The organism is Halorubrum hochsteinianum, assembly GCF_023702125.1.
Taxonomy (GTDB): Archaea; Halobacteriota; Halobacteria; order Halobacteriales; family Haloferacaceae; genus Halorubrum; species Halorubrum hochsteinianum.
Genome location: NZ_CP098415.1, coordinates 2663974 through 2779316 on the forward strand (window position 1 = coordinate 2663974; position 115343 = coordinate 2779316).

Here is a 115343-nt window from a genome sequence, read left to right on the forward strand (position 1 = left end):
AACAGCAGCAGGACCGAGACCATGACGAACGGGAACACGGCGAGCCGCATCGTCGCGGCCATGCCGAGGTGCGCGGCGACGAACGCGAGCGCGACTCCCGTCCTCAGCCGTCCGGTCGCGGCGACCAGCAGGACGGACGCCGAGAGGAGGGCGATCCAGAGCCAGTTCACCGCCGCGAGGACCGCGGCGTGATCGGCGACGAGCGGGCCGAGTCCCACGGTGAACTCCCCCAACTGGAAGATCCGGGGGACCGCGACGCCCGAGACCCACGCGTCGCTCCGGTACTTCGAGACCGCGTTCGCCGCGTAGATGGACACGAGCGTCAGCAGCGTGACGGCCGTGCCGACCGAACAGGCCCGCCGTTCGACGACGCCGCTCCCACGGCTCCCGCCGAGCGACCAGCGGGCGTCGAGCGGGAGGAAGAGGCTCACGAAGAGGAACACGACCAGAATCGTGTTCCCGCCGTTGATCGCGTACGGGTTCCGGGCGTACAGCGACGCGAGCAGGACGACGGAGACGCCCGTCGCCGCCCGGGTTCGATAGCCGACGAGCAGGCAGACGGCGGCGAGGGCGGCGACGGCGATCAGTCCGGTCTGTACCCGCGCCGAACCGGAGAGCGCGTGGATCGAAACGTCGTCCAACAGCGGGTACGCCTCGGCGAGCGTCGACCGCGGCAGGACGCCGGCGTCCGTGTAGAACGGCACCACGCCCGGGAGCCGATAGACCAGCAGGTCGGCGAGGAGGAGGAGGGCCAGCGCGACCCTGAAGACGCCGAGCGCCCGCGGATCGATCCCGAGGTAGGGTGCGGCGCGCTCGCGGAGGGGGTCGCGCGCCGCCGCCCATCGGGAACCCGCCTTCGACAGCCGCTGCCGTGGTGGCGTCATCCGGTAATCTAACTCAAACGAAACGAGTTGACTGATAAGTGCTTTGTCGTCGGTGCGCCGCGCTGCCGGCCGCAACGCGCGACCCTTCCGCAGTTTTCAAGCCGGCGCGCCGTGAGGTTCCGACAATGACACGCACGGTCTGGGTCAAAGCCGACGGCGACGTCGGCGACTGGGAGGCGCGCAAGCGACGGGTCACGGCCGCCATCGAGGCCGGGGCGGACTGGGTCCTCGTCGACGAGCAGGACGTCGGGCGCGTCCGGGAGCTCGGCGACGTCAACGTCGCGGCGTTCCGCTCCGACGCCGACGTGATCGACGACGCCGAGAGCGACGCCGAGGCCGACGCGTACTTCGTCGGGAAGGGCGGCGAGGGCGACGGAACGATCGCGATGCCCGACGACCTCTCGGGGTCGGCGGACCTGACGACGCTCCGCCGGCGCGATGACCGCGCGCAGGGCGCGTACGTCCGCGTCCTCGGGACCGAGTACGAGGCGTTCGCGGAGGCCGCGGCCGACGACGCCGAGTTCACCGTGATCGTCGGCGAGGACTGGTCCATCATCCCGCTGGAGAACCTGATCGCCCGGGTCGGCGAGGAGACGCACCTCGTCGCGGGCGCGACCACCGCCGCGGAGGCCCGGACCGCCTTCGAGACGCTTGAGATCGGCGCGGACGGCGTCCTCCTCGACGCGGACGACCCCGACGAGATCCGCGGCGCGGTCGAGGCCCGCGACGCGGCCGACCGCGAGACGCTCGACCTCTCGTACGCCGAGGTGACGGAGGTCGAGCAGACCGGGATGGCTGACCGCGTCTGTATCGACACGGGGTCGCTGATGGACGACACCGAGGGGATGTTAGTCGGCTCGATGTCGCGCGGGCTCTTCTTCGTCCACGCCGAGACCGCGGAGTCGCCGTACGTCGCCTCCCGCCCGTTCCGCGTGAACGCGGGCGCGGTCCACGCGTACGTCCGCAACGCCGAGGGCGGCACCAACTACCTCGCGGAGCTGTCGAGCGGCGACGAGGTCCAGCTCGTCGACACCGACGGCAACACCCGCGAGGCGGTGGTAGGCCGGGTGAAGATAGAGAAGCGCCCGATGTTCCGGATTCAGGCGGAGGTCGAGACGGACGAGGGGACCGACCGCATCGAGACGCTCATCCAGAACGCCGAGACTGTGAAGATCGCCACGAGCGAGGGCCGCAAGGCGGTCACCGAGGTCGAGCCGGGCGACGAGGCGCTCGTCTACTACGAGGACGTGGCGCGCCACTTCGGCGAGGCCGTAGAGGAGAGCATCATCGAGAAGTGAGCGGCCTCCCTCCGGTCGGCCGCTAGCAACGAGCGGGCCTGTGGCCCGCGAGTAGCGGGGTCGACTACACGGGAGACCACGTCTGGCGAGCGATGTCGCCGCTGGCGACGAGCGGTGTCCGCCACGCGTGCTGACTCGCGGTCGCCGAGGGCGACCGCTCGCAGGCACGCGCCACCGCAGTATCGACTCTCCGCCACACGCGATTGTTTATAAAGAACGCAGAAACGGCTGAAGCTGTTTAAATTCCGTACAGCTCGCCGTACTTCTCGTCGACGTAGTCGAGGAACGCGTCGGCGGTGAAGTCCTCGCCGGTCGCGCGCTTCACGAGCTCGTTCGTCTCGTAGCGGGAGCCGTGCCGATGGACGTTCTCGCCGAGCCAGTCGTGGAGGTCGTCGAAGTCGCCCTCCGCGATCTTCGCGTCGAGGTCGTCGATGTCGTCCTCGGCGGCCGCGAACAGCTGTGCGGCCATCACGGAGCCGAGCGAGTAGGTCGGGAAGTAGCCGAAGTTGCCGTGGCTCCAGTGGATGTCCTGAAGGCAGCCCTCGCTGTCGGTCTCCGGCCGGATGCCGAGGTACTCCTCGTACTTGTCGTTCCACACCTCGGGCACGTCCTCGACGTCGAGGTCGCCGCGGATCAGGTCGCGCTCGATCTCGAACCGGATCACGATGTGGAGGTGGTAGGTGAGCTCGTCGGCCTCGACCCGGATGAAGTTGTCCTCGTACACCTGGTTGAACGCCTCGTAGGCATCCCGGACGGTGGCGTCGTCGGTCTGCGGGAAGTGCTCCTGGAAGACGGGGAGGAACCGCTCCCAGAACGCCTCGCTGCGCCCGACGTGGTTCTCCCAGAGCCGGGACTGCGACTCGTGGACCGAGAGGTCGCGGGACTGGCCGAGCGGCGTGCCGAAGTGCTCCTGCGGGAGCCCGAGGTTGTACTGGGCGTGGCCGAACTCGTGGATCGTCGAGCCGACCGCACCGAGCGGGTCGGTCTCGTCGAACCGGGTGGTCACGCGGCAGTCGAACTGGTTGCCGGAGGTGAACGGGTGCGAGGAGACGTCGAGGCGGCCGCGGTCGAAGTCGTAGCCGACGAGCTCCAGCGCCTCCCGGGAGAGTTCCTCCTGGGTCTCCTCGTCGAACGTGCCCTCGAAGGTGTCGACCGCGAGCTCGACATCGGAGTCGCGGATGTCGTCGATCATCGGGACGAGCGCCTCTCGGAGCTCGGTGAGGATCGACTCGGCGCGCTCCATCGACAGGCAGGGCTCGAACTCCTCGAAGAGGACCTCGTAGGGGTCGCGGTCGGGGTCGATGTGCTCCGCGTACTCGCGTTTCAGCTCGACGTGCTTCTCGAGATGCGGGGCGAACGTTTCGAAGTCGTCCTCGGCCTTCGCCTCCTCCCACGCCTGGAGCGCCTCGGAGCCGGTCTCCGAGATCTCCTCGACGAGGTCGACCGGGACCGCGTCGGCGCGCTCGTACTCGCGTCGGACCTCGCGGACGACCGCGGCCTGCTCGTCCGTGAGGTCGGCGTCGTCCAGCTCGTCGAGCAGCTCGCCGGTCTCGTCGTCGGTGACCATGTCGTGGTGGACCGAGGAAAGCGCCGAGAGCTGCTTCGACCGGGCGGGCGTGCCGCCCTCCGGCATCATCACCTGCTGGTCCCAGCCGAGGACGCCGGAGGCGCTGCCGACCGCGTTCCACCGCTGGACGCGGTCGAGGAGGGCGTCGTATGCGTCCGGTGCGTCAGACGCGTCGTCCGTGTCGTCTGCCGTGGCTTCCGTTGCCATGCGTTTCGAATCGATCCCCGTCGTTAAGAAGGAACCGAACGCGGAACGCCGTTCGCGGCCGCTGACGGCCGCCGCGAGCGCGGGATATATGCCCGGCGGCGCGGAACGGCCTACAACCGATGCCCGAAGCCGACGAACTCGACATCGACCTGCGCTCGGACACCGTGACGACGCCCTCGGACGCGATGCGCGACGCGGCCGCGACCGCCGAGGTCGGCGACGACGTGTACCGCGACGACCCGACGGTCAACGAGCTGGAGGCCCGCGCTGCCGAGGCGGTCGGCACCGAGGCCGCGCTGTACGTCCCCTCGGGGACGATGGCGAACCAGATCGCGGTCCACGTCCACACGGAGCCCGGCCAAGAGCTCCTCTTGGAGCGCGAGTCGCACATCTACCGCTGGGAACTGGCCGGCGCGGCGAAGCTCTCGGGCGTCCAGACGCGGACGATAGACGCCGGCGACCGCTGCGTCCCGACCCCCGAGGCGGTCCGCGAGGGGCTCGTCGACGAGGACCTCCACCGGCCCGGGACCGGCCTCCTCGCCGTGGAGAACACGCACAACTATCGGGGCGGCAAGGCGGTCCCGGTCGACCGGATCGCGGCCGCGGCCGAGGCCGCCCGCGAACGCGACGTGCCGGTCCACCTCGACGGCGCGCGCGTGTTCAACGCCGCGGTCGCGCTCGGCGTCGACGCGAGCGAGGTCGTCGAGCCCGTCGACAGCGTCACCTTCTGTCTCTCGAAGGGGCTCGGCGCGCCCGTCGGGTCGATCCTCGCCGGCGACGAGGCGTTCGTCGAGGACGCCCGCCGCGTCCGGAAGCTGTTCGGCGGCGGGATGCGACAGGCCGGGATGATCGCCGCGCCCGGGCTGAAAGCGCTGGAGAACGTCGACCGCCTCGCCGACGACCACGCCAACGCGGAGCGGCTCGCGGCCGGCCTCGACGCGCTCGACGGCGTCGACGCGCCCGCGCCCGACACCAACATCGTGGTCGCTCACACCGAGGCGGCCGGGATCGAGGCCGCGGACCTCGTGACGGCGTGTAAGGCGGCCGGCGTGGGCTGCGTCGAGTTCGACGACCACACGACGCGGTTCACCACGCACCTCGACGTCGACGCCGACGAGGTCGACGCCGCGGTCGACCGGATCGCCGGCGTCGTCGAGGACCTGCGGGCCTGAACCGCGGCACGGAAACGTTCAATTCGCCGGCCGACGTAGGGCGGCGCATGGACGAGACGACAGCCGATGCGAGGGCGCGGAACCGCACAACCGAGGTGGAGCGCCCCCGCCCCTGAGGTCGTCGGCGTCGACATCAGCGGCCGCCACGAGGAGGACGGCGAGTACCTGATGGTCGCGGCCGCGGTCCACGCGCGGATCGACTCGGCGCGGATCCGGTCGGTCGAAGGGATCGGGTTCGCCGCCGCGCGCGAGGGACCGACGCTGGAGGCGACCGTCGCGCTCACCGCGGAGGCGGTCGGCCGCCTCCCGGAACCGCCGGACGGACCGATCGTCGCGGAGGGCGGCGAGTTCTACGAGGAACCGGCGGAGCGCGTCGGACTCAGCTTCCAGCCCGACTTTAAATACGTCGAGAGCATAGGCGAGCGCGAGACAGTGCAGGCAGCACACCACGCCGCGTACGCCGCCCGGGACCTCCTGTTATGACCGGAGACGCCGCGGGGGCGGACGCCGACGCCGGTCCGACGGTCGAGGGACGCCGAGCAGTCGTCGCCAAGCGCGTCGACGCCGGCGAGGCCGACCTCTCGGAGATCACCCAGCTCGCGGCCGCCGCGGGGTACGACGTGGTCGGCGAGCTCACCCAGACCCGCACGGAGGACGCCGCGTTCATGTTCGGCGAGGGGAAGGTCGCGGAGCTCCGGGACCACGTCCGCCGCACCGACGCCGGGGCGGTGATAATCGACAACGACGTGGGGCCGTACCAGACGTTCAACATCGGCGGGAAGCTCGCCGAGGGCGTCGAGGTGATCGACCGGTTCACGCTCATCCTCGAGATATTCGGCCAGCGCGCTAACACCCGGAAGGCGCAGCTGCAGGTCGAGCTCGCGGAGCTGCGCTACGAGCTGCCCCGCGCCGAGGCGAAGGCGAGCCTCGCCAAGCGCGACGAGCGGCCGGGGTTCATGGGGCTCGGCGAGTACGACGAGAGCGTCGAGCGCGACATCAAACGCCAGATATCCGAGATCCGCGACGAGCTCGAATCGATCGCGGAGAAGGAGGAGGCGCGCCGCGAGCAGCGCCGCGACTCCGGCTTCGACCTCGTCGCGCTCGCGGGCTACACCAACGCCGGCAAGTCGACGCTGATGCGGCGGCTCGCGGCCGAGATCGACGTCGACGAGAACGCCGAGCGCCACCCGGACCTCGACACGACCGCCGAGTCGCAGGACATGCTGTTCACGACGCTCGGCACCACCACCCGGCGGGCCGAGATGGAGAAGCGCGACGTCCTCCTGACCGATACGGTCGGGTTCATCTCGGATCTCCCCCACTGGCTCGTGGAGTCGTTCGAGTCCACGCTCGACTCCGTCTACCGCGCCGACCTCGTCCTCCTCGTCGTCGACGCCAGCGAGCCCGTCGAGGCGATGCGCGAGAAGCTCGTCACGAGCCACGACACCCTCTACGAGCGCAACGAGGCCCCGGTCGTCACCGTCTTCAACAAGATAGACCGGCTGGACCCCGGCGAGCTTGCCGACAAGCGCGCCGCCCTCTCGGGCGTGGCACCCGACCCGATCGGCGTCTCGGCGAAGACGGGCGCGGGCGTGGCCGAGCTCCGCGACCGCGTCGAGGGCGAGCTCCCGGACTGGGAGCGCGAGCGACTCGTCCTCCCAGTCACCGACGACGCGATGAGCCTCGTTTCGTGGGTCCACGACCACGGCCACGTCGACGAGGAGGCGTACGCGGGCGACCAGGTGACCGTCGACTTCGAGGCGAAGCCGTCGATCGTCGCCCGCGCCAGGGCGAAAGCAGCGGACATCACGGCGCGGCCGCCCGAGGAGTCCGTCTGACCGCGGCTCCCACCGGACGGGGAGCCGGACAAAGTATAGGTTTCTCCGCCGGCCATACGATGCCATGGACGAATCCGGGAGCCGCGGTCGGCTCGTCGACGGCGACGGGGACGCCGTCCCGCCGCCGGCCGACTTTCGGGAGCGAGCGGCCGCGAGCGACCCCGCGGTGTACGAGCGGTTCGACCGGGAGGGGCCGGACGCGTGGCGCGAGGCCGCCGACCTGTTGACGTGGGACCGCGAGTACGAGACGGTCCTCGACGACTCCGAGCCGCCCTTCTACGAGTGGTTCCCCGACGGTCGGCTCAACGCCGCGGCGAACTGCGTGGACCGACACCTCGACGAGCGCCGGAACCAGCTCGCGATCCGGTGGTTCGGCAAGCGCGGCGAGCGCCGGTCGTACACCTACCTCGACCTCCACCGCGAGGTGAACGCGCTCGCGGCCGGGCTCCGCGACCTCGGCGTCGAGGAGGACGACGTGGTCACGCTCTACCTGCCGATGGTCCCGGAGCTACCGATCGCGATGCTGGCGTGCGCGCGCATCGGCGCGCCGCACAACGTCGTCTTCGCGGGGCTGTCCGCGGAGGCGCTCGCGACCCGGATCGACGCCGCCGACTCCGAGTACCTGATCACCTGCGACGGCTACTACCGCCGGGAGGACGCGTTCAACCAGAAGTCGAAGGCGGACAACGCCCGGATCCGCGCCGAGGGGGACCTCTCGGCCGCGGTCGTCGTCGACCGCCTCGGGGACGAACTCTCCGTCTCGCTGGGCGACGACGAGCACGAGTACGAGGCCCTCGTCGAGGCGCACGACGGCGAGACGGTCGAGCCGGTCGCGCGCGACGCGACGGACCTGCTGTTCGTGATGTACACCTCCGGGACGACGGGGCGGCCGAAGGGCGTCGAACACGCGACCGGCGGCTACCTCGCACACGTCGCGTGGACGACCCAGAACGTCCTCGACGTGCGCCCCGACGACACCTACTGGTGCGCCGCCGACATCGGCTGGATCACGGGCCACTCCTACGGCGTCTACGGTCCGCTCGCGACGGGGACGACCACCGTGCTGTACGAGGGGTCGCCCGACTACCCGGACCGCGACCGGGTGTGGGACCTGATCGAGCGCAACGCGGTGAGCGTCTTCTACACCTCGCCGACCGCGATCCGCTCGTTCATGAAGTGGGGCGCGGAGTACCCCGACTCCCACGACCTCTCGTCGATCCGGCTGCTGGGGACGGTCGGCGAGTCGATCACGCCGAAGGCGTGGCGCTGGTACCGCGAGCACGTCGGCGGCGGCGACGCGCCGATCGTCGACACGTGGTGGCAGACCGAGACCGGTGCGATCGCGCTCGCCACGCTCCCGGGCGTCACGCCGATGAAGCCGGGGAGGGTCGGACCGCCGCTCCCCGGTATCGACGCGCAGGTCGTCGACGAGGACGGCGAGCCGGTCGACCCCGGCGAGTCCGGCTACCTGACGCTCGCCGCCCCGTGGCCCGGCATGCTGCGCGGGCTCCGCGAGGGCGACGAGCGCTACCTGCGGGAGTACTGGCTGAACGGCGAGGACGGCTGGCGCTACCGCACCGGCGACGGCGCGACCGTCGACGAGGACGGCTACGTCACGATCCTCGGCCGCGTGGACGACGTGATCAACGTCCGCGCGCAGCGGTTCAACACCGGCGAGCTGGAGGCGGCCATCGTCGACGCCGAGGGCGTGACGGAGGCCGCAGTCGTCGGGGACGACGACGGGCGGATCGTCGCGTACGTGACGACGAAGAGCGGCGTCGAACCGGGCGAGGCCCTCCGCGACGCCATCGCGGACCGACTGACGAGCGCCGTCGGGGACGTGGCCCGCGCCGACCGGATCGTGTTCACCCCGGAACTCCCGAAGACGCGCTCCGGGAAGATCATGCGACGGCTGCTGGAGGACATCGCCCGCGGCGAGGAGTTCGGCGACGTGAGCGCCCTCCGCAACCCCGAGGTCGTGGGCGAAATCGAGTCGACCGTTCGGGAAGAACGAAACTGAAATAGGTTACTTTTCTCGTCTCAAGGACCGTCGATAGGTTACTTATCATCGGCGGTCGAAGAACGGGGCATGGACGCGAGCGTCTTCTCCCGGGACGCGGTCAACGCGCGACGCCGAGCGGTGGTCAAGACCCTCTGCTATCGGGCGTTGATGGTGACTATCACCGTCCTCGTCGCGTGGCTCGTCGTCGGGGACGTCGGGCAGGCGGCGAGCATCGGCCTCGTGACCAACGCCGTAAAGACGCTCACTTACTACGGCTACGAGCGCCTGTGGGACCACGTGTCCTGGGGCGTCGGCGTGTCGGGCTGATCGCTGCCGACCGTTTCGGAACCCGCTGGATCCCCGAAGGAAGCCGTCGCCCTCGGCGGTCGGTTCCGGGGGCATCTCGGCCGAGACGAGTCGCTCACCGCCGAGAAGTCCGACTATCGGAACAGTTTTGTTTCGGCTACGTGTTGAGTTCCGAAACAAATGGTCGACGGCCTCGCCCCGGACGCCTACGACGCGCTCGTCACCGCCGCGGAGACGTATCGCGCGGCGCTCGTCGTGAGGCTGGCCGGCGAGGCCGGACTCCGGACCGAGGAGATGACCCGCGTCGCGCCGCGGCACCTCCGCGAAGCGGAGTCGACCGCGGGCGTTCGGATCCTCTCGGTGCCCGCGGCCGGGGGGGACGGCGACGCGGGCGCGGCCGCGACCGGTGATTCGGGGACGACCGCGGCCGGCAACGACGCGGATGCGGCCACGGTCGACGGCGGACGGATCGACAGGGAGACCGTCGTCCCGGCCTCGCTCGCGGCGGATCTCGACCGGTACGCGAGGAGCGAGGGGCTCGACGACGACGAGCCGTACGTCGACGTCTCGCCCCGCCGCGTCCAGATGATCGTGAGCGAGACTGCGGCGCGGGCGGCCGACCTCGCCGACGGGGCGCTCGACGAGCGGGTCACGCCAAGCCTCCTCCGGAAGACGTTCGCCCGGCGGCTGCTCGTCGACCGCGACGTCGACCCGCGGGCGGTCCGCGACGCGGGCGGGTGGGAGTCGCTCGGCACGCTCGACCCCTACCTCGACCCGCTCGACGGGGAGGCGCTCGCGGCCGCGATGGCCGGCGGCGGAGACTCGGCCGACGCGGCCGCGGGACGGACCGGAACGACCGTCCTGTCAGGGTTCGAGGCGCTCGCGGACCCCGGATCGGCGGACCCCGTCGCGGCCGTCCCCGAGGGACTGACCGAGGCGGACCGCTGGGCCGAGGCCTGGGTCGTCCGCCGCGCGGTCGGGGGCGAACGGACGGACGTGGCCGCGGCCGCGGGCGTCGACCCCGAGGCCCTCGCGGACCGCGTCGCGGCCGCCGAGGGGCCGTGGCTGGACGCGATAGCCGACGGCGTGCCGGCCGCGACCGACGGCGGAAAGGGCACGGCGGGGCGGCCGGCGCTTGCGGTCCCGGCGACCTACGAAGGCGTCGTTCACGGCGCGCTCTGCGTCGTCGCGGTCGACGACGACCCGGTCGAGGAGAGCGAGCGCCGGGCCCTCGCCGCGCTCGGTCGGTGTCTCGGGCGGGCGATCACCGCCGACCGGTGGCGGGAGCTGCTCCACTCGGACGCGGTCACCGAGGTCGAGTTCCACACGGCCGACGAGGGGGCGTTCCTCGCGCGGGCGAGCGACCGGCTGGACTGCCGGATCGAACTGGCGTCGACCGTTGACGTCGACGACGACGTGTCGCGGGCGTACCTCTCCGTCGACGGCGCTCGGCCGCAGGACGTCGCGGCCGTCGTCGAGGCAGCGACGGGCGTCTCCGACTTCCGAGTGATCGAGACCCGCGAGGACGGCTGTTCGGCGTCGCTCCGCCTCGCCGACGGCTCGCTGGTCAGGGCGCTCGTCGACCACGGCGCGACGGTCCGCGACGCGTCCGCCGCCGACGGGCGGGTCCGCGTCGTCGCCGACTTCCCGGAGGGAACGAACGTCAGGCCCATCGCCGACGGCCTCCGGGAGCGGTTCGCCGACGTGCGGCTCGCCAGCAAGGAGTCCGTCGCCCGGTCGCCCCGGGCGGAGTCGTCGCTGCGCGAGGGCGTCGCGGACCGGTTCACGGATCGCCAGTGGGCCGCGCTGTCGGCGGCGTACCACGGCGGCTACTTCGACTGGCCGCGCGGCAGCACCGCCGAGGAGGTGGCCGACGCGATGGGCGTCTCCTCGCCGACGTTCCACAACCACCTCCGGAAGGCGCAGCGCGCCCTGCTCGACGGCGTCTTTGAGGAGGAGACGGAGCGCTCCCTCCGCGAGGGCGAGGAGCGCGCGGTCCGCACCGACGGCTGATCGCGGCGGTCCGTCTGGATTCGACGGTAGTCTGTCACGATTTTTCGTATTTAGCGTCAGCGTTTATATGCCGATATCGGTTGGATACGACCGTACCATGACAGAGGGAGACGGCCAACTGGAAGCGAGACTGGCGGAACAGGAGGTATTCGAGCCGTCGGAGTCGTTCGTCGAGCAGGCGAACGTCTCCGACCCGGAGATATACGAGGAGTTCGAGGAGAACTGGCCCGAGTGCTGGGAGGCGGCCGCCGACCTGCTGGAGTGGGAAACCGACTACGACCAGGTGCTCGACGACGGCAACCCGCCCTTCTACGAGTGGTTCACGGGCGGCGAGCTGAACGCGTCGGCGAACTGCCTCGACCGACACCTCGACGAGCGCGGCGACGAGGCCGCCATCGAGTGGGTCGGCGAGCCGGTCGACGAGGACGACCGCACGTACACGTACGAGGAACTCCACCGCGAGGTCAACGAGTTCGCGGCCGCCCTTCGGGAGCAGGGCGTCGAGGAGGACGACGTCGTCACGATGTACATGCCGATGATCCCGGAGCTACCGATCGCGATGCTGGCCTGTGCGCGCATCGGCGCGCCGCACAGCGTCGTGTTCGCCGGGTTCTCGGCCGACGCGCTCGCGACGCGGATGAACTCCGCGGAGTCGGAGTACCTCGTCACCTGCGACGGCTACTACCGCCGCGGCGACCCGCTCGACCACCTCGACAAGGCGAACGAGGGGCTCGCGGACGTCGAGCACGACACGACCACGGTCGTCGTCGACCGCCTCGGTCCGAACGGCGACGACTTCGGTCACGACCTCGGCGACGACCAGATCGACTACGGCGACCTCGTGGCCGAACACGAGGGCGCGGAAGTCGAGCCGGTCACGCGCGACGCCGAGGACATGCTGTTCCTGATGTACACCTCCGGGACGACGGGGGAGCCGAAGGGCGTGAAACACACGACCGGCGGCTACCTCTCGTGGGTGTCGTGGACCTCGCAGTCGGTCCTCGACATCGAGCCGGATGACACGTACTTCTGTTCGGCCGACATCGGCTGGATCACCGGCCACTCGTACATCGTCTACGGCCCGCTCTCGCTCGGGACGACGACGATGATGTACGAGGGGACGCCCGACCACCCGGAGCGCGACCGCCTCTGGGAGATCGTCGAGGAGCACGAGGCGACCCAGCTGTACACCGCCCCGACGGCCATCCGGGCGTTCATGAAGTGGGGCGAGCAGTTCCCGGACCGCCACGACCTCTCCTCGCTGCGGCTGCTCGGCACGGTCGGCGAGCCGATCAACCCGCGCGCGTGGAAGTGGTACTACCAGCACATCGGGAACAAGGAGTGCCCTATCGTCGACACGTGGTGGCAGACCGAGACGGGCGGGATGATGGTGACGACGCTGCCCGGCGTGAAGGACATGAAGCCCGGCGCGGCGGGCCCGGCGCTGCCGGGACTCGACGTCCAGATCCTCGACACGCTCGGCGACGAGGTTGAGCCGGGCAAGGCCGGATATCTCACCGTCCAGAAGCCGTGGCCGGGGATGCTCCGGACGCTGTACAACAACGACGAGCGCTACATCGAGGAGTACTGGGCTGAGTACTCGGACACCGACAGCGACGACCCCGACGACTGGGTGTACTTCCCGGAGGACGGCGCGAAGATCGACGAGGACGGCTACATCACCGTCCTCGGCCGCGTCGACGACGTGCTCAACGTCTCCGGCCACCGGCTGGGGACGATGGAGATCGAGTCCGCCATCGTCGGCGTCGAGGGCGTCGCCGAGGCGGCCGTCGTCGGCGGGAACCACGACATCAAAGGCGAGGCCGTCTACGCGTACGTGACGACCGAGGACGGCTACGAGGGCACCGACGAGCTCCGCGACGCGATCGTCGCGGGCGTCGAGGACGCGATCGGCCCGATCGCGCGGCCCGAACAGGTCGTGTTCACCCCGGACCTGCCGAAGACGCGCTCCGGGAAGATCATGCGTCGCCTGCTCGAAAACATCGCCGACGGCGAGGAGCTCGGGAACACGAGCACGCTTCGGAACCCCGAGATCGTCGAGGAGATCCAGCAGAAGGCCAACGCCGAGTAGCGCTCGGCGGCCCGTTTTCGTCCGTTCCGAACACGACCACGACGGGCGACACGACGACAAACATCACGAAAATACCACACAAACACACGCCAAAACATGACAGATAATAACTCACGCGAACGAGACGACGCCACCGCTACCGGCGGCCGCGCAGCCGACGACGCGGCGACCGATGGTGGCCGCGCAACTGACGACGCGGCGACCGATGGTGGCCGCGCAACTGACGACGCGGCCACCGACGGCGGCGTCGCGACCGGCGCGGCACAGACGCACAACGACACCGACTACCTCGGGGCGGAAGTGAACATCCTAAACCCGAGCACGCCGTACATGCGGGATCACCTCCGCATCGTCTGGTCCGGGTTCGCCGTCTGGGTCCTCGCGGTGTGGGGTCCGGTGACGCTGACGAACTTCGCGCCCGGCGTGATGACGAGCCCGATGCCGATCTTACAGTTCCCGCTTCACTACTTCCTCGTCGCGTTCGGCGCGCCGACCAGCGCGCTCATCCTCGCGTTCTGGTACTCCCGGAAGCGGGACGCGCTCGACGAGAAGTACGGCATCGAGCACGGTGACGTCGCGGCGACCGACGGAGGGACCGACGAATGACGGCCGCGTCGCTCCTCCTACAGAGCGACCTCCTGCCGGAGGCGCTCGACATCTCGTTCAAGCTCGCGCCGTCGATCCTCGTGATCGCGATGCTGGGGCTGTTCCTCACCATCGGATTCGTCTTCCGCGTCGCCGACACGGAGAACATGTGGGTCGCCGGCCGCTCGATCGGGAACGTCGAGAACGGGATGGCGATCGGGGCGAACTGGATGTCCGCCGCCTCCTACCTCGGCATGGCGGCCTCGATCGCGCTCGCGGGGTTCTACGGGCTCGTGTACGTCGTCGGCTGGACGACGGGCTACTTCATCCTGCTCATCTTCCTCGCGGCGCAGCTGCGCCGGTTCGGGAAGTACACCGCGCCGGACTTCGTCGGCGACCGGTTCAACTCCGACACCGCGCGCGCCATCGCGGCGGTGACGACGTTCCTCATCGGCTTCGTCTACGCCATCGGGCAGGCGAAGGGGATGGCGCTGGTCGGACTGTACATCTTCGGCGACTACGGCGGACTCATCCCCGGCCTCGACGGGTACCAGGTGATGGTGGTGGCGATGATGGTCGTCACCGTCGGCTACCTGACGCTGTCCGGGATGCTGGGCGCGACGAAGAACCAGGCGGTCCAGTACGTCATCCTCATCTTGGCGTTCGTCGTCGGGCTGTTCGTCGTCGGCTACACCAACGGCTACTCCACGGTGTTACCGCAGCTCGAGTACGGCGCGCTGATCAGCCAGCTCGGCAGCGAGTTCTCCGAGCCGTTCGCCTCGTCGAGCTACTACCTGTGGGTCGCCACGACCTTCTCGCTCATCGTCGGGACCTGCGGGTTGCCGCACGTGCTCGTCCGGTTCTACACGGTCGAGAGCGAGCGGACGGCCCGCTGGTCGACGGTCTGGGGGCTGTTCTTCATCTGTATCCTGTACTGGAGCGCCCCGGCGTTCGCGGCGTTCGGTACGGACCTCTACTCGCAGAACGTCGGCGCGACGTACGGCGACCCCGGCATGACGGGCGCGGCCAGCGAGGTCATCGTCGTGCTGGCGGCACAGCTGTCCGGGCTCCCGGACTGGTTCGTCGGCATCGTCGCGGCGGGCGGTATCGCCGCCGCCATCGCGACGGTCGCCGGGCTGTTCATCGCCGGCTCGTCGGCGATCAGCCACGACATCTACACGAACATCATCAACGAGGACGCGACGCAACGCCAGCAGATCCTGGTCGGTCGCCTCTCGATCGTCGCGCTGGGCGCGCTGACCACGCTGGCAGCGCTCAACCCCGCGTCGTCGATCGCGGCGCTCGTCGGCTACGCGTTCTCGCTCGCCGGCTCCGTCCTGTTCCCGATGTTCTTCCTCGGCATGTGGTGGGAGAACGCCAACCGGCAGGGCGCGCTCGCCGGCATGACGACGGGACTGACGCTCTGGTCGATCCCGATGATCAACCAGATCGTCCCGACGTACGTCAGTTCCCTCGAAGCGCCGCTGTCGGCCGGGCTGGCGACGTGGATGCCCGCCATCGGCTCGGCGCTCATCACGCTCCCGGTCGTGTTCGTCGTCACCATCGTCGTCTCGATGGCGACCGACGAGCCGTCGCTGGAGACGAAGCGGATCGTCCGGCAGTGTCACAGCCCCGAACCGATGGGACAGCAGCAGACCGCCGAGGACGTCGTCGCCGCGGACGGCGGCGAGGACGTGGCGACGGACGGCGGCCGCGCAGTTGACGACGCGGCCGCCGAGGGCGACCGCGCAGTTGACGGCGCGGCCGCCGAGGGCGACCGCGCAGTTGACGACGAAGTCACGGAGGAGTCGGAGTAATCCATGTACGAACGCATCCTCGTCCCCACGGACGGTAGCGACGTCGCGGAGGCCGCCGTCGACCACGCGCTCGACCTCGCGGAGCGGTACGACGCCGAGGTCCACGCGCTGTACGTGGTCGACATCGACTCGGTGAACTTCAGTCTCGGGACCGAGCAGGTCGACCGGCTCAAGCAGGGCCGGTTCGACGAGATGGGAGAGCTGAAAGACCAGGCCGACGAGGCCACCGGCGTGGTCGCCGACCGCGGCGACGAGCGCGGCGTCGACGTCGTCGAACACGTCTCCGGCGGCCGACCCCACAAGGTGATCGCCAACTACGCCGAGGACCACGGCATCGACCTCATCGTGATGGGGAGCCACGGCCGGGCCGGCGTGCGCCGCGCGCTGCTCGGCAGCGTGACGGAGCGCACCCTGCGCTCGACGCACGTCCCCGTCCTCGTCGTCGACTACCTCGAGGAGGACTGACACCGCCTCGACGGGAACTGACACCGCCTCGACGGGGACCGACCCCCGACGAGCGCGGCCGCCTCGGCAGTCGATGAATCGCTCCGTCGCGCGGTCGACGGCGCGCGATTCCGCAACACCGACGTACCCCCTCCGCACACACTCACCTCATGCCCGACTCGGACGCCGCAGAGCCGCCGGACGACGAGCCGACCGACCCGAGCGTCGCCGACCGCGCCCGGCACGTGCTCAGCGAGAACGGGACCGGAATGTTACAGGACCTGCTGTTCGCGCTCGTGTGGGTGGGGCTCGCGTCGGCGCTGTACAACGTCGCCTTCTCGACGGCCCCGCAGTGGGTCCTGTACATGTTCATGCTCGCGGGGATCCCGGCCTACTTCGGCTTCTTCATCTCGCTGGAGATGGCGAAGGAACGCAGCGCGCGCTGAGTCGGACCGCTCTCTTCCGTTCGGTCGGTCAGTCGGCGAGGTCGCGGATGTCCGAGACGTCGAGCAGCCGCTCGCCCGGGTCCAGCGCGGCGCGATACGCGGCGCGCGCGACGGTGCCGACGGCGAGCGGCCGCGACTCGCCGAGCCGGGACGCGATCGGCGGCGCGCTCGCGGCGAACCGGAGGACGCGGTCGGCGACCCCTGGGAGGTGCGGCTGTCCCTCGCCGTACACCGGTCCCGGCCGGAGGACGACGGTGTCGAGGTCGAGGTCGGCTATCGAGGCCTCCGTCCGGCGCTTTGCGGTCAGGTAGGCGTTCCGGACGCCGGGCGGCTTCGCGGCCGCGGAGAGGAACACGAAGGCGTCGACGCCGGCGCGCTCGGCTTCTAAGGCCGCGAGAACGCCCGCGTCGCCGTTGACGCGCTCGAAGGTGACGCCCTCCGTCGGCGACTCGGTGAGCGTTCCGACCGAGTGGACGACGGCGTCGACGCCGTCGAGTCGGTCGCGCCACGCGTTCGGGCGGAAGAGGTCGGCGCTCGTCCACGAGACGGCCTCGACCCACTCCTCGTCGACCTCGGGGCGACCGCTCCGCGACACGCTGCGGACCTCGTGGCCGTCGCGGACGGCGAACCGACAGACGTCGCGTCCGATGAAGCCGCTGCCGCCGACGACGAGGAGGGTCGACATACCTCGGGGTACGGCCCGGGCCGTCTTGGGGCTTCGGGACGGCGTTCAAAAGTGAAGCGGGGGTGGCGGCCGCGAGTCGATCAGCGCCGGAGGAAGCCGAGGAGCGCGTAGTCGCGGTCGGGGTCGTACCGCCGGAACAGCAGGCTGTTCGTCAGCACCGACACCGACGAGAACGCCATCGCGCCGGCCGCGAGGGCCGGCTGGAGTAGTCCGAGCGAGGCGAGCGGGATCATCGCGGTGTTGTAGCCGAGCGCCCACACGAGGTTCTGTTTGATCTTCCGGAGCGTCGCGTCCGAGACGCGGATCGCCTTCACGACGTCGAGCGGGTCGTCCCGCATCAGCGTCACGTCGGCGGCCTCGATGGCCACGTCGGTCCCCGAGCCGATGGCGGTCCCGACGTACGCGACCGCGAGCGCCGGGGCGTCGTTGACGCCGTCGCCGACCATCATCGCCTTTCGGCCCTCGTCTTGGATCGTCTCCACGGCGTCGGACTTGTCCTCGGGGAGGACCTCGGCCCGGACGTTCCCGGGGTCGATCCCGACCCGCTCGGCGACCGCGCGGGCCGTGCGCTCGTTGTCGCCCGTGATCAGCATCACGTCGACGCCGCGCTCGCGCAGCTGGCTCACCGCCTCCGCGGCGCTTGGTTTCACCGTGTCGGCGTCGGCGACGACGCCGAGGAGCTCCCCGCCGTCAGCGCCGGCGGGGACGCGGGCGACGAGCATCGCGGTCTTCCCCTCGCGTTCGAGCCGCTCCATCGTCTCCGCGGCCGGCTCGGGATCGATCCCGGCGTCGCGCAGCAGCTTCCGGTTGCCGACCAGCACCTCGTCGCCGTCCACGGTCGCTCTCACACCGTGACCCGGCACGTTCTCGAACGACTCGGGGTCGGAGAGGTCGAGCCCGCGCGCCTCGCCCCCGTCGACGACGGCGCGGGCGAGGGGGTGTTCGCTGCCGCGCTCCGCGCTCGCGGCGAGCCGAAGCACCTCTTCTTCGGCCGTCGCCGTCGAATCGCCGGTCGCCGCGTCCTCGCTTGCCGCCGCTTCGCTCCCGCTCTCGACGACAGCGCCCCCGTCGGGCACCTCGCCGACCGCGACAACGTCCGTGAGCTCCATCTCGCCGCGCGTGAGCGTCCCGGTCTTGTCGAAGACGACGGTGTCGACGTCCTTCGTGCGTTCGAGGACGTCGCCGCCCTTGAACAGGACGCCGTTCCGGGCCCCGATGGTGGTCCCGACCATCGTCGCGGCCGGGGTCGCGAGGCCGAGCGCGCAGGGACACGCGATCAGGACCGAGGAGGCGAACACGACCACCGCGAACTCGAACACGGAGACGCCCCCGCCGACCGGCGCGGGCCCGCCCGCGACCTGTCCCCACAGCGGGAGCCGGTCGACGAACGCCGCGAGCGTCTCGGGGAAGAGGAACCAGACGACCCCCCACAGCAGGGCGTTCGCGATGACCGCCGGCACGAAGTACGCGGAGATGCGGTCCGCGAGGTTCTGGATGTCGGGCTGGCGCGACTGCGCCTCCTTCACGGTCCGGACGATCTGCTGGAGGGCGGTGTCCGCGCCGACCTTCGTCGCCTCAACCACGAGGAGCCCGTTCTCGTTGACGGTCGAGCCGACGACCTCGTCGCCCTCGGTCTTCTCGACCGGGACGGACTCGCCGGTGACCATCGACTCGTCGACGGCTGACTGCCCCTCGACGACGACGCCGTCGGTCGGGACGCGCTCGCCCGGCCGGACCTTCATCCGGTCGCCGACGGCGACCTCGTCGAGCGGGACCTCCTCCTCGTCGCCGTCCTCGTCGACGAGGGTGGCGGTGTCGGCCTCCATCTCCAACAGCTTCCGGAGCGCCTCGCCGGCCCGCCCCTTCGAGCGCGCTTCGAGGTAGTTGCCGAGCGTGATGAAGACGAGGATGAGCGCGGCCGTGTCGAAGTAGACGCTCCCGGCGACCAGGTCGAGGAGGACGGCGACGGAGTAGACGTACGCCGTCGTGGAGCCCAACGCGATCAGCACGTCCATGTTGGCGCGCCCGTTCGTGACGAGCGCCGTGTAGGAGTTCCTGTAGAACGGCCGGCCGAGCACGACCTGGACCGGCGTCGCGAGCGCGAACGCGACCCAGTGGATCCCGACGCCGAAGACCCGGTCCGGGACGACCGCGCCGCCGAGGAGGAGGGCGTCGATCATGAAGAAGAGCAGCGGCGCGGAGAGCGCGGCCCCGAACAGCGTCAGCCGGCGCTGCCTGCGGATCTCGGCGTTCCGGGCCGCATCGCGCGCGCTCTCGTCCGAGCCGTCCCCGCCCGTGCCGTCGGCCCCCTCACCGCCATCTCCCCCGCCGTCGCCGCTGCCGTCCTCGCGGACCGGCGAGTACCCAGCGTCCTCGACGGCGTCGTACAGCGCCGAGAGCGAGGTGTCGGCGGGGTTGTACCGCACCCGCGCCTCGTCGGTCGCGTAGTTCACGTCGGCCTCGATGACCCCGTCGACCGCTTCGATGGCGTCGCGGTTGGCGTCCGCGCAGTTCGCACAGCTCATGTCGGTGATCGCCACGGTCACCGTCTCGGAGACGGCCCCGTAGCCCGCGTCCTCGATCGCCTCGTAGATCGCGGCGAGCGAGGTCCGCTCCGGGTCGTACTCGACGCTGGCCTCGTCGGTCGCGTAGTTCGCGTCCGCCCGCGAGACCCCGTCGAGCGACGCCACGGCGTCGCCGACGGTCGCCGAGCAGTTGGCGCAGCTCATCCCCGTGATGTCGAGGTGGGCGGTTCTGGTGCTCATCTTGGGTAGTACTACGGGCTACTCCCTTAGTGCGTTTTCCCATTCGGAAGCAAAGTCTGAGGCGGATCGGATTTTGGAATCGAAAGCGATCGGCGCGGATCGGCCGAGTTCGGTCCGAGTTTCGGTCGGCGGTCGCGGCGCACGCAACACTTATACGCACGTCGGGAGACAGTTGAGACGCGATGGCGACAGGCAAGGTCGACTTCTTCAACGACACCGGCGGCTACGGATTCATCGAGACTGACGACGCTGACGAGGACGTGTTCTTCCACATGGAAGACGTCGGCGGCCCGGACCTCGAGGAGGGACAGGAGGTAGAGTTCGAGATCGAGGAGGCGGACAAGGGTCCGCGCGCGACGAACCTCACTCGGCTGTAACTCGCCCGGCGGTATCCGCTACCGGCAGACTCGGACAGCTCTCGAAACGCGTTCCCGTATATTCACGCCCCGAGCGACTGCGCCGCCGTTTTGGTCGGCGAGCGTCGATCGCCCTCCATGGCGGGTGACGACACTCACGCGGCCCCGGACGACGACGACGCTCACGCGGTCACGGACGACCTCGACGCGTTCGTCGCCGAGAACCTCGACCGCTACGCCGAGACGCAGGGCGTCCTCCCCGAACGGCTCGACGAGTTCGGCGAGACGTACCGCTCGCAGGGCCACCTGACCCGGGACCAGCTGTACGAGATCGCCTACGAGTCGTCGACGCGGAGCGCCTACCACGTCGAGAAGAACCCCGAGGCGCGGTGTCGGGAGGTCACCGAGAACGCCCGCGCGGTCGACGGTGACTTCTCGACGATCCACCTGATCACGGGGCTCGCCGGGTTCAAAGCGCCGACCGCGTCGTGCGTGGTCGCCGCGCTCGACGGCGACCGGCACGCCGTCGTCGACACTCGGGTCTGGGCGTCGCTCGAACGGTTGGGCTACCTCGACGGGCGCAAGGAGTCGTTCGACGCCGGCGACTACGTCGCGATGATCGGGCCGATCCGCGAGATCGCCGACGAGACGGGCCACCGGGCGGTCGACGTGGGGTACGCGCTGTTCGCGCACGACGCGCACGTCAGGGAGGGGACGCTCCACTGAGGCGGTCACCGCGTCGGCGAGGCGGTCGACCGCGCCGGTCCCGTCAGACCGGGAACTCGACGCCGGTCGCCTCGGTCGAGTACTCCCAGAGCCTCCGAGCGTCCTCGCGGTCGTAGGAGGCGTCGTTCGACCGGCCGACGGTCGGATGTCCGCGCATGTTCATCAGGCCGCCCGGCTCGACGTACGCGCCGCCGTCGACATCGGCCGTCGCGGCGTACAGCATGGGTTCGACGCCGACATCGGGATCCTGCCCGAGGACGGCGTTCGCGGCCTTCATCCCGACCTTCATCAGCGGATTCCCGCTCTCGTCGGCGGTCCGCATCTGGAGGTTCGTGTCGGTGTAGCCGGGGTGGCAGGCGACGCTCCGGACGCCGCTTACGTCCTCGGCGTCGTCGAGCCGCCGCTGGAGTTCGTAGGCGAAGAGCAGGTTCGACAGCTTGCTGCGCCCGTACGCCTTCCACTTCCCGTACGACCGCTCCCAGTTGAGGTCGGTGAAGTCCATCTCGCCCTGCTCGTGCGCGCCCGAGGACTGGGTGACGACGCGCGCGTCGCCGGACTCCGTCCGGCTTCCAGCGGCGCTGTGCGCCGCCCCGTCGCCCCCGATCCCCTCTGCGGCGTCGAGGAGCGGAAAGAGCCGGCCGGTGAGCGCGAAGTGGCCGAGGTGGTTGACGCCGAACTGGGTCTCGAACCCGTCCTCGGTCTCGCTCCGCGGGATGGCCATCACGCCCGCGTTGTTACAGAGCACGTCGACCGCCTCGTAGTCGTCGGCGAGCCCCTCGGCGAACGCCGCCACGGAGTCGAGCGACGCGAGGTCGCACTCGCGCACGTCGAGGTCGCCGTCGACCGCGCCGCCCGCGTCGGCGCGGATCTCGGCGGCCGCGTCCTCGGCGCGCTCGACGCTCCGGCACGCCATCACGACGGTCGCCCCCTTGGCGGCGAACGCGCGGGTTCCCTCGAACCCGAGCCCGCTGTTCGCCCCCGTGACGACAACCGTCTTCCCGTCCAACCGCGGCATGTCCTCGGCCGTCCAGTCGGTCATGTCACGACGGAGGGGCGTCACGGTGAGAAACCTGTCGGCCGGATCGGAGGTCGCCGTCCCGTGGGAGACGCTCCCGAACAGGGCGACAAGACGGCGTCTGCCGCGGAGATACACTTTCACCGCGCCGCCGGTGCGTTTTTAACTGCCTCGGTGGAAGGGAGGGACACCGAATGACGTCCTTCCAGTCGACGATCGGCGACGAGGAGGGGATCGCGGAGGAGCTGGCGGAGGGCCAGCGCGAGATCTCCATCGCCGAGTTCTTCGAGAAGAACAAACACATGCTCGGGTTCGACTCGGGCGCTCGCGGGCTCGTCACCGCCGTCAAGGAGGCGGTCGACAACGCCCTCGACGCGACCGAGGAGGCCGGCTACCTCCCCGACATCTACATCGAGATCGAGGAGGTGGGCGACTACTACCGGCTCGTCATCGAGGACAACGGGCCGGGCATCACGAAAGAACAGCTCCCCAAGGTGTTCGGGAAGCTCCTGTACGGCAGCCGGTTCCACGCCCGCGAGCAGTCGCGCGGCCAGCAGGGGATCGGCATCTCGGCGGCCGTGCTCTACTCCCAGCTGACCTCCGGCCAGCCGGCGAAGATCACCTCGCGGCCGAAGGGCCAGTCGCGGGCGCAGTACTTCGAGCTCATCATCGACACGGACACGAACGAGCCGGAGATCCAGACCGACGAGGAGACGACGTGGGACCGCCCGCACGGCACGCGGATCGAGCTGGAGATGGAGGCGAACATGCGCGCCCGCCAGCAGCTCCACGACTACGTGAAACACACGGCGGTCGTCAACCCCCACGCGCGGCTCGAACTGCGCGAGCCGGGGCTCGACGAGCCGATGAAGTTCGAGCGCGCGACCGACGAGCTGCCGGCGGAGACTCACGAAATTCGACCGCACCCGCACGGCGTCGAACTCGGGTCGCTGATCAAGATGCTGGAGGCGACCGAGTCGTACTCGGTCTCCGGATTCCTCCAAGAGGAGTTCACGCGCGTCGGCAAGAAGACCGCCGACTCGGTCATCGACAACTTCCGCGACGTGTACTACGGCCGGGAGCTGTCGTGGTCGCCGCCGCGCGCCCACGCCGACCGCGACGTCGCGAGCACGGTGGCCGAGGCGGTCGCCAACAAGGGCAAGGACGCGACGACCGCCTTCGCCGAGGGCGTCGCGGAGGCGGTCGGGAACAACGACCGGCTCGCCCGGTCCGAGGTCGCCGCGATCGTCGACGAGGTCGCCGAGACGGTCGCGGACGACACGGGCAAGACGTTCGGCGGCACCGTCCGCGAGAACGCGGTCGACGCCGCGTGGCGAGCGGTCACCGGAGTCGGCGGCGACGAGGACGGAGACGCGGCCGACGCGTCCGGCGAGGGCGACGCGGACGACGAGGGCGACACCATCGAGTCCCCGCTCGTCCCCGACATCTACGCCCTGGTCGACGACGCGACGTCGACCCGGAAGGACGACGCCGCGATCCAGGCGATGGCCGAGGCGCTGGCGCGCCGGTTCGAGAACCTCGACGGCGACGCGTTCCGGGTCACGCTCGACGACCTCGAACGGCTCGTCGCCGACGCGGCGTCGTTCGTCGCCGAGCAGCGAGACGCGACGTTCGGCGAGACCGCCCGCGAGAACGTCGTCGAGGCGTTCTGGTCGCGGGCGGTGACGGTCCCGGACGACCCGCCGAAGGTGAAGGCGATCGCGGGGAGCCGGGACGCGGCCGCCGACCTGCTCGAAGCGATGCGGACCACGGACATCCTCGCGCCGCCGACCGACTGCCTCGCGCCGATCACGGAGGAACTGGTCGAGGCGGGGCTGCGGAAGGAGTACGACGCCGACTTCTACGCGGCCGCGACCCGCGACGCCGACGTTCACGGCGGCGACCCCTTCATCGTCGAGGCCGGCATCGCCTACGGTGGGGAGATCCCGTCGGAGGGGTCGGTCGAACTGCTGCGGTTCGCGAACCGCGTCCCGCTCGTCTACCAGCGCGGCGCGTGCGCGACGACGGACGTGATCAAGGGGATCGGCTGGCGGAACTACGGGTTAGACCAGCCCGGCGGCTCCGGCATGCCGAACGGGCCGGCGGTCATCAGCATCCACGTCGCCTCCACCAACGTCCCGTTCACGAGCGAGTCGAAGGACGCGCTCGCGAACGTCCCGGAGATCGAAGACGAGATCGAACTGGCGGTGCGCGAGGCGGCCCGCGAGCTGAAGTCGTTCCTCAACAAGCGGCGCTCGATGCAGCAGCGCCGGGAGAAACAGGACGTCCTCGGTCGGATCCTCCCCGAGATGGCCGACAAGGTGTCGGAGGTGACGGGCCGGTCGCGCCCCGACATCGACGGGGCCTTGGCGCGGATCATGAACAACGTCAGCGTCGAGCGCGAGGTGAACGGCGAGACGGTGACGCTGGTGGTCGAGAACCACTCGGACGTGAACGAGGAGCTGGAGATCACGGACATCGTCTCGGCGGAGCCGACCGACCTCTCGGACGGGACGGCCGTGGACATGGACGGCGAGTGGTTCGTCCAGTGGAAGCCCGAGGTGCCCTCGGGCGACGAGCGGGAACTGACGTACGCGGTCGACGGCGACGCGGAGTTCGAGGTCAGCGTCGGCGGCGTGGAGACGGAGAAACTGACGGTGAACGCCTAAATGACGACCGAAAGCGACGCACGAGACGAGCTGATCGACCTGGCCGCGGACTTCTACGACCAGTTCGCGGACGGGAGGATCCCGGAGATGACGCTCCCCACGCGGACGAAGAGCAACATCGAGTACGACGAGGAGAGCGGCGTCTGGACGTACGGCGACCGCACCTCGACGCGCAGCGCCAACTCGGTGCGGGGCGCGCGCAAGCTGTTGAAGGCGGCGTACACGATCGAGTTCCTCGCCGACCAGCTGGACGACGACCGCTCCTCGACGCTGCGTGAGCTGTACTACCTCTCGGAGTCGTGGGACAACGACGAGGCGCAGTTCAAGAGCCAAGACGAGTCGAACGACCTCGTGGAGGACCTCGAAATCGTCACGGGCGTCACCCGCGAGGACTTCCACATGCGGCCGGAGGAGTCCGGCGCGAAGGTGATGGGACCGCTGGAGATCCGCGAGCAGACCAACCGCGGCGACCGCGAGATCCACTGCCAGCTCGACGTGGGACAGGGCGGCTACCAGATCCCAAACAACCCGGACACGATCGAGTTCCTCGACAACGACGCCGAGTTCGTCCTCTGCGTCGAGACCGGCGGCATGCGCGACCGGCTCGTCGAGAACGGGTTCGACGAGGCACACGACGCCCTCGTCGTCCACCTCGGCGGCCAGCCCGCCCGCGCCACGCGCCGGCTGACGAAGCGGTTCCGCGACGAGCTCGACCTCCCCGTGGTGGTGTTCACGGACGGCGATCCGTGGTCGTACCGGATCTACGGCTCCGTGGCGTACGGCTCGATCAAGTCCGCGCACCTCTCGAAGTACCTCGCGACGCCGGAGGCGCGGTTCATCGGGATCCAGCCCGAGGACATCGTGGAGTACGACCTCCCGAGCGACCCGCTCTCGGACTCCGACATCAACGCCCTCGAATCCGAGCTGGAGGACCCGCGCTTCCAGACCGACTACTGGGAGGAGCAGATCGAACTACAGCTCGACATCGGGAAGAAGTCCGAACAGCAGTCGCTGGCGAGCCGCGGCCTCGACTTCGTCACCGACACCTACCTCCCCGAGCGGCTCGGCGAGATGGGCGTGCTGTAAGAAGAGACCCCGAAACATCGACGATGGCGCGTGCCTGCGAGCGCCCGACAGGGCGCGAAGCCAGCACGCGCGAGGTCGTCGGGCTTCGCCCGACTGCCCGTGGCGCGTCGCGCCACGCTGTCGCCGGCGCTGCGCGCCGGCTGCCAGAGGGACCGAAGGTCCCTCGCTGGACGCGGCGAACGCGAGCGACAAAGCCGCGAGCCGTGAGCCGCGAGCCGTGAGCCGCGAGGCTGGGGAGGCGTGAGGTGCGGCCGCTGTGCGTTCCCGCGAGCGAAGTGAGCGGGAGCACGGGAGTCGCAGCCCGCACAGCGAAGCGAGCAGGAACGTCTTCCGGTGGGGCGGGACTCGAAGGGGCAGTCGCGAGGCGGTCGCGGGCGTTCACGAGAGCGGAGCTCTCGTGAGCCAATCAGAACGCTTCGTGTTCTGATGACGACGCGAGCACCGCAAGGAGCGGGTGAAACGAGCGACTGAGGAGCGCGGCGAGCGTGCGCCCGCCTCCCGGCTGGGGCTTCGGCCGTGTTCACATCCCCGGTCGGCTGACTATCCGATCCCGTGATCTTCACTCCTCGTCATCCGCGATCTCGCCGACCTCGCGTCGCTCGCCGTCGGCGTCGTCGTTCGCGTATTTATAAACGACGCCCGCCTCCTCGTCGGCAGTCGCGTTGTGCGACCCGTCACAGAGCGGTTTCGAGTCCGACAGGCCGCACTGACAGACGTAGATCTTCCCGTCGTCCCCCTTGTCGTCGTCGTCGAGAATCGCCGGTCCGTCCGCTTCATGTGTCACTTCCCGGGCCATGAATCGCGAGTCGGCCGCGACTCGCATACCGTTTGCGACGCCGACCGCCGCAACCCCCTTGCCCGTGGGGGACGTATCGGTGGTATGAGCGAGACGAGCGATTCGACCGAGACAGGCGGCGTCGACCCGGAGGAACTGACCGACGAGGAGTGGCGCGAGCGACTCACGGACGAGGAGTACCGCGTGCTGCGCGAGAGCGGCACAGAGGCGAAGTTCTCCGGCGAGTACGTCGACCACCACCCCGACGACGGGGAGTACCGCTGTCGGGCCTGCGGAACCGTCCTCTTCGAGGCCGAGACGAAGTACGAGTCGGGCTGCGGCTGGCCCGCCTTCTACGCCGCCGAGGAGGAGAACGTCACGACCACGATAGACACCAGCCACGGGATGCGCCGCACCGAGGTCCGCTGTGCGAACTGCGACTCCCACCTCGGGCACGTGTTCGACGACGGGCCGGAGCCGACCGGGAAGCGGTTCTGTATCAACTCGGTCGCGATGGAGTACGACGACGAGTAGGCGGGTTCGACGGGGATCGCCCCCGCTACCCGGACTAACGCGTCACCCCTCGCAGAGCGGCAGCCTGACGACGAATATCGCGCCCTTCGGCTCGTTGTCCTCGATCCACACGTCGCCGCCGTAGATCTCGACGAGCGACCGGACCAGGTACAGCCCGATCCCCGCGCCCGGGCTGTCGAGCCCCTTCTCTCCCTTGCCGAACACCTCGTCCCGCTGGTCTTCGGGGATCCCCGGTCCGTTGTCCGCGACCCGCACCTCGGCGACGCCGTCGTCCGCCTCGACGGTCGCCGAGACCGTCACCTTCGGCGGCGTCTCGTCGTTGTGCTGGACCGCGTTCCGCAGCAGGTTCCGGAACACCGAGCTCAGCATCTCGTCGCCGGCCACCTCGACCGCGGGGAACGACCCCTCGACCGTGAAGACCGCCTCCGAGTACGCCGACCGGACCTCCTCGACCTGCTGTGAAAGCACGCGGTCGAGCGAGATGCGGCTCGGTTCGGCGTCGTCCCGGAGCATCACCTCCGCGAGGTCGCGGACCGTCGTGGTGAGCGAGACGGCGCTCTGGGTGTTGCGCTTGATGACGTCGAGGTACTCCTCCCCTTCCTCGTCGACGTGGTCGTCGAGGAGTTCCGCGTACGCGCCGACGAGCTGGAGGTCGTTTCGGATGTCGTGGCGCATCACCTGATTCAACAGCCGGAGGTCGTCGCGCTGGCGCTTGAGCCGCTCTTCCGGGTCCGCCTCCTCGCCGGTCCGAACGGTCCCCCCGTCCGTCTCGGCGTCCGCGTCGTCGCTCATGCCGGGATCGTACGCTCGCCCGGCGCTTCTACGTACCGATCGCGATCGGGGTGCCGGTCGCCCCCAGACTCTCTCGCCGACTCGCCCTCAGACCCCCTCGTCGAGCAGTTCCCGGGCGACGATGTTCTTCTGGATCTCGGTGGTTCCCTCGTAGATCTGGGTGATCTTCGCGTCGCGGTAGAGCCGCTCGACGTCGTGGTCGTTGACGAAGCCGGCACCGCCGTGGACCTGGACCGCCTCGTCGGCGACCTCGACCGCGGTCCGGGAGGCGAACTCCTTGGCTATCGACGCGAGCGCGGTCAGGTCGCCGGCCTCGTTGTCGACCGCCCACGCGGAGCGGTAGGTGAGCCAGCGGGCCGCCTCGGTGTTCGTGTGCATCTCCGCGAGCTTGTGTTTGATCGCCTGGAAGTCGCTGATCGGGCGGTCGAACTGTTCGCGTTCCTCCGCGTACTCCAGCGCCCGCTCGGCCGCGCCGCGCGCGATCCCGACGCCCTGCGCGGCGACCGAGGTTCGGGTCTCGTCGAAGAACTGCATGAGCTGGAGGAACCCCATCCCGCGCTGCCCGATCAGGTTCTCCTCCGGCACCCTGACGTCGTCGAACCGCAGCTCCGCGGTGTCGCTCGCGCGGATCCCGAGCTTCCCGGTGATCTTGTCGGCCGTGAGTCCGTCGCGGTCTCCCTCGACGAGGATCTGCGAGTAGCCCGAGTAGCGGTCGTCGATCTCGGGGTCGGTCTCGCAGACGACGACGAAGTAGTCGGCGACGGTGCCGTTCGTGATCCACATCTTCGAGCCGTTGATCACCCACTCGTCGCCGTCCTTCTCCGCGCGGGTCGCCACCGAGGTCACGTCCGACCCCGCCTGCGGCTCCGAGATGGCCGACCCCATCACCGCGTCGCCGGCGGTCACCTCCGGCAGAACGCGCTCCTTCTGTTCTTCCGTCCCGAACTCCATCAGCGCCTCCGCGCCGAACCCGGCGCTGGAGATACACAGGCCGATCCCGGGATCGGCCGCGAACAGCTCCTCGGTGAGGATCGCGTTCTCCAGCGACGAGTAGCCGATGCCGCCGTACTCGACCGGGACGTGCGGCGCTAACAGCCCCATGTCGGCGGCCTTGTCCATGACCTCGTGCGGGTACTTCTCCTCGACGTCGTACTCCGTGGCGACCGGCTTGATCTCCTCCTCGGCGAACTTCCGCACCTCGTCGCGTAGCTGTTTCTGCTCGTCCGTTAGCTGGAACTCCATACGCCGACGATCAGGATCGAGCGTGATAATCGTTGGCGAACGCTGATAAATTCGCGAAAAGTTGTCCGTTTACCCGTCCGGATCCCAGCTGGAGAGGCCGATTCCGTCGCCGCGATCGGCTGTGGAACTCCCAGTCCGAGGCTCAGCGGTCCTCGACGAACGTCGCGATCCGGTCGGTCGCCTCCTTCAGCTCGCGCATCGAGGTCGCGTACGAGACGCGGAGGTGCCCCTCGCCGCCCGCACCGAAGACGGATCCGGGGACGACCGCGACGCCCTCCGCCTCCAGCAGTTCCTCGGCGAACGCCTCGTCGTCGCCCCCGCACTCGGGGAACGCGTAGAACGCGCCGCCCGGCTCGAAGGTGTCGAGGCCCATCTCGTTGAACCGCGAGACGACCAGCCGGCGGCGGCGGTCGTACTCGTCGACCATCTCCGCGACCTCGTCGTCGCAGCGGTCGAGCGCCTCGATCGCGGCGTACTGCGGCGTCGTCGGAGCCGACAGCATCGTGTACTGGTGGATCCGGTTCATCGCGTCGATCGCGTCCGCGGGCCCCAGCGCGTACCCCAACCGCAGCCCCGTCATCGCGTACGCCTTCGAGAAGCCGTTGACGACGACGGTGCGCTCGCGCATCCCCGGCTGGGTGGCGATCGAGGCGTGGTCGTCGCCGTAGGTGAGCGCGGCGTATATCTCGTCGGCGACGACGCGGAGGTCCTCGTCCCGGCAGAACGCGGCCACCTCCGCGAGCTCCTCGTCGGTCATCGTCGCGCCCGTGGGGTTGTTCGGGTAACAGAGAACGAGGAGGTCGGCGTCGGCCGCGCCCGCCGCCTCCAGCGACTCGCGGGTGAGCGCGAAGTCGTCCGCGGCCCGCGTGGAGACCGTCAGCCGCTCGCCGCCCGCCAGCTCGATCCCCGGCCCGTACGAGATGTAGGTCGGCTCGTGGACCGCGACCGTGTCGCCGGGGTCGACGAGGGCGCGGAAGGCCAGGTCGACCGCCTCGCTCGCGCCGGTCGTGACCAGCACCTCCGACTCCGGCTCGTACGACTGGTCGTAGCGCTCGTGGTGGTCGGCGATCCGCTCGCGCAGGGCGGCCATTCCGCGGTTCGCGGTGTAAGAGGTCTTCCCGCGTTCGAGCGAGTCGATGGCGGCCGTGCGGGCGGTCCACGGCGCGGAGAAGTCCGGCTCGCCGACCCCGAGGGAGATCACGTCGTCGCGCGCCTCCGCGAGCTCGAAGAACTTCCGGATCCCCGACTCTGGCAGGGTGCGCGCGCGGTCCGAGATCCTCATGGCGACACGGAGAGGCGGTCGTCGTCGTCGCCGTCCTCGAACCGGATCCCGCCGTCCTTGTACGTCTCCATGATGTAGTGGGTCACCGTCTGGGTGACCGCCGGCATCGGCGCGACCTGCTCGGAGATGAACTCGGAGACGTCCTGCATGTTCTCGCCGAGCACCTCGACGGCGAAGTCGTAGTCGCCGGAGACCAGATGGAGGGCGTCGACCGCGGGGAACTTCGCGATCCGGTCGGCGACCTGCTCGTAGCCGGTCTCGCGGTCGAGTTCGACGTTGATCTCGACGACCGCGCGGATCTTCCCCTCGTCGACGCGGCCCCAGTCGACGACCGCCTGGTAGCCGTGGACGACGCCGTCCGCCTCCAGCGCGTCGATCGCGTCCGCTACCGCCGCCGCGTCGAGGCCCGTCTGGGCCGCGATGTCGTCGATGTCCTCGCGGGCGTTCCGCGCCAACACGTCGAGTACCTCGCGCTCGGCGTCCATACCCCACGATCGCGCGGGGGCGGTATATGAGTAGCGACGGGCGCAACACGGGCGATCGGCCGGAAGGATCGAGAGGGCCCTCGAAACGACGCGCCGTCACGCGCGTTTCCGCCACCCCCACCGCTTTCCGCGTGGCGCGGGATCGGTCGATCATGGCTTCGGACACCACCGGCAGGAGCGAGACGTTCGACATCGGCGGCGACCTGACCGTCGACCGCCTCGGCTTCGGCGCGATGCGGGTAACGGGCGATGACATCATCGGGCGACCGGGAGACGAGGAAGCGGCGAAGGAACTCCTCCGGCGGGCCGTCGACCTCGGCGTCGACTTCGTCGACACCGCGGACTCCTACGGTCCGGGCGTCTCGGAGCGGCTCATCGGCGAGGCGCTCGGCGACCTCGACGACGTGGTCGTCGCCTCGAAGGCCGGCCTGCTCCGCAACCGCGAGGGCGACTGGCTCCCCCACGGGGACCCCGACTTCCTGAAGAACCAGGTGCTGTGTAGCCTCGACCGCCTCGGGACCGACGAGATCGACCTCTACCAGTACCACCGTCCGGACCCCGACACCGACTTCGAGGAGTCGGTCCACGCGTTCGCGGAGATGAAAGACGCCGGCCAGATCGCCCACGTCGGGCTCTCGAACGTCACCGTCGAGCAGCTGGAGACCGCGATGGAGATCGTCGACATCGCCACGGTCCAGAACCGCTACAACGTCGGCCACCGCGACGACGAGGACGTACTGGAGGCCTGCGAGCGCCACGACGTGGGGTTCATCCCGTGGGGGCCGATGTACGCGGTCGAGGAGGGCGAGTCGGCCGAGACGTTGGAGGAGGTCGCCGGCCGGCGCGACGCGACGCCCCAGCAGGTCGCGCTGGCGTGGCTGCTCGACCACTCCGACGTGACGCTGCCGATCCCCGGTACCTCCAGCGTCGACCACCTCGAATCGAACGTCGCGGCCGCCGACCTGTCGCTGACCGACGAGGACCTGTCGGCGCTCGACGCCGTCGACGCGCAGGAATAGACGCGGAGTCCGGCCCGCAGAGGGGGCTCGCCCTACTCGTCGAACGGGTTCGTCAGTTCGACCGTCTCCTCGCGGTCGGGGCCGACGCCGACCGCGTAGATCGGGGTGTCGATCTCGTCGGCGACGAACTCCAGGTACTCGCGGGCGGCCCCGGGTAAGGCGTCGTACCCCTCCTCGGCGACCGCGGCCGAGTCGAACGGCTCCCACGTGTCGAGCGTCTCGTACACCGGCTCGCAGCGCTCCCAGCGCTCCGTGGTGGTCGGAACGGTGTCGAGCTCTTCCCCGTCGAGTTCGTACCCCGTACACACCTTCAGCTCGTCGAGTCCGGCGAGCACGTCGACGTGGTTGACCGCGACGCCCGTGAAGCCGGAGACGCGCGCGGCGTGCTGGAGCATCGGGAGGTCGAGCCAGCCGATGCGGCGCGGGCGTCCGGTGACGGTGCCGAACTCGCCGCCCTTCTCGCGGATCTCGTCGGCGAGCGCCTCCTCGTCGGCGTCGCCGTCGAGTTCGGTCGGGAGCGGCCCCTCGCCGACCCGGGAGAGGTACGCCTTCACGATGCCGACGACCTCGCCGTCGCCGACCGTCGTGACGCCCACGCCGGAGCCGACGGCCGCCGCGCCGGCGGTCGGGTTCGAGGAGGTGACGAACGGGTAGTTCCCGTGGTCGACGTCGATGTGGGTCCCCTGCGCGCCCTCGAAGACGATCTCGTCGCCCGCCTCGCGGCGGCGGTGGAGGTAGTCGGAGCAGTTGACGGTCATCCCCTCGTCGGCGAGGCGCTCGCCGATCGCGGCGTACCGCTCGTGGAGGGCGTCGACGTCGAACGCGTCGGCGCGGCCGTCGTCATCGAGGTCGAGCCCGTACACGTCCTCGACGAGCGCGCGCTTCTGCGGGACGACGTACTCCAGTTTCTCGCGGAGCACGTCGGGGTCGAGCAGGTCGGCGATCCGGACCCCGCGCCGGCCCGCCTTGTCCTCGTAGGTCGGACCGATGCCGCGGCCGGTCGTGCCGACCGCGTCGCCGGCGTCGTCGTCGGCCTTGACCTCCTCCTCGATGCCGTCGAGCACGCGGTGATACGGCATGATGACGTGCGCGCGGCGGGCGACGCGGACGTCCGGGTCGAGCCCCCGCTCGCGCAGGTCGTCGATCTCCGTGAACAGCGTCTCGGGGTTGACGACGCAGCCGTTTCCCAAGATTCCGACGGTCCCGCGGACCGCGCCGCTCGGAACCAGAGAGAGCTTGTACTCCGTGCCGCCTTCGACGACGGTGTGGCCGGCGTTGTCGCCGCCCTGATAACGGACTACGACGTCCGCGTCCCCTCCCCATCGGTCGACGAGCGCGCCCTTGCCCTCGTCGCCGAGCTGGGAGCCGACGATGGTGAGTGTCATACGACCTGCCGATTCCCGGCCGGGGGTAAAACCGATTACGGTCTGTGATCGCGATATAACCACGAACGTGGATCGAGAAATTAGTACACGGATCCGAATACGCTCGTTCGTGTATTCTCGCGTCGCCGTGCCGCGGCGGCTCCTCCCGCCGTCCGCCGCGTCGGATCGATACCGCGTCGCCGTACCGCGATCGAACACGTTAACTACTCCCATGTCGAAGGCCGAGATCAACGCGTCCGTTCCGCCGCGGACGCACGCTTCTCCGCCGCCGACAGCAACTTTTAAACGGGGGCATGACGAGTTAACATGTGCCATGATAGACCGATTAGAGAAAGAGGTAGACATGCTGGAGCGGCACCTTCAGGTCCTGCGAATGGTCATCGAGAACGAGCCGATCGGCATCGTGAAGATGTCGAACGAGACGGGCTACCCGCACCACAAGGTCCGGTACTCGCTGCGCGTCCTCGAAGAGGAGAACCTCATCGAGCCGTCCAGTCAGGGAGCGATCACCACGGAGCGGACCCACGAGTTCGTCGACGAACTCGACGAGAAGCTCGACGAGACCGTCGAGAAGCTCGGTTCCATGCGGATCGACGACGCAGCGGAACTCGAGAACTGAACGGAACTCCGATTTCGCCCGCCGACGCACGAGCCGCGTTTCCTCGCAGCCGAAAAGGACTGATTCGAAGCGCCTAACGACGCCTACAGGTCGGGGACCGTCATGTGGAACCCGCCGTCGCGCGCCTCGACGAGACACAGGTGGAACCCCCGCTTGCGCGAGAGCTTCACGAAGCTCGCCCGCTTCGACCGGCTGAACAGCCCGCCGCCGACCGCGTCGCTCGCGGTCTCCAGCGCGCCCGGCTCGAAGAAGCTCTCCGTCACGGCGAACGCCCCGGCGAACGTCTCGTTCGACTCCGCGATGTCGCGCCCGTTCCCGACGAGCGACTCCAGCGTCCCCTCGGGCGTCGGGTCCCGGCTGTCGTTCAGGTCGGCGACGAACAGCGGGTGGCCCATCCGGTCGCGCAACACAAGGTCGAAGGTCCGCTGCTCTCTGGTCTCCTCGCCGCCCTCGCGGAGTTCGATCGACACCGAGCCGCCGATCTCGGCGCGGTCGACCTCGGGGAGCGCGTCGTAGAGGTCGCGGAGCGTCCCCTCGTTGCCGGTCCCGCGGACCTCGAACGGGAGGTCCTCGACGAGCCAGCGCGTGAACCCGTACTCGATGGTGTCCTCTAGGAACTCCTCGAACCCCCGCCCGTCCACGGCGAGCCCGTCTGTCTCGAAGCTCGTGTGGTGTTCGACCCGGAGGTTCTCGCGGAGCGTCTCGCGGTCGACGCTCCCGTCGTGGGCGTCGGCGAGCGTCGCGCCCTCCTTCGACTCGTACCTGATGAACAGGTTCGTGCCGTTGCGCGCCTCGGCCGGCGTGAGCGCGCGCTCGGCGTCCGGGAGCCGCTCCTTCGCGTCCGAGAGCTCGCGGCGGAGGCGGTCGCGCTCGTCTCTGAGCTCCTCCGTCTCGGCCTCCAGCCGCTCGACCTCGTCGGCGAGTTCGTCGCGCTCCGTCGCTATCTCGTCGCGCTCGACCGCCAGCCGGTCGCGCTCGTCGGCGAGCGACTGCCGCTCCGTCTCGGTCTCCTCCAAAGCCGCCTCCAGCTTCCGGACCCGCTCGGGGTCCGCGCCGCCCGCCGCGTCGCGGCCGTCGCGTTTCGAGACCGCCGACGATGTCGACGACGACGACCGCCCGGTCGACCGCGGCGACGGGGACCCGCCGTCGGGGTCCGACTCGCTCCGCTCGGTCCGGCCGCGTTCGTCGGCCGACCGGGAGCGCTGCGAGGACGCGGCGCGGCGGTCGTCCGGCGCTCGGGGCTCGCCGCCGGCTTCGGAAGGATCGAGCGCGGGGATCGACTTCTGTTCGCGCCATTCGGCCTCCTCCGAGAAGACGTCCTCGGAGCCGGGCGCGTCGCCGGCCTCGGACCCGTTCCCTCCGGTCGGCGACGGTCGTCCGCGGCCGGCGTCGCCGGGACCGTCGCCCTCCGCGGCGTCGGCGGCGTCGGATGCGTCGGCGTCCCCGATCCGGACCGCGTCGGACGTCCGCTCGCCGTCGTCCGCGGCGGGAGCCGTCTCGGAGCCCGTCGCGTCGGCGGACGTGCTGTCGTCGCCCTCGACGGGTGTCCCGGGCGCGTCGCCGACCGTCGGATCGCGGTCGGCCCCGACGCCCTCCGGCTCCTCGGCCGGTTTCCCGCCGGCTGGTTTCCCGTCGGCCGGTTCCCCGGCGGCGTCGTTCGGGGCGTCGGGGTCCGTCGAGGCGGTCGGGTCGATCGCGGCGTCAGCGCCGGCCGAACCGTTCGGGTCGGCCGACCCGGTCGTCTCGGCGGCGTCGCTCTCGTCGGTCGTCTCGGCCGGGGCGGCGGTGCCCGAGTCGTCCGCCGGGCCCTCCGCGCCGTCCGGGAGGGGGCGCACGTCCAGGTCGACCTCGTACACGGTGTAGATCCCGACCTCGTCGGCGGCGAGGTCGAACGCCTCCTCGCCGGTCTCCAGCCGCCTGGCGTTGCCGACGTACGCGGCCGCCATCGACTCGCCGCCGGTGTAGGCGACGTAGTAGTCGCCCGAGAGGACGTTCTCCGACAGCTCGATGTAGCCGGTGAATCCCCCCTGCGAGAGCTTGCGGTCGGCCTCGGTCAGCGGCGTGTCGTTGGTGTAGTACTTCGCCCGCGGCTCGCCGCCCAGTTCCTGCATCGCGAAGAGCACGGGGAGCGCCTCGTCCGGGGCCCGGTAGACGGTCCCCGAGGCGTCGGCGAAGGCGTCGAGCGTGCCGTCGACGACGCCGACGACCTTCCCGTCGGCGAAGAACAGCCAGCCGGTCCCGTCGGTCGCTGCGCCGGAGAACCCGTCGCTGACGATCCGCCCGAGTCCCGCGAACCCGTCGGAAAACGAGCGGTCGTCCCACTCGCCGATCGCTTTCCGTCGCTGTGCGTCCATCGTTGTGATTACGTCGCCAGCACCGACCCAAATACCTTCCGGAGCGTGAGACGGCCGTCTGACGCGGGATTTTCGGACCGGACGGATCGCCGACGGTCGGCGGCGGTCGCCGGATCGGCCCGGCCTCCCGACCCCGGATCGCTCAGTCGTCGCCGACGGCGGCGATCGCCTCCCGGCCGAGGTCGACGACGTCCTCGGGGAGGTCGCTCGCCGCGAGTTCCGCCGGGGCGTACCAGCGCCAGCGCTCCGGGTCGACCTCGTCGTCGCCCTCGGGGGCTATCTCGCGGGAGTCGACGCGGGCGTAGTAGAGGTGGTCGACGTGCTGGTGCCCCACCGACCCGTCCTCGTGGACGTTGATGTCGTGGAGCATGAGGTGGGCCGGCTCCGGGAGTCCGCGCGTGTTCGGGCCCGTAACCGCCGACTCCGTCGCGACCAGTTCGGGCTCTAGCCCCGTCTCCTCGCGGACCTCGCGGCGCGCGGCCTCGTGCGGCAACTCGTCGCGGTCGACGTGGCCGCCGGGCGGCAGCCTGATTCCGAGCCGCTCGTGGTCGTGTAGGGCGGTCGCCCCGTCGTTGACGATGTACGTCGTCGCCGTGAAGTGGCGAGTCGTCTCCATGGTTTCGGGTGGCGACCCGCCGCCTTCGCGGTTTCGGCTCGGGCGAAACGCGAGGGGGTGTCGAACGCGTCGAGAGAACGAGACGACGGAGCGGTCAGTTCAGCGCGACCGAGTCCTCGGCTTCGAGGAGCTCGTGGTACCGGTTGCGGATGGTGACCTCGCTGATGTTCGCGACCTCGCTGACCTCGCTCTGGGTCACCTTCTCGTTGACGAGCAGCGAGGCGGCGTACACCGCGGCGGCGGCGAGGCCGACCGGCGACTTGCCGGAGTGGATGCCCTGTTCCTTCGCGGTGTCGAGCAGGCTGCGGGCCCGGCGCTCGGCCTCGTCGGAGAGGCCCAGATCCGAGGCGAACCGCGGGACGTAGCTCTCGGGGTCGGCGGGCTGGATCTCCAGTTTCAGCTCGCGGACGACGTAGCGGTAGGTCCGGGCGATCTCGTCCTTCTCCACCCGCGAGACGGCCGCGATCTCGTCGAGGCTGCGCGGCGTCCCCGCCTGCCGGGCGGCGGCGTACAGCGACGACGTCGAGACGCCCTCGATGGAGCGGCCGGGAAGCAGGTCCTCGTCGAGCGCGCGGCGGTAGATGACGCTCGCGGTCTCGCGGACGTTGTCGGGGAGGCCGAGGGCGCTGGCCATGCGGTCGATCTCGCCGAGCGCTTGCTTGAGGTTGCGCTCCTTGGAGTCGCGGGTGCGGAACCGCTCGTTCCACGTCCGCAGCCGCTGCATCTTCTCTCGCTGGCGGCTGGACAGCGACTTGCCGTAGGCGTCCTTGTCCTGCCAGCCGATGTTCGTCGAGAGCCCTTTGTCGTGCATCATGTTCGTCGTCGGGGCTCCGACGCGCGACTTGTTGTCCTTCTCCTTGGAGTCGAACGCGCGCCACTCCGGCCCGCGGTCGATCTCGTCCTCCTCGACGACGAGCCCGCAGTCGACGCAGACGGTCTCGCCGTGTTCGGTGTCGGTCGCTAACTGTCCGCCGCACTCGGGACACCGAAGCTCCTCCTCTTCGGTCTCCGACTCGGTCTCGCTCTCGTCGACGTGCTCTGTCGTGTACGTTCGAAGGTTCTCGCTCATTGGTTTGGTACGTGGAGGGAACAACGGAACCGAGAGACGATTCTCGGTGTTTTCCTCACCCTCAGGTAAGTGACCCAAATAGTTAAAAGTTCGCGTGTTTGGTGTGTCGAGAACACACCCGAAAACGACGTGTAAAACCCTGTAAAAATCGGGTTTAGCGACGAGACGGACGGAAGAAATCCGAGAGCGAAACCGACGCGTTCCGAGCGGGGGTGTGGTATATAGTCGTTTCGCGGCGTCGGCGCGGTGTCCCGCCGGTCCGCCGCGGTCTCGCTCGCCCCCTCGAAGTTCCGCGAGGACAACCGCTTTGAGCGTCGCCCGAGCAGTATGGCTCATGAACCGAACGCGGCTCGACGAGACGCTCTCCGATCTGGACGCCGACGGCTACCTGCTCGACGCCTCGCAGGAGGACGCCAACCAGCTGTACCTCTCCGGGTTCACCGGCCCCGACCCGTTCCTCACGCTGTACGCCGACGGCGAGGTCCACGTCCTCGTCGGCGGGCTGGAGTACGGCCGTGCGAAGGACGAGGCGACGGCCGACACCGTGGAGCGCCACGCCGACTACGACTACGAGTACGGCGGCCGCGAGGAGCGCAACGACATGTACGCCGCGTTCGTCCGCGACAAGGGCGTCGAGTCCGTCTCGATGCCGCCCCGGGGGCCGGTCGGTACCGCGGACGCCCTCCGCGAGCGCGGCGTCGACGTGGCGGTCGACACCGACGACCGGCTCCAAGACGTCCGCGCGGTGAAGACCGACGAGGAGATCGACGCGATCCGCGAGGCGCAGAAGGCGAACGAGGCCGCGATGCGGGCCGCCGAGGACCTGATCGCCGGAGCCGACGTGGCGGGCGAAGGCGACGACGCGGAGGCGGGCGTCCTGCTCCGCGAGGGCGAGCCGCTCACCAGCGAGCGCGTGACCGAGGAGATAGAGGTGACGCTCCTGCGGCACGGCTGCGCGCTCGACGAGACGATCGTCGCCGGCGGCGCGCAGGCCGCGGACCCGCACGACCGCGGCTCCGGCCCGCTCCGGGCCGATGAGGCGATCATCGTCGACATCTTCCCGCGCTCGAAGGCGACGAAGTATAACGCCGACATGACGCGGACGTTCTGCGTCGGCGAGCCGGACGAGACGCTCCGCGAGTGGTACGACCTCACCGAACGCGCGCTGGAGGCCGCGCTCGACGCGGTCGAACCCGGCGCGACCGGCGCGGAGGTCCACGCCGCCGCCTGCGAGGTGTACGAGGAGGCGGGCGAGCCGACGTTCCGCACCGACCCCGAGACGGAGACCGGGTTCATCCACTCGACCGGTCACGGCATCGGCCTCGACGTCCACGAGTCGCCGCGGCTCGCGAGCGGCGGGGAGGAACTGGAGCCGGGCCACGTGATCACGGTCGAGCCCGGCCTCTACGACCCGGAGGTCGGCGGCGTCCGGATCGAGGACCTCGTCGTCGTCACCGAGGACGGGTACGAGAACCTCACCGACTACCCGATTCGGTTCGCGGCCGAGTGACTCCCGGCGGCGGGCCGGAGCCGCGACGGCCGCCCCGCCACACCCGGCCCGTCTGACCGCGATCGGAAGCCGCTTTGACCCGCGTCGGGTACGTCGACCGTGAACTGGCGGTACGAACACACGGCGCTCGCGCTCTGTACGCTCGCGTTCACCGGGACGATGGTGGCGCGGCTGGTCGTCAGCCCGCTCGTCCCGCAGATCACGGCGCAGTTCGGCGTGACCAACGGCACCGTCGGGCTGGCGCTCAGCGGGATGTGGCTCACCTACGCGCTGGCGCAGTTCCCCTCCGGCGTCCTCGGCGACCGCTACGGCGAGCGCCGCGTGATCCTCACCGCTGTCGGTGCCACCGCGGTCGCGTCGGTGCTCCTCGCGGCGTCGCCGTCGATGCTCGCGTTCGCGCTGTTCGCGGCCATGCTCGGCGTGGGGGCAGGGCTCCACTACTCGGTCGCGACGACGTTCCTGACGCGGCAGTTCGCCGACACCGGCCGCGCCGTCGGCGTCCACGTCGCCGGGGGGCCGCTCGCGGGCTTGGCGGCACCGCCGGCCGCCGCGCTCGTCGGGTCGCGCTACGGCTGGCGCGCCGGCGTCCTCCTCGGGGCGGCCGTCGCGGTCCCCGTGTTCGCGCTGTTCGCGTGGCGGGTCCGCCCGACGGAACCGCTCCGCCCGGACCAGCCGATGGGCGAGCGGTTCGCGCTCGGCCCGCTCGTCGAACTGCTCTCGCGGCCGGGGATACTGTACACGACCGCGCTGGCGACGATGGGCGCGTTCGCGTGGCAGGCGACAGCCTCCTTCCTCCCCACATTCCTGGAGGTCGACACCGGGCTGTCGACCGCGCTGTCGGCGCTGCTGTTCTCGGTGTACTTCCTCGTCCACGGCGGCACCCAGCCGGTGACCGGCTCCGTCTCCGACCGGATCGGCCGCGACGCCACCGCGATGGTGACGATGGCCGCGGGCGTCGTCGGCTACGGGACCCTCGTCGCGGCCGCCACGCTCGACCTGGGACTGCCCGTCACCGTCGCCGGCGTCGGCTTCGTCGGCCTCGCGATGTCGTGGGGCGCACCGGTCCAGTCGCGGTTCATGGACCTGCTCTCCGACGAGGAGCGCGGGGCCGGGTTCGGGCTCGTCCGGACCGCCTACATGGTCACGGGCGCGTCCGGCAGCGTCGTCGTCGGGAGCGTCTCCGACGCGGCCGGGTGGCCGGTCGCGTTCGCGCTGCTCGCCGCCGTGATGGCGCTCGGGCTGGCGACGCTGTCGGCGAACCGGCTGCTCGGACTGGGGTACTGAGTCGGACGGTCGGGAGAACGAGGTCGGCGCGCGAGCCTCAGAGCCGGTCGTCTTCGAGGCTACCGGGGTCTTCGGCGGTGTCGAACATGTTGTTCTCGGCACCGTCGAGCATCTCGTCGCGGCGCTCGTCGTCCACGACGCTCACGTTGTACGCCTCGATGCCGGACGCGATGAGGTCTTCGGCGGCCTGCTCCTCCGAGACGAACTCCTGTTCCGCCAGCTGCTGGAACTCCGCGTACACGTCGTCCGAGAGATTCAGTTCGAAAGTGGGCATACCCCCCGTTCCGACCGGACGCTTTTAAATTGTTCCCTCGTCGCGGCCGACGCTGCCCCGAAGACGTTCGGGGTCAGGGGTACCCGGCCGGGACGACGACTCGTATCCATGCCCAGTTTCCCGTCCCCCTTCGGCTCCGACGACGACGGCCTGTTCGACGGCTACGACGAGTTCGTGGCCGGGAGCCCCCCGTGACCAGGGATATTCCTCGACGGCCACGACGTCCTCACGGGCGCGGACCACCTCGCGTTCCATCGGCTCACCCGCGACTGCTTCGAGGAGTGAAAGTGTACGACATGACGTTCGACTGCAACCTCGCACGGTTGAACCTCGACACGCGCCACGAGGACGCCGGGTTCCGCTACGCCGTCGAGCGGGGCGACGCGCCGGACACCGCAGACGCCGTCGCGGCCGAAGACGCCGCCGTCGGCGCTGACCGCGTCCTCCGCGCGGAGTCCACGCCGACGACGGCGTTCTGCCCCCAGACGCACACGCTGACCGTCGGCGCGTTCCGGGCGTGGAACGGCCTCGCCGACCGCCACGAGTACGACCTCGCCGGGTCCGCGCGGCCCCGATGTACAACCAGAGCAAGGCGGTGAACGACCGGCTCGCCGAACTGGAGGCGAGCTACCTCGAAACGGAAGCTGTTGCGGTCGAATCGAACGAAGGCGTCGAGGCCGGGCCGACTGTACCGACGGAGCGATAGGGACGCGGAGCAGTTCGACGGGTGCGCCGTTGCGACGATCCACGACGATCCAAGTTGTTCCGGCCCTTCGACGGCGGGAAACAGTGACCGGCAGCTATGACGAGAACATATCGTCGTCGTCGGCCCGCGAGTCGAGGTTTCGCGCAATCGTCTCCACGACGAGTTCTGTCTCTCGTGGCGAGAGTTCCGCGGTGACGTCGCCCAGTTCGGCACTGGTCTCGGTCGTCTCCTCGACGAACTCGGCGAAGTCCTCCCTGTCGTCGAGCGCGGTCGGGTCCTTCTCGCGCTCGATGGCCGCCTGTTTCACCGAGCGCGTGATGTACTCCCTGACTTCGTTGTCGAGGGAGCCAAGTGTCACGAGCCGCTCCACCAACCGACTGAGTTCCGACATGTCGGTCGGCTTGTTCAGGTAATCGTCGAAGCCGATCTCTAGAATATCCCAGTCTGGTGCGACCGCGGTAAGCATCGCCACCGGCTGGTCGTGACCGTCGTCGCGGAGTCGTTCAAGAACCTCACGGCCCGATAACCCGGGCATTTTCCTGTCGAGTAACACCACATCGGCCTCGTCATCGAACTCGTCGAGCGCTTCCTCGCCCGAGTTCGCCACGCTGACGGCGTACTCGTCTTCGAGTGCCGTAGCGTACATGCTGGCTAATCGCTCCTCGTCTTCCACTATCAGAACTGTTTCTTGCTCACTTGTCATGACAATCTCCGTTGTTGGTGATTTCACTACGCATCGGTCCACTCACTCCGCCTGTCGTCCCGCCGTAGCGTATCGCTGGTGATGTTCGAAACGTTGTCGATGATGTCGTCTTTGGTGAGTATCCCGAGCACCTCCATCTCGTCGACGACCGGCAGACACGACACCTCGGAGTTCTGTATGCGCCCGACGGCGAGCAGCGCAGTGGTGTTCGGCTCTATCATCGCCTCGAACCCCCGATCGAACCCGGACACTGGGATTTCGCTGAGCGGGGAGTCCGTCTGGTAACACGCGTGGAGAACCTTCCTCCGAGTGATGATGGCCGAGGGAGTTTCCCCCTCCTCGACGACGACGTGATTGACATCGTCGCGAAGCATGGCGCGGACGGCCCGGTCGAGCGTCTCGTTCCGCTCGACGGCAGCGAAGTCCTCCGTCATTATCTCTTTTATCAACATGGGATCAATTCAGTGAGGCGTCCGGCTCGGCCGTCGGGAACACGAGTCTGACCACGGATCCGCGGGGTTCGTTCTCCGCAAACTCGAGACCGCCGCCGGAGTTCGTGACGACCCAGTTGACGAACCAGAGACCGAAGCCACTGAGATGTTGTAGCTGATCTTCCTGATCCGCTCTGAGAACGTCGATCTCTTCCTGTGGAACCCCGGGGCCGTTGTCGGCGACGCAGAGTGCTACCTCGTCTCTGTCCGTCCTCCGTTCGAGAGTTACCTCGATTCGGGGCGTCTCGGCGTCGTTGTGTTCGATCGGCTGTGTTGAATCGCTGTAAGGCGTAGAGATTCACTGTTTGACGAAGCGCTTGATGTTGTAGACCATACACATCAGAGCGATCTCGCGGAACTCACGGAACCAGGACCGCGCTCGCACGGCGAAGCCGAGCGAGCGCTTCACAGCCGAGTTCACGGTTTCGGTCATAGAGCGCTGATTGTAGCGATTATCGTCGATTCTGGCGTTGTGTGCGTGGTCGTACGGCGCGAAGATGCGGTGCTTGATCAGCGGTCTGATCCCAAGATCGCGTAATCCTTCGCGGAGCGATTTCTTGTCGTAGCCCTTATCGGCCGCAAGAGACCGCAGATCGCCCGCGTTCCGGCGGGCGATCTGCTCAGCGAGATCTGCGTCACTTCCTTCTCGGTTCGTCGAGCAGTGAACGTCAAGGACAGCTTGCGACGCTGTATCGACGAGTTTCGTGACTTTCAGCTTTTGAACGCGGTAGCTGATTCGCTGGCAGTAGTGGCGGCTGGCTGGTGAGCGGTCGTAGAATGTGGCGTCGATCGCGGCGTGTTCGGAGAGATCGTGCAGCTGCGCCGACTGGCGCAGCAGCACTCGACAAACACTCATACTGATCCGGTCGAACGCCTTACACAACGTGGACGGCGCAGGGAGATCGGCCGCGCTAAGGCCGATCTCCCCGGTTATTTGTGGCATCTCTTTGAGCAGGCCGATCGTCATGCGGTACGATGTATCGAGGTAAATTCGCAGACAGTGGAGGGAAACGAGTGCGTAGTCGGCGAATCCGCCGCCGCCTTCCGGGGCGGCGGATTCGCCTCCATCGCCAGTAACTCTTTGAGCAACCGGCACAACCTCCCCGATGAAGCGGGAGATTTGTGTCATAGGCAACCGAATCTTCCCGCTTCAACGCCTTTGATTTAGCGACCTACCCTGCCGCCGTATGGCGATTCAACACAGCCGTTTGAGGGTTTTAACAGAGCCAGAAGACTCGTTCGATTTTGAGGAGTTCCTCCGGCTACGCTGCGCGTTTCAGCACTTGCGGAGTCATAACGACTGCCATGACAGCAAGACCAAGTGCGAACAGGCGCGGGACTCCAGTAAAGAAGGTGACCCCGATTACTGCGACAATCGCTGCCTGTGTGAGTGCAATGCCGTAGCGGACTACTGGTCGCCCAAGGATGGAGGACATCAACCTGAATTGTAATTACTTAGTTATTAATACCTTCTCTGTGTCTCTCGCGATGAAATTTATCACATACAGGTGCTGCCGGCATGATGAGATCGTCTATATACCGATTCCCGAGTCTGCCCAATATTTTCGATGACTGAATATGTGCGTTGTATCTTGTACAGTGATCTAAACATCATACGCAGCTGATAGCCATTCCAGCAGTCAACACGTGACTCTATTACTGGCCTAGTTCAGGATGAGTCGGACCGCTCAGTGACAGTTTATTGCGGTCGAGGACAACGGTCCGGGGATCCCGCCCAACGAGCTGACGCTGCTCGAACCCGGCCAAGAGGACGTGCTCAATTACGGGAGCGGCATCGGCCTCTGGATCGTCACCATGGTGATCGACGAGATCGACGGAGCGCTCCGATACGACGCCGGTGACGACGGGACGAGGATCACGCTTCGGATCGAGGGCTAACCCTCACGTTCTAGACGCGTCGCGTCGTCCCCACCGTCTCAGACCCAGAAACTGGACTCCAGTGTATATGATCCAGCGGTTCGGACAGTCACGTATGCAAGCACGACAGCCGGAGCGTGAAGTGGACGCGGCGGAGCGAACCGACTCACGGGCACCGAACTCTGAGAGTGCGTTCGTCCGGAATTACGACAGCGCGGAGGCCCGCACCGTCACCGTCACTGTCATCGATTCGGACGACAAAACCGTCGTTGAGCGGTCCGTGACCGTCAGCCCGTCCGCGGCGTCGAGCCTTCGATTCCCACTCGAACGCGGAGTGTACCGCGTGGAGGTGCGTTTGGCCGATGGAACCGACGATAGTGCTATGTGTCCGATCGGCAGCGACCCCGAAGAGTGCGCGGTGGTCGAGTGCGGGAACGGAATCGTCAGCGTCACGACGCTCGCCGAACCCTCGGCGTGCTGAACCGGCGGATCCGGTTCGGAAACGGCGTGAGCGGTCAGATTCCGAGAAACGAACGGAACCAACGTCAGGGGGTGTCGCGACCGCGTCTCCGTGTCTCCACCTCACCGACGCCAACGTCGACTCGCGCCCGCTCGCGTCTCTACATAGCTAGACACGCACAAGCTGCCGTGAGTGCGGTGGCCGACGCGAGCGTCGAGAGGAGGGCCATCGCTGCTACGTCTACTTGATCATAACACCTAGTTCCCGTAAGAAACTACTGGGTCACGTCGCCCGTATCGACGGCTGCGGAGTTGCTCGTTGTGAAGCACGCGGCCGGATTTATGCGGTGTCTTAGTATTTGTGTTCGTATGGACGTTTCACAGTTCACGTCCGAACACGGCCCGACCGACAGCGACGAACAGTTTCAGTTGGAGAACAAGTATCTGCTCGACGTCGCCGTCGACGGGAGCGTCGTTGCGAAAGCGGGTTCGATGGTGGCGTTCACCGGGGACCTCTCGTTCACCGGTTCGGCCTCTGCGGGGGGCGGTATCACGGGCTTCCTGAAGGAGGCCGCCACCGGTGAAGGGACACCGGTGATGACCGTCGGGGGACACGGCGACGTGTACCTCGCCGATCAGCAAAAGAAGATACAGGTCCTTCACCTCGGCGCCGACGATGCCATCACGGTCAACGGCGAGGACGTGCTTGCGTTCGAGGACCGCGTCAAGTACGAGATCAGCACCATCGACAGTCTGGCCGGGTCCTTCGCCGGTGGGTTCACGAACGTCTACCTCGAAGGCCCCGGCACTGTCGCAATCACCACGCACGGCGACCCGGTCGTGCTCGAACCGCCGGTGTCGACGGACCCGAGTGCGACAGTTGCGTGGAGCGGCGTGTCACCCGACGTGAAGATGAACACGAACCTCTCCGATATGGTCGGCCAAGAGTCCGGCGAGCGTTTCCAGATGAACTTCGACGGCGCCGGCGGGTTCGTCGCTGTCCAGCCGCACGAGGAGCTGTAGCCAGCGCCTTGACCGCTTGGAAGAGTTCGTCAAGTATTACCGAGCCGGCGACGGTGTCCGCCACACGGGCCGCCTCGACCCGGCCCTCGGCGAGCTCAACCCCGACCCGAGGCGGACGAAATCGAGGCCACGACCCCGCGTCCTCAGAGCCTGACGCCGACCCGTTCGACTAGTTCTAGGAAACGGACTTCCGAGCCGCGACCGATCGAGGAAGACGGTGAGCGACGTGGCAGCGGGTCGGCAGGCTCACACAACAATAATCCCGATTCCCATACTTGCGTGGAGCGCACTAAACCGCTGCTGGAGACGAGGCCGTAGGAAGCCGCGCCAGCCTAACTCCTCTAGCCCGCTGGCCATTCAGCGGTTATTCGGAAGCAAATGGCGCGATAGCACTCTTTGAAATGGCCATGAGATTCTTTTACCATGTGATCGTACTTGTGGAACAGTCTCTCCGTCAGACACAATGGCCAGGTGTTTTTTATTGGCCGGTTTTAATTAGCAATCGATGATTGAGGGAGTTTGGCTAAGTCATCCACATGGCGTACTCCTCAACACTGGGGCAAGGAGTCTGACCGGTATTGTGTTGACTATCGGGTTTGTCGTTGTGGTGAATCTCGCGATCAAGCTAATCAAAAGTATGTTCAACTAATCAGCTTTGTTGAGCTACTATTTTTAAAATACAGTACTGCTTGGAACAGCAGGTCGATGAGACTGCGTCTACCCTTATCTGGGCTGACACAGAGGATAATAATATGCCGGATATTAGACCCGAGAAAACCGTCATCTAACTGAAACAGTCCTACCGATAGGTCTTGGTCTTCTACTGGTCATGTACACCATAGCCCGGTGGACAGACATTCGCACCTACACTCCCTCGATTATCGGGTATTTCATCCTATGTATTGATCTCTCGTTGTGGGGTGTTTCACCTAATCGGCGCTGGTGACATTACTCATCTGTACTGACCGCAAGAGAGACAAACCACATATTTTAATTATTTTAACAGAGCTAATTAGCTACAAAATCACAAACAGCACCCAACGAATAAATCCTCACTATGATCGCAGGTTATGTTCGATACTCGGGGGAGCTGCCCACTCAGAACACGTCTCACTCTAGATCTAACACATAGCGGATAGTTGCGCCACACCCATGCGCAATCACTAGTGCCGGCAACAAGATAGCAGAAAACCCAACGAGAGCCGGGAATAGATCAGGAACGGATCCAACAGCGATTGCGGCAACGATGACTGAAAACACGCTTGTGAGAACCGTGACTGCTAGTAGTGTTTCAACGGCCCGGGTTATCGTGTAGATGGTCGATATGACTCCTTGGCCATCGGTGAACGAGACCCCGTGACGTCGGACCTCGACTTGGGCATGAAATAGTAATAGAGACGACAGTACACCGAGCGAAACAAATGCGATAGCCGCGATGACGCTGCCGATACTAAGAATGGTCGTCTCACCCTCTATGGCGGTGAAAACGCCAAACGTGACGAAGGGAACAGATAATATACCAACACCGATCGCGATGACTGCGAGAGCGGCCTCGACGTAGAGACCGTTTGCGGCTACCCACGCACCGAATCGCTCTGTGCGTGAGCGTAACGGAGGCTCTGGCCCAGTAGGCTCGTTTGGGGAAGTCTGCTCTGTATCCGCCGTACTGTTGGAGGGGTCCACAACAGGTGTACTGAACGACTGACCCGCATAAGTTCCTTACTGGCTGTTTCCCAGAGAGCAACTGTTGGCTACCCTCCTCTTCACGAGTGGGCCTCCACGCTGTTACTGCTGTGACCTGTCTACGGAAGGAATCGGTTGATGGTTAAAACAACTGAATGAACCGATTTTGCTTCCCATTGGAAGAGTAAGACTCGATCACACTGGGAGCAGTAGCCAGTACCCGGCGTGTGCCAAAATCGGTACGCTCAGATTCTTCGTTCGCTCATATCCCGCGCCCCAGAGAAGGCCTCCACAGAACGTGAATATCACTGAAACAAGCCCTCCGGAGAGGAGGAAATGTATCCCCCCAAACAGGAGAGCACCGATGACGACGCGACCGGACGCTTCGAACGCATCTTCGAGAGTGTCATGAATGACTCCTCGAAACAAGAGCTCCTCTATCGGCGCCATAACGAGGAACATGATCGCGAGCCCGGGAACAGCGAGTTCTGGCTGTTCAACGAAGACACGCCACTTCGATACCCCGCCGCTGTGGCCACCGTGACTGAGACCGACCACGGGTAACAACGGCGTGATAATGTTCACACTCAGTTGATATCCCACCACGCCCGCGACGACCCATCCAAGCCCCTCCGCTGACGGCTTCTGAATCCGTTCCATAACACGGAAATCGTCACGCCATCGGACGTAGCCGAGCACAACAAGCCCGAACCCGGGCTGTACGACGTAACCGCCTAGCAGATTCCCAAATACACTCCATATTGTCGAAATCTCGGCGTATATCGGGGACACGACGATAATCGACACAAACGCACAGAAGACGCCCAGTGCTGCGAGTGTCGCGGCTCTGATGACAGTCTGAGAGCGATCCCATAACGCCGGGACCCGGGACGACAGGTCGGCTTTCGTTTTCATGCTTCACTCACGGGGAGTCAGCCAGTTAATACGGATTTGGGCGTTTCACCTTGGGAAACAACGCGTTCACAGCAGCGTCGAGAATCAGTATACAAAGCGGTTGCTTATCTCGTTTTAACCGTCTCTCGCGCGCAATCTCATTAGTCACCCATTCCCCAGATAACCCCGGAACAGCCGTCTCTCCACTGTCAAAGTTGAATCCTGAATAGCCCTCTTCTCGGAGATCCTGCCTCACACGCTCTCAGTCCTTCATTAGTCATCTCATTGAGCAATTCCGATGATAAGCATTTGCTCTGTATTGTACACGATCGGTCAGAATGTATCACTTCCTTAGAATTTTGACAGAGTCGGAGCTGCCAATACCAGCCGAGCACTCGCACGGCGTTGGCTCAGGCGCCTGGGAGCGCCCACTTCCACGCCGATCTGAAGATGACGACGCCGAACGGGCCACCGAACCCGGCGGCGACCGCCCCAACGGAGGGAGCAGAGTAGGCGATCCCGGCGACAGCGGCGGCACCACAGGCTCCGACCACGGCTATCACTCCGGCGACGCGCCGATCGAGTGGGCCGAACGCCGTCGTCTCGACGGGGAGTTCGAACGCCCCGACGGCCTGGTTGTACTCTCGGAGGTGTGCGACGCTGTAGTCGTACTCACCCGCAAACGTGGTGATCGAGAACGTCCGAGTGCGACAGGCGCGGTCGACGAGCTCTCCTTCACACAGCTCGGCGTCCCAGATGTCGTCGATGGGGGTTGCCCACTGGACTGTCTTGGTGAGGTCGTCGTACGCGACTACCGTTTCGTCGCGGCGCTGGTACGTCAGCGTGCCGTGGGCAAGAGCGTACTCGATGGCTTTCAGCCCGCCGATGCCGGCTGGTAGGAGGCCGAAACAGACCACCGCGGCGGTGAGCGCCCTTACCGACCCGGCGGTGAGCCCGACCCACGCGAAGAGATATACTGGCCCGCTGCTGACTGCGGCCGTCGCGCCCTGCCAGAGCGCGGTGGCCCGAACAGCGCGCCGGCCCGGACGGACCTCGGCTGCCGGTGGCGCGTCTGGAGCCGCCACCGGCGGGAGCGTTCCTTCTCCCTCCTCTGGGTCGAACGCCACCCCGCTGCGGTAGCCACGCCACTCCGCGAACAACTTCACCGCGACGAACGCGACCAGCGCGCCGGCCGGGCCACCGACGATCGCGACTATGAGTGCCACCACGGCCAGCGTGCCTTCAGTCGTCGCGCTCGCGACGACGTCTCGGGGCGTGCTTATTTCGTAGCGTCGCGTCCGGAAGTACTCGCGCTCTATGACGCCGATCTGGGAAACGATGAGGAAGACGATGCTCGCCGCCACGCTTGGGTCGGCAAGCGTCGCCGGCACGTCGACGAACCGGCCCAATACGAAGAGGAACGCCCCGGCGAGCGAGACGGCAGCCCCGAACGCCCGCAAGGCAAACGGGACGTTTCGAGGGTAGATCGGGGGGAGCGCTTCGATGATCGCGGCGCTTCCGCGCCGGCGGTTGAGGTCGCTCGGGCCGACGGATACTCCGCCTGACTCGTCAGACTTGAGCGGGTTGTCCTCGTTGGGACGCTCTAGCTCGTCGTAGTTCGGCGGGCGGCGCGCGAACAGCGCCTTCACCCCGGCGAACGGGACGGCGACGACCAGTTCGATCGCATAGACGACCGCGAACGTCTGGGCGCTCCACCCAAGGTAGAACACGCCGACTAGTGGGACGACGTTCGCTACGACTGTCAGCAGAAATCCAGCAGACGAACCGTTCGACCGTGACGCCATCGATTCAGTATATGTCAGTAGTCGATAAAAGCTGTTGATGTGGGATCTATTGAGCAGGCGGAGCCGGTACTACCCGGCAACGGGTCGCTCGCTCCGATTAAAACCCCCGTACGAAAGGTCCGCGGTGTACACCTTCCCATCGTAGCGCACCAGCCAGGTACCACCGTAGCTGTCGGCCTCGATTGCCGACTCCGCCGAGAACTGGTCCATTATCGACCGGAACGACTTGTCGTCGGTGTCCTCGGCGTAATAGACGCCGTCGATCGCCTCGTTCATCACTGACCGCTCGCCTTCCGAGAGCCCGGACAGTCTGAATAGATGCTCATCGCGAAGCTGTTGCGCGTACGAGTTAGTGCTATCGGCGACCCTGCTGACGGTGTAACGGTACCGGGTCAGCGTCACCTCTCTGCGTTCCTCCAACACGAAGGGGTAGACGGTGCCATTGTACCGAACGGCGCTGTACTCGCCGGACAACAACACGCTCTCGTTGGTTTCCGCTATCGTGTACTCCTCCGGGATGGCGATTTCGGGGCCGGGACTGAGCCGGGGCTCGCGCTCGCTCGTAGCCGTGAGCAAATCACCTAACAACCGGCGGTCACGCTCGGAAAGTTCCTCGAACCAGACTGTCTCGTCGGCTGGCGCTGTCCCGTTGAGATCGACGCCGACGGCGAACGCGGTTCCGGGCTCGGTGCCGGTGGCGTTCCAGTCGATCTCGTAGTAGCTGCCCTCGTATGCGAGCGGTAGTCCCCGCTTGACCGGCGGATCAGTAGCCATGGCTGTCCCCGAGCCGTCCTTGATCGCCTCTCGGACCACCCGTCGGTCGTCAGGAGCTGGACTATCCACGACGGCCGGCCGGCTGGCGGCTTCTGTAATCTCCGCGTCGTCCGCGGTCTCCATGGACAACGATCCCGTTGCTGAGCAGCCTGCGAGCGCCACCAACGCCAGTAGGCAGAGCGCTGCGAGCGCTTTGCGTTCCATATCGGAAGTCGTTCTCTCTCCGGTAAATAGCTGGAGGCCGCGTTACACATCCCGCAACAGGGATAATCGCGCTAGACAGGATAAGCCACTCATTTACCGGAATCAACTGGCAGTAGCTACGAACTACACGAAAGGCCGCAAGCGAGTGAGTGTAAGAACTTCTTGCTCTGTGGGATTACAATCGGAAGCTACGCAGGAACGACAGGAGCGGTGTCGGGAGAAGTGATTGAACGATATCTTGAGGAAATAAACATGGATCAAGTGTCTGGCTTCCCTTCGACTCCGGTGGGTCGATGAGCTTGCCCTCGCAGATCATTTAGATTCGAGCGAGCATCGCATATATGAGGACGCTGAGTAAAATCATAAAAAACGGTGCGATCAACACTGTGACAGCCGCCATTTCTGTGCCATTCACTTGGGGGGAGCCAAGCAGCAGTAGTGGAACACTAAGGAAAACTAGTGCCAACACGAGTGCGGCACCGACGACTGCGGGATCCTGCTCAGGGCGTTCCTCGTGTTTGATCGGCAGATCAAGTGTCTCGGTCGCGTGGTCGAGATCAGCGACAGGACCAAACTGAACTGTGTTTGTCGGGGCTGTTTCGACGTTTGAAATCCGTAGTGTTCCGGTACCGAATAGGCGGTCAGGAATGGCGTTCTTGATTTTAAATCGTGCTCGCGAGTGAATCGGAACTAACCACTGCGGCGCATCAAGTACGGTATCGTATGCGACGAGCATCTCACCACGCCGTTGGTACTCAATAGTGCCGTACCGGAGGTAGTAGCTCCCGGCCCGGATGATAAAAATTCCCAGTAGCACCGCGAGGCCAATGCCGCCCCACAAAAAATGCGCTGTAACCATTGCGGCGACAACACCAACCAGCAGCAGCGCGACACCACGATTGACTATCGCGAGCAGTATTGTGGTGGTGCTTCCAAGTAGTACAGATCGAGGGTTGACTGTCACTCGTGCCTGAACCGGCTCATCTGGGAGGCTTAGCTCTGGTTGCGACCGACTGAACTCACGGTCAGCGCTCAGTCGGTCAAAGAGCCCTTGGAATGCGCTTGCTATTGGACCGGAAGACTCCCACGATACAGCGAGAATTGTTTTAATGATCACAAATCCTCCAAGCACAGCTACTCCGGTTGACTGGCCCATTGACAGACCGATCACCCCCAAAAACATCATCCCAAGCGTGAGCTGAGACGGTTGTCGTAGAATTTCACGGGCAGACACGTTCTCGTATGTCTTCCCCCCGAGATACTCACGGCGAAACTCGATCCCGTGTGCGACTATGAGGGCACCAATACTCACAGCGACCTCCCACGAAAGCACTATTGATGTTTCAATCAACGCCCAGGAGAGTACCGTAATCGGCACAATAGTAGAGGCCCAAATACCGAGGATTGACAGCGCAAACGGCACATTACGGGGGTATATTGGTGGAAGCGTTGGGAGAGGGCGCCAACCACCCCGTTTGTGCCGTAGTTCATGAAGGGGTTCTCGTTCTCCAACAACATCGGGAGATCCTTGCTTTGCGAACAACGACTTTACGACGCCGAGGAGGACTGTACTAAATGCTTCAACCCAGTAGAGTAACAAAAGTGTCCAAATATTCCAACCACCATAGATTACGCCAGCTAAGGGGAGAAGATTTGCTCCGATGATCACAAGATCTGTAGCTGACCGGTTCGGGACCGTGGAGGGCACACCGCGCATACCGCGAATTATTTGCTCGTGATAGATATGTTCCCGTGATATCGCGTCAATGGTGTCTACCTGCTTGTCGTGGCTGATCTCTCTGAGGTTTCGTTTATTGTGCCCTTGAATACAGCCGGTGTCGAGAGAATCACCCAGTCTCGTTCCCCCGACCAAGATCAGAGAACGACTCACCCACTCGAAGAGCGATTGGCTCAGTTTCCTCGCTTGAGCCGATGGAGATTGCGACGATCTCCTCTTCGGGGTTTGTAATTGAGAATCGCTGATTGAGCTGGGATGTGCCTGCGACTTCGGTGTCCGAGAGGCTCAAATCGACTTCGTACTCACCAGAGGTGGTCCAGACCTCGCCATAAGCGACGATGTTGCTGTCTCCATCCGACTCAGTGGAAGGCACGTCGAATGATGTGTCAAGGACTGTCTCGCCGTTGGGATCTATGATCTCGATTGATCCACTGACCTCATGATTCAGCTGGTTGAGTAGATTCACTTGCTCGAAAATTTGGTTCCCGACCGCGTCGAGGACGGTTGTACAGCCCGCGGTTGAGGCGAGAGCGGCACTGGCTCCGATTGTAAGCGCTCGCCGTCGTGTGAGAGACTCGAATGTTGAACGCGTATTCTGATTCATTCGTGGAGGACATTTGATTGTTGGCACGGTTGGAAAGTAAAACCGCAGTGAGTGTCTCAGGCAGTGAAACCGAGTGGCGCAGGTCACGGACTGACGACATCTCTCCTGTTTCGCGTGTCGGTTATGTTATCTGAGCATTCTAATCTAATCCTTCGTTTGAATTAATATCATGTGTGGCATTACAGAGAACATCGTGAACTACAAGCGGTTTCTCAAGAGACCGGTAGTTCGTTGGGGAATTGCTGGGGTCTATCTTGCCACGTCGTTGCTGCTGCTCATCGTCATTGGTGACCTCCCCCGCCCGGACCAAATCGTGGTGACGGTGATGTGCGTGATCGGATTTTTTATTCTACCGTCGGCGTTGAAAGACTTCGCGGAGTCGGGACCGATGTGAGCAGCGATGTCTAGCCGGTCAGAGAGATACCGGAGTTTGGTTATCTAGATCTCGGCTAGCACGGGAGAGACAGTAGAATACGTAGGGATCGATTCAAACACCGGACGCGTAGACCCGACGCCGTCGTGCTGCGAGCATAACAGCGAAGACGCCGGCCGCAGCGAACACGAGTGGGACCGCGTTCGCCACACTTCGTGTGGTGCTTCCGACGAAGTCAGCGAAGTACCCACCGTTCAGCGGACCGATGTACCAGAGTCCGAGATATAATGCTTCGAACAGTCGAGGCGAGCCGGTCCAGAGCCCGGCCACGAGGGCAAGGGATGGCGGAAACAGGACCGTGCCGGCGATGCTTGCCAATGCCGTCGGTCCAGCTGTTGCGGCAATGAGTACGAACGCACTTGAGCCGATTCCGATGGTGACCAGACAGCCAGCAAGCCACTCGGCAAGAAGCTGACCGATCGGATACTCAGACGCGATGATTTGCGGTCGGACGCCGTGACGGGCGGTCCGGGACCCGATCCGAGACCAAACGAATAGCGGCCAGATCGACACCGGAGTGAGTAGGCGACGGGGTGATTCGATCCCACCACTGGTGAGAACAATTCCCGCCGGGATGACGATCAACAATCCCGCACCGACATACCACCACCGTGGCTGCTCTCGGAGCAGCCGCCGAAGTTCAAGCCCAATCACTCGTCTAAATCCACCAGCACCACGCTCGGTAACTGAGGGTAGTGACATGCTTTCGACGGCGACGGGACTCTCAGCTACTACCGGACGGCTAATCGTCTCAGACCCAGCGACTGTGGCAGGGGAAACTGCTTGTTGTTCGGTAGTTCCGAGAGGAACCTGCTGGGAAACCCAAGAGAGGAGACCAGAACGCTCCGCTCGAAACCAATCAAACGGTAGTGCTGCGATAAGAGTGAGACTGAGCGCAGCGACGAGCGTTCCGAGCCGCTGAACAAAGAACCATGTCGGCCACGGCCCGCCGGTATATGTGAAGGTTCGAGCATTCGACCCGCCCGTTCCGAAGCTCGCATAGCCACCTTCGAATCCCGGTACAGCGGTCTGTATCGACTGAAACGTCAGGTCATATGCCAGTGTGATTCCGATGACGTCAAGCATCTTTACGATGGTCGGGACGGACGGCGGAAGGGCAGTTTCTGGCCGTAGCATCTGTCCAGAAATCAAAAAGATGGCTGCGAAAAAGTACGCCACTCTACCGAACGTTCCATCGAGAAACCCGATCGTTCCAAACAGGAGTGCCACCGCACCAACGAACACCGTGAGCGGAACAACCATTACGAATACCGGCCACACGATTGCGACTGGAGCCGTCGAGCCCACGCCGTGGATGACGTGGTTGATGACCGCGGCACCGCCGAGTACGGTAGCCGTCACAAGGCCGACGGCAGCATTACTGCTAAGCTTCCCGAGCAGGTACACGGGTTTGCTGGTCTGTGAACTCGACAAGACCGGTGCGTGTCCGTGGCGCTCGTCACGCGCAACAGTCCCACGCAACACGTAGAATCCAGCGAGTAGCATGACCATCGAACCGGCCATGCCAGCGTTGAGTCCAACCAGTTGTGAGGTCAAGGCACCGTTGATATTTGGCCCGTCAGTGACGGTATAGAAGACGCCAAAAGACCCCGAGTTGATTAGATACCCGAGGTAGATGATGACCGCGAGAAAGACAAACAGTTTCCGAGACCGGAGCCGTGCGATGAAGTCCGTCCGAGCAACGTGGTAGGCTCGTCTCGCCTCAACTCGCATGCTCTACCGTCTGAAGGTATGCGTCTTCGAGCGATGCAGCGACCGGTTCGGCGTCGACAACCGGTGTATCAGCACTTACGAAGCGGACATCAAACCCGTCAGCCCGTCGGACGGTGTTACAGACTCGGTAGTTCTCGCGGACGGTTTCAAGCGTCGACGGCGACACGCGGGACTCGTAGACATCGCCTTTTACATTGTGAATGAGGTCGCTGGTGTCAGCGTGAGTAATCACCTCACCATCTTCTAGTACCGTGACCGTGTCCGCAGTCGCTTCGATGTCGGTAACGACGTGCGTTGAGAAGATCACTACCCGGTCGTCAGCGGTGTCGGACAACACGTTCCGCATCCGAACCCGCTCTTCAGGGTCGAGACCGACGGTCGGTTCATCGACAACGAGCAGTTCAGGATCGTTCAACAGCGCCTGTGCGATGCCCGCTCGTTGGTGCATCCCTCCTGAAAACGTATCGAGTCGGCGGTCTCGAACATCGGTGAGATTGACCAGTTCGAGCAGCGCCTCAATCCGTGCGCTGGCCGTTTCGGCGCTGAGTCCCCTGAGTGCCGCTACGTAATCGAGGTACTCTTCCAGCGTCAACGTCGGATACGTGTCGAAGTCTTGAGGAAGATATCCGAGAACCCGCCTGACAACACCCGGTGATTCGGTCACAGCGGTCCCGTCCCAGTATATTTCTCCCTCCGTCGGTGCCATCACCGTCGTGAGCATCTGCATGAGCGTTGATTTTCCCGCACCGTTCGGCCCGACGAGCCCGTGAACGCCGGCGTCTAGTTGTAGTGTCACGTCGTGGACGCCCCAAGTGTTCTCGCTGTACCGTTTTCCGAGCGCTTCCGTTCGGAGTCGCATGGCGTCCCAATCGTGTCTGAACGGTTTATATCCGCAGCAGATGTTTCTGGGTGTGTAACACAAAGGAAGGTAGTCCACGCTTCAGACTGGTGTTTCCACCATACCTGGCAAGAGACGAGACGGCGGATACCCGCTCGTCGGAGCCGCAGTAGCACTAATCGCGGTCATCGGATGGATGCTTTTCGATTGGGTTTCGGTGTCGGCGACGGAACGGTGCCGCTGTTACTCGGTCTGAGAGCGGCCGTGGTCGCCGTCGGCGTACGTCTCAAGTCGTGACACACGGCGTGTACATCGCCGCTTACGGGGGTACGAGGCAGGACTCCACGAGTTCAGTCATGGGTGACTAACACGGGGAACCGACGACCGGCACAGGCGAATCTCTCCCCTTCCAGCGGTGTGAGGAGGTCACCCAATCTGGACGTCTCGGAAACCGAGATAGCCGCCTACAACCGGCACGACGAACCAGACAAGCAGGAGACACACCGGGAGCCAAACCGACGCAAACGGGTCAGTACCGAAGAGCCGGCCGTCAACGGTGGCCCGGAAGCCGGCTATAGCCGCATTATTGGGTGGGAGTAACCCAACCATCTGTAACCACGCCGGCTGGCTACTGGCCTCCATCAAGCCAAGTTCGACGGCGCCGAATTGAATACCCCTCTCAATGAGGTTCCACAGAGCAACCAAGATCATGTAGGCCCCGACAACTATCGCCGTAGCGCGATTGTCACTCGCACTGGCTGCTGAAACGCCAACACCGATCGCAACGAACACCACCCCCATCACGCCAAGGAAGCCGACAAACGGAATCAGAATGCCGATCTCACCGCCAAGCAATGCGAAGACGACGAGCCCGGTGGTGAGGCCGCCGACAAGTGTCGCGATGAGCATCAGCACCGCCCGGCCGAGCAGTTTCCCGAGGAGTATGTCGCTGCGCGACGGCGGCAGGCTCAACAGCACTCGGAGCGATCCAGATTCACGCTCGCCAGTGATCGATCCCTTGGCGAGAATGAGTGCGATGATCGGAAGGGTGGTCACAGCGAGCTGGAATGCGAGCCCGAACACCTCTCGAGCCGGCATACTGGTTGTCGCCGCAACGAGGCCCGTGACCCCGGCCATCGACAGCAGGACGAGTACGGCCACCACCCAGAGCATCTTCGACCGGCTGGCGTCGGCGAGGTCCTTCCGAGCGATTGTTCCGACGCTCATCACGCGACACCCCCCGGCGCGACCGGTTCCCCGTGACTGTTCGATGTTTCCTCATTAGTGTAGCTGGCGAACAGGTCCTCCAACGATGACTCCTCGATTCGGACGTCCGTGACCGTGGTCACCTCGCGGACCCGATCGATGAACTGGAGCTTTGCCGCCGGCTCGAGACAGGTCCCTCGGACGACCCCGTCAGCCACCACGACATCGCGAACGTTCGGCAGGTCGTCCAGTTTTTGGTCCGGTTCTCTGTTAACCTCAAGTGCCACCTGCGCTCCGGTGTCGAGCTGTCCCCTGAGCCGATCGATAGTATCAGTTGCGACGACTTGCCCGTCGTTCATGATCCCGACTCGGTCGGAGGCCGCTTCGACCTGTTCGAGAATGTGACTCGAAAAGAACACCGTCGCCCCTCGCTCGTTTTCATCGCGGATAAGTTCTCTGAGCTCCCGAGCGCCGTTCGGGTCCAGACCGCTCGTCGGTTCGTCGAGGATGAGCAACTCCGGCGACCCGACCAACGCCATCGCCAGCGCCAGTCGTTGGCTCATCCCCGTGGAGTACTCCCCCGCCGAGCGGTTTGCGTCGTCTGTAGACAGTCCGACCCGGTCGAGTAACTCGTTCGGATCGTCGGCGGCTTCTTTCAACTCGATAGCGAGTTCTACGTGTCGGCGGCCGCTTAGCCGGTCGTATAGTCCGTAGTTCTCTGGCACGACGCCGATCCGACCGTGGAGTGCCTCGCGGTCCTCGGAGACGTCCAGTCCGAGCATCGAGGCCGTTCCAGTCGTCGGCTTGACGAAGTCCAGAAGCACGTTGATTGTGGTCGATTTCCCGGCGCCGTTCGGGCCGAGAAATCCAAATATCTCGCCCCGCTCGACGGTCAGGTCTATCCCGTCAACAGCGGTCACGTCACCGAACTGTTTCGTCAACTCATTCGTCTCGATCGCGGGGTCTGTCATCCGTATATGCCTCGTGACGACGGCTCTCGGGTTAAAACGCGAGTTAGTGTGTCCGAGCCTGAAACATCGTCTCTATCTCGGGTTCGACGACATTGACATCCTCCCCGCGCTGAAGCGCGAGGCTTTCTACTCGATTCTCCGTAAGTTTCACAGACGGAAACGGTCCTGACTGAACTTTTATTTCAGACATATAGATCCAGCCATGACACGATGGTTTCCACCGCTGCCAACCTCGGTCCATGAGAAACCGTTGCGCGTCAGTTTTGATGTCCGCTGGGCAATCGCGTTCGTCGCACTCTTATTCGTTCACAACGAGATCCATGAGATTGCGCACACGGCAGTCGGTCGAGTGATCTGTGGAGCATGGGGCCCGCGAAATTTCAATAGCTGGCGGGTCGCATGTCAAGAAATAACGCCAGAGCTCGTCTTAGCACCTATCGCTGGGCTTGTTTTCAGCTATGGACTGATGTGGATTGGGTATCGTCTGCTAAGGCCGGGCGAGTCACCAACAAAACGATCACTCGGTTTCTGCCTCATATTTGCGGCAATGCCGTTCGGCCGGATATCGACGGTAGCACAGTCTGGGGGCGACGAGATGGTTATACTCAGAGGTGTTTTTCCCGAGATAGACTCATTTTTCAGGCTTATGATGGGCATAGGCGTCGTTTTGGTTCTCATTTGCCCGCCTCTGTTCCGGGCTTTGTCCGTTCTGCCCCGGCGGCAGCAGTTACTTGTTTTTCCTGGGTTCTTACTGCTCCCGGACGCTTTGTTCAGGGTTCTCGTGTTGGGAGTAGCCAATCCCCTTCTCGAGCAGGGGATACTCAGTACCTCACAAAGCATCCTCGGCTAACTGTTTCTAAAGCCTGAGTTCTGTGACGAAGCGGTTCACTGACGGTCTCGACGAGAGAATCTTCGACGAACCGACGGAGAGCTGTCGCTGTCGGCGGCGGCTGCCGCCGACGCGACAGTGTCGCCACTCCCACTGGAGGCTGTCTGGGTGTGATTACCGGGTAAACCGGTCGTCCGGTGGTCGGTTTGCGGGGACGGCCCGACGCACCGCGAGGGCCGTCCACGCTGCCCGTCGAATCATATTGATGAACTCCTTGAACGACCACTCCCAGAGGCGACGCCCGCCTCGGCGGGGCGTCGCCACGTACTCCCAGTGCAGATACCGCCAGACGTTCTGTAACAGCAAGCTCACCACGACGTACAACAGCCGTACGACCGGATTCTGTGTCGAGGTCGTCGCAATACTTTGCTCGGAGAGCCGATAGCTCGACTCGATACCGAAGCGTTTCGCGTAGTGGTATCGAGCGTCTCGTGGTGAGTCGATGAACGGCGCGTCAGCGGCGTAGCCGTGACGCGCCACGCCATGGTCGTCGTACCGTCCGTTTTGGTAGGTACAGTCGATGTAGACGGGAAACTCGACGGTCCAACTGTGACCGTCGAGTTTCGCCGTCATGTCGTGTTGAATCACGCGACTCCAGCCTTCCGAGAGTTCTTGCTTGATCGTCTGTCCCCAGCGGACGATCGGCATGACGTAGGCGTGGTTGTGCGCCTGAAGCAGCGTCAAGCACTTGCTGTCGTAGAATTCACGGTCAAGAAAGACGGCCTTGACGTCGAGGTCAAGGCCGTCGAGAATACCAAGAAACTCTGCGAGGACACTGCTGGCGGTGTCGCCGTCTTCGAGACGGCGCACCGCCAGCGTGTAGCGCTTGTTCTTTACACGCGCGTAGAGTGTCGCGTAAGCGTGGAACGCGGTGGTTCCACGCTTGGCTTGGGAGTGATAGAGACCGTCTGTATCGTCTTCGTCGCCGTAGTAGGGCCGCAGGTGGAGGTCTGAAACGACCTCCACCTGCTCGGGGAGGACATCGAGAACGTCTTTCTGGAGGAGCGTATTACCAACTTGTTCGAGCGTCTCTAGGTCGAACTCGGTACGGAGGTGGTAGAGAACCGAGTTCTCGTGGGGTGCATCTTCGCTTCTCTCACAGAGCGTTGAGACTGAGGTCCCGTCGGCGCAAGCGCCGACGAGGACCTCGTAGATGTCTTCAGCATCGAGTTCGGCGTTTTCAGCGAGTGTGAGAGCAACTTCCTCGTCAAGAGCATTGACGAGGAAGTTAACGAGTTGGTCCTCGTGGATTGAACCGTCTGCTTGCTGGGTTTTAGACACACCTTCTACAAGCAGACCTTCTAACTAAGCGGCTTTGTGAAGTACTGAAGCTTCCCCATCACCGAAGACACCAGTCTAGATCATAGGACTGACCCTATGGCATCTATGTCATCTGCTGAAGATTTCGAGTCTACGCGACATCATCAATTTCTTCGAGGGCCTCCGTGGCCACGTCCCCTAACTCACCAGCTTCGATGTGGGAGTACCGTTCACGAACCATTTCCTCAGAGTTGTCGAGATACCGGGCTGCCACAGTGTATCCGAATGCCCGGACAAGAACTTCTCCCATCCCACGACGGCCACCGTGCGGAGCAAGATAGTCGTGTTTCGGGTGGTCGATATCAATCTCCGTGGCCTCCGTGAGTCGCTTGAGAATCGAGCGAGCGCCGTCCGTAGTGATTGACGGTGGCCGGATGTCTTCGTCGAGCGCTAGCAGGAGGTCGCGAGCGTATTCCTCACGTCGCTGATCGATCACATCCGGTCGCTCACCCCGGTCAGCTAGCTCCTCCTGCACGAGTCCTGCGAGCGTCCGCTGGTCGAACGTGGGGAACACTGGCCACCGATCCATCGGCGAGTTCATCAATTTTCGATAGCTCCGCAACGGGGAGATGACAGGATCAGGCAGACTGGCGGCGTCCCATTGCTGCTTCTTCCGATAGACGTCCATGCTTCCGTCCTCGAGAGAGATATCCTCCCAGCGAACCCCACGGCGTCGTGGGTCGTCGGGGTCACGAAGAAGTTCACCCACACGGACAGCCGTGTACGCGAGGACGAACACCAGCGCCCGGTCGCGGGCCACCTTCAGCGCCGCGTAGCGGGCCCGCTGTCTGTCGAGTGGGTCGACATCCTCGGGGAGGCTGGTATACGTCTCGATGGCCGCACGCGCTTGCTCGTCGACGTGACGGGTGAGTGCGTGGCGTTGCTCGGACGTCCACGCCTGCTGGTCGCCCGGCTTGCGACCGTCGTCATCAGGAAGCGGCGCCGTGGCACTGGCCCGCTGGGCGTAGTGTGCGTCGAGATACCCCTCGTTGACACACCAGCCACACCACGCCGAGATGTACGCGTAGTAGGTCTGGACGGTGTTTTGCTTGAGTCCACGGTCGCCGGCGAGGTGACGGGCGTACTCGCGGAAGACGCGCTCGTCGAGATCACCGAAGGTCGGGTCGCGGTCAGTATCAGGAGGACCGATACCGGTCCATTCCTCGTCGCCGCGGTCGCCACGGGCCCACTCCGCGAACCAGTCCAGTTCGCGAGCGGCGTTGCGGCGATAGTTCCCGCCGTCGCCACCACGACCCTTGCCCTTGTCTTGGAGATACCGTTCGAAGGAGCTCACCAGCGACCGATCGGTGCGTTCTCGTGGTGTCATGGGTCCTCGTTCTCGTACTGGTAGGTCGGACGGACATCCTCAAGGAGCGCTTCGATGATCTCCCAGAGGATCAGCGAGGGGGTCTCGTGGTCGAACGAGATTTCCCAGCGATCCTCTTCATTGACGGCAGAGTACTGGAAATGCGTCCGTCCGAGATCGGGATGGTCTTCGTCCTGGTGCCAGCCAGCGTGAAAATCCGTGTTCGGGTCGGTGTAGTTGATACGGAACCAATCGTGTGGCTCCTGCCGGTACCATTTGATGGTTAGTTCAGGTGAGTCGGGGCCTGTCGGTGGGGCAAGACGAGCCGGATCGAAAACTGCTCGCAACTGCTTGGCCTCGATATCGTCAGGAACGAACTCAACCGTCGTAATCTGTGGTACTCGGTCGAGGACGTCCCGCTTCAGCTGGGCGTAGAAGTTCGCGTTCGGATCACCACCTGGATGCGGGACCGACATCCGTTAGCCGCTGGCCTCGGCGGGCTCTGTCGTCGGCGCGAGAAAGTCCCATTCGCGGATGGCGAAGCCGACGATCTCGATGCGCCGTTTGAGGTGTTCCCACTCACGAGCGATGTCGCGCCGGCGGTCCTCTTCGTCGGCATCGAGCCCTTCCTCGGCGAGCGTTCCGCGAAGCTGATTCGGCGACTCGACATCGAACTCCGCCTCCCAGTCGCGGATTTGTGTCTTCATCTCGGCGAGCCGGTCCGTAAGCTCCTCGACAGTGTGTCCGCTGTCGCGAAGCCGCATCGCCTCCTGCATCGCCTGGCGGCGGTAGTCGGGGTAGTACGTGGTGTGGGTCCCGCTCTCGTCTCGGTGGAGAATCCCGTCGTCGACGAGCCGTTCGAGGACGCGCTTGGTCGGCTCGTGTGACCAGCCCGCTTCCGACGCGATCCAGTTGGCCGTCCGTGGCTCCGATAGCTGCCGGGCGGCCATCCGCACGCGGTCTTCGCCCGTGGTCTGGCGCTCCATCAGCCCCTCGGGGTTCGATTCATCTTCGGTCATACCGTACCATTCACACTGTGTCTTCATATAGATTGATGTCCTTCGTCCTATATTGAATGGCTGTGTTCCGCCAGTCCTTCGACCTAGCTGACTGGAACCTCAGCAAACTCGAAGCCTCGTCTCGGCGGCTCTACCCCGGGGGAAGCGCCGTTCTGAGCCGGTTACAGTATTCGTGCTTACCCGACAGCGGCGGGGTACTTCAAAATGGTCGTGATTACTATTTTAATCACGAGCAATTGGGAATTTGCCTGAAGTGCCGATTTCCGGGTATACAAGCCCTGATAGTCCAAATAACCCATCTATAAATTGTATGCTGCTATACTAAAACTGAGTCAGGGGAAGTTGAGACTACACCGGGTTTAGCGGGGCTGTGATGTGTGAATTTGTCCGATTCAGTCAACGAAAACCACCTCAAATCACTCCCCAAGCGGCCATTCCTGTCATACTTCCAATTGTATGGGCGAATTTTCGAGACTCCCAACAGTGTAGCCACTCAGACGGCGCGCTGACCTGGACTGAGTGCCTCTCTACCCAATTCCGGTCTCCTTCTTCAGCAGCGTCAATGTGTTATCTGCCGTCACCATCGGCGAGTGCCCGTACTCACTAGTCAACGCAACCTGGACGAGCAAGTCGACGGCTCGCCAGATAGAGTACAGCAGACACGCGAACGCGAAGTAGAAGAATCGCAGCCCGAAATCCTTCGACGTGGTGGCAGCCATGAACGGCTGTGTTGAATCGCTGTAAGGCGTAGAGATTCACTGTTTGACGAAGCGCTTGATGTTGTAGACCATACACATCAGAGCGATCTCGCGGAACTCACGGAACCAGGACCGCGCTCGCACGGCGAAGCCGAGCGAGCGCTTCACAGCCGAGTTCACGGTTTCGGTCATAGAGCGCTGATTGTAGCGATTATCGTCGATTCTGGCGTTGTGTGCGTGGTCGTACGGCGCGAAGATGCGGTGCTTGATCAGCGGTCTGATCCCAAGATCGCGTAATCCTTCGCGGAGCGATTTCTTGTCGTAGCCCTTATCGGCCGCAAGAGACCGCAGATCGCCCGCGTTCCGGCGGGCGATCTGCTCAGCGAGATCTGCGTCACTTCCTTCTCGGTTCGTCGAGCAGTGAACGTCAAGGACAGCTTGCGACGCTGTATCGACGAGTTTCGTGACTTTCAGCTTTTGAACGCGGTAGCTGATTCGCTGGCAGTAGTGGCGGCTGGCTGGTGAGCGGTCGTAGAATGTGGCGTCGATCGCGGCGTGTTCGGAGAGATCGTGCAGCTGCGCCGACTGGCGCAGCAGCACTCGACAAACACTCATACTGATCCGGTCGAACGCCTTACACAACGTGGACGGCGCAGGGAGATCGGCCGCGCTAAGGCCGATCTCCCCGGTTATTTGTGGCATCTCTTTGAGCAGGCCGATCGTCATGCGGTACGATGTATCGAGGTAAATTCGCAGACAGTGGAGGGAAACGAGTGCGTAGTCGGCGAATCCGCCGCCGCCTTCCGGGGCGGCGGATTCGCCTCCATCGCCAGTAACTCTTTGAGCAACCGGCACAACCTCCCCGATGAAGCGGGAGATTTGTGTCATAGGCAACCGAATCTTCCCGCTTCAACGCCTTTGATTTAGCGACCTACCCTGCCGCCGTATGGCGATTCAACACAGCCGTTCGATCGCATTTTGGATCACGTTTCGCAGTGCTTGGTCGACGAGGTCGCTCGTGACCGCATGCTGGGCGGCCGGCAGATTGACAGCGAACGTCACTTCGCTCCGCTCGGTCCGGAGCGACGCTACCTGTGACCGTGCGCGATCGGCGACGTCAATCACCGTGTTGTAGTCTTCGCCCTCCTCGAACAGTTTCTGGGACTTGCGGACCTTCTTGCTCAACGCGAGGGTCTCTTCGACGACTTGGTAGATCGCTTCGACCTGTGTCTCCACCTCCGGTTCGTCTGACTGTCGATCGATGAGCTGTGCTGCGAGGAGAGCCTCGTTGAGGTTGTTTCGGAGGTCGTGACGAAGCACGCGCTGTAACACCGAGAGCCGCTGCTCTCGGCGGTACCGCTCCGTGATGTCGCTGGCGACCCCGACGTATCGCGTTGGACTGCCGCCCTCTCTCCCGTAGACCGGCGAAACGGACAACTGGACGGTGTACCGTCGGCCGTCTTTCCGCCGAATGACAAACTCCGACTCCCACGTGTCGCCCGACTGTACCGTGTCCCACATCTCGTCGTGGATCGCCGCCGACTGCTCCGGCCATAACTCTTCCAGCGTCGACCCGACGGCCTCGTCACGGTCGTAGCCGGTCTGTTGCGCGAACGCTGAGTTGGCGTACTCGATGGTACCCTCGTCCGACATCCAGAAGATCGCGTGGCCCGCGTCCTCGACCGCTCGCTCGAACGTCTGCAGCTCCCGCTCCCGGCGCTTTTGTTCCGAGATGTCGCGGCCGATTCCGACCACGCCGCTATCGGTCCCGTCCGGGCGGGTGAACCGACTGGCGCGGAACTCGTACGGAATCCGTTCCCCGTCGGACGTGACCACCGTCGCCTCTAATTTCGTGCGTCCCGCATCCTGCACTTCGTCGAACGCCGCTTTGATCGGTTCGCGATCGCTTTCCGCGATTACATCTGTCACGGCGAGCGAATCGACCACCTCGTCGGCGTGACCGGTCACTTCGGGCAGTCGTTCGTTCCACCGCAGGAACGTTCCGTCCGCTCCGACCACGTAGAATATATCCTCAAGCGTGTCGAGCGCCTGCTCGGTGAGCGCACGCTCCCGCTCAAGCTCTTGCTGCTGACGCTTTCGGTCCGTGATATCGCTGGCGACGCCGATGATCCGTTCGAGTTCGCCGTCCTGATAGATTCCGCTCGATCGGTCCCGAACCCACCTGATGTCACCGTCCGGTCCGACGACGCGGTACGTCTCCTCGTACTCGTCCGGGTGTTCTGACTGTTCTTCCAGCGCCGAAGTCACGCGGTCCCGGTCGTCGCCGTGTATCCCCCGAATAAACGACGCGGGTTCCCGCTTGAGCGACTCGGGAGACCGGCCCCAGACCGACTCGTAGGAGTCGCTGACGAACTCCATCTCGTCTTTGTCCGGGTCGCTGATCCAGATCACGTCCGAGACGTTCTGCCTGATCTGTTCGAGCCGCCTGACGCGACGCTTGTGGTCAGTGATGTCTGTGTACGTCCTGATCACCTCCGTCCCGTCCTCGGTGTCGGCGGCCAGTGCTGACCCGACCAAGAACGTCCGTTGCTCGCCGTCTGCGGTCTCTCGAACGACTTCCTGAGTGTGGGGATCCGAAGTGGCGTCGCCGGCGGCGACGCCCTCTGGAACGATCCGGTCCCCGAGCGTTGCGCCGATGAGCTCGGTCTCATCGTATCCGAAGACCTCAATGAACGCGTTGTTAACCCGTTCAATGACGAGTCCACGGTCGTCGCTCCGGGCCTGAACGAACGGAGAAGGAGCGGCATCGAATGTCGCCGCGAGCCGATCTCGTTCGCGTTTGATCTCCTCCTCGCGTCGCTTACGATCGGAGATATCGCGAAGCGCGCCGACGGTTCCCTCGAGTAGGTCGCCGGCGCGGATGAGCCCGACGTGATTCTCACAGAGAACTGTCGAACCGTCGGCGGCGATTACTTCCATCTCGAAGGTGTTCTTGTCCTCGGCATCGGACTTCAACAGCGACCGTATCACCGACTTTCCGCGTTTGACGTCCTCTTCACCCATGATCGTTGAGACGTGTCGTCCCTCAAGTGCGGCGGGGTCCCAACCGGTAAGCTCGGCGAGTGCCTCGTTGGCGAACTCAAACCGTCCGTCGTCGTCCAGCACATACACCGGATCTCCGAAGGCGTTGACGGCCGTTTCGTACTGTTTGAGCTGTCTGCGGCGTTCGAACTCGCCGGTTACGTCCTCGTAGAGCCACATCGTTGCCTCTCCAGAGTCGTTCATCGGCAGGTAGCTCAGTTCGAACACCCGACCGTCAGGGACTTCCAGTCGCTCGCGGTGCGTCGGCGTCGATTGCTCGGTCAGCGTGGTCATCCGGCTCCCGATCTGACCGGGGCCGTCAAACGACGACTCAATTTCGTCGGCGACCGCTTCGAGACCCTCTCCGGTGACTGCTGAACGGTCCGAAATGTCGAACTGCCGGCAGAAGTGGTCGTTCACGGCATACGCACCGGTTTGCGGTCTCGATAACAACACCCCCACGTCAACGGCACCGAGCGTCGAAAGCACCGCTTCGTTTCGCTTTTGGTTATTGGCGTGCCGATCTGCCACCGAGCGAATCTGCTCTGCCACTACCTTTCGGTCGGTTTCCGTGGCGGTGTTCAGATAAGGTTTGAAAGGTGAGGCGGTGCGTTTTCAAAGTGATCTATGCCCGAAAACGACCGCCTCAGCGGCTGTTTAGACGAGATCAACTTAGAGTTTGTGGAGCGAGAGGCAACACCGAAACTGTTGATGAAGCTCAGTATTCAGCTCCATTTGTCTGGACTGTCGCTTTCGAATACTGTTTCATTTCTTGAGGTATTTGGTGTTGATCGAGTTCGATCCACCGTTCATAACTGGGTACACAAAGCCGATCTACAGCCGGAAGCTGGTCGGAGCCCGAATCACGTTGCGGTTGACGAGACTGTGATTCAGCTCGATGATGAACAATACTGGCTGTACGCTGCTGTCGATCCTCAGTCAAACGATTTGCTACATACAAAGCTTGAGTCAACAAGAACGAACGTGATCGCAGATCAGTTCTTCACGGAACTCCGCGACAAACACGACGTAGATGACGCGATCTTTCTCGTTGATGGTGCGGTTCCACTCCACCGAGCTTGTGACAAACACGGCCTCGATTTCAGATACGAACGACATGGAAATCGAAACAGCGTCGAACGTGTTTTTCGTGAGATAAAACGCAGAACTACCAGTTTCTCAAACTGTTTTAGCAACGCCAAAGCAGAAACAGCAAACGAGTGGCTCAGATCGTTCGCCTTCGCATGGAATCAGCTTATCTGAACACTGCCGTTTCCGTCACGGGCCGCGGGAGACATCGTGCTGCCCCAGCGTTGAGCGCATCCGTGACCGTCTGCCTCTCCCGGTTCGCCGCGAGGACGATCACGGGAAGGTCCGGACGAGCCTCACGGACTCGTCGAAGCATACCAATACCGTCCGTCGCCGGCGGGTCGTGTTCGACGACGAAACACATCGCTCGGGTGTCGGAGGGGAGCAGCGAGTCGTCGGACTCGACTGTGGTGATGTCGATCCCCTCCGCCGCCTGCTCAAGACTGTCAGCACTGCTTCGTCCTCGTCCTCTGTCGGATGCGGCGTAGTGGACGGAGACTGTGTCAACTACTCCCACAATATCGCAACATCAAAATACCAAAGTGAAAAATGTTGCTCTCGTAATATTCCTATTGATATTTTCGATAGGGTAGAGGAAGATCCGTGGAAGACGTTGGTCACATGGGCGCTACAGGTCGCTCCAAGCGCCGAGGAACCGCTGGACCGCGGTGAGGTGCCCGACGACCGCGAACAGCGCGAGCAGGAGGCCGACGACGTTGAGCCCGGCGACGATCGGCTCCGAGTACGCGGCGGCGACGACGCCGCCGACCCCGATGAGCGCGAGTCGGTCCGCGCGCCCGAGGAGGCCGCCGTACTCGCGGCCGATGCCGACCGCCTGGATCTGCGTCCCGAGGTACGAGGTGAGGAGGACGCCCGTGACGGCGGCGAAGCCGAGCGCGTACGCCCCGATCCCGGCCGTGAGGCCTCCGATGACCGCCACGTCGGCGTAGCGGTCGAGGACGTGGTCGAGGAAGTCGCCGCCGTCCGAGGCGATCCCCTGGTGACGCGCGAGCGCCCCGTCGACGAGGTCCAGCCAGCCGTTGAGCAGGACGAGCAGCGCGCCGGCCGCGTAGAAGGCGGCCGACCCGGCGGCGAACGCGGCGGCGGCCCCGACCGCGACGAGGAAGGCGATCACGCTCACCTGATCCGGCGAGAGGCCGAGCCTGTCGGCCGCCGACACCCACGGGCCGAGCAGGCGGTCCGCCACGAAGCGGTACTGGTCGAGGGTCATCTACCGTCTCGACGCTCGCGGCCGGCTCATATATAATCGATGAAGTCCACGGTGCCGGCGCTCGGCTCGCGCTCGCCCTCGACCGCCGCGCGGATCGCGTCGGCGACGGCCTCGGGGTCGCGGTCGGTCGCGTCGACCTCGTAGACGTGCTCCGCGCCGTGTTCGGCGACCGCCTCCGAGAGGATCACGTCGAGCGCCTCGCTCTCCGCGTTCTCCGCGGCGGTCTCGGACGACTCGCCACGGGCCTCAAGTCGGGACTCGATCGTCTCGGGGCGACAGCGCAACACGACCACGCGGTCGACGTCGAACCGGTGCGCGAGGTGCGAGTCGAGGACACCGGACCAGTCGCCGAGGTGTTCGCGGACCGCGTCGAGGTCGGCGACGAGCGTGTCGCGGTCGGCGTCGCGCTCGGTCCACAGGTCGCCGTCCGACTTGATCCGCTCGTTGAGGTGGATCACGTCGTACTCGCCTTCGAGCAGCGCCGTCGCCGTGGTCTTGCCCGTTCCCGGAGTCCCCGTAACGGCGACGCGGTCGGCGCGGCCGCCGCCGCCGTCGGCCGCGGCCTCCCGCGTCTCGGGCTCGCCGCTCACGCCCGGACACCGAGTTCGAGGTCCGCGAGCGTCTCGTTGAGCAGCGCGACCGCCTCGCGCGTCTCCCCGCGGGTGCCCGTCGAGATCCGGACGTGTTCCGGGAGCCCGAACGAGGTACAGTCTCGGATGATCACGCCGCGCTCCTGCGCCGCCTCGGCGACGCGCTCGCCGTCGCCGACCGCGGCGAGGACGAAGTTCCCGGCGGAGTCGACCGTCGGCGCGTCGAGTTCGTCGGCGATGTACCCGCGGGCCCAGCGGGAGGTCTCGACCGTCTTCTCGACGTGCTCGTCGTCGTCGAGCGCGGCCAGCGCCGCCCGGCAGGCCAGTTCGTTCGCCGCGAACGGGGTGTTGACGCGGGCGTACGCCTCGCCCCACGACTCGGGGACGACGCTGTACCCGATCCGGAGCCCGGCGAGCCCGTACGCCTTCGAGAAGGTGCGGAGTACCGCCACGTCGTCGCGCTCGTCGACGAGCGGGATCGCGCTGTCGACGTCGGCGAACTCGCCGTACGCCTCGTCGACGACGACGAGGGTCTCCGGCGCGGTCGCGTCCGCGACCGCCTCGACCTCGTCGAGCGGCATCGTCGAGCCGGAGGGGTTGTGCGGCGAGGTGACGTAGACGATCCGCTCGCCGCCGTAGGCGGACAGCACCGTCTCCGCGTCCTGCGCGAACCCGTCGGCCGGGGAGAGGTCGTACTCCGTCACCCCGCCGTGGTGGTACCGTGAGGACATCGCGTAGTAGGCGAAGCCGGGGCTCGGCACCAGCACCTCGTCGCCCGGTTCGAGGGCCGCGCGCGAGAGGTAGTCGATCGAGCCGTCGGCCCCCGGCGACACCCACACCTGCTCGTCGTCGACGTCCCATAGCTCCGCGATCTTCGCGGTAAGGTCCGTGTGCGAGGACTTCGGGTACTGGTTCACCCGGTCGGCGTGCTCGCGGATCGCCTCGACGGCCGCCGGACTCGGACCGTGCGGGTTCTCGTTCGACGAGAGTTTGATGAGGTCGTCGGGGTCGATCCCGCGCTCGCGGGCGACCTCCTCGACGCCCCGCCCGGGCACGTACGGCGAGTGATCGGAGAGATCACGTGGTTCCATGTACGGAACTCGGGGAGGGTCGGGCTTAAGCGTGGTCTTGCCGACCGCGGTTCACCCGCCCGGACCGCCCCTCGCCAACCGCCGCTCCGCCTCGTCGACGACCGCGGGCCGCCCCGCGAGTTCGACGGTGACGGCGTCGCCCTCGTAGTCGACGCCCTCGACGACGCCGCGGTCGTACGCCCACGAGAGGGCGGCCTGCGCGTCGCCGCCGTTCGGGGCCTCGACGGTCGCCGTCGCGGTCGGGAGCGCGTCCGCGACCGCCGCCGCGAGTTCGTCGAGGCCGGCGTCGTCGCGGGCGCTGACCGGGACCGGCGGGCGGAGCGACGCGACAACCGGCGACTCGTCCGGGTCGAGGTCGGCGACCGCGGCCTCGTACGCCTCGGTCGCCGCCGAGAGGTCGTCCGCCTCGGTCCCGGCTGCCCCCGCTTCGTCCGCCTTCGACAGCACGGGGATCACCGGGCCGTCGGTCGCCTCGATCGCCGACAGCGACGCCCGGAGCTTCCGGCGGAGGTCGGCCGGGTCGTCGCTCGCGTCGACGACGAGCAGCGCGCAGTCGGCGCGCCGGATCGCCTCGATGGTCGTCCGGAAGGAGCGCACCGCCTCGTGGGGCAGGCCGTCGAGGAACCCGACGGTGTCCGTGACGAGCGTCCGCCGCCCGCCGATCGTCGCCCGCCGCGTCGTCGTCGAGAGCGTCTCGAACGGACCGTCGTCCACCGAGAGCGTCGCGGCGAGGTCGGCCGGCTCGCCGTCCGGCTCCGAGTCCGACACCTCGTCCGCGAGCCGACGCGCGAGCGTCGACTTCCCGGCGTTGGCGTAGCCAGCGAGCGCGACGAGGTCGAACCCGGCGTCCCGGCGCTCGGCCCGCCGCGCCGCCCGGTCGTCGGCGATCTCGTCGAGGGCGCGCTCGGCCGACTCGATCCGCTTTTCCACGTCGAGGACGCGGCTGTCGCCCTCCGGCCGGAGGCGCACGTCCTCCCCGCCGTCGCGGGCGATCGACTCCCGGAGCCGGGGGAGCTCGTAGCGCAGCCGCGCCAGCTCCAACTGTCGGTCGGCGGCCCGGGAGTCGGCGGCGTCGGCGAACAGCTCCAACGCGAGCCGCGGGCGGTCGATCACCGCGGTCCCGGTCGGCAGCAGGTTGCCGAGCGAGAACGTCTGCCCCGGCGACAGCGACCCGTCGTAGATCACCGCCTCGGCGTCCGCGTCGGCGACCAGCCGCATCAGGTCCTCGGCCTTCCCGCGGCCGAGGTCGTAGGTCGGATCCTCGCGCCGTCGCTGGGTGACCTCGCCGACAACCGCGTAGCCGGCCGCGGCGGCCAGTTCGCGGATCTCGGTCGTGTCGGGAGGGCCATCGGGGGTCCGCGCGGCGACGACGGCGGGCGTCGCGTCTGTATCAGTCGGTCTGTCGGGGTCGTTCGATGCGTCGCGTTCGTTCGTCGTGGCGTCGTCTCGTGACATTCGGTCGGGCGCTCGCGTCGGCCCGGAGAGGGGAGCGTCTCGCTCCGCGTGCGGTCGGGGGCGATACCGTCATGGACGGGCGACGAACGAACTGGTCTCCATACGTCCGACTCCGGCGGAGACCACATAAGCGTTCACCGGAAGCGAGGTGTGGTAGCGAGCGGCGAGACAGACGAGGGATCGGCGTGACCGACCGCGTCAGGGCACGCGAACGTCGTGTTCGAGGGTGCCGACGCCCTCGATCTCCACCTCGACGGTGTCGCCGTCGGCGAGCGCGCCGACGCCCTCCGGCGTGCCCGTCGCGATGACGTCGCCGGGTTCGAGCGTGAGGTACGTCGTGATCTCCTCGATCAGCGTCGGCACGTCGAAGATCATGTGTTCGCGGTCGCTGGACTGCTTCGTCTCCCCGTTGACGCGGAGCTCGACGCTCGCGTCGGCGGGCACCTCGTCCGGCGTCGCGAGGACGGGACCGAGTGGGGCCGCGCCGTCGAACGCCTTCCCGCGCACCCAGTTCTGCTCTCTGTTCTGATCCTCGCGGTTCGACACGTCGTTCATACAGGTGAACCCGGCGACCACGTCCATCGCGTCGTCGGCGTCGACCGCCTTACACTGCTCGCCGATCACGACCGCGAACTCCGCCTCCCAGTCGATCCGGTCTTTCCCGGCGGGGACGGTGACGGTGTCGCCGTGGCTCGCCACCGCGTTCGGCGGCTTCAAGAAGAGCAGCGGGCGGTCGGGCACGTCGTTGCCCAGTTCCTCGGCGTGGTCGGCGTAGTTGCGTCCGATACAGACGATCTTCGAGGGGTCGGTCGGCGCGAGCACGTCGATGTCGGGGTCATTGAGCGCGTACTCGTCACCGCCGAAGGCGACCGTGTCGGTCGCCGGGTCGTACTCGCCGTCGCGGATCGATCCGGCCGGGTCGCGGAACCGTGCGCGGTACATACGGGAGCGAACGAGCGGCCGCCCGAAAAGCGTTCCCGGAGGGGCAAGCGACGGGCGCGACCGTCCGGCCTCGCCGGCTCACTCGGTCGAGTCGGACGCCTCGCGGACCGACGCGCCCGTCGCCTCTCCCGCGGTCTCACCCGTCGACCCCCCGGCCTGGGTGTCACCGTCGATCGTCTCGTCGCCGGTCGCGTCGGTTTCGAGCCCCCCGTCGCCCGGGAGTTCGTCGAGCGACAGGTCCCCGAGGTCGTCGCCGCCGAACACCTCCGACCGCGCGCAGTCGGGGCAGTAGTGGTTGTGACGGACCGAGTGGGTGCGGACCGGAACGCCGGCGACGACTGTCTCGTCGCGCCGCCGGCGCACGAGGCCGCGCTCGAACGCCTCGCCGCAGACGACGCAGGTGTCGTCGACGGTCTCGGGCGGGCGAACGATCCGGTGGTCCACCGTCTTCTGCCGGCCGAACTTCGTGATCCCGTGGCGGCGGTCCAGCCGACTCCGAACGGGCGGGGCGATGCCTAAGCCGAGTCCGGCGAACGCGAGCGCGACCAGGACCGCGGGCGGCGAGCCGCTCGTCGATCCGATGAACGCGATGAGGCCGGCGATCAGCAGGAGTAACGTCGTCATGAGGTACGCGGTGACTTTCTCGACCCGCTCTGCCGACTCGTTGCTGGAGGGGGCGCGAACGGGCGTCTCGTCGCCGCGAACGAGCCGGAGGCGCTCGGCCAACTTGGAGTAGTGCCACCAGCCGTACAGGAGGTTCCCGATGCCGCTGGTGAAGGCGAACAGGAGGAGGTGGAGACCGACGGAGCCGATCCCCCTGTCGACGAGGACGACGCGGTCGCCGTCGTCCCGTTCGATCTCCCACCCGGCGTCGAGGTGGTCTTGAACCCGGCGGCGGAAGGCGCGCGAGCTCTCTCCCGGGATCGACGCCGGCCCGGCCGGCCCGGCGGAGTCGGCCTCACCCGCACGGCCGGCGTCGGTCCCGGTCGACCGACCCGAACCGGTGTGCGACCGACTCGATCCGACCGCCGTCGCTCCGCCGCCCGGCCGCGACGCGCCGCAGTTCGAGCAGAACCGGTCTCCGTCGTCGAACGCCTCGCCGCACTCGGGACAGTACGCGGGGTCGCCGGGGTCGCCGAGGTCGGCACCGCAGTCGGGACAGAAGCTCGCCCCGGCCGGCACCGGGTCCCCGCAGGCGGGACACGCGGCGGAGGGACCGGCTGGGTCGCTGGTCTCGGAGGGCATCCGTCGGCAGTTGACGGGTCACTAACTAATCGCTTTCGTCGGGGTCACCGCCGCCGGAGGCGGATCCGGACGTCGTTGCCGCCGAGGTCGCTCGCGGCGAACGACAGCTCGCCGCCGAAGATCTCGACGGTCAGTTCCGCCAGTCAGAGCCCCAATCCGCTTCCGTGTCGAGTCTGGGTGATCTCTGCGTCGTCCCGGATCACGCTCCGTTCGTCCGGCGGGATCCGGGGGCCGTCGTCCTCGACGTGGACGACCAACCACTCGCCGGACCGGCCGCCGTCCGACTCGGAACCCGAGTCGCCGTCGCCACGCTCGACGCGAATTCGCACCCGCGGTGTCGAACTCGGGTTGTGGGCGATCGCGTTATCGACGAGGGCGTCGACCGCGTGCCGAAGCCGGTGGTCGGCGATCACCGGTCCCGACGCCGCGAGGTCGAGTTCGATCTCCGCGGCCGGAGACCGTCCGCGGTGTTCGTCGGCGACGGACCGAACGACGGACGCGGGATCGGTCTCGGCGCTCCCGTCGAGTCCCCGGTTCAGCACGTGGCGGATGTGCCCCGCCTCCTCGGCGAGCCGTTCAAGCTCGCGGGCCGCGCGCTCGATCGTCGCGGCCACGTCTGTCGTCGTCGAGTCCTGCCGGTCCAGTTCGTTCAACAGCCGCGTCGTGTGGCCCGCGACGACGTTGGCGTTGTTCCGAATGTTGTGTCTGAGGACCCGGTTCAGCACCTTCAGCCGTCGTTCGTTGCGAGCGACCTCCGTGAGGTCGGTGTAGACGGCGAACCCGCCGCTCGCCGACCCGTCTCCGTCGTACGGAACGCCGCGGTAGAGGAACTCCCTGAGCCCGGTCGCGGTCTCCCGAGTGACGTTCCGGTAGTTGACCTCGCCGGCGCGAGTGTTCGCGTCCAGTTCTCTGGCCTCTTCGAGCCGCCACTCCGGAACCACCCACTCGTTGAGCGGCTCGCCGCGTATTTCGTCGGCCCCGTATCCGAACACCTCGACGAACGAATCCTTCACGTCTCTGACGACCGGATCCTCCTCGACTAGTTCGAACTCCACGACCGCGTCTTGGACGTGTTCGATCAGGTGGCGGTACCGGTCGTCGTGGTCCGCGGTCTCGCCGCCCTCGTCACGGCTCATGTCGGGACTCCGTGATCACGGAGACACGAACGCGTCGCCCGGAGGTAAGGGTGTATTCGCGGGACGTTTTTGCCAGAGACAACGGGCTAACTGATCGTTTACGGGTATTGCGGCACCCCTCGGACGGCCGACGGCGTCACTCGTTCGGCCGAGGGGTTCGAAAGTAAAGATTCGAGCAGAATCCGTGCGTCGGTCCGGCGAGGTTGAGCGGAATCCGGTCTTGGAAATCGGGGCTGCGGTGTCGAGTTTTATTAGCGCTCGCCGAGACGTACCGAACGGACCATGGAACTCACCTGGCACGGCCACTCCACGTGGCACGTCGTCGTCGGGGACACGGAGCTGCTCATCGACCCGTTCTTCGACAACCCGAAGACCGACGTCGACCCCGAGGAGCTCGACCCCGACTACCTCCTCTTGACCCACGGGCACTCCGACCACATCGCCGACGCCGGCGCGTTCCCGGACGCGACCGTGGTCGCCACGCCGGAACTGACCGGCTACGTTCAGGAGAACTTCGGCCACGAGCACACCCTCCCGGCCGGCGGGATGAACATCGGCGGCACCGTCGAGTGCGGCGACGCGTGGGTGACGATGGTTCGGGCCGATCACACGAACGGCATCGAAAACGACCCCGACTACTCCGCCGGGATGCCGGCCGGGTTCGTGGTCGGGGACAAGAAGCCGACCCAGGAGTCGGACGCCAACTGCACCACGTTCTACCACGCCGGCGATACGGGCCTGATGTCCGAGATGGTCGACGTGATCGCGCCGTACCTCGAACCGGACGCGGCCGCCCTGCCCGCCGGAGACCACTTCACGATGGGGCCCGCGGGAGCCGGCATCGCCGCCGACTGGGTGGGCGCTGACGTGGTCTTCCCGATGCACTACGACTCGTTCGGCCCGATCGAGATCGAGACCCGCGAGTTCGTCAACGAGGTCAAGGCCGCGGGAGCCGCCGCCGAACCCGTCGTCCTCGACGGCGACGAGACGTACACGCTGGAGTAACGCGACCCGCGACGCGGAACCGTCCGAGACGACCCCCGCCGGTCCCGTTCCGGCGAGAATTTTCTTCGGCGAAACGCGCTCGACGAGCGGCCGGTCCGCGGATCCGATCCGGTTCGACGTCAGCGCCGGGGAGCCCCGCCCGGCGTGTCAGAATACTATTTGACTCCGAATAAATATTACACCGGGACGGGTAGTTTTTGTACGTCTGAGGTGGCAGAAATATATTGTATAGATTTAAATTAATAATAAATCAGAAGGCTTCTAAATGAAAGATGGTTAGCGCCGAATTGGCACACCATGTCAACCGCTGATATGCGGGCCGTGATCCGCGGAGAGGGCGGACGGTTCGTGTACGTCGTCTCCGCGCTCGCGGCGCTCAACGGCCTCCTGTTCGGGTTCGACACGGGGATCATCTCCGGAGCCATCCTCTTCATCGACACCACCTTCGAGCTGAGTCCCCTGGTGGAGGGGATCGTCGTCAGCGGCGCGATGGTCGGGGCGGCCGCCGGGGCGGCCGTCGGCGGGCAGGTGTCCGACCGGATCGGCCGCAAGCGGTTCATCCTCCTGTCGGCCGGGGTGTTCTTCCTCGGCTCGTTCCTCATGGCGGTCGCGCCGACCGTCGGGGTGCTCGTCGCGGGGCGGATGATCGACGGGATCGCCATCGGGTTCGCGTCGATCGTCGGCCCGCTGTACATCTCCGAGATCGCGCCGCCCTCCGTCCGCGGAGGCCTCACGTCGCTGAACCAGCTGATGGTCACCGTGGGGATCCTCTCGTCGTACTTCGTCAACTACGCCTTCTCCGGGTCCGGCTCGTGGCGGCTCATGCTCGGGGCGGGGATGGTCCCCGCCGTCGTGCTCGCGATCGGGATGATCCGGATGCCCGAGAGCCCGCGGTGGCTCTACGAGCAGGGCCGGACCGACGAGGCCCGCGCGGTGCTGCGCCGCACCCGCGACGGCGACATCGAGTCCGAGCTGTCGGAGATCGGATCGACCGTCGAGGCGCAGTCCGGGAACGGGGTCCGCGACCTGCTCAGCCCGTGGATGCGCCCGGCGCTGATCGTCGGGCTCGGGCTCGCAATCTTCCAGCAGATCACCGGGATCAACGCCGTGATGTACTACGCGCCGACGATCCTGGAGTCGACCGCGTTCGGGAGTTCGCAGTCGATCCTCGCGTCGGTCGCCATCGGAAGCGTCAACGTCGCCATGACGGTCGTCGCGATCCTCCTCGTCGACCGCGTCGGCCGTCGTCCGCTCCTGCTCGTTGGGACCGGCGGGATGATCGGGTCGCTGACCGTCGCGGGGCTCGTCTTCCAGTTCGCCGATCCGACCGGGGGGATGGGCTGGCTGGCGACGCTCACGCTCGTCTCGTTCGTCGCGTTCTTCGCCATCGGGCTGGGACCGGTATTCTGGCTCCTCATATCCGAGATCTACCCGCTCGCCGTCCGCGGGAGCGCGATGGGGGTGGTGACGGTCGCCAACTGGCTCGCGAACCTCGCCGTGGCGCTGTCGTTCCCCGTGCTGCTCGACGGGATCGGCACGCCGCTGACGTTCTGGCTGTTCGGGGCCTGTAGCGTCGTCGCGCTCCTCTTCACCTACCGCACCGTGCCCGAGACGAACGGACGGACGCTGGAGGCGATCGAGGCCGACCTCCGGGAGGGGACCGGGGCGGTCGGCGGCGTCCGCGGCGACGACTGACGCGCCGCCGACTCGGACCTGTCGGGGGCGCTCCGGGATCGTTCCGGAACCGCTCCGGAACCGCTCCGGAACGCCCGGAATCGGCCCGCGTCGCACCGCGTTCCGGCGCGGTCCCGTGCCGATGCCGATAACCTTTATCCGCGCGCGACCGAACCGACAGTCGACTATGGCAGACATCGAGACGTCCACGGTTTCCGAGGAAGGGTACGCCAGCACCAGTCAGGTCGGCGAGTTCGACCTTCAGATCGACGCGACCGACGAGACGGGCCCGAACCCGAACGCGACGCTCGTCGCGACGTACGCCTCCTGTTACCTCCCGGCGTTCCGCGTCGGCGGGAGCCAGCGCGGCGAGGAGGAGCTGGGCAAGATCCAGATCGACGCGAGCGCCGAACTGGACGACGACGACGACCTCGAGTCGATCGCCTTCGACGTCCACGTCGAGGCCGACCTCGACGATGAGACCGCCGCGGACATCGCCGAGCGCGCCGAGGGCATCTGTCACGTCCACAGCGCGCTCCGCGAGGGGCTCCACGCCGACGTCAGCGTCTACCCCGGCGCGTTCTGAGCCGGGTCACCGCTCCCGCGAACCGCTCTCTTCGTTTTCGATCGTTCCGACCGCCGGTACCGGCGACGACGGATTCGCGTTCTCACGCCGTTGAAACGCCGACGGCGATCCCCGAACGTGTTCGCGCGCTTCCTGCCGCACAGGGAGCCGCTCGACGAGATTTATACCGGAGACCGCAACGGCCGACTGTCGCGAGGGAATCGCCGCTCGCGGATTCACCAATGTCGAACGACACACAGCGGTCCACGGACGCGGAGGGATCGGGCGACCAGACGACCGGCTCGACCGACGGGTTCGACTCGCTGCTGCCCGGCGTCCGTCGCCGCGACTTCATGAAGGCCGGCGCTGCGGTCGGCGGGATCAGCGGACTTGCGGGCTGTTCCAGCCTGCTGAACGAGGACGACGGCGTCGAGGGGACGGCCTCGGCGAGCGGCGTCGACAACTCCGTCCCGCCGGGCGAACACGACGAGTACTACGCGCTGCTGTCCGGCGGGCAGGCGGGCGACGTCCGCGTGTACGGGCTCCCGTCGATGCGCGAGCTCATCCGGATCCCGGTGTTCAACTACGACGCCTCCCGCGGCTACGGCTTCGACGACGAGAGCAAGCAGATGCTGGAAGACGCCGGAGGGTACACGTGGGGCGACACCCACCACCCGCGGATCAGCCAGACCGACGGCGACTACGACGGCCGGTTCGCGTACGTCAACGACAAGGCGAACGGCCGGATGGCCCGCATCGACCTGACGTACTTCGAGACGGACGCCATCGTCGACATCCCGAACCAGCAGGGGACCCACGGCGCGTGCGCCCAGCTGCCCGACACCGACCTCATCTTCGGCGTCGGCGAGTTCCGGACTCCGGTCCCCAACGACGGGACGGGCGACCTCGAAGATCCGGACTCGTACGGCTCCGTCCTCGCCGCGATCAACCCCGAGACGATGAACGTCGAGTGGGAGGTCCTCATCGACGGGAACATGGACAACGGCGACGGGAGCAAGGAGGGCCGGTACTTCTTCACGAGCGCCTACAACACCGAGGAGGCGGCGACCGAGTCGGGGATGACCCGCGCCGACCGCGACGACGTGAAGGCGTTCGACATCCCGCGCATCGAGGCGGCCGTCGAGGCCGGCAACTACGAGACGATAAACGAGGTGCCGGTCGTCGACGGCCGGAAGGACAGCCCGCTCAATCAGGGCGACGAACCGATCGTCCACTACATCCCGACGCCGAAGAGCCCGCACGGCGTCAGCGTCACCCCGGACAACGAGTACGTGGTGATCAGCGGGAAGCTCGACCCCACCGCGTCGATCATCGATATCGACAAGATCGACGAGGTCGACGACCCGACCGACGCCATCGTCGGCCAGCCGAAGCTCGGGCTCGGCCCGCTCCACACCGCCTACGACGGCCGCGGCCACGCGTACACCACGCTGTTCATCGACTCGCAGGTCGTCAAGTGGGACATCGAGGAGGCGGTCAACGCCGAGCCGCGCTCCGAGAGCCCCGTCATCGAGAAGATCGACGTCCACTACAACCCCGGCCACCTCATCGCCGCGGAGTCGTACACGGAGGACCCGGCCGGCGACTGGCTGATCTCGCTGAACAAGCTCTCGAAGGACCGGTTCCTCCCGGTCGGCCCGCAGCACCCGGAGAACGACCAGCTGATCTACATCGGCGACGACGAGAACGGGATGGAGCTGGTGAAAGACTCGCCGGCGCAGGCCGAGCCGCACGACGCGTCGATCTGCCACAAGTCGAAGATCGACCCGAAGGCGACGTACGACCCCGAGGACCTCGAACTCAGCCACACGGCGGAAGGGGAGTCGTCGATGGAGCGGGTCGGCGACGACCGGGTCGAGATCGAGATGTACTCGACCCGGAACCACTACGGGTTCCAGGAGATGGTCGTCCGGGAGGGCGACGAGGTCGAGATGCAGGTGACGAACATCGAGACCACGAGCGACATGCTTCACTCGGTGGCGATCCCCGAGCACGACATCCACATGCGGATCGCTCCGCAGGAGACGCGGAAGGCGACGTTCACCGCGGACGAGCCGGGCGTCTACTGGATCTACTGCGCGCACTTCTGTAGCGCGCTACACTTGGAGATGCGCTCGCGGCTCATCGTCAAACCGGAGGTGTAACGCCATGAGATCGTCGCTCGCGCGGCTGACCGAGATCCGGCGCGCGCTCCCGCTGGCGGCGGCCGTGCTGCTCGTCGGCGCGCTGCTGGTCCCGATGTGGCGGATCACGCTCACGGCACCGCAGTACCCCGGTCAGGAGCTGCTCATCGAGCTGTACGCCTACCCGCGTCTGGGCGGCGACTTCGCCGAGGTACAGGGGCTCAACAAGTACGCGGGGTTCCACTACCCCGACCCGGTGTACGTCGACCCGAACTACGAGGTTGCGGCGTCGGCCATCGACGTCCCCGAGTGGCTGCTCGGCCCGGTCGTGTTCGTCGACCTCGCGCTCGCGGGGGCGTTCGTCGCGTTCGCGCCGACGGTCCGCAAGCTGAAGGCGGGGCTCACCGCGCAGTTCGTGGGGACGATCACCGTCTTCGTCGGCACCTTCGCGTTCATCCAGTACCGGCTCTACCAGGCCGGCCACTCGCTCGACCCGGACGCGCCGCTCCGGGGTATCGAGTCGTTCACGCCGCCGCTTCTGGGCTCGTACGAGGTTGCCAACATCAGCGGCTTCGCGTGGTTCGGCCCCGGCGGGTACATGACTGTGCTCGCGGTCGCGCTGCTCGCGACCGCGTACCTCGCGCGGGACATCGAGGCGACCGTGCGCGACCTCCCGGCGCTGGCGGTCGCGCTCCCCGGCGCTGTCCGCGAGCGCGTCGCGGGTCGCGGCCGCGACGACCGGGACCGCGACCCCGACCGGGACCGCCACGGCGACGAGTCGGCCCGAAACGCGGACCGAGACCGGAACGTCGGCGGAGGTGACCATGCCGGATGATCGCCTCGGTGCCGGCTTCCTCGCGGCCGCCTGCGTCGTCGCGGTGATCGCGGCCGCGCTCGCCGTCGCGCTCCCGGTGGCCGGGTCCGGTACCGCGGACGCGGGCGACGCGAGCGACGCGGCCGCCGCTCCGAACGCGTCGGGCGCTCCCGGCCTCGACGTCGCGACCGGCGTGGCGGCGACGGGCGTGACCGCGCCCGACCGCGACGGGACCGCGACGCTCGACGGCGAGTCGTTCGCGTCGGCGCAGGCGGCGGTCGACGCCGCCGAGCCGGGCGATACGGTCGTCCTCGACGGGCGGTTCGACGAGCGCGTGAACGCGAGCGTCGACGGCCTGCGGCTCGTCGCGAGCGACGCCGGCGCGGTCATCGACGGCGGCGGCGAGGGACGCGTGCTCACCGTGAGCGGCGAGAACGTCACCGTCTCCGGCGTCTGGCTCCGCGCGTCCGGCAGCGACCTCGACACCGAGGACGCCGGCGTCTTCGTCTCCGGGGACAGCGCCCGGATCGAGTCGGTCCGCATTACCGACACCGCGTACGGGATCTGGATCGATTCGGCCGACGAGGCCGTGATCGAGGACGTCCGGATCGACGGCCGCGGGGAGGTGTTCCCGCGGACCGACCGCGGCAACGGGATCCACCTGTACGAGACGACGGGGACGGTCGTCCGCGACAGCGAGATCGCGGACACCCGCGACGGGATCTACTTCTCGTGGGCGACGGACGTCCTCGCGGAGAACAACACGATCCGGAACGCGCGGTACGGCGTCCACTACATGTACTCGGACGACAACCGCCTCGTCGACAACGTCGCGGCCGACAACGGCGTCGGCTACGCGCTGATGGTGAGCGACGGGCTGACGGTGCGGAACAACACCGCCCTGCGCAACGACGACAGCAGCGGCCACGGGATCATGGCCAAAGACATCGAAGAGTCGACGATCGCCGGCAACCACTTCGTCGCGAACCGGAACGGCCTGTACCTCTACAACGCGCAGGGGAACCGGCTCGTCGACAACTTGGTCTACCGCAACGGAGTCGGGATCCACAGCGCCGCCGAGAGCGGGAGCGAGGTCGTCGCGGGCAACAGCTTCGTCCGTAACGACCGGGCGGTCGAGACCGTGCGGAACTCGCTCGTCGCGTGGAACGGCACCGACCGCGGCAACTACTGGTCGGGCGCTCGCGTCGCCGACCGCGACGGCGACGGCGTCAGCGAGATCCGACACCGGCCGATAGGGATCGTCGAGAACCTCGTGGCCGACCACCCGCAGGCCGCGGCGTTCGCCAGTAGCCCGGCGTTCGAGGCGGTCCGGATGGCGGAGGGCTCCTTCCCGGTGATCGAGACGCCGGGCGTCATCGACCGGCACCCGCTCGTCGAGCCGAACCACGACTGGCGCGCCTACGAGCCGGACGGCGGGACGAACGCCGGCGACGGAGCGAACGCCGGCGACGAGGGGACTCGCGCCGCGAACCGAACCGCGGACACGGAGGACACACCATGAGAATCGAGGCGACCGACGTGCGGAAGACGTACGGGGACGTGACCGCGCTCGACGGGCTCTCGCTCTCGATTCCGAGCGGGTCGACGTTCGGGATCATCGGCACCAACGGGGCCGGGAAGTCGACGCTGTTCCGGCTGCTCGTCGGCCACGACCGGCCGGACGCCGGGACCGTCAGCGTCGGCGGGGTTGACGTGACCGAGGACGGGCGGCAGGTTCGCGAGTGCGTCGGCTACCTCCCAGAGCACGTCGGCTTCCCGGACGGGCTCACCGGCCGGGAGGTGCTGGGAGTCCACCGGGCGATCCGCGGGCTCCCGAGGGACGGCCGGACGGCCGAGGCGATCGAGCGGGTCGGCCTCACCGCCGCCGAGGCGGACCGCCGCGTCTCGGGCTACTCGAACGGGATGTGCCGCCGGCTCGGGCTGGCGACGGTGCTTCTGCCCGACCCGGACGTGCTGATCCTCGACGAGCCGACCGCGGGGCTCGACCCCCGCGGCGTCGACGAGTTCCACGCCATCGTCGAGGGGATCGCGACCGAGACCGACGCGACGGTGGTGTTCTGCTCGCACGTGCTCGGCGAGGTCGAGCGGCTCTGGGACCGCGCGGCCGTCCTCCATGCCCGTCGCGTGCGCGCCTCGGGTCCCGTCGACGAACTGGCGGCTGCCGAGACCGAAGGAGCCGCCGAACCCGACGGCGACGAGGCTGGTGAGACGGGTCGCGACGGCCTCCGAGCCGCGTTCAGAGAAGCCGTCGGCGACGACGCGGCGCGCCGTTCCACGGCCGATCGCGAGGAGGTGGCACCATGAGCGACCCGACCGGCCGGTCCGACGGCGAGTCGGAACGGACTCGACCCGACGGCGGGCACCCGGACGCGGCGGCCGCGGTCGGCGCGCTCGACGCCGACACCGACTCGGAGGTCTCGGACCCCGAGCGGAGGGAGACCGTCGAGCCGACCGAAGCGGGGACCGCGGACGGCACCCGAGACGCGCTCCGACACGTCTTCGTCGTCGCCGTCACCGAGTACCGGCTGGCGGTCCGGAGCCGGTGGGCGCTCGCGCTGACCGGGCTGTTCGTCGTCTTCGGCGGAGTGATGATGACGTTCAGCGGCTCCGCGGTCGGCCCGGCGGGGGCCGAGCGCGTCGTCGCGTCGCTGACGAGCCTCGCCGCCTACCTCGTCCCGCTCGCGGCGCTCGCGTTGGGCTACGACGCAATCGTCGGCCGCGAGGACGAGGGGTGGCTCGCGGTCGTGTTCTCGCTGCCGGTCCGCCGGAGCGAGGTCGTCGCCGGGACCTACCTCGGACGAGGTGCCGTGCTGACGGGCGCGACGCTCCTCGGGTTCGCCTTCAGCGGCGCGCTGATCGCCCGCGAGTTCGGGGTCGGCGCGCTGTCCGGGTTCCTCGGGTTCCTCGGCGGCGCGGTCGCCGTCGGGGCCGCGTTCCTCTCGGTCGCGACCCTGCTGTCGACCGTCGCCCGCGAGAAGACCCACGCGCTCGGCGCGTCGCTGCTGGTGTGGGTGTGGTTCGTGTTAGCCCACGACCTGCTCGCGCTCGGCGTCGTCGCGGCCGTCGAACTCCCAGACGCCGCGCTGTCGGCGCTTGTCCTCTCGAACCCGGTGAGCGCGTTCCGCGTGCTCGTATTGAGCGGACTGGGCACGACGGCCGGCGGCGGATTCACCGCCGTCCTCGCCGGCAGCGGCCTCTCGACGCTCTCGTTGTCGCTCGCGCTCGTCGCGTGGTGCGTCGCCCCGCTCCTCGTCGCGGCGCGGCTGGTCCGGCGGCGACGGCTCTGAGCGCCGTCGGACGGTCCCGGTTTTCGACTCCGGTGGAACTATCTGACATACGGTCGGAACTGACGGTGATGCCCTCCGAAACGGACGAACTGCTCGAATCGATCCGCCGTCTCCTCTGGGTCCTCGTGTTCCTGCTCAGCCTCGGCGTCGCGGCGGTCGGCGACGTCGCCGTCGCGGTCCGCGGCTACGAGACGCTAATAGCGACCGTCGCCCGCGCGACGGGAAGCCTGACGATCCTCGGGATGCTCGTCTTCCTCCTCTCGGAGCTGTTCCGGATCGAACCGGAGGAAGGGAACTGAACGGAAGGAACTCGGAGCCTGACGGAGACGATCTGGAAGGCCGCTCACTGAATCCGCTCGATCCCGTCGTCCTCGGGCGACTCGAAGCCGACGGGGCGGCGCGGGAGGTCGTCGACGAACTCCCGGACGATGGTGCGCTCGACGCGCTGGAGCACCTCGCTGCAGGTCGACTTCGCGATGCCGACGTGGTCGGCGACCTCCGTGAGCGTGGTCTCCCGGGGCACGTCGTAGTAGCCGCGGTCGACCGCCTCGAAGAGGACCTCGCGCTGGCGCTCCGTGAGCGACCCGCCGGGGTTCACGCGCTTTTGGACGTACTCGACCTCGAAGTCGGCCCCCACGTCGCGGATCTCGACCGGCATCTCGATGGGAACCCCCGCCCGCTTGGCGACGGTCTGGAGCAGCGGGACGAGCGCCTCCACCTGAACGGTGATCATCCCGTCGTCCTCGGCCATCACCGAGGAGTGCGTGATCGTGTCGTGGTCCGCGATCGCGTCGAGAATCGGGTCCGTGTCGTCGGCGGTGACCCGGACCAGCGCGAACCCCGCGCCGTCGTCGGGCGTCGCCGTCAACACCTGGAACCGCGCGTCCGGGAACTCCCGCGAGACGTCGCCGACCCACGGGCCGTCCGGGATGTCCACGCGGAGGCGTGCCTGTGCCATGCGCGCCCGTTCGGTTCCGGCGTGGAAGTACCTTCGGCTCCGCGGTCGTCGGAATCGAGCGGGAACATGTTCGTCACAAACGACCCGGGGACGGGGCCCGTCCCTTCGAGTATGGCATCCGAGACCGGTGATCCGGCGGCGATCGAACGGGCGCTGGCCGAGCGGACGGACGCCCCCGCGGGCGGGGAGACGGTCTCCCTCGACGTCCGCGACCTGGGGCCGCCGAAACCGCTCCGCGAGACGCTCGAACGCGTCGAGACGCTCGGCGGCGACGACGTGTTGGTCCAGTACAACGACCGAACGCCGCAGTTCCTCTTCCCGAAACTCGACGACCGCGGGTTCGCGTACGCCCCGGTCGAGACCGACGCGACCGACGCGGTCGTCACGGCGATCTGGCCCGCGGACGGCGAGGGCGGCGTCTCGGCGAGCGACGGGGCGGCGTCGGGCGGCCCCGGCGCGACGGATCCGTCTCCGGGCAGCGCGTCGAACCCGTAATACTGAGTTCTTCTTCGGTCGTTTTCCTCAGCTGGTATATCATAATATTGAGGCCGTACCGGTCGCCAGAGCGCGTCTGCTTATGGATCGCTGATCGACAAGACCGCCACCGAAGCCCCAGCCGCGAGGACTCGCGCGACTCGCTGCGCTCCTCACTCGTTCGCGTTGCTCACTCGCTGCGGTGCTTGCGTCGTCGTGCGTCGTCCTCGCGGCTGCCCCTTCGAGCCCCGCCCCGCACAGCCCTCACGCCTCCCCAACCTCGTCGGCGGCTCCCAACGGTCGCCGCCGACTCCCTCGCGCGTGCTGCTCGGCCGCGAGTGCGGCCTCGCAGGCACGCGCCACCGCACCGGGATCCATCGTCTCCACTCCCCCTCGATCCAGCGCCTCTGACCTCTGATCCGACCGGCCGATTCCCCCCGACGGGAACCGGGGGAACACGTTCGGGAACGTCCCCAAACGGATCGGGACCGTAGCCGGGGGTGAGCGATGTTCGACGACCTCGACACGGACCGGCGGCCGCTGGTCCTCGTCTGGGAGGTCACGCGGGCCTGCGGGCTGGCGTGCCGCCACTGCCGCGCCGACGCGCAGCCGCGGCGACACCCCGACGAGCTGACGACCGCGGAGGGGAAGCGACTGTTGGAGGACGCCGCCGAGTTCGGCGACGGACAGCTGGTCGTCCTCTCCGGCGGCGACCCGCTCGCCCGCGACGACCTCACGGAGCTGGTCGCGCACGGCGACGACCTCGGGTTGCGGATGACGATCACGCCGAGCGGGACGCGGTCGCTCACCCCCGAGCGCGTCCGCGACCTCGGCGACGCCGGGATCGCGCGGATGGCGCTCAGCCTCGACGGCTCGACGCGCGAGCGCCACGACGCGTTCCGCGGCGAGGAGAGCTACGCGGACACCGTCGAGGCCGCTCACGCCGCGCGCGACGCCGGCATCCCGCTCCAGGTCAACACCACCGTCTGCGCGGACACGGTCGACGACCTCCCGGCGATCCGCGACCGCGTCCGCGAACTGGGCGCGGTCCTCTGGAGCGTCTTCTTCCTCGTCCCGGTCGGTCGCGGCCGCGTCCTCGATCCCGTGTCGCCCGAGCGCGCCGAGGACGTGATGGCGTGGCTCCACGAGGTCTCCGACGAGGAGCGGTTCGGCGTCAAGACCACCGAGGCCCCCTTCTACCGCCGCGTCGGCATCGACCGGGCGTCGGACGGCGAGCCGGACGGGGCCGCGAAGCGCCGCGGCGGGATCACGGCCGGGCGCGGGTTCGCGTTCGTCAGCCACACCGGGGAGGTGTACCCGTCCGGGTTCCTGCCCGAGCCGGCCGGCGACGTCCGCGAGCGGTCCGTCGTCGACGTGTACCGGAACGCGGACCTGTTCGAGTCGCTGCGCGACCCCGACGGGTTCTCGGGGAAGTGCGGTGCCTGCGAGTTCCGGCACGTCTGCGGCGGGAGCCGGTCGCGGGCGTACGCCGCCACCGGCGACCCGACCGGCAGCGACCCCCTCTGTCCGTACGTCCCGGAGGGGTACGACGGCCCGCTCCCGGAGCGGCAGCGCGGCGAGACCGCCGACGGCGACCGCCCGGAACCGGCGGACTGAACCCCAAAACGACCGACTCAGGCGTACGCCTCGAACTCCTTGCCGAACGCGAGGAAGTAACCGGTTCCGGCGACGCCGATGACGGCCGCGACGGTGAACGCCACCTCGGGGCTGACGAAGTCCCACAGGTAGCCGCCGACGGCGGCGCTCGGGATGACGACGGTGTTCCGGATCAGGTAGTAGGTCCCGGTGACGCGCCCCCCGGCCCCCCGCTCCGCCGGCCCGACGATCAGCGCCTTGTGCGACGGCAGCCCGGCGAAGCGCAGCCCGGAGAACGCGAAGACGGCGACCATCACCGCCCACAGCGGCAGGGCCGACCCCGCCAGCGTCGGCGCGTAGATCAGCACGACCGGGAAGACGGCGTACACCGCGAAGCCGACCGCGACCACCGGCTTGAGTCCGACCCGCTCCGCGAGCTTCGAGGCCGGGACCATGATCAGCAGCGCGACGAGCATCTCGACGCCGAGGAGGTAGCCGAAGAACGCCTGCGGCGAGAGGTCCACGCCGTACGAGAACCCGCCGAGCGCGACCGTGGCGTCCAGCCCCACCTCGAAGAACTGCGTGACGACCAGCACGAAGAACACGTACACCATCCCGTTGGCGAACCGCACGAGCGTGTCGCCGACGAGCAGCGGGCGGAGCGGCTCCGGCATCTCGCGGAGGTCCGACCGGATCTGGTCGAGTCCCGAGAACGAGTCGCCGATGGAGTCGTCGCTCGCGTCGTAGCGGAGGTGTTGGACGAGCGTGCCGAGCGCGCCGAAGACGACCGCGACCGCGAGGACGAACTGGAAGCTCACGGTGAAGTCGGCGCGCAGGCCGATGAGGACGGCCGCCAGCACCGGCCCGACGAGGAACGCCGTCCGCCGGAACGTCTCCGTGCTGGCGAACCCCGCTGCCAACCTGGAGGGGGCCGTCGCCTGCTTGACCACCGCGAACGTCGCGCCGAGGCCGAACGACTTCCACGCCTGCGCCAGAACGAGCCCGACGAAGATCCACACCCACGGTTCGACGGTGACGCCGGCGACGGTGACCGCGCCGACGCCCGGCGCGACGAGCCAGACGAGGAAGCCGACGGTCGACAGCAGACCGAAGAGGGTCAGCGCGTACCGGGAGCCGAGGCGGTCCGAGACCGCGCCGCCGGGGTACGGGTACAGCGCCGAGATGACGTTCCCGAACGTGCCGAACAGGCCGATGACGAACCCGGACGCCCCCAAGGCGACCATGTACTCGGGGAGGAAGCGGTTCGTCATCTGGAACCCCAGACTGAACGCGAACATCGCGACCGATAAGACGAGCACGTCGCGCTCCAGCGCGAAGAACTGCCGGAAGCCGTCCAGCGCGTCCGGAGTTCCCCCGTCGTCAGCGCCGCCGTTCGTCGCGTCAGAACCCTCCTCGCCGTCGGTCACCGAACCCCCTCCGTGGTCGTCGAACGGTCGGACCCGTCGACCCCGCGTCGGCTGGCCGATTCGGGTGCGAGAACCATACGCGTCGTGCGGTTCGCGCCGGCAAAAAATTACCTCGTCGGACCGGCGGCGGTCGCGTCTCGCCTCTGCGGGCCCGACTCAGTCCCGCTCCGCCTCGGCGGCTCGGACCAGGTCCCGAAGCTCCGCCACTTCGAGCGGCTCGATCGGTTCGCGGGTCCCGTCTGCCGTGTAGAACAGACTCGCCGTGACCTCCTTGTCCGGGAACCACTCGTCGAGCACGTGGTAGTACACGCTGAGCTGTTTCCGGTACTCGGACTGCGCCCGGCGCGTCGCGTCCGTGTTGTAGTCGACGATTTCGACCAGATCGGCCGTCTCGTGGACGAGGTCCGCGATCCCCGAGACGGTGACCCGGCGTCCGTCGACCTCGATCGGGAGCGTCACCGGCTCCTCGACGTGGAGTTCGCCCGGCAGCCCGTCGATGAACTCGGCGACCCGCCGCTCGTGGTCGCTCGACGGCGTCGCGTCGTCCGCGTCGAGCGCGTACGCCTCGGCGAAGTCGTGGACCTTCGAGCCGAAGTCCATCCCGCGCGTCTCCGGTTCCGAGTCGGGTTCGGGACCGGCCTCCGGTCGTTCGTCCGCCTCCTCGAACACGGTCTCGTCCATCAGCGAGTGCGGGGTGTGACCGACCGGCCCCTCCGGGGTCGTCACCGCGAACGGCAGTTCCGCGTCGGCCGGCTCGCCGCGGTCGAACGGCTCGACGGCGGGGTCTATCTCCCCGACCCCGACGGGAAGCGCCTCCAGGAACGCGTTCGGCTCCTCGCCGGCCGCGAAGACGACGTGGCGCTCCGCGCGCGACACGGCGACGTACAGCAGGCGACGCTCCTCGTCGTACTCGCGGGGCAGACAGCGCCGAATGACGTCGTACCGCCAGTTGTCGTAGACGTGCGGGTGCGTCCCCGCCTCGGAGTACCGCTTCCGCAGGCGGAGTCCGACCGGGTCCCGGTACTCGACGACGCTCGACCCGCTGGTCCGGGGCGGGAACCGCCCGTCGTTCATGTTCGCCAGCACGACGATCGGGTACTCCAGCCCCTTCGCCGCGTGGATCGTCTGGACGGTCACCGCGTCGTCGCCCGCGTTCGCGCTGCGATCGACCGTGGTCCCGGCCTCGATACCGCGCTCGACGAACCGGATCAGCTCGCCGCGGGTGACGGTCGTCGCGTCGTACGTCGACTGGACCGTGTGGAGGAGGAGGTCCGCGGTGTCGCCGGTGAAGCCGTAGCGGTCGAGGACGCGGCGCGCGACCGCGCCGACCGACTCCAGTCCGCGGAGCGCGTCGCGGAACGCGACCGCGTCGTCCGGGTACGACGCCGTCGCTAACGCGTGATCGATCTCGTCGAACGCGTAGCCGGCCCGTTCGAGGACGACCGCCCAGCCGCGCTCGGCGTCCGATTCGAGGATCCGGAGCCACGCGAGCAGCAGCTTCGCCGGGTCGGTCCGGAACAGCTCGACCCCGCCGTCGTACGCCACCGGGAAGTCGTACTCGTCGGCGACGTCGAGGAGCTCCCGGCCGTAGTCCCGCGTCCGCGTGAACACCGCGATGTCGCCGTACTCCGGCGGGCGCGGCTCGCCGTCCTCGCCTTCGACTGCGTAGTCGTCGTCGCCGACGATACGCTGAATCTTCGCGAGGACGGCCTCGTGTTCGTCCTCGTGGGCGATCCCCTCGACCACGGTGTTGTCGACGGCCGCGTTCGAAGAGAGCTCGACCACGTCGTCGAGGGGGGCGTCCACCGCCTCGCCGCTCGTCGCCGGCGTCTCGATGGCCCGCTCGGAGAGGTCGATGACGGACGCCGTCGACCGGTAGTTCTCCCGGAGCTCGATCCGGGTGGGGTCGGGCGCGTCGAACGAGACCCGGTCGGCGTCGTCGTTGAGGTCGGCGGCGAACCGCGCCAGCCGCTCCTCGAAGTCGAGGATGTTCCGCACGTCCGCGTACTGGAACGAGTAGATGCTCTGCTTCCAGTCGCCGACGGCGCAGAAGTTCTCGGTCCCGGAGAGAAGGAGGGCGAGCTTGAACTGGATCTCGCTGGTGTCCTGGAACTCGTCGACCATCACGTACTCGAACTGCGCTTCCTCCCGGACGCGCGGGTCCTCGCGCAGGAGCACGAACGCGAACAGCTGGAGGAAGCCGAAGGTGAGGTAGTTCCGCCGCAGCGCGAACCGGACGTACTCGACGTAGGCGTCGTGGACGAACGACCTGAGCCCCTCGCGGTCCTCGTCGAACACGCGCCTCGCCACCTCGTCGTCGAGGCGTTTCGTCCCGCGGCCGCCCCGAAGCTCCGACTTCGAGGGCGCGTCGGGGAGGTACGCCCTGTTCCGTCCGAAGCGACTTAGGTCCTCCCGCAGGGGGGACTGCTTCCGGCCGTCGTTCCGGGGGCGGTTCGCGGCGTCGAACCGCTCTCTGAACGCGTCGAAGTCGCCGTCGAGGTGCGACTCGCCGTCGCCGTACCAGCCGTCGGTCGTGGGGAACACGCCCTTCGCGGCGAGTTCCCGGATCAGGTCGAGCAGCTCCTCCGGTTCTGAGAGCACCCGGTAGAAGTCGGCGTGCTCCGGGTGGTCGCCGCGGAAGCCGTCGAAGAACTCCCGGAACCGCTCGGCCTCGACCAGTTCGTCGTCGATCACCCGCGTCGACCCCGTGATCCGCTCGTCGAGTCCGAGGTGCGTCGGGGCGGCGTGGCCGTGTTCCCGGAGGACCTCGTGACAGTGCGAGTGGAACGTCCGGATCGGCGCGTCCGCGAGCTCTCGCAGCCCGTACGCGCTCCGGTCGACGATCCGCTCTTTCATCTCGGTCGCGGCGCTCCGCGTGAACGTCGCGAGCAGGACGTCGTCGGGCTCGACGCCGGCGCGGTCGACGATCTTCCCGTAGCGTCGGGCGATGGCGAACGTCTTCCCGGTCCCCGGCCCGGCGTCGACGAGGTACGCGCCCTCCGTGTTCTCGATGAGTCTCCGCTGTGCGTCGTTCGGCGTCGGGTCGCTCATCGGTCCCCCTCCAGAAGCAGGTCGCGGTTGTCCACGCGCCGGTAGTTCGGCTCGCCGCCGAGCCCGTCGACCGGGAACCGCTCCTCGCCGGATCGTCGCCGGTTCAGTTCCGCCAAGCGCTCGTCGACGAACGACTCGAAGGCGTCGAGGTCGCCGCGGAAGAACGCGCGCTTGCGGACGCCGTTAAGCGCCCGGATCGCCTGGTCCGCGCCCTTCTCGGCGTCGACGTCGTCTGACGTGCCGGCGTCGACGGCGGCGGTGAACCGCTCGGCGAACGCGGAGTCGCGAAGCTCGCCCTTGTCCGTCGTCTCGGGGAACGTCAGGTCCGCGACGGCGTCGGCGTAGGCCGCGTAGCCGAGGTCGTCGAACGTCTCCCGGCAGTCGGCGTAGCCGTCGAGCAGTTCCTCGTAGGCGTCGCGGGAGCCGACGTACTCGTCGAACGCGACCGGGTGGTACGACACCGTCGCGAGCGCGTCGTCGAGGTCGGCGTCGCCCGCGACCGCGTCGGCCATCGGTTCGAGGAAGTGGAAGAACGTGAACTCCAGCGGCTCGTCGGGCCGCAGTTGACGGTAGTAGGTCAGGTACAGCGCCGCCTGGAAGTTCGGCGTATCGGCCGGCGGATCGATCGCCGCGCTCTTGACGACCTGCGAGGGGCGCTTCTTGGCCCCGCTCTTGTAGTCGAGCAGGTGCGTCGGCGCTCGCACGAGGTCGATCTTCCCCTTGACGCCGAGCGCGGCGTCCTCGAACCAGCGCTCGGTGAGCGGGGAGTCGACCGGCTCGTCGAAGTACTCCGCGAAGAAGTTGTCCCCCCAGCCCGACGTCGGCGTGAGGAACTCGTCGGACTCCGGGGCGTTCTCGTCCAGATACTCCGCGATCAGGTCCAGTCCGATTCGATAGGTCCGCCGGCGGAGGGGCTCGTCCGCGGCCGAGAAGAACGCCTCGGTCTCGCCGAGCATGGCGTCGACGGGGTCGTCGCGGTCGGCCGCTCGCACGACCTCCGGGTGGTTCACGTAGAACTCCGCGAAGTCGTGGAAGAGGTTCCCCTCGACGAACCGCTCCCGATCGGGCGAATCGAGGAGCCGCCCGAAGAGGTAGTCGCGCGGGCTGTTGACGTAGCCGTTGAGGGCGGACTGGCTGACCGTCTCGACCGGCTCGGGGTCGACCCCGAGCGGCCGGCGGTCGAAGCCGTCCCCGGTCCGTCGCGGTCGCCGCCGGTGCTCGACCGAGTCGAGGTCGCTGAACCGCTCGAACTCCGCGTCGAGCAGGTCGCCGAAGTACAGACAGGGCGTGACCGGCTCGCCGCCAGCGGCGTCCCGGACGAGGTAGTACTGGCGCTCGCCGCTCTGGAGCAGGCGCTGGAAGTCCCCGACGTAGCGCTCGAACTGCGCCTCGGTGTCCACCCACGGGCGCTGCGGGGCGGAGTGGGTCCACTCTTCCCCCATCCCGAGGTGGAACACCACGGGTCGGTCCACGTATGCCGAGGACTTCGCGTCGGCGAGGAGGACCCCCTCGTTGTCCCTGTCGACGGGGACCTCGTAGGTCTGGAGGTAGTAGGCGAGCCGGTCGACCGCGGCCTCGGTCACGGGGTCGTCCGCGAGACCGAGCTTCCGTAGCTCCTCGTCGAACCGCGCCAGTTCGACGCCGGCCCGGTCCGCGTACGCGTCGAGCGCCGCCGCGAACGTCCGCTCCTCGATCCCGTCGCGAAACTCCCGCACCCACTCGACGGCGGGACCGCTGACCGCCGCGAGTCGGCGGTCGCGGTCGCGCACCGGGATCTCAGCACCCAACTGCGCGAACAGGGGAGCGACGTCGCCGACGGTCGTGTCCGGCCCCCGGAACCCGAGCCGGAGCAGTTGAACGAACGCCCTGTGGTGCGGGTCGTCGGCGAACCCGGGTCCGCCGTAGAAGGGAACGTCCGCCGCTTCGAGGGCGGACTCGACGAGCGAGGAGTACTGCCCGCCGCCGTCGAGGACGACCGCGACGCGGTCGGCGTTGTCCGCCGAGACCGCGTCGAGGAGCGCGGCGACGATGTCGGTCGCCGACTCGAAGACGTGGAACGGCGGGTGGTCGAAGCCGTCGCCCGTGAACAGCTCGACGCGGTCGAACGACTCCGGGAGGACGCCGCGCTCCAAGGCGGTCAGCCGGTCGTGGCCGACGACGGCGACCGACCGGTCGTCGTCGATCGAGTACTCCGTGAGCCGCTTCGACGTGGTCCGGAGGGTCCGCATCGCCTCGACGACCTCGCGGGTCGCGTCGTCGACGTAGGCGTCGTACTCGAAGATCGCGTCGAGCCGGCCCCGATGTTCCCAGCACTGGAGGACGTTCCCGACCGCGTACGCGATCGCCTTCCAGTCGCGGTCCGTCTCCGAGGCGAGTTCGAGGAACGCGCGGCGGTCCTCCGCCTGCTCCCGGCGACCGGCCGCGAGGCGGCGCGGCGTGGTCGCGAACGTCCCGAAGTGCGGGCGGTCGAGGCGGCGGTTGATCGCGCTCGCGAGCGGGGCGTCGGGAGCGACGACGAGGTCGTACTCGGCGAGTTCCGCGTAGAGTGCGTCGGCAGACTTCGCTTCGCGGATAGGCACGCCTACCCGAGATACGGACGAGTCACAAAAAGATAGCGGGGCGGCGCGCTCGGTCGGATCGGCGGACTCACCCCGGCGTCTCCGACACGACCGGTGCTCACCCCCGCCGCGCCGTCACCAGTCGTACTCATCGCGGGGGTCGACCGCGTCGCGCTCGCGGTCGAAGACGTGCTCGCCGTCGACGAAGACGTGTCGCGTCCGGCTGTCGTTCTCGTAGAATATCCCGTCCCAGACCGCCACGTCGGCGTCTGTCCCGGCCTCCAGCGTGCCGACGCGGTCGTCGATCCCGAGGATCTCGGCGGGGTAGCGCGTGACCGCCTCCAGCGCCTCCGACTCCGGGAAGCCCTCGCGGACCGCGAGCCCGACGCAGACGTCGAGGTGCTGTTGGGGGAGCACGGGCGCGTCCGTCTGGATCGCGACCTTCACCCCGGCCTCGCGGAGGATCGCGGGCGTCTCGAAGGTGATGTTGCGGAGCTCGTACTTCGCGCCCGAGTACAGCGAGGGGCCGACGATGGCGGGCACGTCCCGCTCCGCGAACTCCTCGGCGATCAGGTGGCCCTCGGTCGCGTGTTCGATCGAGAGCGACTCGATCCCGAACTCCTCGGCGATCCGGAAGACGGTCATGATGTCGTCGCTCCGGTGGGCGTGGACGCGGAGCGGGAGCTCCTCGGTGAGGACGCGCGCGAGGTTCTCCATGCCGAGGTCGCGCTCGAACGGCTCGCCCTCGTTGCGGGCGTGTTCGCGCCGGTCGACGTAGTCTTCGGCCTCCATCAGCGCCTCGCGGAGCGTGGCCGCGACGCCGGGGCGCGTCGAGGGCTGGCGGCCCTGCTCCTCGCCGTGGAAGCGCTTCGGGTTCTCGCCCATCGCCGCCTTCATCCCGTCCTCGCGGATCAGCATCTCGTCGGCGGTCAGCCCGTGGGTCTTCATCGAGCAGATGATCCCGCCGATCACGTTGCCGGACCCCATCCGCGCCGAGACGGCGGTGACGCCGTTCTGGAACGCGTGTTTCAGCTCCTCGTCGCGGGGGTGGAAGCCGTCGAGCGCGTTGACGTGCGGGGTGACCGCCGACGTGCCCTCGTTGACGTCGCCGTCCTCCGGTTCGCCCCACTCCGCCATGCCGGCGTGGCTGTGCGCGTCGACGAGCCCCGGCGTGACGTGGTGGCCCGAGACGTCGATCACGGTGGCCTCCTCCGGCGGCTCCTCGTCCTCCACGGAGGCAATCTCGCCGTCGTCGATGACGACGGTCGCGTCGATCGTTCCCCGCTCCGTTGCCGTGTGGACGGTCCCGCCGACGAGCGCGTACATGGAACGGGGTTCAGCGGGACGGTACTAAACGGTTCAGGCCGCGGATCGTGCCGTCGGAACCGATCCCCGATCCGAGGCCGTCGCGCTCGCCTCAGCGCGGACGACTAACTCCGTTCGGCTCTCAGGATCAGTTCCGCCTTCTCCGTCAGGGTGTAAACCGTCCTTCGACCGTCCTCTTCGCCCTCGATGTAGTCCGCCGCTTCGAGTTCGGACAGGTGCTGGTAGATCGTACTTCCCTGTACGTTGAGTTCCTTCGCCAGAACGTAGCCGTGCCTCGGCTCGTCTTCCAACAGAGAGAGGATGCGACGCTTCGAGTCCGTCAGCGTGAGTCCCATCAGCCGGCTCTTGGCGTAGCCCGGTGAAAAACAATGTAAATATAAGCGCCTATGGGTAGGTAACCACCTGCGTAATATCCGGATGGTGGAGAACTCAAGTAGCCAGCCCGCCCAAGACACTGGTAATCAGATGTATTTAGTCGATCTGCGGGAACAAATTCGGAGTTCGGACTCCCTCGACGCGGCTCTCCGATCTACAGACGGCGTCTGGGAGGACATCTACGAGGCGATGGAGCCGACGGAGACGCTCTGGGTCATCGCCCCCAACGACTACCGTGACGGTCGGATGTGGCCGTGTGCGTTGGCATTTGCGGATTACATTCGAGACGGAGCCGCCTTCGATCTCAAGAACACGATCAGCGTACACTCACGCGAAGCCACCACCGACGAGCCCGACCTCCGGCCGAGTTACTGCGACATCCTCTTTCTCGTGCGCGACAAGCGAAACTATCAGTTCCACAAGGACCGGATACGGGTCTCACACGTCTACGAGGGGAACGAGTGGGGTGACGACCGAGAGACCGGCCAAAGCGCCTATCACGACACGGAAGTCAGACGGTACAACCCGGAGGGCAAAGACCCCGGTAACGTCTGGCTGCGCGAAGACCGCACTCAGACGAGCGATCAGTCCGTGGACGAAACCGGCACCCTCTCTCTCTCCGAAGCCGTCCGGCGGTGCGTGCTAGCGGGGTCGGGCGACGGGGAGACGGTCAACGCGCTGTGGGCCGACGACTTCGAAGACGCGATCACCGCCGAGAACCGAACGATGAACGATATCGAAGCGGGGACGTTGTGATGCCGGAACTCGACGACTTCCCCGACCTCGACGTTCACTGGAGTTCCAGCGAGGAGATGGCCGAAGTCGAGGACGGGTCCGTACAGTCCGTCATCACTTCGCCGCCCTACTGGGATCTGAAAGACTACGGGCACGAAGAGCAGATCGGCACCTCCGACGAGTCCTACGAGCGCTACCACGACCGTCTGGACCGAGTCTGGAGCGAGTGCTACGACGTCCTCCGCGAGGACGGCACGATGTGGATCGTCGTGGACACGGTCATGGAGAGAGGCGATCTCAAGCTGTTACCGTATCACATTGCGGAGCGCGCGGAAGCTGTCGGGTTCGTCCTACAGGACGTGGCGGTCTGGCACAAACCGACCGCCATCGCGGGGATGACCGACAGAAACGTCGTCAACAAAAAGGAGTACGTGGTCTATCTCTCGAAGAACAGGGACCACGAGTTCGACGACGGGGATCGAGAGCACGGCCTCGAAGACCCCGCGGTGTCCGAAGGCGATCGACTCGGCAACCTCTGGAGACACCCCGTCAAGCGCGGATCCGTCGGTACCAACGTGCTTCATAAAGCCCCCTATCCCGCGTCCCTCGTCGACAGGATCGTGAAGGTCTCGACCGACGAGGGCGACACCGTTCTCGACCCGTTCCTCGGCAGTGGCACGACCGCGAAGTCCGCCCTTCGCCTCCAGAGAAAGTGTATCGGCTACGAACTCAACGAGGACTTTGACGACGTCATCGCCGACCGCCTCTCCGATCTCGCGCAGCAGTCGCTCACCGACTTCTGAGTCCGCGACCGCTTCGGTTCACCGTCGCGTAGACACATAGGAGATCACCTATACAACGGCGATCGCGGGCTCATACTATATGCGGTGATGGCGAGCGAATACCGACGTGTCAGACAGCGACCCTTGGACGGATGTCCTCGGATATACCGATCTGGGAACCGAACGTCGCGAAGTCATCAAAGAGGAGATAAAAGAACTCGTTCAGAACCTCCCGCAGGACCATCCGGGGATCTTCGAAGACCACGACGTCTCCGCCCGGGACTACTCCCGGAACCTCGACACCGCGATCCACTCGTTGGACGGCACGATCAAGGCCAAGAGAGGCAAAGACAACGAGGACGTCGTTCGGGAGGTCTTTCTCGAACCCGGTCGGGAAGCCGGGCTACTCGAGTTCACCGACCAGCGGGGGAGCGAACGGATCGATTTCAAGGGCACGCTCGCCACGGGCGACACGTTCGCGATGGACGTGAAGGGTGGCGAGGGGCAGTCGATCGGACACCTACTTGTTCCGTCCAACACCGACGTCCTCTCTCTGTGGAGCGAGCGCAACTCTCGGAACACGAAATCCCCCGCGTCTCGACTGAACGAAGTCATCAACCGAGCGGTTCGCTGGAGCCTGAATCAGAGCGAAGACCTCTCCGTGATGGTCGTGCGCGACGAGCCCGCGGGGGCGCGGACGGACGAAGGCGAAGTCATCCCCGACGTTGTCGTGTTCCCCGAGGAGTTCCCGACGCCCGAGAACCCGAACCCCTCGATGCCCGACATCGATGACCTCGAATACGCCAGGATCGTCTTCGAGATACTCACCGGAAACGGAGACCTCAGCGCCGAGGGGACGCGGAAACACATCTGGTGGCACGAACTCGAGTATCGGCACGACGAGGAGAAGATCGACAAACGGATCTACAACGACTACGACGACAGCATCACTCTCACTACTCAGTCCATAGAGTTCGAACGCATCTCCGACGTTTCGTGACGAGCGCCGACTGCGTCGGAGTGACGAGCGACGCCGCGTAGCGAGCCGACCGCTCCGGACGGATCTGCGCCGGTCCCGGTGAGGGTCCGGACGAGACACGTGGATAACTTATTTACCCGACGCCCGCGACGCCAGTAACAAGTCCGATTGTAGTAGGACAATAAAATTTGTACACATGCCACGGGAAACACTTCTCCTCGTCGGGCGCAGCGAGGTGCGATCGGTCGCGGAGCGGCACGCCGATCGGTTACGGGACGCCGGTATCGCCGACGCGGTCACTACCGCGACGTACGAGGTAGAGCCGGAATCGGAGCTCAGAGGGGCGTTATCGGACGTCCGCGGAGACCGCGTCTACGCGGTCCCGATGTGCTTCGCGCACACCCACGAGACCCTGAAAGACGTTCCCAGAGCGTTGAACCGGCTCTCCGCCGAGGTGCGATACTGCGACCCGGTCGGGAAGCGCCGGGCCGTGACCGAGGCGATCCGGAACCGGGCCGAGGCCGCGAGCGACGCCGACGCGCTCGTGCTCGTCGCCCTCGGAAACAGCCGCGACGACCACGCGCGAACGGTCGCCGCGTCCCACGCGGCCCGCCTGCGGGCCGAGTTCGACGAGGTCCGCACCGCGTACCTCCTCCAGAGTCCGGCCGTCGAGTGCGCGCGGTACACGCTCGACGCCGACCGCGCGGTCGCGTGTCCGCTGTTCGTCGGCGACTGCGAGGCGACCCGAGACCGGATCCCGGAACAACTCGAGTTACATCGCGGCGGGATCGACTACGCCGACCCCTTCGGCGCGGACGACGTCGTCACCGACGCGATCGCCGCCGCGGTCGAGCGCGCCCGGGAGACCTCGCCGGCCGCCGCGCCGGGCCCCGACCTCGTCGCCGACGCGGAGCCCGTGGCCACGGACGGCAGCGGGCGGGACTGACTCGGTTCTTCTCGTCTTCCTCGAAACCGGGCGGGGTCAGTCGCGGGTCGACCCAATTCCGCCGGTCAGGCTCCGCCGATCCGGTTCCATGGGTCCGGTCCCCTACCGTCGAACAACCAATACGGACAGATCGGAGAACGGCGAGTCGCTCGGCTCGTCGCCGCCCGCGTGTCCGGCGAGGTCGCGGAGCGTCGTTCGGGTGACCCGCTCGTCGTCGTGGGTGAGTCGCTCGCAGACGAGCGCGTCCGCCTCCGGGTCGCCGCCGTGTTCGAGCAGGTCCGCGGCCACGTCGCCGGGCATCCAGTCGAAGGGGCGAGGCAGCACGAGCAGGTGACGCTTCCCGACGTCGCGGCGAAGCCGGTCGATGCCCTCCGTGAGGTCGCCGCTCTTGTGGAGCGTGACGAACGTCGAATCTTCCATCGGGGTGCGCGCTCGACTGGCCGCGACCTGTAGCGAGGAGATCCCCGGGACGACGCGCACCGCGGCCGACCCGTCGGTCGCGTCGTCGACCGCGCGTTCGACCTTCCCGACGAACTGGTAGCCGGAGTGGTTCGGGTCGCCCATCAGGACCGCCGTTCCGCGTTCTCCCCGGGCCACGCGGTCGGCGAACGCGTCGAGCGCGTCCGCCTCGTCGCGATAGCCGCAGGTCAGACAGTCGGCGTCGGTGCGGTCGCGGACGAACTCGACGACCGTCTCGAACCCGACGACGACGTCCGCCTCCTGGATCGCGCGCTCGGCCCGCGGGACGAGGTACTCGGGGTTTCCGGGTCCGATGCCGACGGCGTGGACGGTCGCCGTCGACTCGCTTCCCCCGCTGTGCTCCGGACGCCCCGCGGCGTACGCCGTCGGGTCCGGCCCCTCGTCGAGGTCGTACTCGTCCGTCACGGGCCCTCACCTCGGAGTGCTTCGAGCGTCGTGTCGCCGTTTCGCACGTCGCTTGCGGCGTGAACGAGTTCGTTGGTGAGGCCGGCAGCCACCCCGGACCCGCCGCGCCGACCGACGTTCGTGACCGCGGCGACGCCGTGCGCCTCGGCGACCTCGCGCACCCGCTTCCGGCTCTCGGCAGCCTTCACGAATCCGACCGGCGTCGCGACGACGACCGCCGGCCGGGTCCCCTGCTCGATACAGTCGGCGAGCGCGAGCGCGGCGGTCGGCGCGTTCCCGACGACGGCTATCGCGTCCTCGTAGACGCCGCGCTCGTCGAGTTCGAGCACGCTCGCCGCGGTGCGGGTCATCCCGGTCTCCGCGGCGAGCTCCGCGCCGTTCCCGATCGCCTTCCTGACCTCGCAGTCGTGGCCGCGTCCCGTGACGCCCGACTTGACCATCGTGATGTCGGTCACGATCGGTCGCTCGTCGAGCACGGCCGCCGCGCCGGCCGCGACCGGGTCGTTCGCGAACCGCATCAGGTGCGCGAACTCGGGGTCGCCGGTGGCGTGGACCGCCTTCGCGCGCAGGCGGTCGGTCGGCGTCTCCTGCGGGACGAGCTCGTGGACCCTGTCCATGCTCGTCTCGGCGATGGCCATCGCGTCCTCGGTCGTCGCGCCGAGGTCGGCGTACGCGGCGGTCTCCCCGGAGTCGGCCGTCTCGCCGCCGTCGGTCGCCGCCCCGGAGTCGGCCGTCTCGCCGTCAGTCGCCGCTTCGTCGTCGGTCGCCTCTCCCCCGTCAGTCGTCATCGGCGGTCACCTCCGTCGGGTCGCGAGAGGCGCGCTCCTCGATGTCGCCGTCGACGCTGAGGTTGCGGTCCCGAAGCTCGCGGACCGTCTCCTCGTCGGCGTCCCAGAGCCCGCGCTCGACGGCTTCGAGGAGCGTGTCCGTGATCGACTCCAGCGCCCACGGGTTGACGTCCCGCATCCAGTCGGCCTGGTCGTCGTCGAGGGCGTACTTCTCGGCGACGTCCCGCCAGAGGCGGTCGGAGACGACGCCGGTCGTCGCGTCCCACCCGAGCGCCACGTCGACCGTCTTCGAGAGGTCGCCGGCCCCCTTGTAGCCGTGCTCCTCCATCGAGTCGAGCCAGTCGGGGTTGAGGACCCGCGCCCGCATCGCCTTCCGGACCTTCTCCTCGTTCGTGTAGACGTCGACGTTGTCGGGGTCGGAGGAGTCGCCCACGTACGACGCCGGCTCCTCGCCCGCCACCTCGGTGACGGCGGTGATGAACCCGCCGTGGAACGCGTACCAGTCGGAGGAGTCGAACTCGTCCTGTTCCATCGTGTCCTCGATCTTCACCGTCGCCTCGACGTTGCCGAGCCGACGCTCGAACGCGTCGTGCGCCGCCGAGGCGGTGCCGCGGGAGCCGAGGGCGTAGCCGCCCCACTGGACGTACACGTCCGCCAGGTCCGCGGCGTCGTCCCAGTTCCCCTCGTCGACGGCCTTGTTCGTCCCCGCGCCGTAGCCGCCGGGGCGTGTCGTGAACACGCGGTGTTTCGCGGCCGCCTCGGGGTCGTCGTGCCCTTCGGCCACCAGTTCCTCCGTCTCCTCCTCGACGTGCTTTTTGACGTAGTTCATCTCGTGCGGCTCGTCGAGGTCGACCACCGCGTCGACGGCGTCGTGGATCACGCTCGCGGCCTGCGGGAACGCGTCCCTGAACAGGCCGGAGACGCGGGTCGTGGCGTCGACGCGGGGACGGCCGAGCTCGTCGAGCGGGATCGGCTCCACGTCGTCGATCCGCCCCGCGTCGGTCCAGACCGGTTCGACTCCCATCATGGCGAGGACCTGCGCGATCGTCTCGCCGCGGGTCCGGACGGTCGGCGTCCCCCACGCGACGACGCCGATCTCCTCGGGGTACTCGCCCTCCTCGTCGCGGTGCCGGGCGAGCGTGTCGGCGGCGATCTCGCTGCCGACCTCCCACGCGGCCTTCGCGGGCACCTTCCGCGGGTCGAGGGTGTAGAAGTTCCGCCCGGTCGGGAGCAGGTCGACGCCGCCGCGGGTGGGCGCGCCGGAGCCCCCCGGCGGGACGTACTCGCCGGCCAGCGCGTCGGCCGTGCGCGGGATCTCCGCCTCCGCACCGCGAACCCGGGGCGCGGCCTCCTCGGCGATGAACCGCAGCGCGTCCCGGAGGTCGTCGTGGGCCCCCCCGCGGACGCGGGCGTCGCCGAGCGGGTCGATGTCGACGATCAGCAGGTTGATCGTCGTCTCGTCGCCCGCCCCGGCGTCCGACTCCGACTCGGGCACGTCGAAGCCGTGGGCGGCCAGCGCCCGGACGAGCTCCCTGCTCGTCTCGTACACCTCGTCGGCGGCCTCCCCGTAGGTCATCCCCAGCGTCTCGTCGTACTCGCCCGGCGCGTCGAGCATCCGGTCGTAGTCGACGCCGAGCACGCCGGCGACCGACTCGCGGAGGCTCGGCCCGCCCGGGTTCTCCAGCCGGGTGAGCGCGACGAGGTACTCGACGAGGCGGTCGTCGACCGGCGGCTCGCCCATCGTGTGGAGCCCCAACCGGATCTGGGTGTTCTTCACGTCGGTCAGGTACGCGTGGATCCGCTCGACGAGCTCCTCGACGGGGACTTCGTCGCCCTCGACCGCGCCGTCCGCGAGCGTCGAGCCGGCCTCGTCGGGGCCCCGGACCTCGGCCCGCTCGTCGACCTCGCCGGCGACCCCGAGCTCGACGGCGAGGTCGAGGTCGTCGACCGCCTCGCGGATGAGCTCGCCGAGCCGGGCCCCCTCGTCGGTGCGAACTTCGGTGCCGCCCGCCTCGCGGTAGCGGCGGGCGAGGTCCTCCAGCTCGGCAAGCTCGTCGTAGCTGCCGGCGCGTCGCATCACCGGCGTCAGGTAGTCCACGACGGCGGCGTACGAGCGGCGCTTCGCCTGCGTCCCCTCGCCCGGGTTGTTGACGATGTACGGGTAGACATTCGGGAGGTCGTCGATCAGGCCGTCCGGGGCCGACCCGGACCCGAGCCCGACCGTCTTGCCCGGCAGCCACTCCAGCGAGCCGTGCGTGCCGAGGTGGACGACGGCGTCGGCGTCGAACTCGTTTCGGAGCCAGCCGTAGAAGGCGACGTAGTCGTGCGGCGGCCACAGGTCGGAGTCGTGGTACACCTTCTCCGGGTCCATCCCGAACCCGCGCGGGGGCTGGACGGTGACGAGGACGTTGCCGAACTCGACGCCGGGGATCGCGAACGAGCGGTCGGGCGGGTCGCCCCACTCGTCGAGGACGCCGTCGCGGAACCGGTCGCTCTTCGCGTCGAACCACTCGGCGTACCGCGACGGCGACACCGTGTCGACGCTGCGCTCGCGCACGTCGCCGGGCGCGACCCACCGGTCGTCGAGCGTGAGCTGACCGGTGAGAACGTCGATGAGCTCCCCCCCATCGACCACCGGGCCGGAGCCTGTCGCGTCGCCGTCGCCCCCCGAGCCGAGGTCGTAGCCGCGACCGTCGAGTTCCTCCAACAGGTTCACCGTCGACTCGGGCGAGTCGAGGCCGAACGCGGTCCCGATCCCGTCGTCGCTCGGCGGGTAGTTGTGCAACACGACCGCGACGTTCTTCTCGTCGTTCGGCACGTGCCGAAGCTCCGCCCAGTTGACCGCGAGCCGCGCGGCGTGGTCGACGCGGTCCTCGATCGGGAAGTGCTGCTTGGGGGCGGAGCCGATGCCCGCGGCGTCCTCGGTCCGCTCTTTCCCCGAGATCGGGTGCGTGATCACGTTGCCGTCGAACTCGGGGAGCGCGACGGAGAGCGCGAGCTCGAACCCCATCACGCCGGTGTCGCTCGACTCGTACCGGGAGCGCGAGCGCATCGTCGTCACCGTCTGTATCACCGGGACGCCGAGGTCGTCGAGGAACACGCCCTCCGCGTCCGCCCCCTCGTCCGCGGCGTCGCGACCGCGCTCGCTCATCGACAGCGAGAACATGAACGACGAGAGGACGGCGTCGACGACCGGCTCGCCGCGGTCGTCGGTGAAGTAGTGCTCGGCCGTCCACTTCGCGTCCTCCTGCTCCGCCTCGTCGCTGACGGGGTTACAGAACACGGGGAGCGCGTTCGCCCCGAGCGCCTCCAGCCGGCGGACCTGCGCGTCGACGTACCGGACGTTCTCGTGGGTCCAGTGCGACTCGTAGAACCAGACGCCGACCGTCGGCGCGTCCGCGTCAAAGTCCGCGATCAGCTCCTCGTAGTCCGCGCCGGGGTGATCAGGGTGGTAGACGCCCTCCGTCGGGAGTTCGATCGGGTCGTCGATCCCGCCCGCGACCCCGTCTCCGTCGCTCGCGACATCGCCGTCGCCGTACTCCCGAGCGAGGAACCGGATCCCGTTCGCGATGTTGACCGCCCCGCCGCAGTCGAGGTACTCGCAGACCGTCGCTCGGTCGCCCGTCGCGACGGTGGTGTCTTCCGGCGCGAACGCGTCGCCCGTCGCTTTCACGACGACCGGCACGCCGGCGTCCCGGAGTTCGTCGACCGCGAACTCGTACGCCGGCATGCTGTCCTTTCCGCCGTGGAGCCAGAGGACGACCGCGGTCGCGTCCCGGATCTCGTCGACGAACTCCGCCGCGTCGCGCTGCTCGTCGAGGTCGCCGTCGGACCGAACGACGAGGTCGATCCCCGTCAGCCGTTCCGCGGCCGTCTGGACCGCCCCCAGCTCGTTCTCCGTCGCCGTGTAGAGGCCGATTTTTGTCACAAGCTATTAAACCTCCTCTGTAGTAACACAAGTATGGTTGATTTGGGAACAAAGAAAAAAGTTTCCACCCCCTTGCCGGCGGTCGTCGGGCAGGCGGATCTCAAACGGGTGCTCCTGGCGCTGGCGGTCGAACCGAGCCTCAGCGGGGCCCTTCTCAGGGGAGAGAAGGGGACCGCCAAGTCGACGTCCGTCAGGGCGCTCGCGGACCTGTTGCCCGAACGGGCGGTCGTCGCCGACTGCCCGTACGGCTGTCCGCCGCCGGACGCGACCGGGGGCCCGGACGGCCCTCCCGAGAGCGACCGGTGCGCGTCGTGCCGCGACCGAGAGGACCCGCCGGTGGAGACGAGACCGGCCCCGCTCGTGACGCTCCCGCTCGGTGCGACCCGGGACCGGGTGGTCGGGACGCTCTCCGTCGCCGACGCGCTCGACGGCGACGCCGAGTTCGACCCGGGGCTGCTCGCCCGCGCCAACCGCGGCGTCCTCTACGTCGACGAGGTCAATCTGCTTCCGGACCACCTGATCGACGTGCTGCTGGACGCCGCCGCGACGGGGACGAACCGAGTGGAGCGCGACGGCGTCAGCGTCACGCACCCGGCCGACTTCACGCTGATCGGGACGATGAACCCGGAGGAGGGAGAGCTTCGACCGCAGCTGCGCGACCGCTTCGACCTCTGCGTCGACGTCGCGGGGAGCGACGACATCGACGAGCGCGTCGAGATCCTGAACCGCGTCGTCGACGACGGCGACGGGCGTGACCTCCGCGAGGAGTACGCGGCGGAGACCGCGGCCCTCCGCGAGCGCGTTCGCGAGGCGCGGGCCCGCCGCCCCGCGATTCCCGAGGGGTTCAAACGCGACGTCGTCGAGCTCTGCCGCGGCGCGGGCGTCGACGGCCACCGCGCCGACTTCGCCGTCGCCCGGGCCGCCCGGGCGTTCGCCGCCCTCGACGGGCGACCGAAGGTCATCGAGTCGGACGTGGCGGACGCCGCCGAGTACGCGCTGAACCATCGGTTACAGAGTCGCCCGTTCGACGAGGCGGCCGATCCGGAGGAAGTGGTCGACGAACACTTCGGGGACGACGCCGCCGAGGGCGACTCCGATCCGGAGAGCGACCTCGACCCGGAGGGCGACGCCGACCCGCAGGGAGACGGTGACGAGGGGAATACCGGGAGTTCCAATCCGGACGGGAGCGACCCAGACGGGGAGTCCGGATCCGAGGGAGGATCGATCGGCGGAGAGCGTCGCTCCGACGCGGGCGACGAGGGAGGCTCCGACGAGCCCGATCCCGACGGGTCCGACCGCGATCCGTCCGGCGGTCGTGGCGGCTCCGACTCGCGGAGCACCGGCGACGCGGAACCGCCGACGGACGACGCGGCGACCGCCGACCGCGCCGAGGGGGGACAGGACGACGGTGGCGACACCGACGGCGAGGACGAGGCCGCACCGATCCCCCCCGGCGGCGCTCGCGCGGGAGTCGCCGACGCGACGGCCCCGGAGGTTCCGGCCCCCGAGAACACCGGTGACGCGGCCGGCGACGGCGACGGCCGACACGCGGCGGCACCCTCTCCCGAGGGTCGGGGACCGATGGTGCGGGCGGATCGCGCGTCGGGGTCGGGACCCGTGGACCCGGCCGCGACCGTCCGGGCCGCGGTGCGGAACGGCCGGTCGCGACCGACGGAGACGGACCTCCGACGTGCGGTCCGAGCGGACGACGCGGAGACGCTCACGGTGTTCGTCGCGGACGCCAGCGCCTCGATGGCACCCGCGATGCGCGCCGCCAAGGGGGTGGCCCTGGAGCTGCTGCGCGACGCGTACACCGAGCGGGACGAGGTGGCGCTGGTCTCGTTCGGCGGCGACGGGGCCGAGGTGCTCCTCCCGCCGACGACGAGCGTCTCGCTGGCCGCGCGCCAGTTGAAAGAGCTCCCGACGGCGGACCGGACGCCGCTCCCGGACGGGCTCCGCAAGGCCGCGACGCTCGTCGAGCGCGAAGCGCCGGCCGCGGCGACGGTCGTGCTCGTCTCCGACGGCCGCGCGAACGTCGCGAACGGGAGCCCGACGGCCGCGACCCGACGAGCGGCCCAACGGGTCGCGGAGACGGACGCGTCCGTTCTCGTCGTCGACGCGGGCGAGTCCAGGGCCGGCGTCCTCGACATCGTGTGCGAGGCGACGGACGCGAGCCGGACCCCGCTCGCCTCGCTGTCGCCGGAATCGGTGCTCGAAGACCACTCGGGTTTCCGCGGAGCGTAAGTTTTACAACCTGAGTTTACTTTGTCCAAATCGGATTTATGTCGACGAACACCGACACCGTCGCAGACCGGTTCGTCACGGCCGGGGCACAGATCGATCCGCTGACCGCGCTCACCGCGCTGGCGCTCGTCGCGGCGCTGGGCTTCACGCTCCTGTTCCTCCAGGACCCGCTCGCTCACGACGCGTTACACGACTTCAGACACGGGGCCGGCATCGTCTGCCACTGATGATCGACCGACTCCGATCCGGCGTCGCCGCCGGAGCCCTCGCCGGGCTCGCGTACGGCCTGTTCACGTGGCTGGTCGCCTCGCCGCTCGTTCACCACTTGGAGCACCTCGCGTCCCACGGCGGCGACCACGGACACGACGCGGCACCCGCCGTGGGCGAGACCGCGACGGCGGTCGTCAGCGCCGGCGGCGGCGTCCTGTGGGGCATCCTGTTGGGGGCCGCGTTCGGCGTCGCGTATCACCTGTTCGAGCCGGCGCTCCCCGGCGGAGCGCTGAAACCGTACGTCCTCGCGGGGACCGGATTCCTGACGGTCTCGGTCGCCCCGTGGACCGTTCTCCCGCCGGCCACGCCGGGCATGGAACCGCTGTACGGGACGTCGCTCCGCGTTCCGCTCTACCTCGGTCTGATTGTTCTCGGCGGTCTCGTCGCGGCGACGAGCGTCCTCGGGTACGTCCGCGCGAGCCGGGCCCGCGGTCGGGGTGCCGGAATTCTCGTCGCGTCGCTTCCGCTGGCGGCGCTCGGGCTGCTCTCGGTCGTCGCTCCGCCGACGCTGGCCGGCGGGGGCGCTCCCGCCGAGCTGTCGGCCGCGTTCCGGTGGCTCGTCGGGTTCTCGCAGGCCGGGCTCTGGACGCTGATCGCCGTCGCCTTCTCGCGTTTCGACCGACGCGTCGGTCGGCGCGTCGCGGGCTCGCCGACCGCGACCGCGAGGGGAGCGGACTGATGGAGCGACGGACGGAGCGGATGCACGAGCGCGGAGTGAGCGCGACCGTCCTCGTCTGTACCAACGAGCGGACCGAGCACGCCGCCTGCGCCGCCGTCGACGGCGGCGCGGTCGCCGACGCCGTCCGCGACTGGCTCCGCGAGCGCGACCGCTACTGGTCGGAGGTCGCCGTGGCGGAGACGTCCTGCCTCGGGATGTGTAGCGAGGAGGGCGTCGCCGTCGTCGTCCAACCGCGAGACGAGTGGTTCGCGGCGGTAACGGTGGAGGACGTGCCGACGCTCATGGCCGAGACGGTCGGTACCGCCGACGCCGCCGCGGGGGAGTCGGCGACGACCGGCTGAACGGCCGAGGCTAGAACGCGTCCGAGTCGAGCACCCGGTGGGGCACGTTGCTGTCCCGGAGCTTCGAGGTGTGTCGCGGAATCTCGTCCGTCACCGCGACCAAGAGCACGTCGAGACCGAGCATCCCCGCCTCGGCGACGCCCTCCGCGGTCCCGAACCTGATGTCCGGGTCGACGCCGCTCCGAGAGACGAGCGCGTACGCCTCCGTCCCGGCGACCGCGACGAGCCCCTCGTCCGGGACGTGGGCCGAGATCACGTCCGGGTCCGGGCGGTCGTCGTCGGTGACGGTCGGGACGGGCAACACGGAGACGGTTCCGGTGTCGTAGTCGACGACGCCCTCGAAGTCGGCGATGCCGACGGCCTCGCCCTTCTCCGCGCTCGTGACCGTGACCGCGGTCGCGGTTCCGCCCGCGGGGTTGGCGTGGAGGACGCCGTCCCGCATCACGAGTCCGACCTCTCTCCCCTCCGCCACGTCGTCCAGCGCGATCGCGGCGTCGACCTCGACGCTCCCGAGGACGTCGGAGTTCACCCGTTCGAGGTAGGTCTCGAGGTCGTCGGTCCGGGAGATGAGCCAGTCGACCCCCTCCTTGGTGACCTCGTACCGGCCGCGGCCGCCCTTCTCCACGTAGCCGGCCTCGACTAGGTCCCGGACGTAATCGCTGACCGCCTGCGAGGTCACCCCGATCGTCTCCGCGATCTCACCCTGACTCACCGCCGGCTGGCGGGCCGCGATCTCCACGAGCACCTGATAGCGCGTCGCGCTCCGCTTGTTTTCGAGGACGTCCGGCGATCCGCCCTCCGCTGCGTCACCCATTGTCGGTCCTTCAGATGCCACAAATAAAGTCCTGTTGTCTATTTCACGGTCTAATTGCGCTGAGAGCGGTTTTCAGCCCGTCTGTTGTAAAGCAGACTTTTCTTAATACAACCAAAATTGTTTTGTGGCGCGACACGGTTGTACATCTCGAATGCAGGCGACAAAACTCCCGAACGACGCGAAAGCGGGCCCGACCAAGCCGGAGGTCCGCGCGGTGTTGGCGCGGAAGCTCGCGCTCGGACCCGACGACCACTTCGTCGAGGTCGGCTCCTGTACCGGCGCGGTGACGGTCGAGGCCGCTCGCCGCGCGGGCCGGGTGACGGCGCTCGAACGGAAGGCGGACCGGCTCGAAACCACCCGGTCGAACCTCGCCGTGAACGAGTACGACGCCGACGTGCGGCTCGTCAACGCCGAGGCACCGGACCGGCTCCCGGACGACGGTGACGTCGTCTTCCTCGGCGGGTCGCGGAACTACGAGCGCGTCCTCGACGCCGCCCTCGCGGCCGGCTACGACCGGATCGTCATGAACGTGTCCCGCCTCGAGGTCGCGGGGGAAGCGGCCCGGGCCTTCCGCGACCGCGACCTCCTCGACGAGGCGCTGTGCCTCCAGATGGCGACCGGCTACGACCTCGCGGGCGCGACGAGCTTCGACGCCGACAATCCGGTGTACATGCTCGTCGGCGAGCCGGGGTCGGGCGGCGAATCGGGTGACGGCGAATGACGCGGAGCGTCCGGACCGGGGGCGGCAGATGACCCTGTACGGCGTGGGGCTCGGTCCCGGCGATCCCGACCTGATCTCCGTCCGCGGGCGGGAGGTCCTCGACGGAGTCGACGTGGTGTACTCCCCGGGTCGGCTCTCGCGGGCGGTCGCGACCGAACACGTCCCGGAGAGCCGGATCGGGGACCTCGACTTCCCGATGACGAGCGACGAGGAGCGGCTCCGCGAGGCGTGGAGGGAGGCCGCCGCCGAGATCGCCCCCGAAGCGCGCGCCGGCGACGCCGCGTTCGTCACGCTCGGCGACCCGAACGTCTACTCCACGTTCGGCCACCTGCGGCGGACGCTCGACGCGTTCCACCCCGATGTCGACGTGGAGATCGTGCCCGGGATCAGCGCGATGACGGCGTTCGCGACCGCGCTCGACGTCGAGGTCGAGGCCGGCGCGGGACTCGCGCTCCGCGAGGCCGCCGGCGGACGCGCCCCCACCGGGCCCGACAGGATGGTCCTGTTCAAGGTGACCGACGCCCCCGAGACGGCGCGGGGACTCGACCGGGCTGGCTACGACGTGCGGTTCGGTCGTCGGCTGTTCATGGAGGCCGGCGAGACGGTCGTCACGGAGGACGCCGACGCGGTCGCGGACCGCGACTACTACACGCTCGCGTACGCCGAGCGCCGCGGCCTGGAGACGTCGCGCGCGACCGACGAGTTCGCGGCCGAGGCGGACGCGACCGACGCGGACGCGAGCGGCGGCGTCTCCGGGGCCCCCGACGCGGAGGTGAGCGATGACTGACGGAGCGACCGGGCCGGGGCCGGACGGCTCGACCGACTCGCGGGCGGCCGCCGACGGCGTCGGCGACCGGTCGGGAAGCGAACTCGACCCGCGGGTCCGCGAGCACACCGCCGGCGAGGAACAGGACGGGATACCGTTCATCGGTGCCGGCCCGGGCGATCCCGGGCTCCTCACCGTGCGCGGCAAGGAACTGGTCGACGAGGCGGACCTCGTCGTCCACGCCGGGTCGCTGGTCTCCAGCGCGCTCTTGGAGGAGCACTGCGCGGACGCGGAGCTGGTGAACTCCGTGGGCAAGGACCTCGAGGAGCTGATTCCGCTGATGCGGGACGCCCACGAGAGCGGCCGCACCGTCGTCAGGCTCCACAGCGGCGACCCCGCGGTGTACGGTGCCGCCCTCGAACAGATCGACGCGCTCGAACGCGAGGGCGTTCCGGCGTACATCGTCCCCGGCGTCACGTCGTCGTTCGCGGCGGCGGCGACGCTGCGCACTCAGCTCACCCTGAACGGCGTCGCGAACCACGTCGCGTTCACGCGTCCCCGGGGGAAGACGCTCGACGCCGAGGACGACCACGTCGCCGAGTTCGTCGAGATGGGCGACGTGACGACCTGTATCTACCTCGGCACCCACGCGGTGAGCGACACGATGGACCGGCTGCTCGACCGCGACGGCGTCGACCCCGACACGCCGGTCGCGGTCGTCTACCACGCCTCGTGGGACGACGAGGACGTGATCACCGGAACCGTCGCCGACATCGGCGAGAAGGTGGAGGCCGCGGGCTACCGCGCCTCCGCGATGGTCCTCATCGGCGAGGCCGCGACGGGCGCGGGGTACGACCGCTCCTACCTCTACGGCGACTGGGCGAACGGCGGAACGGCGGACGCGGCGAACGGCGAGTCGAACGACGCGAGAGACGCGGCGGAGCCGACCGAGACGGAGGCCGACGACTGATGAGCACCGACAGCGACGACGGGACGAACGCGAGTGGTACCGACGCGACCGACGACTCCGGCGGCGGACACTGTTCGACGGCGGACTCGGACGGCGAAGTGGCGGAGGAGATCGCGATAATCAGCTTCGAGCGGAAGATCGACACCGCGAGGGAGGTCGTCGAGGGGATCGGCGACCGCTACGAGTCGATCGACGTGATCGAGTACCACGGCGACGTGTTCGCCGAGCACTGGGGCGAGTACGACTGCTTCGTCGGACTGATGGCCTCCGGGATCGCGATGCGGAAGACCGCGCCGTTGCTCGACGACAAGTGGGACGACCCCGCGATCGTCGTGGTCGACGAGGAACTTACGTGGGCGATCCCGATCACCGGGGGCCACCACGGCGCGAATCAGGTGGCGGACGACCTCGCGAGCCTGGGCGCGGTCCCGGCGATGACCACCGCCTCGGAGGCGGCGGACAAACAGGGCGTCGAGAAGCGTGCGAAGGCGCTGTCCGCGCACGTCGTCAACGGCGACTCCACGGTCGCGACGAACCTCGCCGTCCTCGACGACGAGCTCGGCCCCGTCGAACGGCTCGACGGGCCGCGAGCGGTGCTGGTCGACGACGACGTGACGGTGCTCAAGCGCAACCTCGACGACGGAGTCGTGCTCGGCACGGGCTCGGTCTCCGGCGCGGACGAGGAGCGGTTCCTCGACGCGTGGGACCGGGCGCTCGCCGAGAGCGACCGCGACTGGGCCGACGTCGAGTTCGTCGCCACCGCGACGCGGAAGGCCGACGAGGAGGGGCTCCTCGCCGCGGCCGCGACGCGCGACGTCGGGGTCGTCGCGTTCGACAGGGAGACGCTGCTGGAGTTCGAGGGGCCGACGCCCTCGAAGGCGAAGGAGCTCATCGGCTGGCCGGGCGTCGCCGAGGCGAGCGCCATCGCCGGCGGGGCCGACCACGAACTCGTCGCGGAGAAGACCAGCTACGAGAAGGAAGTGACCGTGGCGGTGGGGCGATGACCGGGAACGGCTCGGCTCCCGGCGGCGCGGACGACGCGCCGGACGCCACGGGAACCCTGTACGTCGTCGGCATCGGTCCGGGCCTCCCGCACGCGATGACCCAGCGGGCCCGCGACGTGATACGCCACGCCGACTGCGTCATCGCGTCGAACCTCTACCAGGAGTTCCTCCGGCGGGACGGCACCATCCCGCCCGAGTCGCGGACCGAGGACGCCGCGGCCGCCGACGGGGGTGCCGCGCCGGACGGCGGTGCCGCGGTCGACCCGGCAGCCGAGGGCGTCGACGACGCCGACTGGACGGCCGGGAACGTCGGCACGCATCCCGACGGCGAGACCGTCGAGATCGTCCGGTCCTCGATGGGACAGCAGATCGAACTCGCCCGCGAGGCGTTCGAGCGCGTCCGCGCCGGACAGGACGTGGCGCACGTCTCCGGGGGCGACCCCAACGTGTACGGGAAGTCCGACCTCGTCTACCTGATGGCCGACGAGGACGACGCCGACGACGTGCCGATCGAGATCGTGCCCGGCGTGACGGCCGCGCTGGGCGGTGCCGCGATGGTCGGCGCGCCGCTCTCGAACGACTTCTGTACGATATCGCTGTCGGACAAGTGGCGCGGCTGGGACGAGATCGCGGAGAAGCTCCGCGCCGCGGCGGTCGCGGACTTCTCGATCGTCCTCTACAACTGCTGGCGGGACTACGAGCGCGCGATCGAGGTGCTCCGCGAACACCGGACCGACGACGCCCCGGTCGCGATCGTCAACGACGCCGGCCGCGGCGAGGCCGGCCGCAACCTCGACGACGAGACG

103 protein-coding genes and 2 pseudogenes (2 of these 105 only partly in view) are annotated in these 115343 nt (G+C 67.3%); 51 read left to right on the plus strand and 54 right to left on the minus strand.

All coding sequences use genetic code 11. The features are described 5' to 3' along the window. A protein-coding gene (locus NAF06_RS13490) for an HTTM domain-containing protein (RefSeq protein WP_008581243.1) crosses the window boundary here: on the minus strand, positions 1-884 show its 5' portion. 673 nt of this gene lie to the left of the window's left edge; the window shows 884 of its 1557 coding nt (coding positions 1-884); the start codon lies at positions 882-884; its stop codon lies beyond the left edge, outside the window. Positions 885-1009: 125 nt separating this feature from the next. Here NAF06_RS13490 and NAF06_RS13495 point away from each other — a divergent pair, with 125 nt between their 5' ends. Then, positions 1010-2182, plus strand: coding sequence for a 3-dehydroquinate synthase II (locus tag NAF06_RS13495; protein WP_008581245.1), 1173 nt, complete (start codon positions 1010-1012; stop codon positions 2180-2182). Positions 2183-2420: 238 nt separating this feature from the next. Here NAF06_RS13495 and NAF06_RS13500 read toward each other — a convergent pair whose 3' ends face one another. Next, positions 2421-3956 carry a carboxypeptidase M32 gene (locus NAF06_RS13500; RefSeq protein WP_008581248.1) on the minus strand — a complete coding sequence of 512 codons (1536 nt, stop codon included), beginning with the start codon at positions 3954-3956 and terminating at the stop codon, positions 2421-2423. A 119-nt stretch (positions 3957-4075) separates the two neighbouring features. On the opposite strand from NAF06_RS13500, the gene NAF06_RS13505 reads away from it, so the two are divergent. The 11 genes from NAF06_RS13505 (at position 4076) to NAF06_RS13555 (ending at position 16671) form a co-directional block, all read left to right on the plus strand. Continuing rightward, positions 4076-5128 (plus strand): threonine aldolase family protein, encoded by a 1053-nt coding sequence (locus tag NAF06_RS13505; protein WP_008581249.1) that lies wholly within the window; start codon positions 4076-4078, stop codon positions 5126-5128. Between the two features lie 66 nt (positions 5129-5194). Next, on the plus strand, positions 5195-5611 hold the full coding sequence (locus NAF06_RS13510; protein WP_008581252.1) for a DUF2209 family protein: 417 nt from the start codon (positions 5195-5197) through the stop codon (positions 5609-5611). Beyond that, the gene (gene hflX / locus NAF06_RS13515) at positions 5608-6966 is read left to right on the plus strand and encodes a GTPase HflX (RefSeq protein ID WP_008581255.1); all 1359 of its coding nucleotides are present in this window, start codon (positions 5608-5610) and stop codon (positions 6964-6966) included. The genes NAF06_RS13510 and hflX overlap by 4 nt, the downstream gene beginning before the upstream one ends. Before the next feature lie 64 nt (positions 6967-7030). Next, positions 7031-8986, plus strand: a complete 1956-nt coding sequence (gene acs, locus NAF06_RS13520; protein ID WP_008581257.1) for an acetate--CoA ligase — start codon at positions 7031-7033, stop codon at positions 8984-8986. Between the two features lie 69 nt (positions 8987-9055). Further along, positions 9056-9295: a DUF2061 domain-containing protein gene (locus NAF06_RS13525; RefSeq protein ID WP_008581258.1), complete on the plus strand. Its 240-nt coding sequence runs from the start codon at positions 9056-9058 to the stop codon at positions 9293-9295. A 159-nt stretch (positions 9296-9454) separates the two neighbouring features. After that, positions 9455-11287, plus strand: coding sequence for a bacterio-opsin activator domain-containing protein (locus tag NAF06_RS13530; protein ID WP_008581261.1), 1833 nt, complete (start codon positions 9455-9457; stop codon positions 11285-11287). A gap of 97 nt (positions 11288-11384) precedes the next feature. Next, positions 11385-13379: an acetate--CoA ligase gene (gene acs, locus NAF06_RS13535; protein WP_008581263.1), complete on the plus strand. Its 1995-nt coding sequence runs from the start codon at positions 11385-11387 to the stop codon at positions 13377-13379. Between the two features lie 96 nt (positions 13380-13475). Next, positions 13476-13985, plus strand: coding sequence for a DUF4212 domain-containing protein (locus NAF06_RS13540; RefSeq protein ID WP_008581265.1), 510 nt, complete (start codon positions 13476-13478; stop codon positions 13983-13985). Beyond that, on the plus strand, positions 13982-15781 hold the full coding sequence (locus NAF06_RS13545; RefSeq protein WP_008581266.1) for a VC_2705 family sodium/solute symporter: 1800 nt from the start codon (positions 13982-13984) through the stop codon (positions 15779-15781). Before NAF06_RS13540 ends, NAF06_RS13545 begins: the two co-directional genes overlap by 4 nt. 3 nt (positions 15782-15784) lie before the next feature. Next, positions 15785-16246: a universal stress protein gene (locus NAF06_RS13550; RefSeq protein ID WP_008581268.1), complete on the plus strand. Its 462-nt coding sequence runs from the start codon at positions 15785-15787 to the stop codon at positions 16244-16246. 149 nt (positions 16247-16395) lie between these two features. Next, a complete protein-coding gene (locus NAF06_RS13555; protein ID WP_008581271.1) occupies positions 16396-16671 on the plus strand; it encodes a DUF8119 family protein in 276 nt (91 codons plus the stop codon). 28 nt (positions 16672-16699) lie between these two features. Here the strand turns inward: NAF06_RS13555 and NAF06_RS13560 are convergent, their stop codons facing one another. Continuing rightward, complete coding sequence (locus NAF06_RS13560) at positions 16700-17356, minus strand: SDR family oxidoreductase (RefSeq protein WP_008581272.1); 657 nt, start codon at positions 17354-17356, stop codon at positions 16700-16702. Positions 17357-17436: 80 nt separating this feature from the next. Then, positions 17437-20121, minus strand: a complete 2685-nt coding sequence (locus NAF06_RS13565; RefSeq protein WP_008581273.1) for a heavy metal translocating P-type ATPase — start codon at positions 20119-20121, stop codon at positions 17437-17439. A 182-nt stretch (positions 20122-20303) separates the two neighbouring features. On the opposite strand from NAF06_RS13565, the gene NAF06_RS13570 reads away from it, so the two are divergent. Both NAF06_RS13570 and NAF06_RS13575 read left to right on the plus strand, forming a co-directional pair. Then, positions 20304-20498 carry a cold-shock protein gene (locus NAF06_RS13570; RefSeq protein WP_004045866.1) on the plus strand — a complete coding sequence of 65 codons (195 nt, stop codon included), beginning with the start codon at positions 20304-20306 and terminating at the stop codon, positions 20496-20498. Positions 20499-20615: 117 nt separating this feature from the next. Continuing rightward, complete coding sequence (locus NAF06_RS13575) at positions 20616-21203, plus strand: hypothetical protein (protein WP_008581275.1); 588 nt, start codon at positions 20616-20618, stop codon at positions 21201-21203. Between the two features lie 43 nt (positions 21204-21246). On the opposite strand, the gene NAF06_RS13580 is transcribed toward NAF06_RS13575, so the two are convergent. Continuing rightward, on the minus strand, positions 21247-22242 hold the full coding sequence (locus NAF06_RS13580) for an SDR family NAD(P)-dependent oxidoreductase (protein ID WP_008581277.1): 996 nt from the start codon (positions 22240-22242) through the stop codon (positions 21247-21249). A gap of 170 nt (positions 22243-22412) precedes the next feature. On the opposite strand from NAF06_RS13580, the gene NAF06_RS13585 reads away from it, so the two are divergent. Further along, complete coding sequence (locus NAF06_RS13585; RefSeq protein ID WP_251106165.1) at positions 22413-24887, plus strand: DNA topoisomerase VI subunit B; 2475 nt, start codon at positions 22413-22415, stop codon at positions 24885-24887. Next, positions 24888-25973 carry a DNA topoisomerase IV subunit A gene (locus NAF06_RS13590; RefSeq protein WP_008581302.1) on the plus strand — a complete coding sequence of 362 codons (1086 nt, stop codon included), beginning with the start codon at positions 24888-24890 and terminating at the stop codon, positions 25971-25973. It abuts the gene before it with no gap. A 559-nt stretch (positions 25974-26532) separates the two neighbouring features. Here NAF06_RS13590 and NAF06_RS13595 read toward each other — a convergent pair. Further along, positions 26533-26769 (minus strand): CDGSH iron-sulfur domain-containing protein, encoded by a 237-nt coding sequence (locus NAF06_RS13595; protein WP_049908553.1) that lies wholly within the window; start codon positions 26767-26769, stop codon positions 26533-26535. Positions 26770-26853: 84 nt separating this feature from the next. Between NAF06_RS13595 and msrB the strand changes: the two genes are divergently transcribed. Further along, on the plus strand, positions 26854-27282 hold the full coding sequence (msrB, locus tag NAF06_RS13600; protein ID WP_008581304.1) for a peptide-methionine (R)-S-oxide reductase MsrB: 429 nt from the start codon (positions 26854-26856) through the stop codon (positions 27280-27282). A gap of 42 nt (positions 27283-27324) precedes the next feature. On the opposite strand, the gene NAF06_RS13605 is transcribed toward msrB, so the two are convergent. The 4 genes from NAF06_RS13605 to NAF06_RS13620 form a co-directional block, all read right to left on the minus strand. Further along, a complete protein-coding gene (locus NAF06_RS13605; protein WP_008581305.1) occupies positions 27325-28074 on the minus strand; it encodes a sensor histidine kinase in 750 nt (249 codons plus the stop codon). Positions 28075-28161: 87 nt separating this feature from the next. After that, entirely contained in the window at positions 28162-29316 is a 1155-nt protein-coding gene (locus tag NAF06_RS13610) for an acyl-CoA dehydrogenase family protein (protein WP_008581306.1), read from the minus strand. 142 nt (positions 29317-29458) lie between these two features. Further along, positions 29459-30598 carry a pyridoxal phosphate-dependent aminotransferase gene (locus NAF06_RS13615; RefSeq protein WP_008581307.1) on the minus strand — a complete coding sequence of 380 codons (1140 nt, stop codon included), beginning with the start codon at positions 30596-30598 and terminating at the stop codon, positions 29459-29461. Continuing rightward, positions 30595-31083, minus strand: a complete 489-nt coding sequence (locus tag NAF06_RS13620; protein WP_008581308.1) for an Lrp/AsnC family transcriptional regulator — start codon at positions 31081-31083, stop codon at positions 30595-30597. Before NAF06_RS13620 ends, NAF06_RS13615 begins: the two co-directional genes overlap by 4 nt. 152 nt (positions 31084-31235) lie before the next feature. Here NAF06_RS13620 and NAF06_RS13625 point away from each other — a divergent pair, with 152 nt between their 5' ends. Beyond that, complete coding sequence (locus tag NAF06_RS13625; protein WP_008581309.1) at positions 31236-32102, plus strand: aldo/keto reductase; 867 nt, start codon at positions 31236-31238, stop codon at positions 32100-32102. A gap of 32 nt (positions 32103-32134) precedes the next feature. On the opposite strand, the gene NAF06_RS13630 is transcribed toward NAF06_RS13625, so the two are convergent. After that, a complete protein-coding gene (locus NAF06_RS13630) occupies positions 32135-33487 on the minus strand; it encodes an adenylosuccinate synthase (RefSeq protein WP_251106166.1) in 1353 nt (450 codons plus the stop codon). 313 nt (positions 33488-33800) lie between these two features. Between NAF06_RS13630 and NAF06_RS13635 the strand changes: the two genes are divergently transcribed. Further along, a complete protein-coding gene (locus tag NAF06_RS13635) occupies positions 33801-34106 on the plus strand; it encodes a hypothetical protein (protein WP_004595838.1) in 306 nt (101 codons plus the stop codon). A gap of 83 nt (positions 34107-34189) precedes the next feature. Here the strand turns inward: NAF06_RS13635 and NAF06_RS13640 are convergent, their stop codons facing one another. The 3 genes from NAF06_RS13640 to NAF06_RS13650 form a co-directional block, all read right to left on the minus strand. Then, on the minus strand, positions 34190-36460 hold the full coding sequence (locus NAF06_RS13640) for a DUF7527 domain-containing protein (protein WP_008581312.1): 2271 nt from the start codon (positions 36458-36460) through the stop codon (positions 34190-34192). 142 nt (positions 36461-36602) lie between these two features. Continuing rightward, positions 36603-37076, minus strand: a complete 474-nt coding sequence (locus NAF06_RS13645; RefSeq protein ID WP_008581313.1) for an NUDIX hydrolase — start codon at positions 37074-37076, stop codon at positions 36603-36605. A 94-nt stretch (positions 37077-37170) separates the two neighbouring features. Beyond that, positions 37171-38145, minus strand: a complete 975-nt coding sequence (locus tag NAF06_RS13650; RefSeq protein ID WP_008581314.1) for a transcription initiation factor IIB — start codon at positions 38143-38145, stop codon at positions 37171-37173. A 334-nt stretch (positions 38146-38479) separates the two neighbouring features. Between NAF06_RS13650 and NAF06_RS13655 the strand changes: the two genes are divergently transcribed. Both NAF06_RS13655 and NAF06_RS13660 read left to right on the plus strand, forming a co-directional pair. After that, a complete protein-coding gene (locus NAF06_RS13655; protein WP_008581315.1) occupies positions 38480-39655 on the plus strand; it encodes a M24 family metallopeptidase in 1176 nt (391 codons plus the stop codon). 99 nt (positions 39656-39754) lie between these two features. After that, positions 39755-40939, plus strand: coding sequence for an MFS transporter (locus NAF06_RS13660; protein ID WP_008581316.1), 1185 nt, complete (start codon positions 39755-39757; stop codon positions 40937-40939). 37 nt (positions 40940-40976) lie between these two features. Here the strand turns inward: NAF06_RS13660 and NAF06_RS13665 are convergent, their stop codons facing one another. Then, positions 40977-41213: a DUF7120 family protein gene (locus NAF06_RS13665; RefSeq protein WP_006628286.1), complete on the minus strand. Its 237-nt coding sequence runs from the start codon at positions 41211-41213 to the stop codon at positions 40977-40979. A gap of 108 nt (positions 41214-41321) precedes the next feature. Between NAF06_RS13665 and NAF06_RS13670 the strand changes: the two are divergent. After that, positions 41322-41919, plus strand: a pseudogene (locus NAF06_RS13670) (DUF7998 family protein). A gap of 94 nt (positions 41920-42013) precedes the next feature. Here the strand turns inward: NAF06_RS13670 and NAF06_RS13675 are convergent. From NAF06_RS13675 to NAF06_RS13685, 4 genes are read right to left on the minus strand one after another with little or no spacing between them, the layout of a single operon-like run. Next, entirely contained in the window at positions 42014-42592 is a 579-nt protein-coding gene (locus NAF06_RS13675; protein ID WP_204365277.1) for a response regulator transcription factor, read from the minus strand. 56 nt (positions 42593-42648) lie between these two features. Then, a complete protein-coding gene (locus tag NAF06_RS13680) occupies positions 42649-43056 on the minus strand; it encodes a CBS domain-containing protein (protein ID WP_049908552.1) in 408 nt (135 codons plus the stop codon). Positions 43057-43078: 22 nt separating this feature from the next. After that, entirely contained in the window at positions 43079-43411 is a 333-nt protein-coding gene (locus NAF06_RS15570; protein ID WP_080507128.1) for an ATP-binding protein, read from the minus strand. Then, a complete protein-coding gene (locus NAF06_RS13685) occupies positions 43412-44242 on the minus strand; it encodes an IS5 family transposase (RefSeq protein WP_251106146.1) in 831 nt (276 codons plus the stop codon). Between the two features lie 572 nt (positions 44243-44814). Here NAF06_RS13685 and NAF06_RS13690 point away from each other — a divergent pair. The 3 genes from NAF06_RS13690 to NAF06_RS13700 all read left to right on the plus strand — a co-directional run bounded on the left by NAF06_RS13690 (position 44815) and on the right by NAF06_RS13700 (position 46473). Next, entirely contained in the window at positions 44815-45012 is a 198-nt protein-coding gene (locus NAF06_RS13690) for an ATP-binding protein (RefSeq protein WP_080507129.1), read from the plus strand. Positions 45013-45106: 94 nt separating this feature from the next. Continuing rightward, positions 45107-45472, plus strand: coding sequence for an Ig-like domain-containing protein (locus NAF06_RS13695; RefSeq protein WP_049908554.1), 366 nt, complete (start codon positions 45107-45109; stop codon positions 45470-45472). Positions 45473-45819: 347 nt separating this feature from the next. After that, entirely contained in the window at positions 45820-46473 is a 654-nt protein-coding gene (locus NAF06_RS13700) for an AIM24 family protein (protein ID WP_008581321.1), read from the plus strand. Positions 46474-47583: 1110 nt separating this feature from the next. Here NAF06_RS13700 and NAF06_RS13705 read toward each other — a convergent pair. From NAF06_RS13705 to NAF06_RS13730, 6 genes are all read right to left on the minus strand, one after another. Then, positions 47584-48156, minus strand: a complete 573-nt coding sequence (locus NAF06_RS13705) for a hypothetical protein (protein WP_152418722.1) — start codon at positions 48154-48156, stop codon at positions 47584-47586. A 195-nt stretch (positions 48157-48351) separates the two neighbouring features. Then, a complete protein-coding gene (locus tag NAF06_RS13710) occupies positions 48352-49071 on the minus strand; it encodes a CPBP family intramembrane glutamic endopeptidase (RefSeq protein ID WP_008581322.1) in 720 nt (239 codons plus the stop codon). 389 nt (positions 49072-49460) lie between these two features. Next, positions 49461-50855 (minus strand): DUF6498-containing protein, encoded by a 1395-nt coding sequence (locus tag NAF06_RS13715; RefSeq protein ID WP_049908556.1) that lies wholly within the window; start codon positions 50853-50855, stop codon positions 49461-49463. A gap of 69 nt (positions 50856-50924) precedes the next feature. Next, the gene (locus NAF06_RS13720; protein ID WP_239638688.1) at positions 50925-51833 is read right to left on the minus strand and encodes a hypothetical protein; all 909 of its coding nucleotides are present in this window, start codon (positions 51831-51833) and stop codon (positions 50925-50927) included. Positions 51834-52149: 316 nt separating this feature from the next. Beyond that, a complete protein-coding gene (locus NAF06_RS13725) occupies positions 52150-53541 on the minus strand; it encodes a DUF6498-containing protein (RefSeq protein ID WP_239638689.1) in 1392 nt (463 codons plus the stop codon). A gap of 139 nt (positions 53542-53680) precedes the next feature. Continuing rightward, positions 53681-54037 (minus strand): hypothetical protein, encoded by a 357-nt coding sequence (locus NAF06_RS13730; protein WP_239638690.1) that lies wholly within the window; start codon positions 54035-54037, stop codon positions 53681-53683. 331 nt (positions 54038-54368) lie between these two features. Between NAF06_RS13730 and NAF06_RS13735 the strand changes: the two genes are divergently transcribed. After that, entirely contained in the window at positions 54369-54569 is a 201-nt protein-coding gene (locus NAF06_RS13735; protein WP_239638691.1) for a hypothetical protein, read from the plus strand. Between the two features lie 93 nt (positions 54570-54662). Here the strand turns inward: NAF06_RS13735 and NAF06_RS13740 are convergent, their stop codons facing one another. The 11 genes and pseudogenes from NAF06_RS13740 to NAF06_RS13790 all read right to left on the minus strand — a co-directional run bounded on the left by NAF06_RS13740 (position 54663) and on the right by NAF06_RS13790 (position 68051). Beyond that, a complete protein-coding gene (locus NAF06_RS13740) occupies positions 54663-56342 on the minus strand; it encodes a hypothetical protein (protein WP_008581326.1) in 1680 nt (559 codons plus the stop codon). Further along, a complete protein-coding gene (locus NAF06_RS13745; protein WP_049908557.1) occupies positions 56332-57201 on the minus strand; it encodes an ABC transporter ATP-binding protein in 870 nt (289 codons plus the stop codon). Before NAF06_RS13745 ends, NAF06_RS13740 begins: the two co-directional genes overlap by 11 nt. Before the next feature lie 405 nt (positions 57202-57606). Continuing rightward, positions 57607-58407, minus strand: a complete 801-nt coding sequence (locus tag NAF06_RS13750) for an ABC transporter permease (protein WP_008581328.1) — start codon at positions 58405-58407, stop codon at positions 57607-57609. Next, entirely contained in the window at positions 58407-59357 is a 951-nt protein-coding gene (locus NAF06_RS13755; protein WP_008581329.1) for an ABC transporter ATP-binding protein, read from the minus strand. Before NAF06_RS13755 ends, NAF06_RS13750 begins: the two co-directional genes overlap by 1 nt. Positions 59358-60360: 1003 nt before the next feature. Beyond that, positions 60361-61527 (minus strand): ISH3 family transposase, encoded by a 1167-nt coding sequence (locus NAF06_RS13760; protein WP_008581331.1) that lies wholly within the window; start codon positions 61525-61527, stop codon positions 60361-60363. 130 nt (positions 61528-61657) lie between these two features. Continuing rightward, positions 61658-62893 carry a phage integrase SAM-like domain-containing protein gene (locus tag NAF06_RS13765; protein ID WP_049908559.1) on the minus strand — a complete coding sequence of 412 codons (1236 nt, stop codon included), beginning with the start codon at positions 62891-62893 and terminating at the stop codon, positions 61658-61660. Continuing rightward, a complete protein-coding gene (locus NAF06_RS13770; protein WP_008581333.1) occupies positions 62890-63348 on the minus strand; it encodes a hypothetical protein in 459 nt (152 codons plus the stop codon). The genes NAF06_RS13765 and NAF06_RS13770 overlap by 4 nt, the downstream gene beginning before the upstream one ends. Positions 63349-63351: 3 nt before the next feature. Beyond that, positions 63352-63891 carry a DUF7342 family protein gene (locus NAF06_RS13775; RefSeq protein WP_008581334.1) on the minus strand — a complete coding sequence of 180 codons (540 nt, stop codon included), beginning with the start codon at positions 63889-63891 and terminating at the stop codon, positions 63352-63354. 527 nt (positions 63892-64418) lie between these two features. After that, positions 64419-64625: pseudogene (locus NAF06_RS13780) on the minus strand (transposase); the annotation flags it as partial. Between the two features lie 21 nt (positions 64626-64646). Beyond that, positions 64647-65477: an IS5 family transposase gene (locus NAF06_RS13785; protein WP_251106146.1), complete on the minus strand. Its 831-nt coding sequence runs from the start codon at positions 65475-65477 to the stop codon at positions 64647-64649. Between the two features lie 66 nt (positions 65478-65543). Then, positions 65544-68051 (minus strand): PAS domain-containing sensor histidine kinase, encoded by a 2508-nt coding sequence (locus NAF06_RS13790; protein WP_008581336.1) that lies wholly within the window; start codon positions 68049-68051, stop codon positions 65544-65546. A gap of 207 nt (positions 68052-68258) precedes the next feature. On the opposite strand from NAF06_RS13790, the gene NAF06_RS13795 reads away from it, so the two are divergent. Then, positions 68259-68894, plus strand: a complete 636-nt coding sequence (locus tag NAF06_RS13795) for an IS6 family transposase (protein WP_251106167.1) — start codon at positions 68259-68261, stop codon at positions 68892-68894. On the opposite strand, the gene NAF06_RS13800 is transcribed toward NAF06_RS13795, so the two are convergent. The 8 genes from NAF06_RS13800 to NAF06_RS13835 all read right to left on the minus strand — a co-directional run bounded on the left by NAF06_RS13800 (position 68887) and on the right by NAF06_RS13835 (position 76410). Next, positions 68887-69237, minus strand: coding sequence for a response regulator (locus tag NAF06_RS13800; protein ID WP_080507171.1), 351 nt, complete (start codon positions 69235-69237; stop codon positions 68887-68889). The genes NAF06_RS13795 and NAF06_RS13800 overlap by 8 nt on opposite strands. Positions 69238-69348: 111 nt before the next feature. After that, positions 69349-69951 carry a CDP-alcohol phosphatidyltransferase family protein gene (locus NAF06_RS13805; protein WP_008586803.1) on the minus strand — a complete coding sequence of 201 codons (603 nt, stop codon included), beginning with the start codon at positions 69949-69951 and terminating at the stop codon, positions 69349-69351. 26 nt (positions 69952-69977) lie between these two features. Beyond that, on the minus strand, positions 69978-70541 hold the full coding sequence (locus NAF06_RS13810) for an adenylate kinase family protein (protein WP_008586800.1): 564 nt from the start codon (positions 70539-70541) through the stop codon (positions 69978-69980). Next, complete coding sequence (gene hisC / locus NAF06_RS13815; RefSeq protein ID WP_049908880.1) at positions 70538-71632, minus strand: histidinol-phosphate transaminase; 1095 nt, start codon at positions 71630-71632, stop codon at positions 70538-70540. The genes NAF06_RS13810 and hisC overlap by 4 nt, the downstream gene beginning before the upstream one ends. A 51-nt stretch (positions 71633-71683) precedes the next feature. Beyond that, entirely contained in the window at positions 71684-73087 is a 1404-nt protein-coding gene (locus NAF06_RS13820; protein ID WP_008586797.1) for an HflX-like GTP-binding protein, read from the minus strand. A gap of 198 nt (positions 73088-73285) precedes the next feature. Then, positions 73286-74029 carry a fumarylacetoacetate hydrolase family protein gene (locus NAF06_RS13825; protein ID WP_008586795.1) on the minus strand — a complete coding sequence of 248 codons (744 nt, stop codon included), beginning with the start codon at positions 74027-74029 and terminating at the stop codon, positions 73286-73288. Positions 74030-74107: 78 nt separating this feature from the next. After that, entirely contained in the window at positions 74108-75274 is a 1167-nt protein-coding gene (locus NAF06_RS13830) for a zinc ribbon domain-containing protein (RefSeq protein ID WP_008586792.1), read from the minus strand. Positions 75275-75417: 143 nt separating this feature from the next. Continuing rightward, the gene (locus NAF06_RS13835) at positions 75418-76410 is read right to left on the minus strand and encodes a PAS domain-containing sensor histidine kinase (protein ID WP_008586790.1); all 993 of its coding nucleotides are present in this window, start codon (positions 76408-76410) and stop codon (positions 75418-75420) included. 282 nt (positions 76411-76692) lie between these two features. On the opposite strand from NAF06_RS13835, the gene NAF06_RS13840 reads away from it, so the two are divergent. The 9 genes from NAF06_RS13840 to NAF06_RS13880 all read left to right on the plus strand — a co-directional run bounded on the left by NAF06_RS13840 (position 76693) and on the right by NAF06_RS13880 (position 86219). Next, positions 76693-77415, plus strand: coding sequence for a metal-dependent hydrolase (locus NAF06_RS13840; RefSeq protein ID WP_008586787.1), 723 nt, complete (start codon positions 76693-76695; stop codon positions 77413-77415). Positions 77416-77712: 297 nt separating this feature from the next. Then, positions 77713-79110, plus strand: a complete 1398-nt coding sequence (locus tag NAF06_RS13845; RefSeq protein ID WP_049908879.1) for a sugar porter family MFS transporter — start codon at positions 77713-77715, stop codon at positions 79108-79110. 166 nt (positions 79111-79276) lie between these two features. Beyond that, a complete protein-coding gene (locus tag NAF06_RS13850) occupies positions 79277-79675 on the plus strand; it encodes an OsmC family protein (RefSeq protein ID WP_008586783.1) in 399 nt (132 codons plus the stop codon). Between the two features lie 221 nt (positions 79676-79896). After that, positions 79897-81819 (plus strand): TAT-dependent nitrous-oxide reductase, encoded by a 1923-nt coding sequence (gene nosZ, locus NAF06_RS13855; protein WP_008586781.1) that lies wholly within the window; start codon positions 79897-79899, stop codon positions 81817-81819. Between the two features lie 4 nt (positions 81820-81823). Continuing rightward, positions 81824-82633, plus strand: coding sequence for a hypothetical protein (locus NAF06_RS13860; protein ID WP_008586779.1), 810 nt, complete (start codon positions 81824-81826; stop codon positions 82631-82633). After that, a complete protein-coding gene (gene nosD, locus NAF06_RS13865) occupies positions 82623-84134 on the plus strand; it encodes a nitrous oxide reductase family maturation protein NosD (protein ID WP_008586777.1) in 1512 nt (503 codons plus the stop codon). Before NAF06_RS13860 ends, nosD begins: the two co-directional genes overlap by 11 nt. Beyond that, positions 84131-84937, plus strand: coding sequence for an ABC transporter ATP-binding protein (locus tag NAF06_RS13870; protein WP_008586775.1), 807 nt, complete (start codon positions 84131-84133; stop codon positions 84935-84937). Before nosD ends, NAF06_RS13870 begins: the two co-directional genes overlap by 4 nt. Next, the gene (locus NAF06_RS13875; RefSeq protein ID WP_008586773.1) at positions 84934-85920 is read left to right on the plus strand and encodes an ABC transporter permease; all 987 of its coding nucleotides are present in this window, start codon (positions 84934-84936) and stop codon (positions 85918-85920) included. Before NAF06_RS13870 ends, NAF06_RS13875 begins: the two co-directional genes overlap by 4 nt. 68 nt (positions 85921-85988) lie before the next feature. After that, positions 85989-86219: a hypothetical protein gene (locus NAF06_RS13880; protein WP_008586772.1), complete on the plus strand. Its 231-nt coding sequence runs from the start codon at positions 85989-85991 to the stop codon at positions 86217-86219. Positions 86220-86263: 44 nt separating this feature from the next. Here NAF06_RS13880 and NAF06_RS13885 read toward each other — a convergent pair whose 3' ends face one another. Then, complete coding sequence (locus NAF06_RS13885; protein ID WP_008586770.1) at positions 86264-86878, minus strand: helix-turn-helix domain-containing protein; 615 nt, start codon at positions 86876-86878, stop codon at positions 86264-86266. Between the two features lie 111 nt (positions 86879-86989). Here NAF06_RS13885 and NAF06_RS13890 point away from each other — a divergent pair, with 111 nt between their 5' ends. Together NAF06_RS13890 and NAF06_RS13895 are read left to right on the plus strand one after the other, a co-directional pair. After that, positions 86990-87373: a DUF2249 domain-containing protein gene (locus NAF06_RS13890; RefSeq protein ID WP_008586768.1), complete on the plus strand. Its 384-nt coding sequence runs from the start codon at positions 86990-86992 to the stop codon at positions 87371-87373. 486 nt (positions 87374-87859) lie between these two features. Continuing rightward, positions 87860-88969: a radical SAM protein gene (locus NAF06_RS13895; RefSeq protein ID WP_008586766.1), complete on the plus strand. Its 1110-nt coding sequence runs from the start codon at positions 87860-87862 to the stop codon at positions 88967-88969. Positions 88970-88986: 17 nt separating this feature from the next. Here the strand turns inward: NAF06_RS13895 and NAF06_RS13900 are convergent, their stop codons facing one another. From NAF06_RS13900 to NAF06_RS13920, 5 genes are all read right to left on the minus strand, one after another. Then, positions 88987-90306, minus strand: coding sequence for an MFS transporter (locus NAF06_RS13900; RefSeq protein ID WP_049908885.1), 1320 nt, complete (start codon positions 90304-90306; stop codon positions 88987-88989). Positions 90307-90531: 225 nt separating this feature from the next. After that, positions 90532-93426: a UvrD-helicase domain-containing protein gene (locus tag NAF06_RS13905; RefSeq protein ID WP_008586762.1), complete on the minus strand. Its 2895-nt coding sequence runs from the start codon at positions 93424-93426 to the stop codon at positions 90532-90534. Further along, the gene (locus tag NAF06_RS13910; RefSeq protein ID WP_008586759.1) at positions 93423-96005 is read right to left on the minus strand and encodes a PD-(D/E)XK nuclease family protein; all 2583 of its coding nucleotides are present in this window, start codon (positions 96003-96005) and stop codon (positions 93423-93425) included. The genes NAF06_RS13905 and NAF06_RS13910 overlap by 4 nt, the downstream gene beginning before the upstream one ends. Before the next feature lie 114 nt (positions 96006-96119). Beyond that, entirely contained in the window at positions 96120-97310 is a 1191-nt protein-coding gene (locus tag NAF06_RS13915) for an amidohydrolase family protein (protein ID WP_008586757.1), read from the minus strand. Positions 97311-97414: 104 nt separating this feature from the next. Beyond that, on the minus strand, positions 97415-97645 hold the full coding sequence (locus NAF06_RS13920) for a winged helix-turn-helix domain-containing protein (RefSeq protein WP_008586754.1): 231 nt from the start codon (positions 97643-97645) through the stop codon (positions 97415-97417). A 130-nt stretch (positions 97646-97775) separates the two neighbouring features. Here NAF06_RS13920 and NAF06_RS13925 point away from each other — a divergent pair, with 130 nt between their 5' ends. The 4 genes from NAF06_RS13925 to NAF06_RS13940 all read left to right on the plus strand — a co-directional run bounded on the left by NAF06_RS13925 (position 97776) and on the right by NAF06_RS13940 (position 101127). Next, the gene (locus NAF06_RS13925) at positions 97776-98441 is read left to right on the plus strand and encodes a DNA methyltransferase (RefSeq protein ID WP_049908884.1); all 666 of its coding nucleotides are present in this window, start codon (positions 97776-97778) and stop codon (positions 98439-98441) included. Then, the gene (locus NAF06_RS13930) at positions 98441-99223 is read left to right on the plus strand and encodes a DNA-methyltransferase (RefSeq protein ID WP_008586750.1); all 783 of its coding nucleotides are present in this window, start codon (positions 98441-98443) and stop codon (positions 99221-99223) included. The genes NAF06_RS13925 and NAF06_RS13930 overlap by 1 nt, the downstream gene beginning before the upstream one ends. A gap of 106 nt (positions 99224-99329) precedes the next feature. Further along, the gene (locus NAF06_RS13935) at positions 99330-100202 is read left to right on the plus strand and encodes a hypothetical protein (RefSeq protein ID WP_008586747.1); all 873 of its coding nucleotides are present in this window, start codon (positions 99330-99332) and stop codon (positions 100200-100202) included. 175 nt (positions 100203-100377) lie between these two features. Continuing rightward, the gene (locus tag NAF06_RS13940) at positions 100378-101127 is read left to right on the plus strand and encodes a CbiX/SirB N-terminal domain-containing protein (RefSeq protein WP_080507170.1); all 750 of its coding nucleotides are present in this window, start codon (positions 100378-100380) and stop codon (positions 101125-101127) included. A 102-nt stretch (positions 101128-101229) separates the two neighbouring features. On the opposite strand, the gene NAF06_RS13945 is transcribed toward NAF06_RS13940, so the two are convergent. The 3 genes from NAF06_RS13945 to cobN are packed head-to-tail and all read right to left on the minus strand — an operon-like array spanning position 101230 to position 106728. Further along, positions 101230-102012, minus strand: coding sequence for a cobalt-precorrin-7 (C(5))-methyltransferase (locus NAF06_RS13945; RefSeq protein WP_008586742.1), 783 nt, complete (start codon positions 102010-102012; stop codon positions 101230-101232). Then, positions 102009-102800 (minus strand): precorrin-8X methylmutase, encoded by a 792-nt coding sequence (locus NAF06_RS13950; protein WP_008586740.1) that lies wholly within the window; start codon positions 102798-102800, stop codon positions 102009-102011. Before NAF06_RS13950 ends, NAF06_RS13945 begins: the two co-directional genes overlap by 4 nt. After that, positions 102790-106728 carry a cobaltochelatase subunit CobN gene (gene cobN / locus NAF06_RS13955; RefSeq protein WP_008586738.1) on the minus strand — a complete coding sequence of 1313 codons (3939 nt, stop codon included), beginning with the start codon at positions 106726-106728 and terminating at the stop codon, positions 102790-102792. Before cobN ends, NAF06_RS13950 begins: the two co-directional genes overlap by 11 nt. A gap of 33 nt (positions 106729-106761) precedes the next feature. Here cobN and NAF06_RS13960 point away from each other — a divergent pair, with 33 nt between their 5' ends. Genes NAF06_RS13960 through NAF06_RS13975 form a run of 4 tightly spaced genes read left to right on the plus strand, consistent with a single transcriptional unit; the run spans position 106762 to position 110262 of the window. Beyond that, a complete protein-coding gene (locus tag NAF06_RS13960; protein ID WP_049908877.1) occupies positions 106762-108972 on the plus strand; it encodes a VWA domain-containing protein in 2211 nt (736 codons plus the stop codon). 38 nt (positions 108973-109010) lie between these two features. Beyond that, a complete protein-coding gene (locus NAF06_RS13965; RefSeq protein ID WP_008586733.1) occupies positions 109011-109199 on the plus strand; it encodes a CbtB domain-containing protein in 189 nt (62 codons plus the stop codon). Then, positions 109199-109921, plus strand: a complete 723-nt coding sequence (locus tag NAF06_RS13970) for a CbtA family protein (protein ID WP_008586730.1) — start codon at positions 109199-109201, stop codon at positions 109919-109921. Before NAF06_RS13965 ends, NAF06_RS13970 begins: the two co-directional genes overlap by 1 nt. After that, positions 109921-110262, plus strand: coding sequence for a (2Fe-2S) ferredoxin domain-containing protein (locus NAF06_RS13975; protein WP_008586728.1), 342 nt, complete (start codon positions 109921-109923; stop codon positions 110260-110262). Before NAF06_RS13970 ends, NAF06_RS13975 begins: the two co-directional genes overlap by 1 nt. Positions 110263-110272: 10 nt before the next feature. On the opposite strand, the gene NAF06_RS13980 is transcribed toward NAF06_RS13975, so the two are convergent. Continuing rightward, entirely contained in the window at positions 110273-111076 is an 804-nt protein-coding gene (locus NAF06_RS13980; protein WP_008586726.1) for a DUF7839 domain-containing protein, read from the minus strand. 151 nt (positions 111077-111227) lie between these two features. On the opposite strand from NAF06_RS13980, the gene cbiT reads away from it, so the two are divergent. The 5 genes in view from cbiT to NAF06_RS14005 are tightly spaced (at most 28 nt apart) and all read left to right on the plus strand, a layout consistent with a single transcriptional unit that may run on beyond the window. Continuing rightward, the gene (cbiT, locus tag NAF06_RS13985; protein WP_008586724.1) at positions 111228-111797 is read left to right on the plus strand and encodes a precorrin-6Y C5,15-methyltransferase (decarboxylating) subunit CbiT; all 570 of its coding nucleotides are present in this window, start codon (positions 111228-111230) and stop codon (positions 111795-111797) included. 28 nt (positions 111798-111825) lie between these two features. Continuing rightward, positions 111826-112584, plus strand: a complete 759-nt coding sequence (locus NAF06_RS13990) for a cobalt-factor II C(20)-methyltransferase (RefSeq protein ID WP_008586722.1) — start codon at positions 111826-111828, stop codon at positions 112582-112584. After that, positions 112577-113533 (plus strand): cobalt-precorrin-4/precorrin-4 C(11)-methyltransferase, encoded by a 957-nt coding sequence (locus NAF06_RS13995; RefSeq protein ID WP_008586720.1) that lies wholly within the window; start codon positions 112577-112579, stop codon positions 113531-113533. Before NAF06_RS13990 ends, NAF06_RS13995 begins: the two co-directional genes overlap by 8 nt. After that, positions 113533-114537, plus strand: a complete 1005-nt coding sequence (cbiG, locus tag NAF06_RS14000) for a cobalt-precorrin 5A hydrolase (protein WP_008586717.1) — start codon at positions 113533-113535, stop codon at positions 114535-114537. Before NAF06_RS13995 ends, cbiG begins: the two co-directional genes overlap by 1 nt. Beyond that, a protein-coding gene (locus NAF06_RS14005; protein WP_008586715.1) for a precorrin-3B C(17)-methyltransferase crosses the window boundary here: on the plus strand, positions 114534-115343 show its 5' portion. 162 nt of this gene lie beyond the right edge of the window; only the first 810 of its 972 coding nucleotides appear in the window; its start codon is at positions 114534-114536; its stop codon lies beyond the right edge, outside the window. The genes cbiG and NAF06_RS14005 overlap by 4 nt, the downstream gene beginning before the upstream one ends.

What these genes read in the sequence shown, in the direction of transcription:
- NAF06_RS13495 (WP_008581245.1), top strand. Translation starts at nt 1,010, where the DNA reads ATGACACGCACGGTCTGGGTCAAAGCCGACGGCGACGTCGGCGACTGG.
- NAF06_RS13500 (WP_008581248.1), bottom strand. Translation starts at nt 3,956, where the DNA reads ATGGCAACGGAAGCCACGGCAGACGACACGGACGACGCGTCTGACGCA.
- NAF06_RS13505 (WP_008581249.1), top strand. Translation starts at nt 4,076, where the DNA reads ATGCCCGAAGCCGACGAACTCGACATCGACCTGCGCTCGGACACCGTG.
- NAF06_RS13510 (WP_008581252.1), top strand. Translation starts at nt 5,195, where the DNA reads ATGCGAGGGCGCGGAACCGCACAACCGAGGTGGAGCGCCCCCGCCCCT.
- hflX (WP_008581255.1), top strand. Translation starts at nt 5,608, where the DNA reads ATGACCGGAGACGCCGCGGGGGCGGACGCCGACGCCGGTCCGACGGTC.
- acs (WP_008581257.1), top strand. Translation starts at nt 7,031, where the DNA reads ATGGACGAATCCGGGAGCCGCGGTCGGCTCGTCGACGGCGACGGGGAC.
- NAF06_RS13525 (WP_008581258.1), top strand. Translation starts at nt 9,056, where the DNA reads ATGGACGCGAGCGTCTTCTCCCGGGACGCGGTCAACGCGCGACGCCGA.
- NAF06_RS13530 (WP_008581261.1), top strand. Translation starts at nt 9,455, where the DNA reads ATGGTCGACGGCCTCGCCCCGGACGCCTACGACGCGCTCGTCACCGCC.
- acs (WP_008581263.1), top strand. Translation starts at nt 11,385, where the DNA reads ATGACAGAGGGAGACGGCCAACTGGAAGCGAGACTGGCGGAACAGGAG.
- NAF06_RS13540 (WP_008581265.1), top strand. Translation starts at nt 13,476, where the DNA reads ATGACAGATAATAACTCACGCGAACGAGACGACGCCACCGCTACCGGC.
- NAF06_RS13545 (WP_008581266.1), top strand. Translation starts at nt 13,982, where the DNA reads ATGACGGCCGCGTCGCTCCTCCTACAGAGCGACCTCCTGCCGGAGGCG.
- NAF06_RS13550 (WP_008581268.1), top strand. Translation starts at nt 15,785, where the DNA reads ATGTACGAACGCATCCTCGTCCCCACGGACGGTAGCGACGTCGCGGAG.
- NAF06_RS13555 (WP_008581271.1), top strand. Translation starts at nt 16,396, where the DNA reads ATGCCCGACTCGGACGCCGCAGAGCCGCCGGACGACGAGCCGACCGAC.
- NAF06_RS13560 (WP_008581272.1), bottom strand. Translation starts at nt 17,356, where the DNA reads ATGTCGACCCTCCTCGTCGTCGGCGGCAGCGGCTTCATCGGACGCGAC.
- NAF06_RS13565 (WP_008581273.1), bottom strand. Translation starts at nt 20,121, where the DNA reads ATGAGCACCAGAACCGCCCACCTCGACATCACGGGGATGAGCTGCGCC.
- NAF06_RS13570 (WP_004045866.1), top strand. Translation starts at nt 20,304, where the DNA reads ATGGCGACAGGCAAGGTCGACTTCTTCAACGACACCGGCGGCTACGGA.
- NAF06_RS13575 (WP_008581275.1), top strand. Translation starts at nt 20,616, where the DNA reads ATGGCGGGTGACGACACTCACGCGGCCCCGGACGACGACGACGCTCAC.
- NAF06_RS13580 (WP_008581277.1), bottom strand. Translation starts at nt 22,242, where the DNA reads ATGACCGACTGGACGGCCGAGGACATGCCGCGGTTGGACGGGAAGACG.
- NAF06_RS13585 (WP_251106165.1), top strand. Translation starts at nt 22,413, where the DNA reads ATGACGTCCTTCCAGTCGACGATCGGCGACGAGGAGGGGATCGCGGAG.
- NAF06_RS13590 (WP_008581302.1), top strand. Translation starts at nt 24,888, where the DNA reads ATGACGACCGAAAGCGACGCACGAGACGAGCTGATCGACCTGGCCGCG.
- NAF06_RS13595 (WP_049908553.1), bottom strand. Translation starts at nt 26,769, where the DNA reads ATGGCCCGGGAAGTGACACATGAAGCGGACGGACCGGCGATTCTCGAC.
- msrB (WP_008581304.1), top strand. Translation starts at nt 26,854, where the DNA reads ATGAGCGAGACGAGCGATTCGACCGAGACAGGCGGCGTCGACCCGGAG.
- NAF06_RS13605 (WP_008581305.1), bottom strand. Translation starts at nt 28,074, where the DNA reads ATGAGCGACGACGCGGACGCCGAGACGGACGGGGGGACCGTTCGGACC.
- NAF06_RS13610 (WP_008581306.1), bottom strand. Translation starts at nt 29,316, where the DNA reads ATGGAGTTCCAGCTAACGGACGAGCAGAAACAGCTACGCGACGAGGTG.
- NAF06_RS13615 (WP_008581307.1), bottom strand. Translation starts at nt 30,598, where the DNA reads ATGAGGATCTCGGACCGCGCGCGCACCCTGCCAGAGTCGGGGATCCGG.
- NAF06_RS13620 (WP_008581308.1), bottom strand. Translation starts at nt 31,083, where the DNA reads ATGGACGCCGAGCGCGAGGTACTCGACGTGTTGGCGCGGAACGCCCGC.
- NAF06_RS13625 (WP_008581309.1), top strand. Translation starts at nt 31,236, where the DNA reads ATGGCTTCGGACACCACCGGCAGGAGCGAGACGTTCGACATCGGCGGC.
- NAF06_RS13630 (WP_251106166.1), bottom strand. Translation starts at nt 33,487, where the DNA reads ATGACACTCACCATCGTCGGCTCCCAGCTCGGCGACGAGGGCAAGGGC.
- NAF06_RS13635 (WP_004595838.1), top strand. Translation starts at nt 33,801, where the DNA reads ATGATAGACCGATTAGAGAAAGAGGTAGACATGCTGGAGCGGCACCTT.
- NAF06_RS13640 (WP_008581312.1), bottom strand. Translation starts at nt 36,460, where the DNA reads ATGGACGCACAGCGACGGAAAGCGATCGGCGAGTGGGACGACCGCTCG.
- NAF06_RS13645 (WP_008581313.1), bottom strand. Translation starts at nt 37,076, where the DNA reads ATGGAGACGACTCGCCACTTCACGGCGACGACGTACATCGTCAACGAC.
- NAF06_RS13650 (WP_008581314.1), bottom strand. Translation starts at nt 38,145, where the DNA reads ATGAGCGAGAACCTTCGAACGTACACGACAGAGCACGTCGACGAGAGC.
- NAF06_RS13655 (WP_008581315.1), top strand. Translation starts at nt 38,480, where the DNA reads ATGAACCGAACGCGGCTCGACGAGACGCTCTCCGATCTGGACGCCGAC.
- NAF06_RS13665 (WP_006628286.1), bottom strand. Translation starts at nt 41,213, where the DNA reads ATGCCCACTTTCGAACTGAATCTCTCGGACGACGTGTACGCGGAGTTC.
- NAF06_RS13680 (WP_049908552.1), bottom strand. Translation starts at nt 43,056, where the DNA reads ATGACGGAGGACTTCGCTGCCGTCGAGCGGAACGAGACGCTCGACCGG.
- NAF06_RS13685 (WP_251106146.1), bottom strand. Translation starts at nt 44,242, where the DNA reads ATGACACAAATCTCCCGCTTCATCGGGGAGGTTGTGCCGGTTGCTCAA.
- NAF06_RS13695 (WP_049908554.1), top strand. Translation starts at nt 45,107, where the DNA reads ATGCAAGCACGACAGCCGGAGCGTGAAGTGGACGCGGCGGAGCGAACC.
- NAF06_RS13700 (WP_008581321.1), top strand. Translation starts at nt 45,820, where the DNA reads ATGGACGTTTCACAGTTCACGTCCGAACACGGCCCGACCGACAGCGAC.
- NAF06_RS13710 (WP_008581322.1), bottom strand. Translation starts at nt 49,071, where the DNA reads ATGAAAACGAAAGCCGACCTGTCGTCCCGGGTCCCGGCGTTATGGGAT.
- NAF06_RS13715 (WP_049908556.1), bottom strand. Translation starts at nt 50,855, where the DNA reads ATGGCGTCACGGTCGAACGGTTCGTCTGCTGGATTTCTGCTGACAGTC.
- NAF06_RS13720 (WP_239638688.1), bottom strand. Translation starts at nt 51,833, where the DNA reads ATGGAACGCAAAGCGCTCGCAGCGCTCTGCCTACTGGCGTTGGTGGCG.
- NAF06_RS13740 (WP_008581326.1), bottom strand. Translation starts at nt 56,342, where the DNA reads ATGCGAGTTGAGGCGAGACGAGCCTACCACGTTGCTCGGACGGACTTC.
- NAF06_RS13745 (WP_049908557.1), bottom strand. Translation starts at nt 57,201, where the DNA reads ATGCGACTCCGAACGGAAGCGCTCGGAAAACGGTACAGCGAGAACACT.
- NAF06_RS13750 (WP_008581328.1), bottom strand. Translation starts at nt 58,407, where the DNA reads ATGAGCGTCGGAACAATCGCTCGGAAGGACCTCGCCGACGCCAGCCGG.
- NAF06_RS13755 (WP_008581329.1), bottom strand. Translation starts at nt 59,357, where the DNA reads ATGACAGACCCCGCGATCGAGACGAATGAGTTGACGAAACAGTTCGGT.
- NAF06_RS13765 (WP_049908559.1), bottom strand. Translation starts at nt 62,893, where the DNA reads ATGACACCACGAGAACGCACCGATCGGTCGCTGGTGAGCTCCTTCGAA.
- NAF06_RS13770 (WP_008581333.1), bottom strand. Translation starts at nt 63,348, where the DNA reads ATGTCGGTCCCGCATCCAGGTGGTGATCCGAACGCGAACTTCTACGCC.
- NAF06_RS13775 (WP_008581334.1), bottom strand. Translation starts at nt 63,891, where the DNA reads ATGACCGAAGATGAATCGAACCCCGAGGGGCTGATGGAGCGCCAGACC.
- NAF06_RS13785 (WP_251106146.1), bottom strand. Translation starts at nt 65,477, where the DNA reads ATGACACAAATCTCCCGCTTCATCGGGGAGGTTGTGCCGGTTGCTCAA.
- NAF06_RS13795 (WP_251106167.1), top strand. Translation starts at nt 68,259, where the DNA reads ATGCCCGAAAACGACCGCCTCAGCGGCTGTTTAGACGAGATCAACTTA.
- NAF06_RS13805 (WP_008586803.1), bottom strand. Translation starts at nt 69,951, where the DNA reads ATGACCCTCGACCAGTACCGCTTCGTGGCGGACCGCCTGCTCGGCCCG.
- hisC (WP_049908880.1), bottom strand. Translation starts at nt 71,632, where the DNA reads ATGGAACCACGTGATCTCTCCGATCACTCGCCGTACGTGCCCGGGCGG.
- NAF06_RS13820 (WP_008586797.1), bottom strand. Translation starts at nt 73,087, where the DNA reads ATGTCACGAGACGACGCCACGACGAACGAACGCGACGCATCGAACGAC.
- NAF06_RS13825 (WP_008586795.1), bottom strand. Translation starts at nt 74,029, where the DNA reads ATGTACCGCGCACGGTTCCGCGACCCGGCCGGATCGATCCGCGACGGC.
- NAF06_RS13830 (WP_008586792.1), bottom strand. Translation starts at nt 75,274, where the DNA reads ATGCCCTCCGAGACCAGCGACCCAGCCGGTCCCTCCGCCGCGTGTCCC.
- NAF06_RS13835 (WP_008586790.1), bottom strand. Translation starts at nt 76,410, where the DNA reads ATGAGCCGTGACGAGGGCGGCGAGACCGCGGACCACGACGACCGGTAC.
- NAF06_RS13840 (WP_008586787.1), top strand. Translation starts at nt 76,693, where the DNA reads ATGGAACTCACCTGGCACGGCCACTCCACGTGGCACGTCGTCGTCGGG.
- NAF06_RS13845 (WP_049908879.1), top strand. Translation starts at nt 77,713, where the DNA reads ATGTCAACCGCTGATATGCGGGCCGTGATCCGCGGAGAGGGCGGACGG.
- NAF06_RS13850 (WP_008586783.1), top strand. Translation starts at nt 79,277, where the DNA reads ATGGCAGACATCGAGACGTCCACGGTTTCCGAGGAAGGGTACGCCAGC.
- nosZ (WP_008586781.1), top strand. Translation starts at nt 79,897, where the DNA reads ATGTCGAACGACACACAGCGGTCCACGGACGCGGAGGGATCGGGCGAC.
- NAF06_RS13860 (WP_008586779.1), top strand. Translation starts at nt 81,824, where the DNA reads ATGAGATCGTCGCTCGCGCGGCTGACCGAGATCCGGCGCGCGCTCCCG.
- nosD (WP_008586777.1), top strand. Translation starts at nt 82,623, where the DNA reads ATGCCGGATGATCGCCTCGGTGCCGGCTTCCTCGCGGCCGCCTGCGTC.
- NAF06_RS13870 (WP_008586775.1), top strand. Translation starts at nt 84,131, where the DNA reads ATGAGAATCGAGGCGACCGACGTGCGGAAGACGTACGGGGACGTGACC.
- NAF06_RS13875 (WP_008586773.1), top strand. Translation starts at nt 84,934, where the DNA reads ATGAGCGACCCGACCGGCCGGTCCGACGGCGAGTCGGAACGGACTCGA.
- NAF06_RS13880 (WP_008586772.1), top strand. Translation starts at nt 85,989, where the DNA reads ATGCCCTCCGAAACGGACGAACTGCTCGAATCGATCCGCCGTCTCCTC.
- NAF06_RS13885 (WP_008586770.1), bottom strand. Translation starts at nt 86,878, where the DNA reads ATGGCACAGGCACGCCTCCGCGTGGACATCCCGGACGGCCCGTGGGTC.
- NAF06_RS13890 (WP_008586768.1), top strand. Translation starts at nt 86,990, where the DNA reads ATGGCATCCGAGACCGGTGATCCGGCGGCGATCGAACGGGCGCTGGCC.
- NAF06_RS13895 (WP_008586766.1), top strand. Translation starts at nt 87,860, where the DNA reads ATGTTCGACGACCTCGACACGGACCGGCGGCCGCTGGTCCTCGTCTGG.
- NAF06_RS13905 (WP_008586762.1), bottom strand. Translation starts at nt 93,426, where the DNA reads ATGAGCGACCCGACGCCGAACGACGCACAGCGGAGACTCATCGAGAAC.
- NAF06_RS13915 (WP_008586757.1), bottom strand. Translation starts at nt 97,310, where the DNA reads ATGTACGCGCTCGTCGGCGGGACCGTCCACACGGCAACGGAGCGGGGA.
- NAF06_RS13920 (WP_008586754.1), bottom strand. Translation starts at nt 97,645, where the DNA reads ATGGGACTCACGCTGACGGACTCGAAGCGTCGCATCCTCTCTCTGTTG.
- NAF06_RS13925 (WP_049908884.1), top strand. Translation starts at nt 97,776, where the DNA reads ATGTATTTAGTCGATCTGCGGGAACAAATTCGGAGTTCGGACTCCCTC.
- NAF06_RS13930 (WP_008586750.1), top strand. Translation starts at nt 98,441, where the DNA reads ATGCCGGAACTCGACGACTTCCCCGACCTCGACGTTCACTGGAGTTCC.
- NAF06_RS13940 (WP_080507170.1), top strand. Translation starts at nt 100,378, where the DNA reads ATGCCACGGGAAACACTTCTCCTCGTCGGGCGCAGCGAGGTGCGATCG.
- NAF06_RS13950 (WP_008586740.1), bottom strand. Translation starts at nt 102,800, where the DNA reads ATGACGACTGACGGGGGAGAGGCGACCGACGACGAAGCGGCGACTGAC.
- NAF06_RS13960 (WP_049908877.1), top strand. Translation starts at nt 106,762, where the DNA reads ATGGTTGATTTGGGAACAAAGAAAAAAGTTTCCACCCCCTTGCCGGCG.
- NAF06_RS13965 (WP_008586733.1), top strand. Translation starts at nt 109,011, where the DNA reads ATGTCGACGAACACCGACACCGTCGCAGACCGGTTCGTCACGGCCGGG.
- NAF06_RS13970 (WP_008586730.1), top strand. Translation starts at nt 109,199, where the DNA reads ATGATCGACCGACTCCGATCCGGCGTCGCCGCCGGAGCCCTCGCCGGG.
- NAF06_RS13975 (WP_008586728.1), top strand. Translation starts at nt 109,921, where the DNA reads ATGGAGCGACGGACGGAGCGGATGCACGAGCGCGGAGTGAGCGCGACC.
- NAF06_RS13980 (WP_008586726.1), bottom strand. Translation starts at nt 111,076, where the DNA reads ATGGGTGACGCAGCGGAGGGCGGATCGCCGGACGTCCTCGAAAACAAG.
- cbiT (WP_008586724.1), top strand. Translation starts at nt 111,228, where the DNA reads ATGCAGGCGACAAAACTCCCGAACGACGCGAAAGCGGGCCCGACCAAG.
- NAF06_RS13990 (WP_008586722.1), top strand. Translation starts at nt 111,826, where the DNA reads ATGACCCTGTACGGCGTGGGGCTCGGTCCCGGCGATCCCGACCTGATC.
- NAF06_RS13995 (WP_008586720.1), top strand. Translation starts at nt 112,577, where the DNA reads ATGACTGACGGAGCGACCGGGCCGGGGCCGGACGGCTCGACCGACTCG.
- cbiG (WP_008586717.1), top strand. Translation starts at nt 113,533, where the DNA reads ATGAGCACCGACAGCGACGACGGGACGAACGCGAGTGGTACCGACGCG.